The following is a 115343-nucleotide window of genomic DNA, read 5'->3' on the forward strand; positions in this document are numbered from 1 at the left end:
GAACCGCCAGTCCTGCCATGCGGCGGCGTCGGTAAATTTCTTCTGGGAGGCGAGGTTGTCTTGGGGAAGTCACAGTTCCTAATTTATAACGAAACACCGCTGGGCTGGGGCAACTACCGCGCGTGTCCTACGTCATCCGGCGAGTAACTACAGCTGCCGCGACATGCAGCTAGCCAAACGTCGACAAGCGCCTGCTAGTGCACGCCCCCTGTTAGTGCACGCCGTTGAGCACGACCGGCTCCACCCGGCCCTCGCTCAGGTTGTAGCGCAGACCAACGATGCCCATAGACTGGCGAATCAACCCTTGGCCCAGCCCCGGAGCGCGCGCCATCAACTGGTACACGGTTTCGGTGATGTGCTGGCGCTCCACGTCTTCGCGGGTAACCATCCCGCGCTTGTTGGCTTCCGTCACGGACATCAGTACGCGTTCGACGATGGTGCGCTGGAAGCCATTCGGCGCGGAGCCTCCTTCGGCAAATTCCATGGTCGCGCGCACCGCACCGCAGGATTCGTGCCCCATGACTACCAGCAGGTTGACGTCGAATTTCTCGATGGCGTATTCCACCGAAGCAATGATCGAGCTATCAATGATTTGCCCGGCGGTTCGGATCACAAAGGCGTCGCCAAGCCCCAGGTCAAAAACCATTTCGACGGGGACTCGCGAGTCAGAGCACGAGAAGATGACCACGCGCGGCGACTGGCCAACGCTCAACAACGAACGGTATTCCGGGTCCTGATTTGGCCGCTCAGAGCGATTGGCGATAAACCGCTCATTGCCCTCCCGAAGGGCCTCCCACACTGCCTGCGGAGTCTTGGCCACATTCTGCATACTCACAGCTTCTATTTTGTCCTAAACTATGCGCGATGACGAATCATTCGGAACCGATCTTTGCCACACATGCTTGTGCTGCCGCCCCAGACGCAACTGCCTTGTTGCCCAAACTGCGTGGCTGGTTCGCCGAGCACGGCCGTGATTTGCCCTGGCGTGCACCAGAAACCACCGCATGGGGTGTTTTGGTTTCCGAGGTCATGAGCCAACAAACCCCCGTGGCCCGCGTTGCACCGCAGTGGCTGGAGTGGCTAGAGCGGTGGCCCACCCCGCAGGATTTTGCCGCGGCCAGCCAGGCAGATGTGCTGCGCGCGTGGGGCCGGTTGGGGTATCCGCGGCGGGCGTTGCGGCTGTGGGAATGTGCGCAGGCAATTGTCGAGCGACATAACGGTGTGGTTCCGCGCGATGTGGATGAGCTGTTGGCGCTTCCCGGCATTGGCGATTACACCGCGCGGGCGGTGGCGTGTTTTGCTTTTGGTGTGAACGTTCCGGTGGTGGATACGAACGTGCGCCGGGTGTATGCGCGTGCGTGGTCTGGACAGTTCTTGGCACCGCAGCCAGCGAAAAGACAGTTGGCTCAGGTGGGTGAGTTGCTTGCCGACGGCCGCGGCCCACAAACGTCGGTGGCTTTGATGGAGTTGGGCGCTTTGGTGTGCACGGCGCGCTCGCCGCAGTGTTCGGTATGCCCGCTTCGTGCCGGTTGTGCGTGGGTGCGTGCTGGCTCGCCGGCGCCGAGTGAATCAGAGATGGCGGCGCAGAAAAAGCGGGTGCAGAAGTTCGCTGGCACTGACCGGCAGGTGCGCGGTAAGATTATGGCCGTGTTGCGGGAGGCTTCTGCGCCGGTGCCGAAGCCGGAAATTGATCTCGTGTGGCCGAAAGATGATCAGCGCGAGCGAGCCCTGCGTTCTTTGCTTGCCGACGGTTTGGTGCGTGAGGTTGCCCGTGGTGGCGAATTCACGCTGCCGGAATGACCCAGCAAAATAACTTCGTAACAAAATAGCCTCACGGCAAAATAACTTCGCCACTGCCTTAGCCGGCTGGTCAGCCGGCGGGTTGATCGGAGCACCTAAAGTGCCCCAGACCACCTCTTTTTGATTATCAAAACCAGACCCAAACTGATAATCTTCAAATATCTAATTGATTATTTGAATAGAGGTTTATCATGCGCCGTTTCCTTCCATCCGTCCTCATCCTCACCACTGGACTCATCCTGTCCTCCTGCAGCACTGGGGACGCTGAAGACACCGCTGCCAACTCGGAGAATGATAGCTCCGCTATCACCCTCGATAACTGTGGCTTCGAACTAACCGCTCATACTCCGGTACAACGGGCCACGACCCTTGAACAAGGCGCCACTGACACTCTCCTTCTGCTCGGCGCCAAAGACCAAATGGTGGGCTACGGTCACCAAAAAGACGCGCCTCCTGAAGGTTACGATCTCGAGGGCATAAAAGAAATTAGCCCTAGTGCTCCAAACTCTGAGCAACTACGAGATGCGGACACGGACTTCATCTACTCTCCGTTCGCACTCAACTGGACCGCAGACAATGCCGGAACTCGCGAAGAATGGGAAAACCTCGGCGTAGCAACCTTCCAATCAAATGTCCAGTGCCCGGACTATGCTGACAACGCCGAGAAATCAACCTTCGACCTCGTAGCCAAAGACATCACGGAGCTCGGTACCCTCTTCGACCGCGAAGACGAAGCCAAGTCTCTAATTGAAAAACAAAACCAAACCCTCGAAAATGCCGCCCAGGCCCCAGAGGGAACCACTTTCATGCTGCTTTATTCTTCCATCGGCGGCGCCCCCTACGTAGCAGGCGGCCCTTCCATCGTCACCGAAGTAGGAAAAGCAACCGGCATGAAAAATGTCTTCGGTGATCTCGATGAGGAATGGCCACAAATCTCCTGGGAAGCCGTTGCTGAGGCAGACCCAGACGTCATTTTGCTCGCGAATCTTCCCGGACGTGGAAAACCAGGCGATAAGTGGGAAGAAAAGGTCAGCGACCTTGAGTCCACCCCAGGCACCAAAGAGATGAAAGCTGTAAAGAACGGCACCTATGTCGTTGTCCCAGGCGTCGCCACATCCGCATCGGGGCGCTCCTATGAACTCGTCGAAGAAGTTTCCAAAGCTATCAAGGACGACCTATTTGCAAATAAGAGCGAGTAATATTGCGTAAAACCTGGACTATCGCTGGAATTAGTGCTGCGACCCTCCTCGTAGCACTAGTTGGCTCGCTCACCGTGGGCTCAAGCTCCATGTCCTTCAGCGAACTCATTGGGCTGGTTGTTCCTTCGCAACCAAGCCCTTCCGCACTGCGCACATCGATCCTGACGGAGCTTCGTATCCCGCGGATCCTTATGGCAGCCTTCGTCGGAGCAATCTTGGCAGTATGCGGTGTTGCAATGCAGGCTGTTACGCATAATGATCTCGCAGAGCCATACTTACTCGGTGTATCCTCTGGAGCGTCGACAGGCGCCGTCATTGCGATCCTGTTTTCTACTTGGCAATACGGAATCATTTTCGGCGCAACCGTTGGTTCTCTCGCCTCTTTTGCTCTGCTGATGCTCTTACTCCGCAATACCGGAGGGGACGCAACAAAGGTAGTGCTCACCGGCGTCCTCATTGGCTTTCTTTTCCAATCTCTGACTTCTCTAGTCGTGACAGCCTCGGGCGACGCGGAATCTACTCGCAGCATCATGTTCTGGCTACTCGGAGTTCTAGGGGCAGCACGCTGGCCTACGCTATTTGCGGTGATAATTGTTGGCTCCATAGGAATGCTGATGCTTTGGGCGCTTTCCCGCCACCTAGATGCGCTCTCTTTGGGTGGGGATACCGCCTCAACAATGGGCGTTCCTGTAGTCGCACTGCGCTACATTGTTCTGATTTGTGTTTCGCTGATGACCGCCACGACTGTGGCTTCCGTCGGCGCGATAGGTTTCGTGGGGCTAATTATCCCCCACGCCGTAAGAATGCTGAACGTACCGAAACATGCCAGCCTCATACCGCTGTCCGCACTCATTGGCGCTGTCACCCTAGTTATCGCGGATGCCTTTGCGCGATCCATTTTTGCACCCCAAGAACTGCCAGTGGGCGTAATTACTGCCCTCATTGGCGTACCGATGTTTTTCCTAATCTTGCGGAGAAAGCACTAATGCTCAAGGTAGAGAACCTCAAAACAGGCTTTCCGAATAAAACCGTAATCGACGACGTGTCTTTCGAGATCAAAAAACCCGGCCTGGTAGGCCTCATCGGCCCCAATGGGTGTGGCAAGTCGACGCTTCTCAAGTCCATTGCTGGGGTGCAGCCCTTTGACGGAACCATTCACTTCGCAGGAAAACCGTTAAAATCCTATCCGCTGTCCCAACGTGTTCATGCCTTGTCCTATGTGGCCCAGAAATCAGGCCAACGGGTTACACTCACCGTCCGCGAGGTCGTGCAGCTAGGCCGCGATGCAGGCCGTATGCCTTTTTCAGCGCCACAGCCTGACGACGCAGAAATTGTAGACCGCGCGTTATTTCATTGCAGCTTGGAAGACATTTCTGATATGCGGCTGCATGAGCTTTCTGGCGGGCAGATTCAACGCGTCATGGTTGCACGGGCAATGGCACAGCAAGCAAACGTAATGCTTCTCGATGAACCGACCAATCACCTTGACCTGTACCACCAGCACAAATTAATGGATCTTCTATTCCATCTTGCGAAGGAACACGACATTGCCGTTGTTCTAGCAATCCACGATCTAGCGCTAGCAGCACGATATTGCGACCGGCTCCTACTGCTACACAATCAGAAGCTCCGGGCGGATGGTCCCCCCGAAGAAGTGCTGACTACTGAAATGTTAAGCACGGTATTTGAAGTACAAGGGCAGCTGGAATACACCGCTGATGAAATACCCTTCTTGCTGGTCAAGCATCCCATTGATCATAGGAATTTGTAGGCCTTGAACAGTTAATAGACCCAGAAACAAATGTGATACGTGACTCAGTGACGTTCATGCTCTAAGCTGTCTTGCATGTATTTCACGTCACAGTTTTCTAAGCAAAAGAGTAGTATTTCTGACAGCCCCACCACCCCCACTCACACGAGTTTTAGCAGCAGCATCCGCAAAGAGCTGCGCCTGATGGCCGCCAGTTTCCTGACTACTGGTCTTTTAGCCAGCGTGAGCACTTCCACGGCACACGCCAATGAAGCAGGTGCTCCTAGTCCCTCCGCCTACGTTCCCGCACCACCGCCACCTGGCGCAGCAGCCCCGCCACCTGACGCAGCACCCGGTGCGCTGCTAGAAGCAACCGCGGCACCGCACCTGCTGAATCCCGGTGGCGAACATCTTCCCGGTTCCGCGCAGCGTATCCGCTACGCCTCAATCAATTCCAACGGCGAGCCCGTAGAGGTCACCGGCTACGTCATCGACCCCATTACCCCCTGGCAAGGTAACGGCCCCACCCCCACTATCGTCATGGCACCCGGAACCCGTGGAGCGGGTGATCTATGCGCACCATCCGCTGCACCCGACCTGATATCGGCGCTCGAGATCCACACTAATGCCGACGGGCTGCCTTATCTCAGCGTGAATGCAAACTATGAATTGCCCTTGCAGTATCTAGCCAATCTCGCGGGGATTCGCATTATCAGCACCGATTACATGGGCATGGGAACTCCAGACCACCACACTTATGTGAACTCAGTCGAAGAAGCCCACGCCGTCCTGGATGCCGCCCGGGCTGGATTGCAAGCAGCCGGGGCCCCAGCGGATTCTCCGGTTGGCTTCGCCGGTTATTCCCAAGGCGGAGGCGCGGCTGCAGCAGCCGCAGAACACAAAGCCAGCTACGCGCCAGAGCTGAACCTTGTGGGCACTTTCGCAGGCGCCCCGCCCGCGGATCTGCGCCACGTGTTGGAAGCCGTCGACAATTCGTCCATCGTGGCCGCCTTGGGTTACACGCTCAATGGATTTGTAGACCGCCACCCCGCGCTGCAACGGATCATCGACGAAGAATTCAACGAGGAAGGCAAACGCTTTTTACACGATGCAGAAATCAGCTGCATTGGTGATGCCACCATCAACTGGGGTTTTACGGATACCCGCACGCTAACCAAAAACGGCGACTCCTTCTCAGAGGTGATCAACCGACACCCGGAACTCAGCAATTTAGTGGAAGCGCAAAAACTGGGCACCCAGCCGGTATCCGGGCCCATCATGGTTTCTAATTCTGGCGACGATGATCTGATCCCCTTCGTCCAAGCCACCACAATGGCGCGCCAATATTGTGCACAAGGTGGCCAAGTGCAGTTTTTGCATACAGATGTCCCGCCTGTGTTGCCGGAGCTCAAGGCAGGCATTAACCACGCCCTGCCGTTATTCACGGATATGCCCCAAGGTTTGCAGTATTTGATTGATCGTTTTCATGGCATCGCACCGCGCAATGACTGCGGCACGTTCTAGTTACTATGGCGTTATTGCGGGGTTATTACGGCAAGTTCAAGTTTTGCCAAAACAAAAACAGCTGGCCTACCACCTCTTCTCGAGGGGCAGGCCAGCTGTTTCGCCGTTAGGACGTCGTTAGGGAGCTGTTCGGGCTACGGCGGGCCAACGCCGTGCTGCCGTGCTTTTAGTCGCGCTGCGGCTGTGGCTGTGGGCCAGCCGGACCATCCGAATCATCAGAGTCGTCCGAACCACGCTCGTCTTCTGGGCGTTCCAGCAAAGCGCCGGAACCACCGTTGTTTGGCGTATCTGGGCTCAACGTATCTGGCTGACCATTCGGATCACCAACGGTGCCCGGCTGATCATCTAGGTTATCCCCATCGGAACCAGAACCACCCTTGCCGTCGTTACCGTCCTGGTCGTCGGAACCAGCGGCATCGCCTGACTCGGTTGGGTTCTCTACCTCACGAACGTCGTCCTCGTCCAACTCACCGAATTCTTCTTCCGGCAGTGGCTTTGGACGCGGGCTGAAGGTGAACGTGCCCTTCTTCTTGTTGTCTTCGTCGAAGCCTTCCACGTCGACAGAGATGATTTCGCCGGCACCCAACTCGCCGAACAAAATCTTCTCCGACATTGGGTCTTCGATCTCCCGCTGGATGGTACGACGCAGCGGACGAGCACCCAGTACGGGATCGAAGCCACGGCGAGCCAGCAGCTTCTTCGCGTTCTCGGACAGCTCGATGTCCATGTCGCGGTCATGCAACTGCTTGGCGACGCGGCCGATGAGCAGGTCCACCATTTCGACGATCTGCTTTTGGTTCAACTGGTGGAAGACGACGGTCTCGTCAATACGGTTCAAGAACTCTGGGCGGAAGTGCTTCTTCAGCTCTTCGTCGACCTTGTTCTTCATCCGGTCGTACTGAGAATCCGGGTCGAATTCCGACTCCGAAGAAAAGCCGAGGCCAACAGCCTTGGAAATATCGGAGGTACCCAGGTTAGAAGTGAAGATCAGCACGGTGTTCTTGAAGTCCACCTCACGGCCCTGGCCGTCGGTCAAGCGACCTTCTTCCAATACCTGCAGCAAGGTGTTGTAGATCTCCTTGTGTGCCTTTTCAATCTCGTCGAAAAGCACCACGGAGAACGGCTTACGACGAACCTTCTCGGTCAACTGGCCGCCTTCTTCGTGGCCCACGTATCCCGGAGGGGCACCGAACAAACGGGAGGCTGTGAAGCGGTCGTGGAACTCCGACATGTCGATCTGGATCAGATCGTCGTCGTTACCGAACAGGTAGTTCGCCAGCGACTTCGACAACTCTGTTTTACCCACACCGGATGGACCGGCGAAGATGAAGGAACCGGATGGACGGTTTGGATCCTTCAGCCCTGCGCGGGTGCGGCGAATCGCACGGGAAACAGCCTTGACGGCTTCGTCCTGGCCGATGATGCGCTTGTGTAGTTCTTGCTCCATGTTAAGCAAACGGCTGGACTCTGTTTCGGTCATGCGCAGCGCCGGAATGCCGGTCCAGTGCGCAAGCACTTCTGCGATCTGGTCCTCGCCTACCTCGGCGATGTCTTCCAGGTCGTTTTCACGCCATGCCTTTTCCTTCTCCGCGCGCTCTTCGTTCAACTTACGCTCGCTATCGCGCAGGCGCGCCGCCTTTTCAAAGTCTTGGCCGTCGATAGCGGCTTCCTTGTTACGACGAACCTCTGCGATGCGCTCATCAACCTCACGCAGGCTTTCTGGAGCGATCAGCCGCTTGATGCGCATGCGCGCACCGGCCTCATCGAGCAAGTCGACGGCTTTGTCTGGCAAGAAACGGTCATTGATATAACGGTGTGCGAGCTTCGCCGCAGCCTCCAGGGCATCATCGGTATAGGAGACACGGTGGTGTGCCTCGTATTTGTCGCGCAGCCCCTTGAGAATCAGCACGGTGTCTTCCAGTGATGGCTCTTCAACCTTCACCGGCTGGAAGCGACGCTCCAGAGCAGCGTCTTTTTCAATGTGCTTGCGGTATTCCTCCAAGGTGGTGGCACCAATGGTTTGTAGCTCACCGCGCGCCAGTTTCGGCTTCAGCAGCGACGCAGCATCGATGGCGCCTTCGGCAGCACCGGCACCAACCAGGTTGTGGATCTCGTCGATGAACAAGATGATGTCGCCACGCTGGTTGATTTCCTTCAGCACCTTCTTCAGGCGCTCTTCGAAGTCACCACGGTAACGCGAACCAGCAATCAGCGAACCCAGATCCAGCGAGTACAGCTGCTTATCCTTCAGGGTTTCTGGCACCTTGCCGTTAACGATATCCAGGGCCAGGCCTTCTACGACGGCAGTCTTACCAACACCAGGCTCACCAATCAGCACCGGGTTGTTCTTGGTACGGCGCGAAAGCACCTGCATGATGCGCTCGACCTCAGAATCACGGCCCACAACCGGGTCCAGTTTGCCTTCCTTCGCAGCCTGCGTAAGGTTACGGCCGAACTGATCCAGCACCAGCGAATTAGAGCGGTCGCCCTTACCACCGCTACTGGAACCGCCGCCCATGGACGGGCCAGCACCGGCACCTGCCAGGCCACCACCGCCGGGTGCGGAAGAAGAACCGCTACCGGAACCATCCTGGTTACCGCCTTCATAACCGGACAGCAACTGAATAACCTGCTGACGAACGCGCGGCAGATCAGCGCCCAACTTGGTTAATACCTGCGCGGCAACGCCTTCGCCCTCACGGATCAGGCCAAGCAGCAGGAATTCAGTGCCGATATATTTGTGGCCCATTTGCAGGCCTTCACGCAAGGAAAGCTCCAAGACCTTCTTTGCTCGTGGAGTAAATGGGATATGTCCGCTGTGCGGTTGGGATCCCTGTCCGATGATCTCTTCGACCTCATTGCGGACATCGTCTAAGGAGATATCCATCGATTCCAGGGCCTTAGCAGCAACCCCTTCACCTTCGTGGATCAGACCAAGCAGAATGTGCTCGGTACCGATGTAATTGTGGTTAAGCATGCGAGCTTCTTCTTGCGCCAAAACAATGACGCGTCGAGCTCGGTCCGTAAACCGTTCAAACATGTGCTCTGAGTTCTCCCTAACCGATTTGCGATATGTTCCACCCACCATAACGCGCAACTATCACCGACCCTTCCCGTTTTGCGAATCGATTCGCCGAATTTCGGTATATCCGCAGGCTAAGGGCCTGTTCGCCTGTAGCGAACACCCTGTTTACGGAGGTTTTGCACAGCAAAAAGCGACGCCCGGAGTGGAGGTAATCCGGGCGTCGCTCGTGTTCCAGACGGCAAACAGGAACAGGTTTTAGTTCGCCAAAGCAGCGGGCTCTTCGCCCAAACGCGCCTTCTTTACGTACTCGATCTCTTCATCCAGCTCATTAGCCGCACCCCGACGGCGAGAAGCGTAAATTACCAGCGACAATCCCGTCGACAAGAGCGCGAAGACCAGCAGACCACCGAGACCGCCCCAGAAGGTAGCGTCGTACAGGCCATCCGTCACGCGCATAAAGGCATCGCGCGTGTAGCTCATTGGGTGGAAGTTGTGCAGCAACCGCAGCGGAGCCGGCGTGGTATCCAGCGGCCAGATACCACCGAACACGAACAACCCCAGCGCAAAGAGACCCAACGAGAACACCCCGCCGTACATACGGCCGAACAAGATGCGCAGGAACTGGAACACCGCCGAACCAGTAACGGCCGTGAGCGCCAGCACCCCGATAGCGGCTACCCAATTATCCGGCGACCAGCCCAGAGCAATGGAGAAGCCAGCGAAAAAGCCGATCACCGCGAAGTTCACCAGCGAAATCAACCCCAGCGCCCGCAACACAGGCCCCAGCACGGTGTAGCTGTTTGCCCGCTTGCCGACGATGTGTGGCAGCAGCGTCGACAGCAACGCCATCGCTAGGTAGCCAAAGACGACGATGACCAAGATAGCTGCACCAGCAGTGATGTTCTTGACGGTTGGGTCAGACTCATCAGCCACGGTTTGCACTGGGTGCACATTCGACGCGGTGAAGTTGATCGGCACCGCAATATTGGCAGCCGAAGCTTCTGGCTTGCTGATCTTCGGTGCCTTCGCAGCACCTTCCGCCAGCTTGGTGGACAGTTCATTCGTACCGTCTTGCAAACGAGTCATGCCGTCCAGCAACTGGCCGCCACCATCGTTTAGTTTGGTGGTGCCGTCTTTCAGGCGACCGACTCCTTCGGTCAGCGAACCCGTGCCCTCGTTCAGGCGGGTTGCCCCGTTATCCAATTGACTAGCACCGTCGGCCAAACGGCCCACACCCCCGTTGAGCTGCGTGATGCCATCGTCCAAACGGTGCGCACCATCCTGCAGACGCAACACACCAGCCCGGTAGCGCGCATTCGGGTCCGCCAGGTTGTAGTGCAGCTGGCCGGTGCCCTCCCGCAGGCGGTTGAGCTGGTTAACCATGTTCTGTTGATTAGCAGGATCCAAGCGGCTGACAATCCCCGCCAGTTTCTCAGCTTCCGCGTGAGCACCGAAGGTATGCAGCACATCAATAATTGGCTGCATATCCGGCAGTGCACCTTGCACCTGCTCCAGTAGCGGCAACAACATACCGGTCAACTGGTTCACACCGGCATCAATTTGACCGGCGCCGTCGGCAAGCTGATCAGTGCCAGCCAGCAACTGATCCATGCCGTTGGCCAACTGGGAAGAGCCATCCTGCAGGCGGGCAGCACCATTACTCAGTTCGCCCACTCCGGTAGTCAGTCGCGTGGTGCCAGCTTTCAAATCCGTGGTTCCCTGATGCAAACGCCCGGCACCATCCTGCAGGTCAGAAGCTCCTTTGTCCAAACGCGAGATACCGTCAACCGCCCGCGCACCACCGTCTTTCAGCTGGGTAGCACCGGCATCCAAACGCCCGGCGCCGTCGGCAGCCTTGGTTATTCCCTCGCTCATGCGCCCCAGGCCATCAATAACCTGCGTGGCGTATTTTTTGGAGATCGCATCGGCGACCTTGTTTTGCACCTGCGGGATCAAGCTATTGGTAATCACCGCACCGTTGGTGCCATAAAAGTCATTTTCAGCGAAGTGGATATTAGGCTGACGCGGGTTGTCGCCAATGATGGTCACGGCATCATCTGAGAATTCTTTCGGAATCGTGACCACAAAAAGGTAATCACCGCGGGTCAGGCCTTTTTCGCCTTGCTCTCTATCAACTTCCGCAAAATTCAGATAGTCCGTTTCCAGCAGGCCTTCTACGACCTGGTCACCATAGTTGATGTATTTGCCGTCGCGGTCGACACCTGCGTCTTCATTCACAACCGCGAGCGAAACATTCCGCAGGTACTTTGATGGGTCCCACATCGCCCACATGAAAGTCGCTGCACCAACCAGTGGCAGGACGAGCGTGAGCACCACCAGGATGCGCGTGATGGTTGATTTCGGACGCCAGTCGAGCATCCTGTGCCACAGGTTTTTCTCCCCTGCAGCGTGTTCAGCAGTACTCACAAGAAGACACCTCCACTATCTGTCTGTGAGAGTTAATAGGTCCTGCCGGTGCTGTGTCGCCGCCTGTGGCATCCACGTGCTGCGTTATGCACCAGCTTCACACTTGCTTGGAAAACAAAACATAATTGCTTACAAGAGCGAAGTTTTAAAATCCACAATTAGTTTATTTTCCCTAGCAAATGCGTTAGCATCTTATAGCACACCACGGAAATTTTCCTATTCTGTGATGTGCAACACTATAGTATCGGAGATTTTAGGGAGTCGCGATATAACGAGTATCCAAATACTCGTTGATGCCTTCAGCACCGCCCTCGCGACCAAAACCAGACTCCTTGATGCCACCAAACGGCGCGGCAACATCAGAAACACCCCCGCGGTTGATAGCCACCATGCCCGCATTCAACTCATGCGCCAAACGCTCCGCCGTATGCACATTCTCGCTATAGCCGTACGCAGCCAAGCCCACAGAAGTGTCATTAGCAGCAGCGATGGCGTCGTCCAGATCGGAATAAGTAGTAATCGCCACCACCGGGCCAAAGATCTCCTCGCGCAAAATATCCGCATCCGTAGGAATATCTGACAACACGGTTGCCGGGTAGAAGTAGCCCGCACCTTCCGGCACTTCCCCACCAGTGTGCACGGTGGCACCAGCCTTGCGGGCATCGTCGACCAGCTTAGCGATGCCATCGCGCTGCGCCGCAGTAATCATTGGGCCCAGACCGACGCCCTCATCCAAGCCATGGCCGGTGCTCACCTGCGCCAGCTTCTGCGTGATACGACGAGTGAATTCCGCAGCCACATCCTCGTGCACGATAAAACGGTTGGCCGACACGCACGCCTGTCCACCGTTACGCATCTTCGCTGCATACGCGCATTCCAGCACGCTGTCCAAGTCCGCATCCTTGTGGATAACAAACGGCGCGTTACCACCCAGCTCCATCGAGGTGCGCTGCAGGTTCTTCGCCGATTGCTCCACCAAAATCTTGCCGACGCCAGTGGAACCAGTGAAGGTGACCTTGCGCAGACGAGCATCCGCCATCAATTCACGCGACATCGCGGAAGACTTCGTCGTCGGCACAATAGAGACCACACCGCTCGGAACGTTGTGCTTAGCGAAAACCTCGGCGATGACCTCACCGAGCAACAGCATCGTCAACGGGGTTTCCTTGGCCGGTTTCACGATCATGGTGCAGCCCGCCGCCAGTGCCGGAGCAATCTTGCGCGTGGCCATAGCGAATGGGAAATTCCACGGGGTCACCGCCAAGCACGGGCCCACCGGCGTATGGGTAACGCGGATAGTGCCAGCACCAGACGGGGACTTGCCATAGTGGCCGTCGATACGCACGGCTTCTTCCGCAAACCAACGCAAGTACTCCGAACCATAACCGACCTCACCTTTCGCTTCGGCGAAAGTCTTGCCCATTTCCAAGGTCATCACCGTGGCAAAATCCTCGGCACGGTCCTGCACAGCGGCATAAATATCCATCAGCACGTCCGCACGCTGACGAGCAGTGAAATCCTTCGCCCAGGTGTCCTGGACGGCGTCGGCAAGATCTAAAGCCTTCATCCACTGCGTGGAATCAGCATCAGAAACCTGCGCTAACACCTGGCCCGTGGCCGGATCTTCCACCTCAGAATAAGCGCCGCCGACCCCGGCAACTTGCTCGCTGCCCAACCAAATTTTGGTAGGCAAGTTATTGATCAATTCAGTATATGGTGCGTAATCGAAGCTCATACTCACACTCTACGCGGGGTTGTGCAGTTTAGCTCACATTACGCAACCGCTGTGCGTGGGCTGCGGATAAAAAATGTCACCGGAACCATCGCCGTGACCATCACCGCAGCCACCACAAATGCTGCCCGCACACCCTCGGCCGTCGCAGCCGCTTCCGCCAGCCCAGCACCCAAGCCAGACTCGGTACCCCGAGTCAACACCACCATCAACAACGCGGTACCGGCGGCAGCAGCCAATTGCTGCAGTGTCGTCAAGATCGCCGAACCGTGGCTGTAAAGCTCCCCCGTCAATGAACTCAGCGCGGTGGTCATCATCGGCGTCATCAACAGGCCAAAACCAAAAGCGAAAACCACATGGAAAATGACCAACTGCCAGCTCTGAGAATCAGTGCCGATGGTGCTAAACAACCACGTACCGGCAGCCATCAAGAAAGCTCCGGGAATCATGATCGGCTTTGGCCCCACCGAATCATAAATACGCCCAATAATCGGCGACATCACTGCCTGCAACACCCCGCCCGGCAACACGATCAAACCGGCAGTACGCGCGCCATCGCCCAAACCGTTTTGCACGAAAATCGGCAACATGGTGACGGTGCCGATCAGCACCGCAAAAGAAAACAACGCTATAAACACTGACAAAGTGAAATTACGGATCCGAAACGGCCGCAGATCCAACAAAGCCCGGCCCTTCGCGCCCAAACGCACCTGCCGCACGCCGAAAACCAGCAGTGCAATAACCGCGACCACCAACAGCCCGACGAGCAGACCAACGTTTTCGCCGGTATCCAGCGCAGTTTCTAAAGAAGACAGCGAATAGACAATGCCCCCGAACGCCACCACAGATAACGCAACAGAAAGCAGATCAATCGGTTGCCCAGTGTTCTCCCCGACATTCGTCAGCAGCTTCGCCCCCAACAACAGCACGCCTACCAGCAGCGGCAGCATGCACAGAAAAATAGCGTGCCAGGTAAAAGCCTCTAAGATCACGCCGCCGACGGTCGGGCCAGTCGCCGGTGCCACCGCAATCACCACACCAATAAAACCCATAACGGTGCCCCGACGCTCTAGCGGCACCAGCTGCAGCATCACCGTCATCAACAGTGGCACAATCAAAGCGGTACCGGCGGCTTGCACAATGCGGGCCAGCAACAACACCGCAAATACCGGCGCTACCGCGCCCATGATCGTGCCCAGAATAAACAGCCCCACCGAGGCAAAGAAAACTTGCCGGGTGCTAAACCGCTGAATCAAAAAACCAGTGGTCGGAATGACCACGGCCATGGTTAGCATGAACACCGTGATCAACCACTGTGCGCTGGCGGCATTAATAGCAAAATCTTGCATAACCGCAGGCAGTGCAACCGACAACGAGGTCTCATTCAAGATCATGACGGTTGCTGCGGCCACTAGCACCGCCAACACGGCGACGACGTCCGGCGGGATCTTTTCCGGTTGTGCATTAACTCGGTTTTCACTCATATCGTTGCGGACCTCGATCCCTCCGAACCAGTATTATTTTTCGCTTAGCTTTGTTCCGGTTTCACAATCGGGAACAGGACGGTTTCACGAATGCCCAAGCCAGTCAGCGCCATCAACAAACGGTCGATACCCATGCCGGTACCAGCTGTCGGCGGCATACCTTGTTCCATGGCCGCCAGGAATTCCTCATCCAGCACCATGGCTTCCTCATCACCACCGGCAGCCAAACGCGCTTGGTCTTCGAAACGCTCGCGCTGGATCACCGGGTCAATCAACTCAGAATAGCCAGTTGCCAGCTCGAATCCACGCACATACAAGTCCCACTTTTCCGTGACCTTCGGCTTCGAACGGTGATCACGAGTCAACGGCGAGGTTTCTACCGGGAAGTCCTTGACAAAGATCGGCCCATGCAGCTGATCCTCACACAACAACTCCCAGATTTCTTCCACCAGTTTGCCGTGCTGCCAACCGCCATCCTTCGGAACCTTCAAGCCAATGACGTCGGCAATTGCCAGCAGCTCGTCGACGGTGGAATCCACCGTGACCTCTGGCTGGCCCGGGAATTTGCGGGCCAAGGCCTCGTTCAAAGACGGGTACATTTCGATTTCTGGCCACTCGCCGGACAGATCGTACTCGGTGCCGTCGGCAAGCGTAACTACCTGCGAACCGAAAACTTCCTGGGCAATGTGCTGGACAGCCTCGCGAATCATCGTCGCACCAGTGTTGTAGTCGCCCCAAGCTTGGTAGGTCTCCAACATCGCGAATTCCGGTGAGTGCGAGCGGTCAATGCCCTCATTGCGGAAGTTACGGTTGATCTCAAAAACGCGATCGATGCCACCAACGACGGCGCGCTTCAAGAACAACTCCGGCGCGATACGCAGGTACAAGTCCAAATCCAACGCATTAGAGTGCGTCACGAACGGACGCGCAGCAGCACCACCATGGATGGTCTGCAGCATTGGGGTTTCGATCTCAACGAAATCTTCGCCTTCCAAATAATTGCGCAGCGCACGAATCACCTTGATGCGAGTCATCGCATTCTCACGGGCTTCCTTCCGCACAATCAGGTCGTTATAGCGCTGACGCACCCGAGTATCTTCCGCCATCTCTGCAAACGACACCGGCAGCGGACGAATCGACTTCGCGGCCATCTGCCAGGAGTTCACAAACACGGACAGCTCGCCACGCCGGGAAGAAATGACCTTGCCCTGCACCGCGACGAAATCGCCCATGTCGACGTCGGCTTTCCACTGATCCAGCGCTTCCTTGCCAACTTCTGCCAAAGACAACATCGCCTGCACCTGGGTGCCATCACCATCTTGCAGGGTGGCGAAGCACAACTTGCCAGTATCGCGCTTGAACAGCAGGCGACCAGCGATGGCAACTTCATCGCCGGAATCACCACCCGGCTGAATATAGGTCACGCCGTTCTCGCGGGTGACTAGCTGTTCTGGCGCAGCCGGTGCAGCGTCGGTATCGGTGTCCTCCGGTTTCACCACAACATAAGCCCTGCGCAATTCGGCAAGGCTCATAGTGCGCTTAACCGCAACCGGGTAGGCCTGGTCACCACGGTCGAGTAAGCGTTGGCGCTTTTCCCGCCGGATACGCAACTGTTCCGGCAGGCTATCAGGGGCATCGGGGGAATTTTTCTGCTGACTCACCCGGCCCAGGGTAGTCGAAAAACACCACAAACGATAAGCCAGCCAGCCCAATGACAACGTTTCTGTGTTCTCATGCAAAAATTACTGTGATACGCCACACTTTCAGCCAAGCAGGAGACTGCCAAGTAGGAGACTACGGAGACTACAACGATGAACTCACTGTACTTAGTTGTCATCGGCCTCGCGATGATCATCGGTGGATACCTCATCTATGCAAAATTCCTCGGGAAGAAAATCTTCCAACTTTCCGATCGCTATAAAACCCCCGCACATGCCATGAACGACGGCGTGGACTACGTGCCAACGAACAAATTCGTGCTGTGGGGCCACCACTTCACCTCCGTCGCTGGCGCTGCCCCCATTGTCGGCCCGGCCGTGGCGATCATTTGGGGGTGGCTACCAGCATTCTTGTGGGTCACCCTCGGCACGATTTTCATCGCAGGCATGCACGATATGGGCATTTTGTGGGCTTCCCAGCGCCACCGCGGCCAATCCATCGGCACGCTGTCCGGCCGTTATATCGGCAAACGCGGGCGCAACCTGTTCCTCGTCGTCATCTTCCTGCTGTTGCTAATGGTCGTGGCCGCCTTCGCTGTGGTGATCTCCAACCTGCTCATCGCAAACCCCTCTGCAGTGATCCCAACCTGGGGCGCCATCGTCGTCGCCCTGCTCATCGGCCAAGCCGTCTACCGCATGCAATGGAACCTGCCGGTGGTATCCATCCTCGGTGTCATCGCGCTCTACACGCTGGTACTGATCGGCGACCGTTTCCCTATCGCACTCCCAGAAACTGTCTGGGGCATCCCAGCCAACGGCGTGTGGATCATCCTGCTGTTCGTCTACGCCGCCATCGCCTCACTGCTGCCGGTGTGGATCTTGCTACAGCCACGCGACTACATCAACGGCCTGCAACTGTTTATCGCCCTGGGCATTCTCTACGGCTCCATGCTGCTCTCCGCACCGTCCATCGTCGCACCGCAGCTGAACAGCAACGTGCCGGAAGGCACCCCATCGATGTGGCCACTGCTGTTTGTGACCATCGCCTGTGGCGCCATTTCCGGAATCCACGGCATGGTCTCCTCCGGCACCTCGTCCAAGCAGCTGGAAAAAGAAACCGATTCCCGCTTCGTGGGCTACTTCGGAGCCGTCGGCGAAGGCCTGTTGGCGTTGGGCACCATCATCGCAGTTTCTGCTGGTTTCCAGAGCCTGGCTGAATGGGAAAAAATCTACAGCGCGTTCAACGAAGGCGGCATCAACGCTTTCGTCGACGGCGGCACCAACATCGTCAACGCTGGCTTAGGCATCCCGGTAGGCATCTCCACGACGATCTTGGCGACGATGGCCGTGCTGTTTGCCGCAACCACCATGGACACCGGCGTGCGCCTGCAGCGCCTGGTGGTGCAGGAAATCGCTGAGGTTGCGGGCATTCGCCTGAAAGCGTTCTCCGCGACGATCATTGCCGTGGGCATCGCACTAGTCCTGACCTTCTCCGCAGGTGCCGACGGTTCCGGCGGAATGACACTGTGGCCGCTGTTCGGCACCACCAACCAGATCATGGCGGCGTTGTCGCTGTCGATCATCGCCATCATCCTGGCGCACCTTCGCCGCCCGTCCTGGCTGGTGGTTGTGCCGGCTATCTTCGTCATGGTCGCTTCCCTGTGGGCTGCTATCTCGCAACTGGGCACATTCATTTCCGATGGCAACTGGCTGCTCGTGCTGATCGACGTCGTCATCCTGGTATGCGCAATCTGGGTGGTCATCGAAGCCACCGCCGCCTACCGGCGCGCGCAAAACACCCCGAAGGTGGTCTGGACCGACGAAGACACCGATGCTCCACTACCGCAAATGCAAGCCATCAAACGCGGGAAATAACCGGGGCCGGAAGCTACGCGTCATGTCTATCGTCGACAAGCTAAAAGCCTTCGGGCAGGGCTTAAACGAATATTATTCCGCGCCGTACCGGGCCACGTTTGCGCGCGCACAGCAGGAAGAAGATGACCTGTTCCAGCTGCTGGTGATGTCCGAAGCCCTGGGCATTCCCAACCCGGCCAGCTTTTATACGCTGGAATTATTGCCCATCATCTACGAAGATTTCCATGCCTGGCACCGCCGGATGGGGATGCTGCGCTCGCCTTTGGAGGAGATCCAGTGTTGTTAGAGCAAATCAAAGCGCTTGCCGACGACAGCCCGGCGGAGGCTAACTCAGATGCGCCCCACATCGTGTTTTTCGGCGGCAAGGGTGGCGTCGGCAAGTCCACGGTTGCTTCCGCAGTAGCCCTCGGGTTGGCAGAAGATGGCTATTCCGTGCAATTGGTCTCCACCGACCCAGCGCACAACCTGGGGCATATGTGGGAGCAAGCCGTCGGCGCGCGCGGTGTAACTGCACAAGCAAGTGCAAACCTGCACCTGCTGGAACTGGATCCAGCAGCCACCACCAAAGCGCACATCGCGCAGGTGGAAGACACCATGCGACGGATGATGCCAGAGCGCCTACACGGCGAAGTGGCCAAACATTTGGACCTGGCGCGTAATTCGCCGGGCACGCACGAAGCCGCAATGGTGGAGGCGATCGCGCAGGTAGTGGAAGATTCCGACCATGATTTCCTGATTTTCGATACCGCGCCGTCTGGGCACACTTCACGGCTATTAGCGGTGCCGGAATTGATGAACGCCTGGACCCAGGGGCTGATGAACCGGCGGGAGAAATCAGAACGGTTTTCGGAGCTGATCCGTGGGATGGACCCAAAACACACTGCCACCGACGCAGTGGACCGCCGCAACCAGGAGCTGCGCTCCATCTTGCACAAACGCCAGCAAAGGTTTGCCCGTCTGCGGGATGCTCTGCAGCAACAATCAGTGTTTTATTTGGTGCTCACTGCAGAGAAGGTGCCGGTTTTGGAAACCGCGGAACTGTATGCAGAGCTGGCGAAAACTGGGATTCGCGTTGGTGGCGCGGTGGTAAACCGGCGCTCACCGGCGGATCAAGGCGAATTTTTGGCGAACCGACGTCGCCTGGAAGATGCTGCACTAGACGATCTGCACCGCCGGTTGCCGCAGGTGCGCGTGACGGAAGTGCCACTGCTAGATTCGGAGGTCGGTACCCCGGCTGCCTTGGCAGAAATTGCTGCACACCTGGGACGCAGCTAGTTGGCTAGTTATCCCCATCCAAGTTACGGAAGCCAATCCCGACAGGCACGCCGACGTTGTCGATCAGCCGCACCCCACCAAAAGTTGCTGCCACCAGCAAGCGCGCATCGCCTTCCTGAGGCGCCGGGCCGAAATCGCGGGCACGTAGTTCCAGATAATCCGGCTGCACCCCGGCGGCATCCAACACATCCTGCGCGGTTTCGAGCACGACTTGTGCTCCCCGTTCCGCCACATGCGCCCCGGCAGTCAGCGCCGCCGATAGCGCCACAGCTTTTTCTCTGTGCTCCACAGGAATTTCGGTATTACGCAAGCTCATCGCCAAGCCGTCCGGCATGCGCACCGTCGGCACCCCCTGCACTTTTACTGCCAGGTGCAGGTCAGTTATTGCCTGCTGCAGACGCAACAAAAATTCATAATCTTTTTCCCCCGCAATGATGCTGTCTGGGGCTACGGCATGCAGCAAGCTCAAATGCACAGTCAAGGCCTCGGCCAATGCGGCGCTGTCTTCGAGCCCTTCCGGCGGAGTGATCTGTGTGCGCAGCCCCTGCGGCCAAAGACTATTTTTTTCACCAGGCTCACGAGTGTACGGGACGACGGCGTCGACGCCAGCTTCGCGCAAAACATCCATGAGCTCCGGGTTCAGCTGCCGGGATGGCGCTCCTTGGTTTGTTTCGTGCGCCTTCGCGCCAGGGGCAGCGTCAACATGAGGCAGCTCAACTGCCGCCACCACAACGCCGAGTTGCTGCGCGGTACGCAACAACATCCGGTGTCCCGCGTGAATGTCTTGGCCCAACACCACCAGGTGGAGAGATTTCCCAGTTTTCTGCATGACACGCGAAAACCTCGCGATATCCGCGAGGTGAAAGTGCGTAGCTTGCCCGAAAGCAAAACTCATAACTGATCTACCTGTCGTTTGTTCCTTGCCGAGATTAATTTTTTCGCCAAGGCTAGTTCTTACCCGGCCTTTTTCTTGCCCAGGCTATTTCTTATCCGGCCTATTTCGTAGAGCGCTTGAGCAATTCAGCCACAGAAATACCTCCGGTGTTTTCGTCCCGGCGGCGACGGCGTGTACGCGATTCGTCATCGTTGCGCTGCTCATTAGCCGCCACCTGGGGCTGCTGTGGTGCGGCGTGTGAACCGGCGCCCTGTTTGTTGGAATCATCCCGCACAGTGGTAGTTCGCGCGGTGTTAGTCGATGCAGTGGTAGTACGCGCGCTAGTAGCCGCGGACTGCTCCCGCTCGGATTTCGCTGCCGACGTTCTCTGACTGGTGTTCTGACTGGTGTTCTGGCTTGGGCTCTCCTTGCGTTCTTCCCCGACCGAATCCCAGCGCACCGCGTGGAAGCGAGAGGTATCGAAAACCGGATCTGAGGTACGCGCAGCGTCGTGCTGCTTGGCTGCACTGCGCTTCGGCTCCGCCGCTACACTCGCAGCTTTCCCTGCACTTGCTTGCGGCTTCGCAGCTGGCTTGTGTTTTTCTGCCTGCTGATCCGCCGGATTATGTGCCGGTTTAGATGCTTGCTTCGCAGTCTTCTGGCGGGCCTGCTGCTGGCGTTTTTCCTGCTCCCGCTCACTAATCAGAGCAGACAACGGGTTCGGCTGCGGCTGGCTCGGCTGGCTCCCCAATTTTCCGGCAATAGCGTCCTGGCTCGGAACACCAGAACCAGATGCGAAGCCAACCCCACCGTTGTATTGGCCACCAGGCTGCTGGTAGGAAAACGCAGAACTAGCAAACTCAGAACCAGCAAATTCAGAGCCAGCCCGGTCAGTCTGCTGTTCCAACTCCCGGATCCGGCGCGCCTCTGCCTGCAGTGCAGCGGGCTCATAACCGAACTCGCGCTCCTGCAGCTCTTCCAGGTGCGTGCGAATCACCGTCAGCTCGGCGCGGATGGACGCCCACATTTCCTCAAAACGCTCAGCATCAACCCCGGTGCTGCCGTCGGCACGCGTTTGCTGCGCCGGAAGACCAGAAACTGCGCCTTCTGCCGATTCCTGCTGTTGGCGCATAAAGCGCTCATGATCTGCCACGCGCTGCTCAGCAGATTGCGCCTGCCGACGGTAACGCGTAACCAGGAAAAACCCAATGACTGCAGACCACAACGACGCCAACAGCGCCAGACGCAGCGCCACCTCGGAATTCGACAGCAGCATAACGACGGTCGCGATGACCGCCAGCACAATCAGCACGATCACGCCCACTTGGCCACGATCAACCTGACTAGGTCCACTATGAGCGGTGTTCGACGAGTTCTCCTGCTCCATGGGGTTCACTTTAGCTAAAAACTTGCTTTCGGTGGCATCGGGGTTTGGCAGGCACGCTCCAGATAGGCCCCGGCTGCAGCTAACGCCAGACCGCCCAAGGCCGCGGCAACCACCACCGGTAAGTCCTCACGTGCGGCGAGCAATTCTCCAGATTTTGGGATCACATAACTCGCAATTCCGGCATAGCCCCCACCCAGAATCGCGCCGGTCCAGGCCGAAGCCTGCCCGAAAACTAAGTAACGCGCGGCAGTGAGCGGATCAAGTTGGCTGCGGTCCAGGCCAATGCCGTGGTCGTCCCGGGATTTCGACACCCGACGGCCCAGCATCACGCACACCAAAACCATCGCCCACAACGACACCGCAACTAACAGTGGCACCGCGGGCAGGCGACCATACAGTTGCCAGGCGACAATCGCGGTACAGGCAGCCGCGAATCCCCCGCTCGCTACTAACCATGGAATCGAGGTGGTTTTCATAGCCCGATCACCGGAATGCCTCGCCACGGGTAATGCCGGCTTTGTCTTCATCGGCAAGCTGTTCTACCAGTTCCGCTACCCGACGACCTCCCAGCACAGCGTCCGGATCAATCTCCAGCCAGGGTTGCAGCACAAAGGCACGCTGATGAGCGTACGGGTGCGGCAAGCGCAATTCCTCGGTATCACTGGTGATGTGCGTGGTTTCTGTGGCAGCCGACGCAGCACCTTCCCACGCGGCAATAATATCGACGTCCAGGGTGCGCGGCCCCCACTTTTGCACCCGCACTCGACCGCCCGCATTTTCCAATTTCTGGCCGCGGTGCAATAACTCCAGCGGCGTTTGGTCGACCTGGACCAACAAAATGGCATTCAGGAAATCCGGCTGGTCTGTTACTCCCCAAGCCGGGGTACGGTAAATCGACGAGGCCGTGAGTAACTGCTCTTGCTCAGCGAAATCACGGTAAACAGAATCCAACAGCTCGCGAGAATCCGCCATGTTGGAACCGATAGATAATACTGCGGTAATGCTCATCGGCGCTTCCTTGCTACTACGGCAACATCCCGGAACGGCAGCGGGATCGGGGCATCCGGCTTGTGCACGGTGACCTCGATGGCTGCGAGCTGTTCATAGTCAGCTAATGCCTGGTTCGCGATGCGATAAGCAACTGTTTCGATCAAGTCTTCCGGCTCACCGGTAACAATATCGTGTGCCAGCTGCGCCAACTCTGCGTAATTGACGGTATCGTCCAGCTGCGTGGCCTGGGAAAAATCCAGCCAGCACGTCAAATCCACAAAAAAAGTTTGCCCGTGCCGACGCTCTTCTTCCAGCACGCCGTGGTAGCCGTAGCATTCCACGCCTTTCAGTTCGATCCGGTCCATCCCAGTGCTACCTTCCCGTTTTGCTGCTCGCTGCTCGTTTACTTTTTGACGGTGTTACTTTTCGGTGTTTTGCTTTTTGGCGGTTTTATTTTTGGCAGTTCTGCGTATCTAGGTTTTCTGGCCACCAGTCTGCCAGGCGTAGGCCACGTCGACGGAATCCCGCGATACCGCAACCTCGTGCACACGCACAGCCCATGCCCCGGCTTGCGCCGAAAGTGCAGTCACAGCGGCTGTGGCTGGATCCGCCAACTGCAGGCCAGATTCCAGCCCGCGCGCCCCACGAATAGCAGCGAGGAAGCGCTTACGCGAAGCCCCCACCAAAATGGGGAACCGCCCGTCGGTAAAACTGCGCAGCGAGTGCAGCAGCGCCCAGTTGTCTTCGGCAGATTTCGCGAACCCCAACCCTGGGTCCAGCGCAATATTGTGCTCCGCTACCCCGGCTTCCAGGGCATTGTCGACAAGCTGATCCAGGCTCGAGTGCACGTCCGCGACCACGTCACCGTCGTGCTCGCCGCTGGCATCACCAAATTGCAGTGTTTGCCAATGCATCAGGCACACCGGCAACCCAGATTCCGCCATAACGCGGTACATGTGCGGGTCCGCCATGCCACCGGAAACATCGTTGATCATGGATACGCCTGCCTCCACGGCCGCTTCTGCGGTGACTGCGCGCATGGTATCGATCGAGGTCACAATACCCGCGGCAGCCAGTTCCCGAATCACCGGGGTAATGCGTTGTCTTTCTTGCTCCGGATCTACCCGCGTGGCCCCTGGGCGCGTGGATTCTCCCCCCACATCAATGATGTCAGCGCCCTGGTGAATCAGCCGGTGAGCATGTTCGACGGCGCGGTCGACGGTGTTGTACTGCCCGCCATCAGAAAAGGAATCATCAGTGACATTCACAATGCCCATGATTTGGCAACGAGCCCGGCGACTAGCTTTTTGATTATTCGGCAGTACCAACGCCGGCGGACGGATCGGCGAAGGCTGGGCCAGATTTTGCGAGGTCTCCGGGGTATTCATATTCGCCGTTTAACTCCTAATAAGACTCATCACTTCTGCGCGCGACGATGCGTTCACACGGAACCCGCCGCGTACCGCCGAAGTTGTGGTCACTGCACCGGGCTTACGAATCCCGCGCATCGCCATGCAGAGGTGTTCACACTCAATGACGACAATGACAGATTGCGCCTGCAGTTTTTCCATCAACGCATCAGCAATTTGGCTGGTCAAACGTTCTTGTACCTGCGGGCGTTTCGCATATAAATCCGCCAGGCGCGCGAGCTTGGACAAGCCGGTGACATCACCGTTGCGCCCAGGGATATAGCCAATGTGCACGGTGCCGAAAAACGGCACAAGGTGGTGTTCGCAAGTGGAATAGATCGGAATATCGCGCACCAACACTAGTTCTTGGTGATCCTCCGAGAACGTCCGTTCCAACACAGAAGTTGGGTCTTCGTGCAGGCCAGCAAAGGATTCCTTATAAGCGCGGGCAACACGAGCCGGAGTATCGCGCAAGCCTTCGCGGTCGGGATCTTCACCAACTGCAATTAACAACTCGCGTACGGCGGCTTCTGCGCGTTCTTGATCAAAATTGCCGGAGGCGCCGGTGGTTTCAGCGTTAGTCATCGTAGTGTTCCCCGTTGTGTTGATTTTCCTTACGCGTCTCGGTGCCGCGTGCGGTCTCGTTTTGTTCGGCTTTCCGGTGCTTTCCGCTCTGCTCGGAATCCTCTGACTCCGTGTTGGACTCTGCCTTCTGCTCCGGCGTTTCCGTCTGCTTTTCGGTTTGCTTATCCGCTGCAGCTTCTAGCTCCTCGAGCGCCTGGAGTTCTTCCAGCTTCGGCAAGCCGGTTACACCCACGGCGTTGTTTTCGCCAAAGATCAAACCGATCTCGCCTTCTTCAACAGAATGCTCACCAGACCCCGCGCCTGCACCGGTGGCGTTGCCACCTTTTTGCGCTTGTGCTTGTGCTTGCTGTCGACGCTGACGAGCCAGCAGCGAAGCCTCCAACAAAGACAAGCGCTTCGGCGGTTCCTCACCACGCTCTTTTGCTAATTCCGCTGGGGTTTTCACCGGCTCGAAACCAGCCTGCTGCGGGAAGCGCACGTCGGTATCGAAGATGTCGACCCGCTGCGGGTCGATGCCGTCGAAAATGGCTTCCAGGTCCGGCCGACGCAAAGTTTCTTTTTCCAGCAGTTGCAACGCGAGCTTATCCAGGTAGCCGCGATGCTCAGACAAAATCGAATAAGCCTTACGGTGCGCGTTATCCAACAGGAATTGCAGCTCCTGGTCGATGGTCTGCGCGACCTGCTCGGAATAGCCCGAGGTGCCACCGCCGCCACGCCCCGAGAACGGATCGCCTTGTTCTTCGCCATATTTCACTGTGCCCAGCGCCGGCGAGAAACCATATTCGGTGATCATGGCGCGAGCAATCTTGGTTGCTTGTTCAATATCGCTGGATGCGCCCGTCGTCGGGGTGCCGAACACCAGCTCTTCCGCTGCGCGTCCGCCCATGGCGAAAACCAAGCGCGCGAACATTTCTTCGCGGTTGTACATGCCCTTGTCGTCTTCTTGGGCAGTCATGGCATGCCCGCCAGTGCGCCCACGTGCCAAGATGGTCACTTTGTACACGCGCTCAATATCGCGCAACGCCCAAGCAGCCAGCGTATGGCCACCTTCGTGGTAAGCGGTGACCTTCTTTTCATGTTCGGAAATCACCTTGGAGGAACGACGCGGCCCACCCACCACGCGATCGGTGGCTTCTTCCAAAGCATCGGCAGTAATCACGTTGCCGCCGATACGCGCGGTCAGCAGCGCGGCCTCGTTAAGCACGTTCGCCAAATCTGCACCAGACATGCCCGCGGTACGCTTGGCCAACTGCGTCACGTCGACGTGCTTAGCCAACGGTTTGCCTTCAGAGTGCACACGCAGGATCGCCTCGCGTCCCTTCAAATCCGGCGGGGTTACCGGAATCTGCCGGTCGAAACGGCCCGGGCGCAACAAGGCCGGGTCCAGAATATCCGGACGGTTAGTCGCAGCGATCAGAATCACGCCTTCGCGGTCGCCGAAACCATCCATCTCCACCAACATCTGGTTCAACGTTTGCTCACGCTCATCGTGCCCGCCGCCGGTGCCAGAGCCACGCTGGCGTCCCACTGCGTCAATCTCGTCAATAAAGATGATGCACGGCGAATTTTCTTTCGCAGTTTTGAACAAATCGCGCACGCGGGAAGCACCCACGCCGACGAACATTTCCACGAAATCCGAACCCGAAATCGTATAAAACGGCACCCCGGCCTCACCAGCAACAGCCCGTGCCAGCAAGGTTTTACCGGTGCCCGGCGGGCCATACAGCAGCACGCCGCGCGGGATCTTCGCCCCCAGTTCGTGGTAGCGGGTGGGGTCTTCCAAGAAGTCCTTGATCTCGTGCAACTCGTCGACGGCTTCGTCGGCACCCGCCACATCCTGGAAAGTGTTGGTGGGCATATCTTTGGTGAGCTCTTTGGCCTTGTTGCCGCCAATGCCCAACATGCTGCCTTTTTGCATGCGTGTGAGGAAGAAAAACAGCAGACCAAACAGCAGCAGCATCGGCAGCATGAACGAAAGCATGCTCATCAAGAAGCTGTCGCTGGTGACGTTCGTGTCGTATTCGTCGACTTTGCCGTCTTGCACCGCGCCAAAAACCTCAGGGGCCGAACGTGCTGGGTACTGGGCAATGACGGAATCGACGCCTTCTTGCTCGTCCACAGTGATCGGCTCGCGCAGCTCCAGGCGCAGCGTTTGCTCACGGTCGTCGATCTGTGCCTTCTCGACGTTTTCGTCCTGCAGCTGCTCCAGCGCAAGCGAAGTCTCCACATCGAGGAAGTGACGGGTATCGTCGCTCAGCCGAGTAACGGTGAACAACAGCATCAAAAGCACGGCCGCGCCGGCTCCGATTTGAATAATGCGTTTGTTTTTCATGAATCCTATTTACGAGCAGTACACAATGACAATGGTGTGCCAGGTGCGATTACGACGAATAAACGTCCGGGTGCAGCGTGCCAACATAAGGCAAGTCGCGGTAGCTTTCCGCGTAATCCAGTCCGTAACCGATGACAAATTCGTTCGGGATGTCGAAACCCACGTCGTACAGATCCAACTTCGCGGTGACGACCTCCGGCTTGCGCAACAGTGTGATCACGTTCAGCGACTTCGGGTTCCGGTTACGCAGGTTGCGCACCAGCCAGGACAGCGTCAAGCCAGAATCGATGATGTCCTCGACGATCAACACGTCCTTGCCTTCAATGTCGCGATCCAGATCTTTCAAGATCCGCACCACGCCAGACGACGTCGTCGAGTTGCCGTAGGAGGACACCGCCATAAATTCCATCTCACTCGGGATGGAAAGCTCACGGGCGAAATCGGTCAAGAACACCGCTGCGCCCTTCAACACGCACACCAGCAGCAAATCGTTGCCCGCGTAGTCTTTGGACACCTTGTCCGCCAGTGCCTTGATGCGTTGCTTGATTTCTTCTTCGCTGATCAGCACCGATTCAACATCGCGGCCGTAGCGATTTTCCGGGACGTCGTAGAATTTATCGTCGACGGATTTTTCCACCGTGGTGTGAGTGTGATCTGCCATGGTTGGCCTTTCGGTGAGGCTGTGCGGTTGAGCGTGTTAAGCGCCTAGCGCGGGAAGCGCTGTGGCTTTCATGAAGTTGTTGTATCACGTACTGCTTGCCGACGGCTGGCTGTCGTCGCCAAGCGAGCTGTGTAATAGCACCAGTTTGCCAGCTTGGCGTGCCAGTTCCAACCCGTTGCCAACAGAAACAGCACCTTGCCCATGCCAGTCATGGATGAACGCAATACTAGCCTCTAATGTGCTCGCGCTGACTCGCGCCCCATGCTGCTGCAAAAAATTCGCGATAGCCCGGCGCGCCAGTGGTGGAGGGCCTAGCTCGGCGATTTCCAGAGCCGGCGGTTGCTGCGTGGCTGGCTCCGTGGAGGGCTTAGTGGCTGGCTGCGTGGAGGGCTCAGCTGGTTGCGTAGCTGGCTCAGTGCATTGCTCTGTGGCAGCCGTTGAACGTTCGAGCTTCGGCGTAAGTGTGTGCAAGTAGTCGTCGTCCTGCCGCAACAACTCGGCTGCACGCACCAACGGAGCCGTGGCATCGCCGCCGATAATCTGATCCAACAACGGAAGCACTTGCCGACGAATAGCGACGCGACGAAAAGCCTCGTCAGTGTTGTGCGGATCATTCCACGCAGCAACCCCGAGTTCCCGACACGCACCAACCGTGTGGGCACGGCGGATACCCAGCAGCGGGCGCAGCAACGTGTGCCCTTGATAATCAGACACCTCACCCATTGCGCTAGCCTTGCCACGCAGCAAGCCGAGCAGCAATGTTTCTGCTTGGTCATCGCCAGTATGCGCCAGCAAAATCGGGCGGTCGCCTGCGAGATCGCCCAAAGCCTGATAGCGAGCATGACGTGCGGCGGCTTCCAACGGTTCGCCGACCACGCGCACAGAAATCACTTGCCCGCTCAGACCCCACTGACCAACCTGGCCAATGGCACCTTCGCTGACCGCGCGGGAGCCGTCCTGCAAGCCGTGATCAATACTCACGACGTGTGCCGGGAGTTTTTCAGCCGCCGCGGCGGCCGCTAAAGCCAGCGAATCGGGACCGCCGCTGACTGCGATGACAAACTTGGCGCCCCCGTGCTCTTCCGCCCAGCGCTCGTCCGTGCCGTGTTTATCCGCCCAGTGTTTGTTTCCCCCGTGCTCGTCCCTCCAGCGCTGAACAGCACCCCGCAGCGCAGTGCGCACCTGCAGAAAATGCGGAGACCGCCTAGGCCAAAAAGGCGCAACTCTGCCATCCAATCTTGTACCGTCGTCCGAACCTGTGCCGTCGTCCGAACCTGTGGCGTTGTCCAGTCTTGCACGGTCGTCCAGTCCTGTGCCGTCGTCCAGTCCTGTGCCGTCGTCACGCATATTCTCCCCCACCTAATGCTCACGCAAAGCAGAAACGAATTCATCCAATTGCGCCCGAGCAGGCAAAATGGGGGCATCATTCACCAACAAACTGTAGGCATAAGTATGCCCAGACTTTCCTGTGACAATACCCACCAGCGCCGAAGTATCAGTCAAAGTGCCGGTTTTTGCCCGCGCATAACCACGTGCAGAAAGTTCAGCGTAACGATCGTCCAGCGTGCCATCACCACCAGCGACGGGAAGCAAATCCAACAAACTACGTAAATCCCCAACGCTTCCAGAATCCGCAGCTGCAGCGTCGGTAGTTTCGGCCGCATCCGCACCCGAACCACGGGCCGCCACCTGCAAACACTGCAGCAACGTCGCCGGGGTCAAGCGATTATCCGAAGACAAACCAGAATTATCCCGCAGAGCTGCACCTGTGACATCCACGCCAATTTCACTCAAAACCTGCAAAGTAGCAGAGGTAGCATCCGCAAACGTCGCCGGTTGTTTACCACGAGCAATGGCTATTTCGCGGCCGATGGCCTCTGCCATGACGTTATCGGAGTGCTTAATCATCAACTCCAGCCGCTCGCGCAAGATCGGTGATTTCATCACGGCAACCTCCGGCATCGACGGCGCGCCGTCGTGAATGCCCACCTGGGTTGCCCCAACCCGATCCGCCAACGCCTGGGCAACGTCAAACGCCGGGGAGGTTGAACGCGGCACGTCACCGGTAGTCGCCCCAATGCGTGCTCCATGCAACATGGCTGGTTCCATCGGGGCAATATAACCTTCGGCAACATTCGCCGGATCCCAACCCTCCGCCTGCGTGGGCCCATCCCACAAACTGGTGTCGATCTCCACGGAATCGGCCTGGCCAATCACCGCCGCAGCGGCATCCAAATCAGCATCATCCAGCCACACATCACCGGCAGCACGAATCACCACGCGCCCGCCGTCCTGCTCAATCACCGTGTGCAGGCGCTTATCCAGGTCCATAGTGGCCAACGCAGCAGTCGCGGTGAGTACCTTCGTAGACGAAGCAGGCACAAACTGCTGCTGTGCATTGTGCTCATAAACCAAGTGCTGGCTGTTTAAATCAAACACGGACGCGCCCACCGAACCAGCAATCGCCGGTGGTTGAAAACCAGCGGCAGGGCTGGCGTTGCCGTTGGCGTCGGCAAGCGCAGGGTCAACGGGCGTAACCGGCAGCTCCGCAGGGGCGAGCTCATAGGCCGGCGCCGATTCCACCTCGCTATAAGCCTGGTGGTAAGCCACACCGACCGTCGCCGTAGCAGCAACAACAACGACGGCGACTACTACCGATACCCACCAGAAAACTTTCATGGCGTTCGATTCTAGCGCGGATACCGCACGACACCCGCCCGGCTGGCCAAGGCAGGTAAACTGTGCAAACGACTGCAATCACTGACCCCGCCAGCTGGCAAGCACGCCGGCTGCAGAAGTGATTGAAGATGACCGTTGAATTCTCACTAACTCGCACCAGGAAAGGTGGATGCAATGAGCGTTGAAGTAACCATTGAAATCCCACGCGGTTCCCGCAACAAATACGAGATCGACCACGAATCAGGCAAGGTCTACCTGGACCGCTACCTGTTCACCCCAATGGCCTACCCGGCTGACTACGGCTTCATCGACCACACCCTCGGCGAAGACGGCGACCCGTTGGATGCGCTGGTCATCCTGCCAGAGCCAGTGTTCCCGGGCGTGGTTGTGGAATCGCGCATCGTCGGCGTATTCAAGATGACCGACGAAGCCGGTGGCGACGACAAACTGCTGGCCGTGGTCGACGACCCACGTTGGGCGCACATCCAGGACATTGACGACGTCGACCAGCACACCAAGGACGAGATCGAGCACTTCTTCACCCGTTACAAGGACCTGGAGCCAAACAAGGAAGTCACCGGTTCCGGTTGGGGCGACAAGGCTGAGGCAGAAAAGATCCACGCTGAGGCGCTGGAGCGTTACAAGGGCTAGGTTGTAGCTTGTTGTAGCCAGCATGGGGTGGTGCGAGCCGCGCGTGAGCGTGCTTCGGGGGGGGGCGTGTGGGGTGCGGCTCGTGCGTTTCGTGCGGCCTGATTCGTGAGTTTGGTGCATTTTTACAAATAGGCCGCGAAAATCGGAGGTTTCAGGCCCACTATTTGTAAAAATGCACCAAAAACACAAATTCACAAGCTTTCGGGGGAATACGAGTGCACATTTTTCGGGGGAGGAATGCCGGCCAAAAAGCGGCACGGCACGGCGCGATCCGCATCGCCAACGGGCTTTACTTGTCTGGCAAGCCCACGCCGGAACAACTCGCGCGCATCATGAGCGAACAGTGGCCGGACTGCGCACTCGACGGCGCGTCGGCTGCCTGCAAACACCTCGACCAACCGTTGAGTTTCCCGTTGGAGTTCCTGCGTGAATCGTCGCTGCCCGCAAGCAGCTATTTTAGGTCTCGACGCGCCCTCCCGAAAGGTGCGCTCACCTGGGACGGCGTCAATATTTGCAACCCGTTACAAGCCGTGGAAGCAATGCCGCATGACGACGCCGTCGCCTTCCTGGAAGCCTTTTACTCCGGCAAGGACGGGCGCCGGAGATTGCACGCGCACAAACAGGAATTCCGGCGTTTCCCGAACCAGGTAAAACGCGCTCTCGATGACGCTATTATCGGCACCGATAGCGTGCCGGAACGTCAACTCACTCGCGCCTTAGAGCAGTATTTCACAGTCCGAAATAACGTAAAGATCGGCCCTTACCACTGGGATCTGGTACTCGAGGACTACAAAATCGCCATCGAAGTCGACGGCTTTGCCTATCACCATGCGGAAAACCGCCGCCAGTTTGAGTTGGACCGCCACAAACTCAACGATGCCGTCCATCGCGGATGGATGCCGCTGCATTACACTGCGACGACGATTAGCCATTACCCGAAGTTCGTGGCGGAACATGTGCGGGCCATTGCCAAGCGCAAGCGCCCGTTTGCGCGCCCACCATGGTTGTGGCATCGGTTGTGGGACTGAGCCGGCGCGGGCTCGAACACTGCCAGGCCACCCGCAGTGGCAACCGCCCGCACCACCGGACCACCCGCGGTGCCCGCCACGTGCACCGCCATACCACCCGCAGTGGCAACCGTCCGCACCACCAATCCGCGCCCGGTACCTGCACCCGGCGGTAACCGCACGGTTGCACCGCGAAAACAAGTTTTTCACACTAGGCTGGTGTCATGAGCAACGAAGGCAACAAGCAAGAAGTAACTGTCAACGAAGTTTCTGTGCACGAGGTTCCTGCCAACGCGCAATTTATCGATGTGCGTGAACGCGACGAATATGCCGCGGGGCATGCCATCGGCACGGTGAACTTTCCTTTGAGCGAGTTCGCAGAGTTTGCCAGCCAAATCAACACTGACCAGGATGTCTACATCATTTGTAAGTCCGGTGGCCGTTCTGCCAAGGCCTGCGAATACCTAACGCAGGCAACCGGTGCCACTGCCCATAGTGTTGCTGGCGGTACGCTCGCCTGGAAAAAAGCCGAGCTTCCTATGGAACGTTAGATTTTTCCCGCGTCGGCGCCCTGGCGCTTCGCTAATCCCCGATTTGATCGCGGCCGCGTTGAACGATCAGCGGGTCTGGTTCGCCGACCACGTCGTGGTCTTTGTTCGTGTATTCGAATTTGGAGAGCAGATACCGCATGGCGTTGATGCGCCCGCGCTTTTTATCGTTAGATTTTATGGTGATCCAGGGCGATTCTTCGGTGTCTGTGTAACGGAATTGTTCTTCCTTGGCGTTGGTGTAATCATCCCATTTGTCCAGGGAAGCCAAGTCCATCGGCGAGAGTTTCCATTGGCGCACCGGGTCAATTTGCCGGATGGCAAACCGGGTGCGCTGCTCTTTTTTCGTCACCGAGAACCAGAACTTCGTCAGTGAAATTCCGGATCCTAAGATCATGTTTTCCAGCATCGGAACTTCGCGCAGAAATTCGGCATGTTGAGATTCGGTGCAAAAGCCCATGACACGTTCGACGCCGGAGCGGTTGTACCAAGATCGGTCGAAAAATACCATCTCGCCGCCGGCTGGGAAGTGTTGGATATAGCGCTGGAAGTACCAGGAGGTGGATTCGCGTGGCGACGGCTTCTCGAGCGCGACGGTGCGTGCGCCGCGGGGGTTGAGGTGCTCGTTGAAGCGTTTGATCGTTCCGCCTTTACCTGCGGCGTCGCGGCCTTCGAAAAGGATGATGTGGCGCTGGCCGGTTTCTTTGGTCCAATTTTGGAATTTCAGCAGTTCGATCTGCAGTGCGCGTTTCGTGCGTTCGTATTCTTCGCGCGTCATGCGCTCGTCATACGGATAGTTTTCCCGCCACGTGTCGACGGGTTCGCCGCTGGGGGTGATCAGTGAGGGATCGTCTTCGTCGGAGTCATCGACGATGTAGCCGTCGGTTTCTGCGAGGTCGATGGTGGGGAGATCGTCTTCAATGTCGGCTGCCATGGTGCCAGTCTAGCCCGCTGTGTGTTTTCTGTCGCAAGTGTTGGGATAAACACTAAGTCTTTACACATTGTTCACTGCAAATTTCTCTGGCATGCAAAAAGCTCCCCCTCCGGATAGGAGAGAGAGCTTAACCCTGGTGGCTATCTAGCCTGTGGGATTACTTAGCCAGCTTCGCCAGGCCCTCGAAGCCTTCAACGATGTTCTTGAAAGCGCCGAAGATGTCCTTGAAGTTAACGGACATCTCAACGAAGTTGGAGGAAGTCTCTACAAGAGTGTTCATGTTTATCTCCTTGGAAGAAATATGAAGTGAAATGAGTGATGGTTAATCACTCACAAGAATTACCGGCAGCTTGGCCGTGAGATGATTACTTAGCAGCTGGAGCGGTCGAGGAGCTGGAGCTCAGTGGCTCAAAGGCACCCTTGATAGCTCCATAGATACCGGTAGCTTCTTTGCCTTCAGCCCGTGGGGTGTAGAAGAATTCCAAGCCCTTGCTGATGTTCTCGAAAGCCTTGAAGAAGGTAACTGCGTTGTTCAGCTGATCCTGAATCATTTCAACGTTCATGAATTTCTCCTCATGAGAATTTCCCCGGCAATCCCAGGGGTGGATGTTCAATTTCCCGACGCCCCAGAGCGTCATGAGAATCATTGTGTCACAGAATGATAAATTGTCAAGCTTCAGATCAGGTTATACGGCCCCCAAAAAAGGTGTTGTACCCATTAGTTTTTCCTTCTCTGCTTATTTGCACAACAACCAGCGACACCTCCACAACGCTAGGAAACGCTAACCAAAACAAAACCCCAGCCCACAGGCCTATTTTATTCAATTTTCAGAAACTTTCCAGCAAGCAACCGCAAGCACTTTACGTTCCAAATCATAAACCCGAGTGCTTTCCGACCAAACGTTAACTTCTTGTGACTTACCCCATTATGGGTGGGGTGGCAGTGACGCACCCCCTAGGATCCAAAAACCCAACCGATATCCAAAACCCAACCGACACGCAAAAACGCCGCTCCCTGGATTCCCCAGGAAACGGCGCCTACGCGATTTCGACTGCAACAACACCCCAAAAACACAACGTGCCCGGGGTGCGGTAACTCCGTTAGCTCGTTGCCAGCCTAAACAGCGACTGTTTTACATCATGCCGCCCATGCCACCCATTGGGTCAGCGCCAGCAGCAGCGTCAGCACCTGCTGGTTCTGGCTTGTCCGCAACCACAGCCTCGGTGGTCAAGAACAGAGCTGCGATCGACGCAGCGTTCTGCAGAGCCGAGCGAGTGACCTTGACTGGGTCGTTAATACCAGCAGCCATCAGGTCTACATACTCACCGGTAGCGGCGTTCAGGCCCTCGCCTGGGTTCAGGCGGGAAACCTTATCCGCTACCACGCCTGGCTCCAGGCCGGAGTTGTAGGCGATCTGCTTCAGTGGCGCAGACAGTGCTTCGCGGACGATCTTGGCGCCAATTGCTTCGTCGCCAGTCAGGTCCAGCGCATCCAGTGCAGAGGCAGCCTGCAGCAGGGCGACGCCACCACCAGCAACGATACCTTCGTCGACGGCAGCTTTAGCGTTACGCACAGCATCCTCGATACGGTGCTTACGCTCCTTGAGCTCAACCTCGGTAGCAGCACCGACCTTCAGCACGGCAACGCCGCCGGACAGCTTCGCCAGACGCTCTTGCAACTTCTCCCGGTCGTAATCGGAATCGGAGTTCTCGATTTCCGCGCGGATCTGCTTAATGCGGCCGTTGATCTGTGCCTGCTCACCAGCACCCTGCACGATGGTGGTCTCGTCCTTGGTGACGACAACCTTCCGTGCGGTACCCAACTGAGCAATGTCGGCAGTCTCCAGGGACAGTCCGACCTCTTCGGAGATAACCTGGCCGCCGGTCAGGATAGCCATGTCCTGCAGGGTGGCTTTCCGACGGTCGCCGAAGCCTGGTGCCTTCACAGCCACAGACTTGAAGGTGCCGCGGATCTTGTTCACGACCAGCGTGGACAGAGCTTCACCCTCAACGTCCTCGGCGATGATTAGCAGTGGTTTGTTGGACTGCATGACCTTTTCCAGCAGGCCAACCAATTCCTTAATATTAGAGATCTTGCCAGAAACCAGCAGGATGTATGGGTCTTCCAGCACAGCTTCGCCACGCTCTACGTCGGTAGCGAAGTAACCGGAGATATAGCCCTTATCGAAGCGCATACCTTCGGTGACCTCAAGGTCCACGCCAAAGGTGTTGGATTCTTCGACGGTAATAACGGAATCCTTGTTCACCTGGCCGTTGCCCACGGTGTACATGGCTTCGGCGATCTTTTCGCCGATGGCAGGGTCCGCTGCGGAAATCCCCGCGGTGGTCGCGATCTGCTCCTGGGTTTCTACTTCCTTGGCGGATTCCAGCAGACGTTCCACAACCGCCTTGGTAGCGGTTTCGATGCCGCGCTTGATTCCCATTGGGTTGGAACCAGCAGCAACGTTGCGCAGGCCTTCTTTCACCAGCGACTGCGCCAACACTGTAGCGGTGGTCGTGCCGTCACCGGCGACGTCGTCAGTCTTCTTGGCTACTTCCTTGACCAGCTCTGCGCCGATCTTTTCATAAGGTTCATCCAGCTCAATTTCGCGAGCGATCGAGACACCATCGTTGGTGATCGTCGGCGCGCCCCAGGACTTTTCCAAAACGACGTTGCGTCCCTTTGGTCCCAGAGTGACCTTGACGGCGTCGGCCAGGGTGTTCAGGCCGCGTTCTAGGCCACGGCGTGCTTCTTCGTCAAAAGCGATCTGCTTTGCCATGTGTTATGTGCTCCTTGTTATTGGTGAAGGACAACACTCACGGTAACGATCACGCCAGGCGCCCGCGACGGCACGAATGGTGTGAGTGTGCACCATTCTCACCTGCGTGATAGGTCTATTAGTAGTGGTTTAGCACTCCACTACCGGAAGTGCTAGCAACCATTCTGGCACTCGGACCCGGCGAGTGCAAGGTTTGCGCTTACCCATGGCTACCTATGACCACGGCTGCCCATGCCGTTGCCGATGCCATTGCCTACGCGGCTGCCGTTCACAGGTTCCTCTCTCACATTTTCTTTTCCCGCATTCACACAGCAATCCCGGAATTCCTGCCCAGAAATTCCTGCTAGGTTAGCGGGCATGAATACAACTAGCACTGAAACTAAGGCTGCTGCACAGGCAAACGAGACCGAAACCGCCCTCGCAGAACATATCCGGGGCCAACGCGCGGAGATCTTTTCGCAGTTGTCCGAAATCATTGCCTTTAATTCCGTGTACTTGCCAGACAATGCGGAATTGAAACAAGAGCACACCAACGCCGGCAACTGGGTCGATGCCGCGCTTGTCGACGCCGGGCTGGAGGTCAGCGCCATCCAAACTTCCGACGGCTCGACCACCTACTTGGCTTCCACCCCAAAAATCGACGGCGCCCCCACCGTTTTGTTGTATTCACATTACGACGTCGTTCTGGCCGGTGACCCGGCCGAATGGACTGCAGATCCGTTCACCCTCACTGAGCGCGACGGCCGCTGGTATGCCCGTGGCGCCGCCGATTGCAAGGGCTCGTTAGCCATGCATTTGGCCGGACTGCGCGCAGTCGACGACACCGTGGGACTGAAAAACCTGGGCATCAACCTGCGGGTGTTAGTGGAAGGCTCAGAAGAACAAGGCGGCGAAGGCCTAGACAAGCTGATTAAGCAGCGCCCGGAGCTGTTCCAAGCTGATGTCATGCTCATCGCCGATGGTGGCAACGTCGCCGCCGGTACCCCGACCATCACCACTGCACTGCGCGGAGGTGCACAGCTGAAGGTAGCCGTCGACACGCTGCGCGCCCCGGTGCATTCCGGTTTGTTCGGTGGCGTGGCTCCCGACGCCACCTTGGCTCTGATGCGCGCACTGAATTCGCTTTTCGACGACAACGGCCACACCGTCATCCGTGGTTTCGAACCAACCGGGGATGCGAAGTGGCACTGGGAAGGCGCCAGCTACGACGCAGGCACCTTCCGTTCTGATGCGGGCGTGCTCGACGGCGTCGGCCTGCACGGCCAAGGTACGGACGAAGAAATCGCAGCCCAGCTGTGGGCTCGACCAGCCGCGACGGTCACCGCGTTCAGCTCACGCCCCACCAGCGACGTCGTCAATGCTGTCACCCACCACGCCGAAGCCGTGGTGAATCTGCGCGTGCCATTCCACCTGGATACCCAGGACGTCGTCGAGGCTGCCGCCCAGCAGATCCGCGATGCGGTGCCTTTCGACGCCCAGATTGAGGTCACGGCAGAAGACGTCTTCAGCCCGTTTTCCACCAGCACGGAATCCGAGGCCTTCGAGACTTTCCAAGCTGCCATGGCTACCGCTTTTGGTGCAGAGGTGCGGAATACCGGCAACGGTGCATCGATTCCGCTGACCACTGCTTTGGCCGAGGCCAACCCAGATGCCGATATCGCCGTCTACGGCCTGTGCGAGCCGCAAACCACCATCCATTCGCCAGATGAGTCCGTGGACCCGGAAGAAATCATTCGCCTGGCTACCACGGAAGCGCTGTTTATCACCCGCTTCAGCGCACAAGCACAAGCACAAGCACGGGCGCAGTCACAGGCACAAGATCAAGCACAGGAATCAGCGCAAAATTAAACAAAAAGATCACAAGGATTACATCGTGTCCAGTTACCACGACCCTTCGAACCCAAATCACGACCACCTGGAGCACGCTTTGCGCCATCACATTGGTGGCCAACGGCAACGCATCTTCGGTGACCTCGCTCAGCTGTGTGCGATCCCTTCCCTCGCACTCAATGACGACCACGCCAAAGACATGGCTCGCTCGGCCCGGATGATCCGCGATCTCATGGTGGAGCGCGGCCTGGCCACCGAAATCATCACCACCAGCGACGGCTCGCCGGCAGTCGTCGGCAAGCGCGCCGCCAAGAACAATGCCCCGACGGTGCTGTTGTATTGCCACCACGACGTCGTCGATATTTCCACCCCGGAAGAGTGGCAGTCTGATCCGTTCATTCTCACCGAGCGTGACGGGCGCTGGTACGGGCGCGGGTCGGCGGATTGCAAAGGTAACGTGCTGATGCACCTGGCTGCCATCCGCGCGGTTGATGCCACCGGCGGCTGCGATGCCGGCATCATCCTGGTTTGTGAAGGCTCTGAGGAACGCGGCGGGCAGGGGCTGAAAGATCTTGTCGACGACCGCCCGGAGCTTTTCGACGCCGACCTAATCTGCATCGCCGATACTGCCTCTGGCCAAGCTGGCTTGCCGACGCTCACCACCAGCCTGCGTGGCGGTGGGCAGCTGACCGTCACGGTGAACACCCTGGAAGCACCAGTGCATTCCGGGCAATTCGGCGGCGCGGCTCCGGATGCGGTGGCCGCGCTGGTGCGGGTGCTGGCCACGCTGCATGACGACGACGGGCAAGTCGCCGTCAACGGCTTGGGGCAACATCGTCATTGGGAAGGCAGCCCATATCCGGCCGAAGATGACGCAGCGCGCGATGCCGCTGGTCTGCTCGATGGCGTCGACATGCTGGGCGCTGGTGACGACGAGATGGCGGATCTGGTGTGGGCCCGCCCGGCGGTTACCATCACCGGTTTTAGTTCTACCCCGGTAGAAGAAGCCATCAACGCCGTACCTGCCACTGCCTCGGCGCAGCTCAACCTACGGGTACCGCCAGGGGTTGATACGGCAGACGCCGCAGAAAAGGTCGCGGAACACTTACGCGCGCACATCAGCTGGGGCGCGCACATCGATGTTGATATCACCTCGGCGAATCCATCTTTTGCCGCCGATACCTCCGGCCCTCTGTTTGGGTTGCTCAGCGATTGCATCTCGCAGGCCTACGAGCAAGACACCGAAATGATCGGCACGGGTGGCTCAATCCCGTTGACGGTGAAATTGGCAGAAAAATTCCCGAACGCCGAGTTTGGGCTCTATGGGGTAGCGGAATCGGCTTCGGCTATTCACTCAAGCAACGAATCCGTGGATCCGGAAGAGATTGAACGCTTGGCTTTTGCAGAAGCACTGCTGCTGACGCGTCTCCATTTCCGCTAAGCTTGAAAAAGTCTTTAGCCCACGCGCAATAACTGGGAGGCGGAATAATTGTGCTCATCCTGCTTGGCTCCCTAGCCTGCGCCTCAATTCTGGCGCCGCTTCTGATCCGCTGGTTGGGCCGGTCGGCTTTCGCCTTGCTCGCAGCCGTACCCGCAGTGGGTTTTTTCTGGTTACTGCAGCACTTCGTACACGGCACTTTTACCGGCGATGGCACATTGGAGTATTCCCTGGTCTGGGTGCCGGAAATTCAACTGATTCTGGATTTCCGGCTTGATGCTTTATCCGGTTTATTCGGGCTGATCATCACCGGGGTGGGCGCCCTGGTGATGCTGTATTGCTGGGGCTATTTCAACTCCACTCCCCGCCGGCTTGCCCTTTTCGCCGGGCAGATGATGGCTTTTGCCACCGTCATGATCGGCCTGGTCAGCTCGGACAACTTCCTGTTGCTGTATATCTTCTGGGAAGCCACCTCTATTCTGTCCTTCCTGCTGGTTTCTTATTACGGCGAGCGCGCCTCGTCTCGCCGTGCTGCGGGTCAGGCCTTGATGGTCACCGTGCTCGGTGGTTTGATCATGCTGGTTGGCATCGTATTGCTCGGCCAAACCACCGGAACTTGGAGTTTTTCCGAGCTCAGCGCATTTGCTGCCTCCGCAGAACTCACGGATGTACCGCATATCGGCATTTCCATTGTGCTGGTGATCGTTGGTGCGCTGTCTAAATCCGCGATCGCACCATTCCACTTCTGGTTGCCGGGCGCGATGGCCGCGCCAACTCCCGTCTCGGCCTACTTGCACTCGGCAGCGATGGTAAAAGCGGGAATTTATCTGGTAGCCCGGCTCGCCCCAGATTTCGCACAGGTTGCCACCTGGCACGCTCTGATCATTCCGTTGGCCTTATTCACCATGCTGCTCGGTGGCTGGATGGCGTTGAAACAACGCGACCTGAAGCTAATTTTGGCTTACGGAACCGTATCTCAATTGGGCTTTATCACCTCGGTGGTTGCCATTGGCTCCCGTGAGGCCCTGCTGGCAGGTTTAGCGCTCACGGTGGCGCACTCGCTATTTAAGGCCACTCTATTTATGGTCGTCGGTGCGATCGACCATTCCACCGGAACCCGCGATATTTTCGATCTTTCTGGCTTGGGGCGCAAACAACCGCTGCTGGCAATCATCGCAATCCTGGCTGCAGCCTCAATGGCCGGTGTAATCCCGATGCTGGGGTTCGTCGCCAAGGAAGCTGCCCTGGAAGCCGTGCTGCATGAAGAACTACTGGTCGGTACCCCGCGCCAGCTAATCTTGGTGTTCATCGTGGTTGGTTCTGTGCTCACGGTGGCTTATTCGATCCGCGTGATCTACGGCGCCTTCGCGAGCAAAAAACCAACGCACCCGACCGGTGGTGGCATCTGCCACGAAGTCACCACAATGGAACCAATTTCGGTGCTGCTGTGGGGCCCACCGGCGGTACTGGTCGCTTTGACGATCTTTTTCGGTCTACAACCAGGCATTATCTCGAATGCGATTAACCAGCACCTGGATTCAGAATTTGCACACCTGGCTGCCACCGGCCACGGTGACCCCGCTGCCGGGCACGCCACAGATCTAGCTCTTTGGCATGGCTGGACGCTGCCTCTGGCTATTTCTGCCGGTATTTTGGCTGTCGGTGGCATCCTGCACTGGCAGCGCCGTGCCCTGGCCAAAGCTCATTTCGATTACCCGGCACTGGGCAATGCCAACGATGCTTATTACGCCATCCTGAACCAACTGCGCCGGATTTCGCTGCGCTTAACGGCTTCTACCCAGCGCGGTTCTCTGCAGTACAACTTGGGCGTCATCTTTGTCGTCCTCGCCGTATTGCCATTGATAGCGCTCTTGCTGGGTGATCGCACGAATATCCGCCTTAACCTCGGCGAATCCGCTTGGCAGGCAGGAGCCGCAATCGCGATTATCGTCGCCGCAATTGCAGCAACGGTTATGCACAACCGTCTCTCAGCTGTCGTTTTGGTTGGTGTTACTGGGTACTTCCTGGCATTTATCTTTGCCATGTACGGTGCCCCGGACCTGGCTTTGACACAGGTACTGGTGGAAACCGTGCTGATGGTCATTTTCATGCTGGTGCTGCGGAAAATGCCCACCAACGTGGAATGGCGTGGCACTCCACAGTTCAATCGCTTCCGTGCTTGGTTGTCCATCGCCGTCGCATTCTCCGTGGTCACCGTCGCGTTGTTCGCCATGAACGCGCGCACCGCCCCAGCAATTTCCGAGCCAATGCCAAAGCTCGCAGAAGAAATCTCGCACGGTTTAAACACCGTGAACGTGATCCTGGTGGACTTCCGTGCCTGGGACACCATGGGCGAGACCATTGTGCTGATCATTGCCTCGCTAGGTGTGGCATCGCTGATCTACCGCACAAACTCCTTCACCAGGCGTTCACGTCGACCAATCCTCACCGCGGTATCCCGCCGTTGGTTGGCCGCACAGGTGGAAACCGAGCGTGCAGCAAACCGCTCGATCATGGTTGACGTGGCCACACGCGTGCTTTTCCCATCGATGATGGCGCTGTCCGTCTACTTCTTCTTCGCCGGCCATAACGCACCCGGTGGCGGTTTCGCTGGTGGATTGGTCGCGGCTCTTGCGCTGTCCTTGCGTTATGTCGCCGGTGGTCGCGCGGAATTGGAAGAGACCTTGCCTGTCGACCCCGCACGGTTATTCTTCGTCGGCCTGATGCTTTCGACAGGTTCTGCACTGGCACCGATGGCCTTCGGTGATCCCCCGCTGACCTCATACTATGCGTCAGTTGATGTCCCCGTGATCGGTGCAGTGTCACTACCTTCAGCGTTAATTTTCGACGCCGCGGTGTACCTGATCGTGATCGGCATGACCATGTATGTGCTCACGGCTCTGGGTACGCAACTGGATCTGGAAGACGAAGAGCGCAAGCAGCGTGCTCGCGATCGCGCGAAGAACCTGCAGCACAAGAACCTACAGCGCAGGAACGAGCAAAAGGCTGCCAAACGCAAGCAGCAAAAAGCTAGGGCTGAACAGAACCAACAAGCAGGAACCGAAACACCGACTACAGCCCGCACCACAACCGGAGAAAGGAGCCGCAGCTAATGGAAGCAAACCTATTTCTGCTACTCGCCTCCGGGGTGATGGTCGCCGCCGGGGTCTATCTGATGCTTGACCGTGCAGTCACCAAGATTGTGCTCGGCCTGCTGCTTATCGGTAACGCCGCGAACCTGCTGATCCTGCAAGCTGGCGGCCCCGCCGGCTCGCCTCCCATTACAGGTAGTGAGTCCTCGCTGTACGGCGAGCAAGAAGCCGATCCGCTGGCCCAGGCAATGATCCTAACGGCGATCGTGATTGCCATGGCGCTCACAGCCTTCCTGCTTTCCCTGGCTTACCGTCAGTACCGCTACCGTTCTGCCGACGTCGTCGAGGACGACCACGAAGACGCAGCAATTGCCGCCCGGCCGATCAACGCGGCCGCTGGCCCAGACCACGATGCCTCCGACGACCCGAAGACGGGCCGCGCCACCGAAGAAGGCGACCGCTTCGGCCCGGAGTCATTTGAAAAGCCCGTCGAAGACGCCACAGGAACGGAAGGCGCCGATGACTAGACTAGAGCCCTTTACCGAGGCAGTACTGCCGTACATGCCGTATTTAATCCCGCTGCCAGTGATCCTGCCCGCGCTTGCAGCAGCCGGGTGTCTGTTGTTTCCACGCATGCTCAACGTACGGCGTGCCTTCGTGTTCTTCACCCTGTTGGCACTCGCGGTGCTCTCGGCCACCATGCTCATCGTCGTCGACGGCGAAGGCATCCAAACCCTGCAAATCGGCGGTTGGGACGCTCCACTGGGCATCACTCTGGTCGCTGACCGCTTGTCGACGATGATGCTGTTCGTCAGCTCCATCATTTTGTTTGCGGTGATGTGGTTCGCCATCGCGCAGGGCATCCGTGATGATACGAAGGATGAGCCCGTTGCGGTCTTCTTGCCGTCGTACATGCTGCTGACGATGGGCGTGAACTTGTCTTTCCTGGCCGGAGACTTGTTCAACCTGTACGTCGGCTTCGAAATCTTCCTGGTGGCCTCGTATGTCTTGATGACGCTGGGCGCTTCCCCATCGCGCGTGCGTGCCGGTGTGGGTTACGTGATGGTCTCTATGGCCAGCTCCATGGTGTTTTTGTTCGGCATTGCCGTAACCTATGCGGCCGTCGGTACGGTGAGCCTGGCCCAGATTGGCCAGCGCATGGAAGATATTCCGGGTGGCACGCAAGCCGCCATTTTTGGTGTGTTGCTGGTTGCCTTCGGCATTAAAGCCGCGGTCTTCCCGCTAGATTCTTGGCTTCCGGACGCCTACCCTACAGCTCCGTCGTTGGTCACGGCAGTGTTCGCGGGGCTGCTGACCAAGGTCGGTGTGTACGCAATCATCCGCATGCGCACCACTGTGTTTACCGATGGCAGCCTGGACGTTTTGCTGATGGTGGTTGCGTTAGCCACGATGCTGATCGGCATCCTGGGCGCGATGGCGCAGAATGACATTAAACGATTGTTGTCTTTCACGCTGGTCTCGCACATCGGTTATATGATCTTCGGCATTGGTCTGGGCAGCTCGCAAGGGCTATCCGGTGCAATCTTCTACATGGTGCACCACATTCTGGTGCAAACCGCACTGTTCTTAGTCGTCGGCCTGATCGAACGCCACGCCGGCACCTCGTCGCTGCGCCGGTTGGGTTCGCTGATGTATACCGCACCAGTGATTACCGTGCTGTACCTGATCCCGGCGCTGAACTTGGGCGGCATCCCACCGTTTTCCGGTTTCCTTGGCAAAGTCATGCTTTTCCATGCTGGTGCCGAGGCCAATACCTGGATGTCGTGGGTATTAATCGGGGGTGCGGTGATCACATCGCTGTTGACGCTGTACGTAATGATCATGGTCTGGTCCAAAGGCTTTGTACGTGACCGCAAGGACGCCCCGGAAGGCAACATGGCGATGGCCCGGCCTGCCCCACTGGCGGACATCACCCAGGAAGTGGAATTTTCAGAGCGCGAATCGGTGGGCCGCACACCATTTGGCATGCTCGCGGCTACCGCAATGTTGGTCATCGCATCCAGCGCGATCAGCGTCGTTGCTGGCCCCATCGCCAGCATCACGGATCGCGCGGCGAACTCCGCACAAGACGTCAACATCTACCGCACCGCGGTACTGGGCACGGACCCTGGCGAGCCGACACGCAACTTGGAACTGGAGCGGCTGGACGACGGCGAAGACCGCCGCGAAGAAAGCGGCAATGCAGGGGCCGGGCGCACCAGCTCCAGCACCAGTTCACAGACCACCCCAAGCTCCAGCCCGGTTGCCACTGAATCCGTCCAGGGAGGCGATTCCTAATGGGAACCAACACGCGAGAAAAACGAGCAGCCGAAAAAGCCCGGCAAGCCCGGTTAAAAAAGCGCGTCCCGAAAGGTTTACGCAACCGCTTCCGCCCAGCGTTTATCACCTGGCTGATGGTCATGTGGATCATCTTGGTCGGCGAGATTAGTTGGGGAAATATCCTCGCTGGGCTAGTCGTCGGCACGCTCGTGGTCTACTTGCTACCACTGCCGGCCATGCCGGTGGCTGGTTTGCACATCTCTTGGCACAAACTGGCCTGGTTCCTAGTGGAGTTTTTCTTTGAGCTGCTCAGTGCCTCGCTGAATGTAGCCTGGCTGGCATTGCGCCCGCAGCAGCTGCCAAAAACCGCTATTGTGACGGCCCCGATGCGTGTGTCCAACGAATTCATCTTGGTGTTAGCGGTGACGTTATACAACCTGCAGCCGGGCGGTGCGGTGACGGATATTGATATTGCGAACCGTACGTTGACAATTCACTTACTCAACGCGGATAACGACGAGCGCATCGAGCAAGAGCTGGCCCGGGTGAAAGCCCTGGAGGCCCGGATGATCAAGATTTTCGAAAGGACCTAGCCCATGGATCCAGAGTTGTATACCACGCTGCTGATCATCCCTGCGCTATTGATCAGCGCAGCATTGGCGATCACGGTCTGGCGCATCATCGTCGGCCCTAACTCATTGGACCGGCTTCTGGGCCTCGACGGGATGGTCGCGATGATGCAATGCGCGGCCGCCACCTACATCGCATGGACCTCGGATTCCACGGTGGTTTACGCGATGATGGTGATCGCAATGCTCGCGTTTATTTCTACCGTGGCCGTCACCCGCTTCCGGAAGAGGGATGTGAGCTAATTATGAATTGGGCTTTGCTTGCCGACGTCGTCTCCCTGGTGTTGCTCACTACGGGTGGATTTTTCGTCTTTTCTGCTGCGGTGGGTGTCGCTCGTTTCGGCGATACCATGTCCCGGGTGCACGCGGTCACGAAACCGCAGACCGTCGGTTTGATCATGTGCATCGTCGGTGCGGGTATCCACTTGCCGGTGGCTGGCGACGGCTATAACACTGGGTGGCAATCCGATATCGGGGTGCTGTTCTTGTTGGTGATTTTCGCGCTCCTAACCAGCCCGGTTACCGCGCAACGCTTGGGTCGCATTGGGCGCCGTGAAGGCCTTTACGGCGCAGATGCCACGATGTCGCGCAACGACCGCCCAGCCAAGCGCACGCTGCGCAAAAAAGACCCCCGCAAAAGCTAACGAGCAACCTAGTTTTCCAGCGGCCGCCAGGTTGTCATCTCTTCTGCGGTGGCAGCCACTACTTGCTTCCAGTCTCCCCCGGATTGTGCGAAGCGTTGCCGCTGGCGTTGGTAGCCAGCGCCCTTGTCGACGATTTCTGCCACCAGCTGTAACTCCCGGCTGCAGCCGAGTTCTTCTGCGATGGGTGCTAGCTCTTCCACCAGGTCCGCTAGTTCATCTTTCACCCAGCGCTCGTGTGTATCCCGCGACGTGATTACCAGCGCGTCCAGCCCGTAGCGGGCGGCGCGCCATTTGTTTTCTGCGATGTGCCACGGCTGCAGGCTGGGCAATGGGTTGTTAGCTTCAGCAACAGCACTAGCACTAGCTTGAGCACCAGTAGCGGTATCGCCGCCAGCGGTGGAGGCATCGGCGGTGGCAGTATCAACGATGGCGTCGTCAAGCATCCGGTCGTAATAAACCACCAGGCAATGCGTTAAAGCTGCTACTGCAGAAAGCTCGCGCAAATTTGATGAGGCGTCAGAAACCCGCACTTCAATCGTGCCCCATTTGGAGGCCGGGCGAATATCCAGGTGCATCGAACCAGTGTGGCTAATCACTCCGGAGGCTGCCTGGTCGTGCATGTAGCTCTGCCATTCTTCCCAAGTCGTGATCGCCGGTGGTAGGCCCGCGGTAGGCAATTGCTGATACAGCATGGTGCGATTGGAGGCATAACCGGTATCAATGCCATCCCACCCCGGCGAAGACGCCGACAGCGCCAGCAGATGCGGGAACTTCGTCATCAGGGCATTAATAATGGGCCAAACGCGGTCTTCATGCCGGATGCCAACGTGCACGTGCGTGCCCCAAATCAGCATTTGGCTTCCCCAGTACTGGGTGCGTTCGATGATCTCGGCGTAAGTCATCTTCGCGCTCACCGGGTTGGTGCGGAAATCGGAAAACGGGTGGCCCCCCGACGCCCACAGCAATAACCCGTGTTGTTCGGCTGCTTGCCGGATCACTGCAAGATCGCGATCGAGTTCCGCCACGGCCTGCGGAATGGTATCGCAAATTCCGGTGACCAGCTCGATCGTGTTTTGCAGGAATTCTTTTTCCAGATGAATATCCGGCTGAATCTGCTGCGCGGTCTTGATCACCGCTTCAGCTTGGTGCGCAAGATCCCACGTTTCTGGGTTGATAAGTGCGACTTCCCATTCGATGCCGACGGTGGGGCGTTCCGAACGTTTAAACACCTCTTTCGGTGTCTCAGACGAACCTGCCATTACAGAGCAACCTCTCCGATAAGGACCATGGTCAGGCCGTTATTCTCGGTGGCTTCACCAGGCAGATAAGCAGTGTTTTCCCGGGCAACACCGCCGACGCGGTCGGCAAGTTCGCGGGCGCGCTGCTCTGCCGCAGCATTACCAGCTGGGAAGAAGACGGTGTTTTCGCGCAGCACTTTTTCTCCGCCCGGCAGGTTACCGGATTCGCGGGTTTTCTGGCCTTCACGCTCTAGTGATTGGGTCACACGGTGGGCTAGGCCAGGCACCGTCGAGTTGTTCAGCACGGTGACGTCGAAAGTCTGCGGGGCACCAGCGCCTGCGCCAGCGCCAGCTCCACCAGAACGGCCAGCTGGTGCTTCTCGACGCTCTGCTCCCGGCGCGCCCTCTGGGTGGCCTCCTTCATGGGGGTGCTCTTGTGCCCCGGCTGGGTCTTCAACACCGTCGCGGCCAGCATCACCAGGGTGTGCGCCGTCGCGGTGCTCGCCGTCGGCAGGCGCACCGTTGGGCCCATCGCCCTGGCCGCCGTTTGCAGGAGCACCGTTGTTGTCGCCTCCGGCTTGCTCTGCGGCGGAATCTTGCGCGTTGTTCGCAGTATTCGTCGCGGTGGTTTCGTCCGAGCTGGTGAGTGCGAAAATGCCCCACAGGCCCAGCAAAATTGCTACGGAAATCAACACCATCGCTAGGCCACGCAATGGCAGACCAGATCTCGTGCCAGATCCAGCAGCCCCCGATCCACTAGCTCCTGATCCAGCAGCTCCCCCAGCACCTGCCCCGCTAGCATTTTCCGGGCCGCGAGCGTCGGAATAGTTCATGTTCGCCTCATCACCGTGGTATACATTCGTCACACTAGCCACTCTAATATTCCGAAGTATCGGAACTGGTCACGGCGCGCCGATTACGCACGCGCCGCAAACGCTTTATCAACAAGGGATATTCCTGCATCGCGGGAGCATAATCCAACAAAATATTCAGCCGCCGGTAATACCGCACCGGGGTCATTCCCAACTGAGTTCGGATAGCTTCTTCTTTCGCCCCGGCTGCCCGCGGGGCGTGTTCGGTGAAATCCAAAAGCTCCCTGTCACAATCGGAAAGGCCACCGTCTGTGAGCGTTTGGTGATCGGTCATAGTTAAACTGTAAGGCATGACTGTGCGCCCCATTGTTATCCACGGCGACCCCGTGCTGCATAATCCCACGACCATCGTCGATACCCCACTGGATACCCCAGAGATCCAGCAGCTGATCAAAGACATGTATGAGACCATGGACGCTGCCCGCGGCGTCGGCCTGGCTGCCAACCAGATTGGTGTCGGTCTGCGCATCTTCGTCTACGGATGCCCTGATGTTGACGGACCGAACGGCAGCGATAAGCCAGACGGCGGCATGCGCCGTGGTTGTGTTATCAACCCGAAGCTAGAAACCTCCGAGATTCCTAAAACCATGCCCGCCGACGACGGCAGTGACGACGAAGGCTGCTTATCCGTGCCGGGTGAAGGCTTCCCGACGGGCCGCGCAGATTGGGCGCGGGTGACCGGCCTAAATGAAAATGGTGAGGAAATTTCCATCGAAGGCTACGGCTTTTTCGCTCGCTGCCTGCAGCATGAGGTCGGACATCTCGATGGCTTCCTGTATACCGATATGCTTACCGGCCGCTATAAGCGAGCAGCCAAAAAAACCATCAAGGCCAATGGTTGGACCGAACCGGGGTTGACCTGGATGCCTGGTGAAGATCGCGATCCCTTCGGCCATGACGAGCAGTAGCTTCCGCCCATGAACCACCCGAACGCCCCACGCAGCACAAAGTCGCGGATTTTCCGCAGTGACGAGGTGTCTGTCGGTGATCGCGTCATCGTGCGGCGCGCGCTGGGTAACCGCAATGCCCCGGTGTATTCCGATGTCACTGGGCATGTGCTGGAACTAGAACCACTGGTGGTACGCCCCCAAGAGATCGGCGGTTATCCCTCAGAAAAACCCTCGGTGACCATTCCCAGCGAGGAGATCTATGTGGTCAAACGTCTCTCACCACGACGGATCCGAAATTCGGAAATCCGTGCCGTAGAAGAGGCCACCGCCGCCGCCTTCCCAGGAATCCACAACCAGGTTTCTTCCGATGGCCAATGGCTCATGCGTGCTGGTGATGGCATTACCGAACGCTCAAATTCTGCGGTTCCGCTTGGGCGTTCGGCCGGTTTCGTTCCAGTGCCGATCTCCGAAATCTTCGAGTTCTACCGTTCCCATGGCTTGCCGCCGCGCCTACTTATTCCCGAGCGCATCGGTGCTCCCGCCGAGCGTCTGCTGCGCGGCGCACCAGAGGGACAATGGGATCTGGGCCCCGAAATCTTGGTGATGACGCGCTCGCTTGCCGACGCTGAACCTGCATCACCAAGCACTGAGGCCGTCGACAAGCTCCTCTTCCGCGTCGACGACGCCCCCGACCAGGAATGGTTTGATCTATACACCTTCCGCGGCACCGCGCTTCCGCAACACGCACTGCAGCTGCTAGCCGGGCGCATCGCGGGCACCATGGGATTTGCCCGGTTGTTGGAACCAGCTACCGGCAGAACAGTGGCCATCACGCGTGCTACGCTCACCGAATCCGAAAACGGCCAGAAATGGCTGGGCTATTCTGCTGTGCAAGTCGCCGCGGATTGGCGCCGCCGTGGCTTGGCTACCCGGCTCGGGGCGGACATGCTGGCTTGGGGCAAAAGCCACGGCGCGGATTCAGCTTACTTGCAGGTCATCTCCACAAATACCCCCGCGATTGCTCTGTATCACAAGCTGGGGTTCATCGAGCATCACCGACATCGTTGCGCACTGTGGCTGGGCGATAGCCCGCGCTGAGCGTCCGCGCGCGTGCGCGGGTAAAATAAGGCGCCATGCGGATCGCTAACTGGAACGTGAACTCTATTCGCACACGCACCGACCGTGTGTTGGATTTTTTGCAACGCCATAAGATCGACGTGCTGGCGGTGCAAGAAACCAAATGCGCCGATGACAAGTTCCCTTACCAGGCGTTCGAGGAAGCCGGTTACCACGTTGCCCACTGTGGTTTTCATCAGTGGAACGGTGTGGCATTGATTTCCCGTCACGAGCTCCACGACGTCCGCCGGGAATTCCCTGGCCAGCCGGGATTTCACAAGGATCCCGACGAACCGCAAAACATAGAAGCCCGTGCGATCGGTGCCCGCATCGGCGATACCGACACCGAGGTCTGGTCGCTCTATGTGCCCAATGGCCGCGAGATCACCGACCGTCACTACGAATACAAGCTGTTCTGGCTCTACGCCTTACGCGACTACGTTCGCGGCCAGCTTAGCGAAGACGCTGACAAAAAAATCCTACTCACAGGCGATTTCAATATCGCTCCCCGCAACGAGGATGTGTGGGATCTGCGTGTGTTCGACGGCGCCACCCACGTCACCGAACCAGAGCGCGCGGCTTTCCAAATGTTGGAGGAAGCCGGTACCCGGGAAATCACCCGCGAACTAACCGAGGCGCGCTACACCTACTGGGACTACACTTCCATGCGGTTTGCCAAGGGCGAGGGCATGCGCATTGATTTCCAGCTGGCCTCACCGCAGTTAGCGAAACAAGCTCGTTCGGGGTTTGTGGATGTCGATGAGCGCCACGGCAAAGGTGCCTCGGACCACGCACCGGTGGTGGTGGATTTTCAAGCGAGTGACTTCGACGAGGTTCGTTAAACCGTGGAACCGGCGCTGTCGATCGATGTGACGTGGTGGCAGGCCGCGTTTTTTATCCTGGATTACACCATCAAAATCCTGGCTGTTGGCTTTGTGCCAGAGGGCAGACGCCCGTCATCGTCGACGGCCTGGCTGCTAGCAATTCTGTTGATTCCATTTTTGGGTCTACCGCTGTTTTTCCTGATGGGCTCGCCGTTTATTAACCGACGTCGTCACGAGGTATACAAAAACGCGAACGAACAGCTCAACGACGCACAGGGGCAATTACCGGATATGCCGCCACACCTGTGCAACTCCCGCGAAGTTGCGTCCATGATCGCTCTCAATCGTCGACTGACTGGGTTCCCGGCGGTCATTGGCGACCAACGTGGTTTGCTCGCTGACTATGACCAGGCAATCAAGCGCATGGCGGAGGTCATTGACTCCGCCACCGACTATGTGCACGTGCAGGTGTATATCCAGTCCTGGGACGAGACCACCGACGTGTTTTATCAGGCGCTTGCCGACGCCGTCGGCCGCGGGGTGAAGGTGCGCTTGTTGTTTGACCAGATTGGTAGTTTGAAATACCCGGGCTACCGGAAGTTGGGCAAACGCTTGGATGCGATCGGCGTCGACTGGCATTTAATGATGCCGTTGCAGCCGTGGAAATGGCGTTTTCGCCGCCCTGACCTGCGCAATCACCGCAAGATCATCATTGTTGACGGCACGGTCGGTTTTATGGGGTCGCTGAACCTAATTGACCGCAGTTACCGGATTCGCAAGAACGTGCGCGCGGGTCGGCAGTGGATTGATTATATGGTCGAGCTATCCGGGCCAATTGTCACTTCGATGGAATCGGTGTTTGCCATTGACTGGTATCTAGAATCCGATGAGGTGCTGGACCCCGAAACGCGCCACCCCACCGCACACGACGCCACGCAGGGCACGGCGCAGGTCACGACGCAAGCCAGCCCGCAGCCCACCACGCAAACGACAGCGCCGCCTGCAGCACTCACGCAAACCGAATATATTTCGGACGCCAATGTCTTGCAGATGATTCCTTCGGGGCCGGGCTACAGCTCGGAACCGAACCTGCGCATGTTTAACCAGGTGGTACATCACGCAAAAAACCGCCTGGTGCTGTGTTCGCCGTACTTCATTCCGGACGAATCCCTGTTAGAAGCCGTGACCAGCGCTGCCTTCCGTGGCGTGCGCGTGGAATTGTATGTCTCAGAACGCGCCGACCAGTTCACGGTGCACCATGCGCAATCGTCGTATTACCAAGCCTTGTTGGAAGCCGGGGTGCATATTTACCAATTCCCCGCGCCGTATGTGTTGCATTCAAAGTTCGCGTTGGCGGACCCGGAAGACAATCATTGCGATAGCGTCCATGCTGTTGGCATGCTGGGCTCTTCGAATATGGATATGCGTTCGTTTGGCTTGAACTACGAATCCACATTGTTTGTGGTGTCTGGTTCGCTGATTGATGATCTCAACGAGCTAGCCGCGACGTACCGTGCGGTTAGCCGCCCACTGACTTTAGAAAAGTGGGAGCAGCGCGGATTTATCCGTCGTTACGTGGATAATGTCATGCGGCTGACTTCCGCATTGCAGTAGCACCGGCTGGCCAGGGCAGCTCCCCTAACCAACCTCATTAGTCAACCGCGCTAGCCAAGCCCGTTAGCGTAAACGCAGTGGTCAACCGCGTTAGCGCAAACGCATTAACGCAACTCCGCCAATGCCTTGCGCAGCACGGGCAAGGAATCAGCAAACGGCGCGAGCAGATCCAGCTGTTCCAGCTCCGCTACCGGAACCCAACGCAAATCATCGGATTCTGCATTTGGGAAGGTCGGCAACTCGCTGCCATCAGCGGTTTTCGCCAGCACCGTCGTGTAGGTCCATTCCCCAGCTAGTTCCGGGCGTTCCGGATCCCCTGGCAGCGGGCCCGCGGTCACGATCTCTCGCAGCACGGTCACCGCGCTTTCCTCGATACCGCATTCTTCGAAGGTCTCCCGCACCGCAGCCTGGCTGGCAGTCTCGTGTCCGTCGCGGGCTCCCCCAGGAAGGCCCCATGTGCCGCCCTGAGAGGTCCACGGCGCGCGCAGCTGCATCAGCACGGTGGAATCGTCGGAAAGCAAAAACAACCCGGCAGCGCCGAACCGTCCCCACAGCTTGCTGCCGTTCGGCCCGGCCGCCCAGCCGTCGCCACTTCCCCGGTGTGTATCAGACATGCCGCCTATTTTAGTAGCCCAGCACACATCACGTGCGTTAGTCTAGGGTAATGAACGGTCATAGGCCCGCGACAAGCCTCGATCGCCCAGTCGATGCAGAAGATGAGATGTCGGCCAACTTTGCCCGCACCTCCCGTGGCTCGTCGCTGCGCGTCGAATCCGTTCCCGCCCACGCCCAGGACCACTGGCTCGATGAAGCCAAAACCACCGACGCACCTGGCATGTCACTTCTGCGGCGATTTTTCCATTCCTCCTTTTCGGGTTCTACGCAGATCATCTCCCGCATCTTCGGGTTTTTCGGTACTACTCCGGGCAAAATGGCCGTCGGCATGATTGTGCTCACCGCCGCACTGCTCGCTGCCGGGTTGTCAATGGCAAATTCCGTGGCCAACCGACAAACCGAGCTCAACCATCTGCTTACCTCCACTGAGCCGATGAGCAATTCGGCACACAACTTGTATATGTCGCTCTCACTGGCCGACACCATCGCCACCACTGGTTTTGTGCAAGCAGGAGTAGAGCCGGAAGAAACCCGCAAACAATACTTGCAGGCGGTGGATTCCGCCGCCAGCGAAGCTACCGCTGCTGTGTTGGATTCGGACGACGAGGATGTCTACCTCCGGCAATTAGCTGTGCAGATCCAGCGCCAGCTGCCGGTCTACACCGGGTTGGTGGAAGCCGCACGCACTAATAATCGCGCCGGAAATGCCGTCGGTGCGGCATATATGTCGAATGCCTCGGCGATGATGCGTGATGACATCCTCCCCGCTGCGGCCTCACTGTTCCGACTATCGGCCAATAACGTCTCGGAGCAACAGGATCAGCTAACTCGCCCACAGTGGGTTCCGCTGTCCGGTTTAGTCGCGGCCTTGGTGTTTTTGGGGTTGGCCCAGTACTGGTTGTGGCGGATTAGCAGGCGTCGTTTCAACCGCGGTTTCTTGGGGGCAACGTTACTGATGGCCCTGGCTTTGGCTTGGGTTTCTGGCACCAACGTATACACCTGGCATTTAGGCAGCCAGGGTTTCACGGAATCATCCACTCCCTGGGATTCACTCACGCAGGCCCGTATTGATGCCCAGCGCACCCGCACAGAAGAGATTCTGGCCTTGGTGCAGCGTCGGACGAACTACAACCCCTCCTTGGAATTTTCCTCCACGAATGAGCATATTTCGGACGCACTGACTGATTACAGCAATTCCACCGCGCTGCATTCATCCGATGCAGCCACCATCGACGAAGCACGGACGGCTTTGCAGGAATGGGATGAAGCTAAGGCCCACCTGTTGCGCGCATTGGATTCCGGTAATTACGAGCAAGCTTTGGCCTTAGCGACGGATTCGTCGCCGGACGCAGCAAGCACAGGAACGAACCAAACCATGAGCTCGGCGGCTGCCTTCCAGAAACTCGATGCTGCCTTGACTGAGCTGATCGCAACGGCGCGTGATTCTATGCGCTCTTACCTGAGCGAGAGCCTAGCCGCGCTGAACTTGGTAGCAGCTGCGGTAAGCCTGTTTTCGGTGCTCTCGGCAATTGCCATCTGGCTGGGAATTCGTCCACGAATGGTGGAATACCTATGATCACCCGTGTCATTCACCACCGCGCTCCTCACCACCATGCTTCTCGCTGCCATGGGAGTTGTTCCGATACTAACCACTACCGCTTCCGCCCGCTTCGGCTGGTCGCGGCTCTCACCGCGCTCGGGCTGGTATTATCCGCCTGCGCTGTGCCAGACTTCACCCCCAGAAACGACGCCCTAAGCATCCCGCGCGATAGCGCCACCGGCATCCCGCTACCCGCCGGCGCACGTGTAGAAAAAGCCGGTACCCGTCAGGGAACGGAAGTCGAAGAATATGCCCTTCGTGGCTCGCTGAAACCAGACGGTCGCACCGCGGCAGAGCGCATCCCGTCGATTGTGGAGCGTGGCTATTTGATCGTCGGCATCCAGCAATCGCAAAACTTGTTGTCTTTCCGTGATGCCACCACCGGGCAGTTGTCTGGCTTCGAAGTCGACCTCGCGCACGAAATAGCCGAGGATATTTTCGGTGACCGCAACGCCGTCGATTTCCGCTTCGTCGAATCGCAGCACCGCGTGCATACCTTGAGCACCGGAAAAGTAGATTTTTTACTCTCCACGCTCACCATCACCCCCGAGCGGCAACAGGAAGTGGAATTTTCTACGCCATACTTGTCGACGAATACCCGCCTGCTGGTCAACCGGAATTCTGAGGTCAACCGGCTGGAAGATCTCGCCTCGCGCACGGTGTGCGTGACGGATAATTCCACCGGCATCAACCTTGCGCGCTTGCACTCCCCGAAAGCCGATATCTTAAAGGCCGTAACCTGGGCCGATTGCTTGTATGCGATGCAGCATAACCAAGCTGATGCGATTCTGGTGGATGATGTGATCCTTTCCGGCTTGGAAATCCAGGATCCATACACGGAAATCGTGGGCCCTGCGGTGGACTCTGATATTTACGGCGTTGGCATGCCCAAACCAGCGCGCAGCGCACATGCCGGCGAGATTGCTGAGGCAGAAGGGCTAGTGCGCCAGGTCAATTCCACGCTCGAGCGCATCCGCACCGATGGCACCTGGGGGGAATTGTTCCGTCATTGGTTTGCGGGACGCTTGCCGACGGCGGGCCCGCCACCGCTGCACTACCGCCCAGAGGATGGTGAATAAGTGACTGAGAAATCTGCCCCCACCGAGGCCACGGAACATACAGAGGCTGCAGAACATACTGAGGCCACGGAACATACTGAGGCCACGGAACATACAGAGGCTGCAGAACATACTGAGGCGACCGCGCACACGGAAGCCAGCCGTGTGCCCGAGGCCGAGCCGGCGACCTCCGCGGTCCCATTTGATCCTTTCGCTGAGGATGACAACGACGACGGCAGCGAGGACGGCAATGGCAACAGCGACGACGGTTACAGCAGCAACGAAGACAATATCGCCTCGCTGCTACAAGACTTGCAGAAAATCCGCGACGAAAAAGCCCAAAAGCAGCGCGCTGAAAGACAAGAAGACACCTCTACACGGGCTCGTCGGCAAGCACTATCCACCTTCCGCAAACGTCGCCGTGCCCAACGCACCGCACGCGCAGTCGCCGACCGCATGGTGCGCCTGCCCTTCGTGGTGCCAACGGATCCACAAGAAGCCCTGATTGACCCACACGAGGCGATCGAAAAAAAGAAAATCCCGGCACCGCAGCTGAACCCCGGTGATATCGTCGCCCAGCAATACGAAATCTTGGGCGTGATCGCCCACGGTGGCATGGGTTGGATTTACCTGGCAAACGACCATTTTGTTTCCGGGCGCATCGTGGTGCTCAAAGGGATGCAATCGCAAAAATCGGCCGAGGAAACCGCCGCCGCGGAAGCCGAGCGCGAGTTCTTAGCAGATATTACCCACCCCGGCATCGTGAAGATTTTCAATTTCATTGACGACGATCGCGTGCCCGGCGGGTTTATCGTCATGGAATACGTCGGTGGGCCTTCACTGCGCCACCGCCGGAATTCGCAGCCCAATCACGTCGTCGCCATCGATATCGCCATCGCTTATATCCTAGAAATCTTGCCTGCGCTGGAATATCTGCATGCTCGCGGCGTGGTCTACAACGACCTGAAACCGGATAACATCATCATCAGCGAAGACCAGGTAAAAATCATCGACCTGGGTGCGGTCTCGGGAATCGGCGCCTACGGCTATATCTACGGCACCAAGGGCTTCCAGGCCCCCGAGGTGTCTACGCAAGGACCGTCCATCGCCAGTGATATTTACACCATTGGGCGCACCTTGGCGGCACTCACGCTCAACCTACCCTCGGAAGACGGCATCTACCTTCCCGGGCTACCCGGACCGTCGGAAGAACCCACGCTGCGGCGCTATTTGTCGTTTTATCGCCTACTGCAACGGGCAACCGCACACGATCCCAAACACCGGTTTTCTTCCATCGAAGAACTGCGCACCCAGTTGTATGGGGTGTTGCGGGAAGTAATCGCCATTCGCGACGGCATCCAGCACCCAGCGCAGCACTCGTTGTTTTCCCCGCAACGTACCACTTTTGGCACCAAGCACGCCGTATTCCGCACCGATCAACTCATCGATGGCATCGAACGGTCCGTGCACATCACCGCGGCCGAGGTTGTCTCTGCCCTACCAGTCCCGTTGATCGACCGCAGCGACCCAGGCGCGTCTATGCTTTCTGGTTCTTCCTATACTGAGCCGCAGGAAGCATTAGAAACGTTAAGGCAAGCGATGCACACTAATGAATACGTCGGTTCGAAGGAAATCCCGCTGGGCGTGGTGCGAGCGATGCTGGACTTGGGGCTGACTACCCAGGCGCGGGAATGGTTGCGTTCCTTAGAAGAAGATATGGCTAGCGATTGGCGTTTTCGCTGGTATTCCGGGGTTACTGCAACCCTGTTGGACGATTACCGCGATGCGCAAGACCATTTTTCCTCGGTAATGTTTTTGCTTCCCGGCGAGGCAGCCCCGAAGCTCGCGCTGGCCGCAGTCGATGAGTTATTGCTCGAAGAGCAAGGCCGGAACCATTTGAGTTTGCTTCCGCCGGAGCTGTCACGTGCCACAACGGGCACCCCGGATTCGCTATCAAACATCCCCAATGAGTTTTTCTTAGCACGCCCCGAAATTTGGGAGCACCGCACCGATGAGCCGGCCTCGCTGCGCTTTCATGCACTACGTTTATATTCCATAGTCTGGGAAACTAACCCGGCGACGGTGTCTTCGGCATTCGGTTTGGCACGGCAGTTAATGGCCGAAAAACAGGTGGAATTGGCAGTGCAGGTTTTAGATCGGGTTTCCCCTGCTTCCCGTCACCACCGCATGGCGGTCTTGACGACGATCTTGCAGCTGTTGGCCAGCCCGTTGAATGAACCGTATATTCGGCGGGCTGCGCGTCGATTGGAATCCATCCCAACGAATGAGCCGCGCTTTTTACAAATCAAAACCGCGGTATTGGTTTCCGCACTGAACTTCTTGCGGGAAGCAGATTTGGAGCAGTCGGCCTCGCCACACGAGCTTTTCGAGCACACCTTTAGCCAGCACGGTTTACGCTCTGGCTTGTACGACACGTTGCGGGCGCAGGCACGAGTGGCACCGTTTCCGCGGCACCGCTACGCTCTGGTGGATTTAGCGAACATGATCCGCCCGGCGACCTGGTTCTAACGGCTGCTGTCGCTGTTAGGGCTGCTGTCGCTGGCAGTTTCAGTTAGCGCAGCGGTTTCGGGCCCAGTTTTGCTCCCAGATTCAACCGCAGCTGCACCGTCTGCCGCAGCACGTGATTCCGGCGTCGTGGCAGCTGCAGCGCTTGTTTCCTGTGCAGTGCCAGTGCCACCTCCAGCATCAGTATCAGCACCACCGCCAACACCGGAGCCAGCTGCACCAGCGTCTTCTGCACCAGCTTTTCCTGCACTAGAGCCCTCTGTGCCAGCAGTGACAGAATCATCGTCAGCAGCAATGGTGATTTCCATACTGGCTTCCCGCGCCACCAAGTGCGCAGCATCGGTGTTATCGGCAGTCGACAACACCACTCCCATGCGTCGGCCCGGGTAACTACCTGCTTTCCCGAACAACAGCACAGAGGTCTCTGGGTGTGCGAAGGCATCCTGCAACCCGCCATAAGATAACGTGTCCGCATCCACCTCAGAACACAGCATGCGGGCAGCTCCCGGCGAAGTGAGTGTCACATCGATCGGCAGACCCAAAATTGCCCGTGCATGCAAATCAAACTGCGAATAGCGCTGCGTGGCCATGGTAACCATGCCGGTATCCGTCGGCCGTGGAGATACCGAAGAGAAATACACGTCATCACCGGCGACAAACAACTCGACGCCATAAACTCCGCGCCCACCCAATTCATTAGAAATCCGGGCGGCAATAGAGCGCGCGTTTTCCATCGCTACCTGGCTCAACTGCAGCGGTTGCCAGGAATCAATCAGGCCACCGTCGCGGTGATCATGCCCGATAGGCTCGGCAAACCACGTGGCCAATTCGCCCGTTTTCGGGTCGATCGAACGCACCGCTAGCAGGGTGACTTCATAATCAAAGTCGACGAAGCGCTCCACTATCACGCGGCCGTCGAAATGCGCTTCCGCAGAAGCGGTCTGCCAAGCCTCGGTCACTTCATCGCCGTAGCGCACCACCATATGCCCGCGTCCGTTTGAGGTAACCGCGGGTTTCACGATGGACGGGTAGCCCATCTCATCCAAAATGGTTTTTAGTTCTTCCGGGCTGGAGGCGAAATCATAGGCGGTCGTCGGCAAGCCTAATTGTTCTGAGGCGGTACGACGGATAGCTTCGCGTTCCATGGTCAGCTCGCAAGCCCGCGCCCCAGGCACTACCACGGCAGAATTTGCTTCTTCGATCTCTCGCAGCGCTTCTACCGCGACGATCTCCACTTCCGGGATCACATAGTGCGGTTCAATACGCTTTGCCAATTCCAGAACGGCCGCCGCGTCAGTGACATCTGCGACGTAGGAATATTGCGCAACCTGGTGGCCCGGCGCGCCGTTGCGCTTGTCGACGGCGTGGATTTCCAGGCCCAACCGCTGGAAACTGATCGCTAGCTCGCGACCAATCTCGCCCGCGCCCAGCAACAACACCCGGGTGGCATTTGAGCTCAGCGGTGTACCGATGGTGTTGGGCGTGTCCGTGGTTTCGGCAGCTTCCGTTTTCTCACTCATGACAGCCTATTTTCCCGCCAGCACGTCGTGGCGCACAATGGTTTGCTCACGCGACGGGCCGACGCCGATATACGACATGCGCGTTCCGGACAGTTCTTCTAGGCGCAGCACGTAATCCTGTGCGCGCTGTGGCAGCTCTTCAAAGGTGGAACAGCCCGTGATGTCTTCGTCCCAAGCCGGCATATTTTCGTAGATTGGCTTGGCGTGGTGTACCTCGGATTGCGAGACTGGCATTTCGTCATGGCGCACGCCGTCGACGTCGTAGGCTACACAGATCGGAATTTCTCCGATTCCAGTGAGCACGTCAAGCTTGGTCAAGAAGTAATCCGTAAACCCGTTAACGCGGCTGGCGTAGCGTGCAATCACGGAATCGTACCAACCACAGCGGCGGCGTCGGCCAGTGTTCACGCCAACCTCACCACCGGTTTCTTGCAGGTAATTACCCCATTCGTCGAAAAGTTCCGTCGGGAATGGCCCCGCACCCACGCGGGTGGTGTAGGCCTTGATGATGCCCAGTGAGGTATCGATGCGGGTCGGGCCAATGCCGGAGCCGACACACGCGCCGCCTGCGGAAGGGTTCGACGAGGTCACAAACGGGTAGGTGCCGTGGTCGACGTCCAGCATGGTGGCTTGGCCGCCTTCCATCAGGATGTGTTTCCCGGCAGTCAAGGCCTCATTGAGCTCGCGTTCGGCGTCAATCACCATCGGGCGCAGGCGTTCGGCATAGGACAGGAAGTAGCCGACGACGTCCTCGACCTCAATGGCCTTGCGGTTATACATTTTCACCAGCATCTGGTTTTTCACATCCAGCGCCGATTCCACTTTTTGCCGCAAAATGGACTCATCAAAAATGTCCTGCACGCGGATGCCGACGCGGGCGACTTTGTCCTGGTACGTCGGGCCAATGCCGCGGCCGGTGGTGCCGATTGCACGTTTGCCTAAAAAGCGCTCTTGCACCCGGTCGAGTGTTTGGTGGTACGGCGCAACCAGGTGCGCGTTGGCGGAAATCTTTAACCGCGAGGCGTTCGCTCCGCGGGATTCCAGGCCGTCAATCTCTTCAAACAATGCTTCCAGGTTGATGACCACACCGTTACCCAGCACCGGGGTGGCATTTTCCGATAGGATTCCTGCCGGAAGCAGCTTGAGCTCATATTTTTCACCGCCAACAACGACGGTGTGGCCGGCGTTATTGCCGCCATTGGGCTTGACGACGTAATCCACCTGGCCGCCCAAAATGTCTGTGGCTTTTCCTTTGCCTTCGTCGCCCCATTGGGCGCCGACGATGACGATCGCTGCCATACCTGCCTCATCACTTCCCTGCGGTCAGTAGTTTGATCAGCCTCATAGCCTACTAGGAATTGCCCCACCTGCGATAATTTTTTTAATGTCGGTTACGATGCTTGGCATGCGTGTGCTGATTCTGCGTTGCGGGGAAGCTGCAGCCGAACTGGTTTTACCCAAGACTTTATATCGTTCTTCCGGGGTGGAGATTTTTACGCTGCCAGCTGTGCCAGGCCGGGGTGATCTGAAGTTTTTATCCGAGCATGCTACGGAATTATTGCCGGTAGATTCCACTCCCTCGTTGGAGGAGATCCAAGCGCAACCGCGCGTAGAACACATGGCTGCCCCACAACTAGCACCACAACAACCAGTGATGCCGCTGCGGATAATCGTGATTGGTTCAGACGCCGCCTTGTCTGCGGTGCTCACCCGCTTGCTGCGGGCGGATCAATTATGGCCACAGATCGGATTCGTCCCGGTGGCGGAACCGACGAACAGCGCGGTAGACACTACCGGCAGCAAAAACGTTTCTGGCCCGGCCACCGAAAACGCCGCTAGTAGCACCGCCAGCACTGCAGCACAAAACTGGTCCATTCCCGCTGATCCGGCTGCCGCGCTCAAGCTGGCGCTGACTGGCGAGGTCAAACCCGTCCCGCTGATCCGCAATGATGCCGGACAGGCCGTGGCTGGTTCCGCGGCTATCAGCCAATGGGACGCATCCGCCATGACCGGGGAAATTATCGTCGACGATGCCACCTTGCTGCAGCAAGATGCCCAGGGCAGCGCAGATAACGCCAGCCGTTCCCTGGCTTACGGCGCCCGCTTAGTGCCAATGCTCAACGCACCTGGCATTGCTGCGGCAGTGCACACCGCAGCACCACAACCCCGCGGATTGTTTGCACGCTGGCGCAAGAAAAAGAACCCCGGGGCGAGCGTCAGCCAGCTAGATCCGCATTCATTAGTCACTGGGCGTGCGGTACAAGCCGGTGGACCGGAAATGGCGGTACACGTCGACGGAGTGCGCAGCAAACGCCCACAAAAACGAGTGACTTTTTACCGGCATCTGCGGGATTTACAAATCATCCGTCCGTGAGTTCCGGGGCGCCGCGTCCTCTACCCTCTGCTACTCTCTTCTACTCTTTCTGGGAGTTCTCAGAATCGTCGTAACGATTCGCCGCATTGTGCGCGTTATCCTGGATGTCTTCGATCTCCCAGACTTCCGGTGGGTAGGCCGGTGTGGATGAGGTTGGTGCCAGCACTGCTGCCGCCGACTCCTGCGACATTCCGGTGACCATCAAAAGATCCACTGTTAAAAACCGCACCTGCGACAGGATCGCATATTCCGAAAGCACCGGATCATCGCTAATCACGGAAAGGTCCGTGCGCGCGCCGATGATGCGCAGGCGGTTGACAATCCCCGGAATTTCATGGGCTTGGCTAACCCGCGCACTCGTTTCATAAATTCGTGACAGCTCCAACGCGATCTCTGCCAACTCATCAATGATATTGATTAACCGCGGGGTAATCTTGTCGCCATCGACGCTCAAGACCATGCAGCGGCGGGCCAGCACACGCACATTCCGGGTGGCATTGTCGACGGGAGTGAGAATGCGTTCGATGGAACGCAGGTGTTTGCGCGAGCCCCAGCGAAATGGGGAAAGCCCCGCAATTTCCCGGCCGGAAGCCGTGGCTTCCAGCATGTGATCAATATTCGATTGCGTACCGCGCACCTGTTGGAGTGCATCTTCGATACGCTCTGAATCTCCCTTTTCCGCACCTTCTGCAACGTCATGCAGCACCGACGATGCAACGGAGAGAACTTTCGCGATCTCATGCCGGGCATCACGCAACGCAGAATTAGGAATCAACGCGATGGAGATGATTCCAATCACCGAGCCAATGGCGGCGTCAATCATGCGTTCGGTGCCGCCACCTTGCGGCATGATCGTGGCGATCAAGATCGCACCAATAGCGACCTGGTTACTCACCAGCAGTGATTTCGATAAAAATGCCGCGACCACCAGTGAGATCGCTACCCCAGCGGCAATCTGCCAATCGCCGGTGCCCAGGGTGTGCACCAAAAGCTGGCCAACTCCGACACCAACCACACCAGCGACCGACATTTCCAGGGCTTTATTCAGACGGTTGCCACCGGAGATGCCAAGTACCACCACCACAGAGATAGGGGCGAAAAATGGGATCTCGTGGCCGAAAAACGTCTGCGCAACCCAAAACGCCAACCCCGCACCAAACGCGGCCTGCACAATGAAGATCAAGCGTTTGCGCACGCGCAGAATGCGCGAGGTCAGCGAATGGTCTAAATGCCGCAGTCGTTCGCGGGTGGAGACCCTGTTATTTGCCATAGGCGCCGAAAATACCTGCTAAAAAGCTTAGCCGAGAGCAGCTTAGCGGGCGGTGGTCTGGCCTGCGGAGCGCAGCACCTGGCAGGATTCAATGACGCGATCAGCCATGGAGCGCTCTGCCTTCTTCAGGTAAGAGCGTGGGTCGTAGACCTTCTTGTTACCGACTTCTCCATCAATCTTGAACACGCCGTCGTAGTTGCTAAACATGTGGCGCGCAACCGGATTGGTGAACGCATACTGCGTATCAGTGTCGATGTTCATTTTGATCACGCCATAGCGCAAGGATTCTTCGATTTTGGCGGCCTCGGAACCGGAACCGCCGTGGAAGACGTAATCGAAGGGCTGGGAACCGTCGGCAAGCCCCAGCTTCTGGGAAGCGACCTTCTGGCCTTCGGCCAATACCTCTGGGCGCAGCTTGACGTTGCCCGGCTTATAGACGCCATGGACGTTACCGAAAGTGGCGGCCAGCAGGTAGCGACCATTTTCGCCAGTGCCTAGCGCATCGACGGTTTTTTCAAAATCTTCTGGGGTGGTGTACAGGTTGGCACCTGCTTTGGCTTCCACGCCGTCTTCTTCACCGCCGACCACGCCGATTTCCACCTCGAGGATGATATTTGCTGCGCGCGACTGTGCCAGCAGCTCCTGGGCGATTTCCAGGTTCTCGTCGATAGGGATAGCCGATCCGTCCCACATATGGGACTGGAACAGTGGCTGCTCGCCGGCTTCTACGCGATCACGGGAGATCTTTAACAATGGGCGCACGAAGTCATCGAGACGTTCTTTCTGGCAGTGATCCGTGTGCAACGCAATATTCACGCCGTAGTGCGAAGCAGCCTCGTGCGCGAATGCGGCCAAGGCTTTTGCACCGGCAACTTTGTTTTTCACTGCTTGGCCAGAGCCGAATTCCGCACCACCCAGGGAGAACTGGATAATGCCGTCAGACTCGGCTTCTGCAAACCCCTGTAGTGCGGCGTTAATGGTTTCGGAAGAGGTGCAGTTGATCGCAGGAAAAGCGAATTGCTCCTTCTTCGCGCGGTCAAGCATCTCGTTATAAACCTCAGGGGTGGCGATAGGCATAAAACATCCTCCAACGTTGGATCTGCAGTCTCGAAGCCCAATTATGCCTGAGCGAACACTAACCTGCAGCCGGATCCCCTTCGGCCAGCGCAACCCGGGCCATCGCCTCCAGCGCCATCCACCCGGAAAGCTGCACCGACAAATCGCGCTCTGCAATACGCACAGCGCCCACTTTCTCCCGGATCGACATCGGGCCCAGGCCAAAATTATGTGGCAGTAGCGCATCGCTGGTCCAGTCCGTAGCAAACACGGGCAGTCCGTCAACTTCCAAGCGGTGGGTCCACACCGACTCCGCCGACGCCCGCACCAACCGAGTAGCAAGCTTGCGCGTCGCGCGGTTCGCTGGCGAATCATCAGGCAAACGCACCGCGACGTCGGCAAGATAACGCAGCAAAATCCCCTTGAACAAGCCGCCATCGCCGTCGCCGGTATCCCAGTCGATCACTCCCGCTGGGGTGGCCATGTGCTGCGCAATCGCGTGCACCAAGCCACGGATCCGGCTGATATATGGCATGGCTTCGTCGGCACGCTCAGCCTCATGCACCGACTGAATATCTTCCAGGCTGTGGATGCCGTGTTCTTTGCGCAACTGCAACGCAATTTCCAGGCTGGCACCAAGCATCACCCCCTGGCAGTACGGGTGAATATCACGCACGACCTCCGGTCCGTTCATGCGCATACGCATCCCGTCCATGATCAGCCCATCATCATTGTGCAGGTTATCGAAAACCCAGTCGACGATATGAATGGCTTCCTGCCAGTACCCGGTGCGCGCCAACATAATTGCCACCGGACCATTAGTGGGCACGTTATAAAACGTCGATCGGTTATCGCGCCAGGGCGCGACCCCCAGGGACTCATCCAACCCGGCACGCAGATTGGAACGCAATGCGTGCAACTGTGGCGGGGTACCCAGCTTTTCCGCGTTCTCTATGCGCCCGAAAGCTAGTGCCAACCAAGCTTTGTCATCGTAGTATTTGTTGCGTTCCAACCCGCGCAGCTGCCGGAGTTTGATGCCACGCATGGTATTAGCAATGCGGGCGCTGCGGGTTTTCGTGGGTTGCCGCAGCGCAGCATCAACCTGGCAATCCAGGTAGTGCGCCTGCCACCAATAGTGCCAATGAATAAACAGGCGCTCTTTAAAAAGCGCCGGCCAGCTCACCCGGGCGAGATTGGTGCGTGGCAGCGACCATAGTGGGCCAGCATGTCGATCGTTGATGGCGGTCTCTGCGAGATCCGCCCGGTGGGACCATTTTTCTTGCACTATTATTCCATCACTCACAGAGCTATAAACCGGAGAAATCAATCATTTGTAGCATACATCACGGTTCTCTGGTGAGGGATAAGTGACAAATTATTGATGCAGCCAGCACCCCTACCAAGCTTGGTGCAGATCCGCATGCTGCCGCACCCACGCATGCATTGCGATGCCTGCGGCCACCCCTGCGTTAATTGAGCGCGTCGAACCAAACTGCGCAATCGAACACGTCATCACCGACGCCTGGCTCGTCTCCGCGCTCACCCCAGGGCCTTCCTGGCCGAATACCAGCAAGCAACGCCGCGGTAATTCGGCGGTTTCCAATGGCACGCACCCGGGAGTGTTGTCAATAGCCACGACGGTCAGATCGTTCTCCGCCGCCCAGGCCACTAGCCCATCAACATCGCTGTGGTGCTGTAGGTGTTGGTAGCGGTCCGTAACCATGGCGCCACGACGATTCCAACGACGCCTACCGACAATATGTACTGTATCTACAGCAAAAGCATTCGCAGTGCGCACCACCGTGCCGATATTCGCATCGTTTTCAAAGTTCTCGATCGCGATATGCAGCTCATGCCGACGGGTATCAATGTCCTCGATGAGCGCCTCACGCTTCCAATAGCGATAAGCATCGACGACGTTCCGGCGGTCGCCTTCAGCAAGCAACTCCGGATCCAAGCGTGGATCATCCGGCAACGGGCCTTCCCACGGGCCCACACCATGCCGACCTTCAGCCCATTCCGTTGGGCCTTTGTCCTCCGGTGCGGTGGCGCGTTCCGGCTTAGTCACTGGATCATTTTCGGCTGCGCTTTCGCCCATTACAGCCCCAGGTCATCCAAGCCCAACAGGCTGCGATATTCCAGCCCCTCGGCACGGATGGCATCAGCAGCACCGGTAGCGCGGTCCACCACAGTGGCCACACCAACAACTTCCGCTCCGGCCGCACGCAAGGCAGCGACGGCAGTCAGCGGGGAGTTACCAGTAGTGGTGGTATCTTCCACAACTAGCACTTTTTGCCCTTCCACATTCACGCCTTCGATGCGGCGCTGCATGCCGTGCTTTTTAGCTTCTTTGCGCACCACAAAAGAATCGATCGGGCGGCCGTCGGCATGCATGATCGAGGTGGCCACCGGGTCCGCACCCAAAGTCAGACCACCGGCGGCAACGTAGTCCCAGTCCGCGGTTTTTTCCCGCAGCAACGAGCCAATCAGGCGGGAGGCCTCATGGTGCAGCGTCGCGCGACGCAAATCCACGTAGTAATCCGCTTCTTTACCGGACGATAAAGTCACACGACCGTGGACCACGGCAAGTTCGCGGACAAGTTCAGCGAGGCGGGAAAGATCAGTACTGGATGGGGTGCTTTGCTGCTCAGTCATAGCTACCACTGTAGTCCTCACTCGTCGTCAAAAATAGATGGCCCGGCAGACAAGTCGCGTTTAACGTGCGGGCGCTTCCGGTGTCCGCCCTCTTGTGACTTATCGACGCCATCGGCAATCGCATCCACTTCATCTACCCCAAGGGCGTAGGGTTCCAGGTACCCACGGGCCTCGGCTTTGCTGCGGGTCGGTAATTCGACGGGCTCGCTTGGTCGTTGGATTGGCGGATGATCCTGCGGGTCGGGAACGACGTGCAGCAACTGGTTGTTCTCAAAGGCCGGGGGCTGTTTCGGCCCCATCATCCGGGTGGGGTCCGCCCCTTCGAATTTTAAAATTTGGTTCGCCATGGAACGCGGTGGTAGCACGCGGGCGACGTCGGCAAGCAGGCCGAGCGGCGCCAGCATTTCATCCCAATCTGAAGCATGCGAGCCTTTATCGGTTTGCGCCAGCACCCAATCCGATTCCATCCACACCGCGGTGACGATTTCCGGCAGGCTATCACAGGCAGTGACCACGCGCGCATCAATCATGCGGCTAGCAACGGCGGCATCAGTGGCATAGACCGTGAAATCCGCGATGTGTCCGACTTCCAGCAAATCATCGAAAACCGCTTCCCCGGTTGTACGGTCATTGCGCTGATCACGGTCCACACGGCGAAAATCCACCACGATTTCCGTGGCGGCTCCGGTGCGCATAGCCATAACATTGACGCCGCCGAGATCCATCAGCACCATCTCATGCCCATAAGCCGAACCCTGCACGATATCTTTCGGTGCTGCCCCACCAGCTGCAGCGCCGCGGGTCCATTCGTCGACGAGATATTCGTCGTGCTTGCTAAAAGTGAACCCATTCTTTTCCGCCCACTGACGACGCTCCCTGCGCAACGCCCCTGGGATGATGGAATCGCGGCGTGGTCCTGCAGGCTTGGCGACGGGGGCGACAGGGGTCGGCTGCTCAGCTGCATCGTCACGTTCTTCGAAATGATCTGCACCGTTGACACCATCTGCATGAACAGCAGCTGCATCGCTTAGATCGTTGGCATCACTAGCATCACTGGCATCACTGCGGTTTTCTTCAGCAGAAAGCAGCTCATTGGATGCTAAACCTGGCTCCGGTTTCGGTGCTGTTTCGGTTACTTCGGTTGCTTCTAGGGCCTCTGCTGATTCTGGGTTCTCTGAGGCCTCTGTTGGCTCTGGCTGCCGCTCAGATACCAGCGCCGAATCGGTTTCAGCATCATTCTCTAAGTCCGACTCAACATGTGGCTCAGCATCCAGCTCAGAACGTGGCTCAACAAGTGGCTCAGCACCTGCCGCAGCATCCAGCTCAGAACCTTCCTCAGTATCTAGTTCAGCGTTATTTACCCCAGCGTTCGCCTCCGCTATCGGGTCAGCGGCGGATTCTGCAGCGGATTCCTCATCCTGCTGTGGCAAATCCTGCTCTACCAAATCCTGCTGTGGCAATTGTTCCGCGGTGGCCAGTTCTCCATCATCCAGCACCCGACCCCGGCGTAGCGCATCACCATAAGTGGCTTGCGCTGACCATTCAGTATCGGTGGCAACAGATTCTTCGGCGTCTGGGATGTCGACGCTAGGGATGCTGGCGCCCGGGACGTTGGCACTAGCGATGTCGGTACTCGGAGCGTCGGCAAGCTCCGCGCTCGCACCAGTTTGCTCTGGCTGACCAGGCGATTCCACAGCAGCTGGCGGCTGCTCAGTCTGCTGGGCGCGGCGCTGCTTCGAATCCAGGTACCACAAAAATATGGCGGCGGCACCGGCGATGACGGCCAGAGTCAGTAGAACATACGGCATGCAGTCAGTTTAACGCGAAGTCTCCACAGGATTGGCAGCATTCGCCGACCACTGCGACCAACCGCCCACATAATGCGAGGCTCCAGTAATACCGGCATGCTCCGCCAAGGCCAGGGCCAGGCCAGAATGGTTGCCTGAACCGGAATAAAACACCGTGCCTTCTCCCCTAGTCACACCAGCTTGGGCGAAGACTTCGCGGATTTCTTCTTGTGACTTGGCCAAGCGATTCGGAGTCAACAAATCCCGCATAGAAGCGTTCACCGCACCGGGAATATGTCCGGCTTTCAAGTCCAAATTTTCTTGGCGCCCCGAATAACGCCAGAAGGAGCGAGTATCAACCAGTGTGCCGTCAAAATTACGTACCTCGTCGATAGTGGCTGCGGGCATAGAGCCGGGCCGAATAGTCAGCGCGGAACCCATAGCGATATTGCCCGGGCCGCACATCGTATCGAAGCCTGCGCGGTGCCACTGCGCCAAGCCGCCATCCAAGATGGAGACGTTTTTAATTCCTGCCCAGCGCAGCACCCACCAGGCACGACCGGCAAAAAATCCCTGACCATCGTCATAAACTACGACTGGGCGGTCTTCCCGCAAGCCCCAGCGGTTGACGTTGGCTTGCAGCCGCGCCGGATCTGGTAACGGGTTGCGCCCAGCTTTAGACCCAGGAAGCCCAGCCAGCGTAATTGCTGGATTAACGTGCTGGGCTGTGGGGATATGCCCGGCGCGAAACTGGCGGAAGCTATTCCCCTGCCCGGGTACCCAAGTAGTGGCAAGCAGGGTGAGTTTGTCTCCGCGGTGGATTTTTTCGTGTAATTCTTCGGCACTGACCAGGACGCTCATAGTTACCCAGTTTAAGGGTAAAAGCGTCCCGGCGTGTGCTAGCAGACACAATGCCTGCTAACTGGAGATCTCCAGCTCCTCGCCGCCGTCGGCAAGCGAAACCTGCACGGCATCGCCTTCCACAACTTCACCGGCCAGCACCAGCCGCGCCAGCTTGTCTCCGATGGCCTGTTGGATCAACCGGCGCAGCGGACGCGCACCGTAGGCGGGATCGTAACCGCGCTCAGCCAACCAGGCCTTCGCCGCCGTATCCACGCTCAGGCTCAGGCGTTTGCCAGCCAGGCGTTCGCGCAGCGTATCCAGCTGAATATCCACAATGCCTTCCAGCAATTCGCTGGATAGCGGCTCGAAGGTCACCACATCATCCAGGCGGTTAATGAACTCCGGCTTGAAGGCGGCCTTCACCGCATCCATGATCTGCTCGCGGTTGCCACCGGCACCCAAGTTCGAGGTCAGGATGATCACCGTGTTGCGGAAGTCCACGGTCCTACCCTGTCCGTCGGTCAGCCGACCTTCGTCGAGCACCTGCAGCAGCACATCGAAGACATCCGCGTGTGCTTTTTCCACCTCGTCGAAAAGCACCAGCGTGTACGGGCGACGACGCACCGCTTCGGTCAACTGTCCGCCAGCATCGTGGCCGACGTATCCCGGAGGCGCACCGACCAGCCGCGAGACCGAGTGCTTCTCACCGTATTCCGACATATCGATGCGCACCATGGCCGATTCGTCATCGAACATGAACTCCGCCAGCGCTTTCGCTAGCTCGGTCTTGCCGACGCCCGTGGGCCCCAGGAATAGGAAGGAGCCGGTCGGCCGGTTCGGGTCGGCGATGCCCGCGCGGGAACGACGCACCGCATCCGAGACCGCCACCACCGCGTCTTTCTGTCCGACGACGCGGCGAGCCAGGATATTCTCCATATCCAGCAGCTTTTCCGTCTCACCCTGCAGCATCTTGCCAGCCGGGATGCCGGTCCAGGCAGAAACTACCTCGGCGATAGTGTCCGGGGTGACTTCCTCGCTGAGCATGGTGTTGCTGCGCGCCTGCTCCGCGGCTTTCTCCTCGGCCACGGCGATTTCGCGTTCCAGTTCGTTGATGCGGCCGTAGCGCAGCGTGGAGACTTTCTCGTAATCACCTTCACGCTCGGCGATTTCTGCTTGTCGACGCAGGTCGTCGAGTTCTTCCTTCAGTGCCTGGACATCATCGATGGCCTTTTTCTCGTTCGCCCAGCGGGCTTTCAGCTCACCGAGCGATTCGCGCTGATCGGCCAGCTCTTGTTGCAGACGCACCAACCGCTCCTTGGAAGCAGCGTCGGATTCTTTCTTCAGCGCCAGTTCTTCGATCTCCATGCGGCGAACGACGCGCTCGAGTTCATCAATTTCCTGCGGAGAGGAATCGATCTCCATGCGCAACCGGGAGCCGGCTTCGTCGACAAGGTCAATGGCCTTATCCGGCAGGAAGCGGTTGGTGATGTACCGGTTGGACAGCTCGGCGGCCTGCACCAGCGCAGAATCCTGGATGCGCACGCCGTGGTGAACTTCGTAGCGCTCCTTCAGGCCACGCAAGATACCGATGGTGTCTTCCACCGAAGGCTCACCAACGTAGGTCTGCTGGAAGCGGCGCTCGAGCGCGGCATCCTTTTCGATGTACTTGCGGTATTCATCCAGCGTGGTCGCACCAACCAGGCGCAGCTCACCGCGGGCGAGCATCGGTTTGATCATATTTCCGGCATCCATCGAGCCTTCGCCGGTACCGCCAGCACCAACCAGGGTGTGCAGCTCGTCAATGAACGTGATGATCTCGCCATCGGAAGATTTGATTTCTTCCAACACGGCTTTTAGCCGCTCTTCGAATTCACCGCGGTATTTCGCACCCGCAACCATCGAGCCGAGATCCAGCGAGACCAGGCGCTTACCCTTGAGCGATTCTGGCACGTCACCACCGACAATGCGGCGGGCGAGGCCTTCCACGATGGAAGTCTTGCCAACGCCCGGCTCACCGATGAGCACCGGGTTGTTCTTCGTGCGGCGGGATAGCACCTGCACGACGCGGCGGATTTCCGAATCGCGCCCGATGACGGGGTCAATCTTGCCTTCGCGGGCCTGCGCGGTCAGATCCGTGGAGTATTTCTCCAGTGCTTGGAAAGAATCCTCCGGGTTTTCCGTGGTCACTTTCGCGGCTCCGCGCACGACTGGGAATGCGCCTTTAATGGCGTCGTAGGTGGCGCCACGGGAAGTTAGCAGCTGCGCGGCATCAGTTTTCGAGGCCGCGATGGCTGCTAACAGCACTTCGGTGGAGACGTATTCGTCGCCAAGCTCACCGGCCAGCTCTTGGGCTTTGGTAAGAACGTTCAGCCCATCGCGGTTGAAGTTCGGCTTAGCCACGCCGGCGCCTTCGGCCTTGGGGTAGCCCTCTACTAATTCGGTGGCTTCTTTGCGCACCGTATCCGGGTCTACTCCGGTGGCCTTCAATACCGGGGTGGCGATGCCTTCTTCTTGGCTGAGGATCGCCTGCAGCAGGTGTGCTGGGCGAATGTCCGGGTTGCCTGCCGCCGAGGCGGTTTGCAGCGCGGATTGTAGGGCTTCTTGGGTTTTTGTCGTGGGGTTAAAAGAACTCATGGTGTGTCATATCCTCCCTGTTCTTCCCTGTTTTCGTCACCGTTATTGTGACACCGTTTCAGGGGCTTCAATGGATACAACACACCATGAATTGAGTCTATTCCACTCAAGTTAGGATTTTGTGGAATTTTTTGTCAGAAACTTGAGTGATAGACACTCAATCCTAGACCTTGCCCTGCATCGCAGGATCCGGCCCGTTGCCGTTGACATCGACCACGCCCTTGGCCATGATCGCGCCACGCACCGGCATCCAGCCACCAAACTTGGCGGTCAGATACACGGCGATAGCAATCGCCAGCGCCAACCAACCCAGTCCAGCAGTCATTCCGTAAATCACCGCCAGCGGAGCCAGCACCGTCATACCAATCTCAAACGGACCGAAGCCCACATAAGCCACGCCGTATTCGGATAGGGTGCCGGACTTCAGCTTCGGATCGACGATCTTCAGGATCGCGATACCCGTTGCCACCGTCGCGGTTGCCCAGCCCCAACCGAAGATGCCGCGCTCCAGCCATGCAGCACCGAAGAATTCCGACGGGAACCACAGCAAGAAGAAGGTACAGAACACCGTACCCAGAACGAACAGCAGCAGCAGCGCTTGCCAGTAAGAAGCCACGGCAGCAGGAACAATTGCGGCAATACCGAAGGCAATCAGGTAGTCCGTCGATGCACCAGACACCGAAGACACGGTGTCTTTGTCCAAGTATTCTCCAGCACCAATACCGCTCATGATCGCACGGAAAATCAGGCCCACCACCAGGGACATCGCGAACAATGGGATGGAGACGTTCTCCCACAGGCCCTTGATACCGGCGTTGATGCCGTAGGCGGTCAGCACCGTCAACATGATAAAGCCCAGGTGCAGTGCGAGTGGTTCGATCGCCGATGGGTTGGTGGAAGCGCGACCAATCGATGGGCGCTCGCTGAGGTTTTTGATGTAGCCGCGACGCAGTTCTTCAGGTAGCTCACCAGGAAGCTGGGAGACTTTATTCCGACGGATACCCCAGTTACCAGCGATCACACCACCGATAATCGCGGCCAAGGTGCCCACGGTGGCGGAGGTAAAGCCCAGCGACGAAGCCTCGACCGCACCCACACCTTCCAGCGCGCCACCGACGGCCGCTGCGGTACCGAATCCACCGGTGAAACCGACCGGCAGCATCATGCCAAACCAGTCCGGAGTATCAAACACCGGCGCGAACAGGTATACGCCCAGCACAACGAACAGGCCCCATTGTGCGGTGAACATGAAGGTGGAATAGGCCCACATATTGCGCGCACCCTTGCGCACGGAGCCACCTAGTTCCATGGAATAAGCCATGGACGCGAACACCACGGCGATCAAGATTGAGGTATAGCTGCCCAGGTTTTCGGAAAACCCGACGATATTTAAAACGTTGGGCCCCAGCAACAAGCCCAGCAGACCAGCGGTGACTGGTGCGGGCAACAGCAGGTCCTGGAAGAAGAATTTGATGCGGTGGCGCAATACGTTACCGATAATCATCAGCAACGAGATAAAGCCAACGTCGAGCATGAGATCGTAAGCGGAAAAGCCTTCCATGAAACACCTGCCTTTACAGAGTGAGGGTGAACGAGATCCTGCGACACTTGCCTGCCCGGCAAGACAACATGTGATCTATACGAAGCCGAGCCTGATACGGCGATCAAAACACAGCACGAGGACGAGATGATCATAGTACCCATGCCGTAATTGTGCTACCCACCGCTATCCGCTACTCGCTCAGCGCTGACCAACCATCACTGCACAACCACCACAGTCCAGCCGGCCCACCCAGACCAGCACCGCACAGCCTGCCCAGCCTGGTCCGCGCGATATTGTGGAGGACATGACTATCCGGGATCTCGCCAGCCTCGCCACGCACCTGCGCGCCCACCCTGCGACGTTCCGGGATGCGGTGCACCGCCATTTTTTCGCAGCACTTCCCGACGCCCGCCAGTCTTTCCCCATGGATGCTGCCCAGGCACACCGCGGGCTCGCTGAGTCATTCGCTGCGGCCTTCGATGCCCCGGACCTCGATGAATACTTCGCTGACCTGGGGCGCTCGCATCGTCGGCACGGTTTCCCGCCGGATACCTACCCTATTTTCGCCACTGCCACCCGCCAGGCTTTAGCAGAGATTGATCTTGCCGACGACGTGTTACAGCAGGCCGGTGCGCTTGTCGACGACATCGTCGCGTTCATGTCCACTGCCGCGCATGAGGCCGATGTAGCCGGGATCCCACCTGCACACATGGGGCAGGTGGTCGATGTGGAGCGCGTTGATGCCCATACCCGCATCGTGCGTCTGGAATGCGGGCTGCCGGTCGATTATGAGCCCGGCCAGTATTTTTCTGTGGCGACCACATTGATGCCGGGTGTGTGGCGCACTTTGGCCGCTGCCCGCCCCGCTGATGGCTGCGGCACGTTGGAATTTCACGTGCGCGATGTCTCACAGCTTCCTGGCGCGTCGGGATATTCGCGGCGGTTTATGATGACGCGCCCCGGAGATCAGTGGACGCTGGGTAACCCGGCCGGCCAGCTGGAGCTGGATCCGCAGCGCGAAAGCCTCATCATTGCTTTTGGCACCGCGGTGGCTACCCTGCGCTGTTTATTATTCGCTGCTTTTGATGCCCACGGCGAGGAGCATGCCCCTGTGCAGGCGCTGGTGATTAATGATTTCCCCGGCCAGCATTATGAGCTGGCTACGCTTAACAGCCTGGATAACCTCACCCCGTGGTTGGATGTGCACGCGTTTGCCCGCCATGATTCTGACCCGCATTGGTTGAAGCCACAACGGGCCCGGCATCGCGAGCTGCAACGAGCGCTTGCCGACGGCCAGGTGCTTGCCGACGGCAACGACGACAACGGCAAGGACCCTGATTCATCTGCGAGCTTATCGGTGGAAGAAAACCCTGAAGAGACCATCGCTCACTACCGCGATTGGTCCGACCACGACGTGTTTGTCTTGGGCCCAGAAACTGAAGTCAACGGCATGCTGGAAGCATTCGCGGCAGCCGGATTAGACCCGGATACCCTGCAGACCCAGAGCTGGGGTCGCACGGGTGTGGATACCGCACCGACGGCGAAAAGCGAAACCCACCAGAGCTGATCCACCGAATTCAGTGACGCAGAAATACGGCTATAGCTGACTATCGCTTTTTATAGTCGGCTATAGCTCACGCGTGCCGCGCAGCACCGGTAATGCTTTCCGGGCTTTCGCTATTTCGCCAGCAATATCGTCGAGCTCCACATACAGGATCTCGTCGTCGTAACCAGCTTCGGCTAATAACTCGCCAGTAGGACTCAGCACCCGCGAATGCCCTAGCCCGGTCGGGCCGGATTTTTCCCCACCCTTATCTGCACCACCGGGGCGGGCTTGACCAGCCGCCAGGAGATACACCGTGGCATCGAGTGCCCGGGCGCTCGTCAACACCCGCCATTGCTCCAGCTTGCCTGGGCCGTCCGCCCAGCTAGTAGGCAGCACAACAAGCTCGGCGCCATCATCGGCCATCTTTTTAAATTGCTCTGGGAACCGCACATCGTAGCAGGTCGCTACGCCAACTTTGTGTCCCGCAACATCAACCACCACGGTGGTATCCCCCGGGTGCACGGTATCGGATTCGCGGTAGGCGAAAGCATCGAAGGTGTGGATCTTGTCATAAAACTCGCTGCTTCCGCCGCCTGTAACGAGGGCGGAGTTGTATACGCGGTTGATGGTTTTCCCGTCGACCTCCACCGTATCGGCGGGGCGGAACATGCCGACGACGGCTGTCACGCCGAGTTCGTCGGCAAGCGTGGTGATTTCTTCCGTGAAATACTCGGCATATTCCTGGGCGTTGCCGTCCAGGCGCCCGGAGTCGAAGGCTTGAAACGTCGCTTCTGGCAGCACAATCAGCTGCGCATCGTGGTCTGCGGCCTCGGTAATTTTATCTTTGGCCAGTGCCAGGTTCGCTTCCACGTCGGGTCCAGAGGTCAGCTGTACTAGTGCGATCTTCATGATGCCAGTCTAATCGCGCGCCACCGCGCTGTGTTGTGGATAACTCTTTTTATCCACAGGCATTGCTCGCACCGGCTGGCCACTATGCGCTATCCCGCGCAGACTCGCACCCATGAACTTTCTGCGATTCACCGATTCTGCTCTTGACCTACTCGCCACGCACGCCCGGCATCGATTCGCCCCGCGTATCGCAGATGCGACTGGCATCGGTTCCACCAGCGCGGCACACCCCACCAGCACTGCGGCTTCCACCCCAACCCTGGCTGCGCTGCGTCATGCGGAAGGCAGCTGGTATGACACCGCCGTCGACATTGATGACCAGCTCCAGGCCCACCTCACAGAGATGCGCGGAACCTTCTGCGCACTCGCGGAAGACGACGAGGCCATGGCGTATCACCTCAGCCACACGCTTTCGGCATCGAAAGGAAACTGATCATGGCTCTAAACACCGCACAGCCCAGCACCGCACAATCCAGCGCTGCGCAGCCCAGCGGCACCACTACCGCGCAAGAAATGTTCGCTGCCGCCACCAGAATCCGCTCCCGTGCCAGCACCCTCGAGCACGACCAACAGCAACTCTCCGGTGAAATCACCAGTATGTTGGGCTTAGAATTCGACGGCGATGCAGCCAGAGCTGGTATTGATCGTGCCCGTGAGATCATCGACACCATCACCACGGCAACGCGCAATATGCGCACCATCGCCGGGATCGTTGAAACCTTCGCCGGGCACATGGAATGGGCCGAGCGCCTGGAACGCATCGCGACCGCAACCATGAATGCGGTTCCTGCAGGCCCGGCGATATCACAGGTGCTGCGGGCCATCCAGCTCATCGGCAAAAGCATCGACGCCGCATGTGCCTTATCTATTGAGGCCGCTTGTTTCGGCTCGCAGCACCTGCCGCACCGTTTGGGAGATTTTTTGCCCTCCGCACTTGGCGGTTCCCGACCTGACGGTGCCGTCGACCTGGACATTGATGATATTCACACCATCCAAGCCTGCCGTGCGCCCGATCCACTCTTAGCGCAAACCGTAGATCACCCCGATCTGCGCTTGTTGGAAGTATCCGATAAGCACTGGGCAGGCATGGTCGGCCCGCCACCGGAGGAGACCGATAACCTGGTGGTATTCGTTCCCGGCGTGGGCTCGGACGGCAATGAAAGCATCGGCGGCCAAATCGAGCGCGCCCGCACCCAGGCAGCAGCGATGGGCGGCACGGGTATGATCTACGGCTACGATGCCCCAGATCAACTACTCAGCGGTACGTCTACAGGCGCAGCAAAAACCGCGGGGCCGCAGCTGCGGGAGTTTCTTGCCGACGTCGACCAGCGCTACCCCAACCACCACGTCACGGTCGTCGGCTATTCCTATGGATCGGTGGTGGTCGGCAACGCGGCTGGTGGCCCAGCACCGATGCGTGCCGACGACGTGTTATTCGTTGGTTCGCCTGGCACGGGTCTGGCCAGCACAGAAGAAATGAACCTGCGGGGTGATAATCCGCAGGTTCATGCTGCCCGGCGCGCACTAGATCCGGTCAGCGGGATGGCTTATTCCAATGGCGGGTTATTTGGGGTAAACCCAGCCGCACCCACCTTTGGTGCCCAGCCCTGGCCGGGGAACGGGATGCGCGATCACAGCGGGTTTTTCAATGATGAAGCCTACCTCGACGGTTTTGCAGAACTCGCGCGCCGCCGGGGCCTGGCAGGCCCAGAGTGACCAGTTTTAGAACAGACCGACGGGGTTTTCGGCATAAGAGACCAGCACATTCTTGGTTTCTTGGTAGTGTCCGAGCATCATCAGGTGGTTTTCCCGGCCCAAACCAGACTGCTTATAGCCGCCGAATGCCGAGTGCGCTGGGTAGTTGTGATATTGGTTCACCCATACACGACCGGCTTGGATATCACGTCCGGCACGGTAAGCGATATTGCCGTTGCGCGTCCACACACCACTGCCCAGACCGAAGTCAGTGTCGTTGGAGATCCTGATGGCCTCGTCGTAGTCCTTGAATGTGGCCACGGACAGCACCGGCCCGAAGATTTCTTCGCGGAAAATCTTCATATCGTTGGTGCCTTTGAACACGGTTGGTTCGATATAGAAGCCGCCGCCGATGACCTCGTTGACGTTGCCACCGATCAGGGTTTCTGCGCCTTCTTCTGGTCCGGACTTCAGGTAGGAGACAATCTTGTCCATCTGTTCCTGGGATGCCTGGGCGCCCATCATGGTCTCGGTATCCAACGGGTTACCGATCTTGATCTGCTTGACCCGCTCAAGTGCACGTTCCAGGAAAGCATCGGCAATATCTTCGTGGATCAATGCGCGCGATGGGCAGGTACACACCTCGCCCTGGTTCAGCGCGAACATGGTAAACCCTTCGAGGCATTTGTCCAGGAATTCGTCGTCTTTGTCCATGATGTCCGGGAAGAACACCGACGGCGATTTTCCGCCAAGCTCCAGGGTAACTGGGATGATTTTTTCTGCCGAAGCTTTGTTGATCATCTTGCCGACGGGTGTGGATCCCGTAAACGCGATCTTCGCGATGCGGTCCGACGACGTCAACGCCACACCGGCTTCGTCGCCGAGGCCGTTGACGATGTTGAGCACACCAGGTGGCAGCAGATCCGCGATCTTGTCCACCAAGTACAGGATAGAGACCGGGGTTTGTTCTGCTGGCTTCAATACGATGGCGTTACCGCTGGCCAGGGCCGGGGCCAGTTTCCAGGCTGCCATCAGGATCGGGAAGTTCCACGGAATGATCTGGCCGACGACGCCGAGTGGCTCGTGGAAGTGGTAGGCGACGGTGTCGTCGTCGATTTGTGAAAGGCGGCCTTCTTGGGTGCGGATAGCAGAGGCAAAGTAGCGGAAGTGGTCTACGGCCAGCGGGAGATCCGCCGCCAGGGTTTCGCGTACAGCCTTACCGTTTTCCCAGGTTTCTGCTACCGCGAGTTCTTCCAGGTTGTCCTCAATACGCTGGGCAATCTGTAGCAAAATATTGGAGCGCTCTGCCGCTGAGGTTTTCCCCCAAGCTGGCGCTGCCTTGTGCGCGGCATCCAATGCACGTTCGATGTCTGCTTTGGTACCGCGGCCGAATTCACAGAAAACTTTGCCGTTGACCGGTGAGATATTTTCCAGATATTGGCCTTCTGCGGGCGCTACCCATTCGCCACCGATGAAGTGGTCATAGCGTTTTTTGAAGTCGACGATGGAGCCTTCTTCGCCCGGGTTTGCGTACACGGTCATGAGGGTGACACCTTTCTTCCAGATGGTGCAGCCGTTGCAGCTAATGCGCGGTGTATTGCACATTTGCCCCGCACATTATGAATGCGGTCACAACGGCGTGCCGATGTACTACGACATCATAGCGTGATCTGGGGCACAAAGAAAGGTTTTGCAGAATAAAATATCCCCACAGAAACCAGAGGGTGGAAATTCACCAGGTTTCTGCGGGGTTATCAGGGGGCACGTTGGCTGGGCTAATTCCGGCGTCCACGCCCGCGGCGGGACGAGCGCGGTTCCCACATCACCACGGCAGAAGACCGCGGGACGTGCACCAACTCGCCTTTGCTTGCGTTCGCGGGAGCACGGTTTGCTGCGGAGGCAGCGCGCAGCTGTCCGCGCAATTCTTCCACTTCTGCCGCCAACGCGTCACGCTCTTCGGCGAGCGCATCACGTTGTTCGGTCAGTTCAATGATGGCTTTAATTCCGGCCAAGTTAACGCCATCATCTTGGGATAATTGCTGGATCTTGCGCAGCATCGCGATGTCACGCTGCGAATACCGGCGCCCACCACCACGGGTGCGCGCGGGTGAGACCAGCCCCATCCGGTCATACGTGCGCAGAGTTTGCGCGTGCATGCCGGATAATTCAGCAGCCACGGAGATAACGAAGACCTCGCGATATTCTTCACGGAATTCCTCGTGCGAATCGTTCGCCATGGTGTTGTCACCTCCTGTGGTCGCTTGTCGTTATTTATTCGGGTTCCCGGCCCAACCGGCGCGGGCATCGAAACCGGAATCTTTTTCTGCTTGTGCGTAGGTGCGCAAGCTGGATTTTGCAGCATCATCCAAATTCGTCGGCACCGTGACCTGTACTTTCACGTGCAAATCACCGTGTTTTCCCGAAGATTTCGGTATGCCGCGCCCACGAACCCGCAGGGTGCGGCCGTCAGCAGTACCTGCCGGGATTTTCACCCGAACCGGGGCATCCAGGGTCGGCACCGTGATCGTATCGCCGAGTGCTAGCTCCGCAAAGGACACTGGCACCGTGATCAGCAGGTCATCGCCTTCGCGGGAAAAGACCTTGTCTTCCCGCACGCTCACGGACACAAACAGGTCGCCGGATGGTTTGCCTTGCGGCCCAGCTTCGCCCTGGCCCGCCAAACGCACCTTTTGCCCGTCGACGACACCGGCCGGGATCCGCACGGTAATCGAACGGGTCCGGTTCACGGTTCCGCTTCCCGAGCAGGTCTCACAGGGGTCGGGGATCTTGGAACCAGTGCCGTCGCAGTTCGAGCACGGCTGGGAGAAGCCGAATGCTCCCCGGTTTTCACTGGTGTAACCGGTGCCGTTGCACTGTCCGCAGGTGGCTTGCTTACCGGATTTTGATCCGGAGCCGTGGCAGGTAGTGCACGGCGCGTTGCCCCGCAGCTCTAGCGGGATCGTCGTGCCTTTCGCAGCTTCTCGAAAGTCGAGCGTAATGGAGGTTTCGACGTCGGCGCCCCGCGTCGGCCGAGCTTGGTGCCCACCAGCACCGCCGCGGTTAAAGAGGCCGCCGAAGATGTCACCCAGACCGCCGTCTTCAAATGCTCCTCCAAATCCGCCAGCCCCGGGCGCCCCTCCCGAGAAGAAGCCGTCTTGGCTTTGCGACGAGCGGCGAAACCCGCCGGGAAAGCCGGCGCCTCCAAACCTGCCGCCCCCGGCACGCAGCATCGCTTTGAACTCGTCGTATTCCTTGCGCTTCTTCTCGTCGCCAAGCACGTCGTAGGCAGATGCTGCCGCCTTGAACTTAGCGAGTTTCTGCTCGTCGTCCGGGTTGGTATCTGGGTGGTTTTCCCGGGCAATTTTACGGTAGGCGCTACGGATTTCAGCTTTTGAGGCATCGGAGGAAACGCCTAGGTCCCCGTAATAATCCTTATCGGCCCATTCACTCTGGGACATGGTTCGTCCCCTCCTTCCTCATTGTTTACTGATTGTCGTCTGCCTGCGCGGACTCGTCCGCACTAGACTGTGCGCCTTCTGGATCAGCGATGATCACCATGGCGTTGCGCACTAGGCGGTCTCCCACCTTGTAGCCCTTACGCAGAACCGTGCCGACGACTTGTTCGCCACCGCTGGAGAGATCCTGCACAGCCTCGTGGATCTCCGGGTCAAAAGCCTCACCTGGTTCGCCGAAGGTCACCAGGTTCTGGCCCTTCAAGGTTTCGCGGAATTTAGATCCGAATTTCTCCAGTGGGGATCCTTTTTCCAGGTCACCGTGTTGCTTGGCCAGTTCCAGATCATCCAGGATTGGCAGCAGTGCGGACAGTACCGAAGCCTTCGCGGACTCAGAAACGCTCTGGCGCTCCCGGTCGCTGCGGCGGCGGTAGTTGGTATATTCCGCATTCAGCCGCTTGAGGTCATCAGTGCGTTCGTCCAACTCTCGCTGCAGTGCCTGTTCAGGAGTTTCGGCTTCTGCTGCTTCGTCTTCAGCAGTGCTGATTGGCTCTTCGACTTCATCAACCTCTGGTTCCACAGCGACGTCATCGGCCAGACCTTCCGCACCGGCTCCGCCGGATGGCTGCCCAGTTTCTTGCTGGGTTGCCTCGGCGGCATCCGCGGCGGCTTCTGCCTGTGCGGCAGAGGTAGCCTCCGGGTCGGTCGCGTCCGGGGAACCGGGGTTATCCGGCATCTCGTCCCGGTTGCTCATTTACTTGTCACCCTTTGCGTTCTCGTCGGAGTTGTCGGCATCGTCCTCGTCGACAACTTCAGCATCGACGACGTCGTCATTGCCGCCAGCCTGGCCGGCTTCACCATCAGCCTGTGCCTGTGCGGCCTCGGCCTCGTACATAGCCTGGCCCATAGCCTGCGATTCGGTGGACAGCTTCTCGACGGCGGACTTGATGGCCTCGATATCGTCGCCCTTCAGTGCCTCGTCGACGGCATCAGCGGCTTCGGTGACCTTGTTCTTGGTCTCTTCATCGATCTTCTCGCCGTTCTCGTCCAGGAACTTGCGGGTCTGGTAAGCAGTGTTTTCCGCGTTGTTGCGGGTCTCCTGCTCTTCACGACGCTTCTTGTCTTCCTCAGCGTGTGCCTCGGCGTCTTTCACCATCCGATCGATCTCTTCATCGGACAAGCCGGAGCCTTCCTGGATCTTGATGGTGTTTTCCTTGCCGGTGCCCTTGTCCTTCGCGGAAACGGACACGATACCGTTGGCGTCGATGTCGAAGGTGACCTCAACCTGTGGGACACCGCGTGGTGCTGGTGCGATGCCGCCGAGTTCGAAGGATCCCAGCAGCTTGTTGTGCTGCGCCATTTCGCGCTCGCCCTGGAAGACCTGGATCTGTACTGAAGGCTGGTTGTCTTCCGCGGTGGTGAAGGTCTCGGACTTCTTGGTTGGGATGGTGGTGTTGCGCTCGATGAGCTTGGTCATCACACCGCCCTTGGTTTCGATACCCAGCGACAGTGGGGTGACGTCCAGTAGCAGAACGTCCTTGACGTCACCGCGCAGGACACCTGCCTGCAGGGCAGCACCGGAAGCAACGACCTCATCCGGGTTGACGCCCTTGTTTGGCTCCTTACCGGTCATTTCCTTAACCAGTTCAGCGACCGCTGGCATACGGGTGGAGCCACCAACCAAAACGACGTGGTTGATGTCGCCGATACCCAAGTCTGCATCCTTGATGACCTGGTTGAATGGCTTCTTGGTGCGGTCCAGCAGATCCTGGGTGATCTTCTGGAACTCGGTGCGGGTCAGGGTCTCGTCCAAGAACAATGGGTTCTTGTCACCGTCGACGGTGATGTATGGCAGGTTGATCGATGCCTGCTGCGCCGAGGACAACTCGATCTTGGCTTTTTCAGCAGCCTCACGCAGACGCTGCAGGGCCATCTTGTCCTTGGTCAGGTCAATACCGTTGGACTGCTTGAACTTCTCTGCCAACCAGTCGACGATGCGCTGGTCCCAGTCGTCGCCACCCAGGCTGTTGTCACCAGCGGTAGCAACTACCTCAACGACGCCGTCGCCGATTTCCAGCAGGGAGACGTCGAAGGTGCCGCCACCTAGGTCGAATACCAGGATGGTCTGCTCTTCCTTGCCTTTTTCCAGGCCATAAGCCAGTGCAGCGGCAGTAGGCTCGTTGACGATACGCAAGACATTCAGGCCTGCGATCTGGCCGGCTTCTTTGGTGGCCTGACGCTGTGCGTCCTCGAAGTAAGCAGGAACAGTAATAACAGCGTCGGTGACGTCTTCACCCAAGTAGGATTCCGCATCCCGCTTCAGCTTCATCAGGGTGCGAGCCGAGATTTCCTGTGGGGTGTACTTCTTGTCGTCGATTTCGGTAGTCCAGTCAGTACCAATGTGGCGCTTGACCGAACGGATGGTGCGATCAACGTTGGTAACCGCCTGGTTCTTAGCGGACTGACCAACCAGGATCTCGCCGTTCTTTGCGAAAGCGACGATCGATGGGGTAGTGCGAGCACCTTCCGAGTTCGCGATAACCTTCGCTTCTCCGCCTTCCAAGACGGAAACAACGGAGTTCGTGGTTCCGAGGTCAATACCTACTGCGCGTCCCATTACTGAATTCTCCTTAGTGCGAATTGTGCGTTCGAATTACTTGAAATTACTGAACTTGATTGCCAGTGACTCAACTACAAGCGAGACTGTAGCAGACGGTTTTTCGTCATGCCAACTTTCTTGCGTCAACCTCACTCATATTTCATGACTAACCACACTCAAGGTTTATTCCCGTCAGGAGAAAAGTCGCTAAAACCTGCACCACAAGGACGCAAAAACCGCGCCGAAACCCAGGAAAAAGGGTGAAAAATCACACGTTTCTAAAATTCCCATCACAGTCAGAAGTGTGAGTAGAGTAGCCGATAGGTGGCATATCTAAATGCCATATTTTCTGAGCATTAACGCTTCTCAAATACGCACGAGCGCCCGAAGTCAGCCTGATTTCTTGGCGCTTCTGGGGCCGATTGAGACTCAACACCTGAGAAGGATAAATAATGACAGCTAACAAGACTGCTTATACTCCCCCACAAGACAGCCAAGACGTCGAGGCTTGCGTCGACGCTGCAGTAGAGCGCGCGCATGAGTGGCTGAAGGTCACCAAGGGCGAATCCTCGCGTTCCACTGAGCAGCTCGCAGACATGGTGCGTGACCCGGATGGTGTCAGCTTCACCATGGACTTCGTCGACCGCGTCATGCGCCCAGAAGACAATAAGGTAGCCGCAGAAGCACTGGCTGAGCTGGCAGAATCCCCAGAATTCCTGAGCAAGATCGATGCCCTCATGGTCGGCGCCGGCGGCTTTTTCGGCCCAATCCTGCCTAACCTGGTTATGCCGGTCGCTCGTCGCCGCATGCGCCAGATGGTCGGCCACCTGGTGTTGGATGCAGAGTCCGACGCCCTGAACAAGATGCTGGACGACGCAGCTGAGCGCGGCCAGGATCTGAACCTGAACCTGCTGGGCGAAGCCGTACTGGGTGAAGAAGAAGCCAAGTCCCGCTTTGACCGCACCATGGAATTGGTACGCAACCCACGCGTTACCTACGTTTCGGTCAAGGCTTCTTCGCTGTGTGCCCAGCTGAACCACTGGGATCACGATGGTTCCGTGGAGCGATTGAAGGACCGTCTGCGTCCGATGTACCGCGAGGCCATTAGCCGCAAGCCGCAGGTCTTCATCAACCTGGACATGGAGGAATACCACGACCTCCACCTGACCATCCGCTTGTTCAAGGAACTCCTTTCCGAAGACGAGTTCAAAAACCTGGAGGCTGGCATCGTCGTCCAGGCATACTTGCCGGATGCTTTCGAAGCTTTGCAGGAACTTGCAGAATTCGCAGTTGAGCGCGTGAAAAACGGTGGTGCTCCGATCAAGGTGCGCATCGTCAAAGGCGCCAACCTGTCGCTGGAGCGCGTTGAGTCCGAGGTACACGGCTGGCCACTGGCCCCTTACCTGTCCAAGGCAGAAGTCGATGCCAACTACATCCGTCTGCTGGACTACATCCTGCGTGAGGAATATGCCGACGCCATCCGCATTGGTGTCGCTTCCCACAACCTATTCACCATGGGCTTGGCCGTAGAACTAGCCGAGAAGCGTGGCGTATCCCGCCAGATCGATGCCGAGATGCTGGCTGGCATGTCCCCAGCACAGGCCAAGGCTGTCCACGACGTCGTCGGTCGCCAGATCCTGTACACCCCAGTTGTGCACATGAAAGACTTCGACGTTGCCGTGTCTTACCTGGTACGTCGTCTGGAAGAAAACGCCGAATCGCAGAACTTCCTCTATGCTCTGTTCGCGCCGGACGAAGCCAGCGACAAGGGCAAAACCCCAATGCAAGATCAGCAGGAACGCTTCCATGCCTCCGTGCGTGATCGTTGGAAGACCTTCGCCGGCCAGCGTCGTCAGCAGGACCGCAACAATGAAACCGGCCGCCAAACCCCGAACACTGGCCGTTTCATCAACGAGCCAGACACCGACCCATCTCTGCGCGCGAACCGCGAATGGGCTTTGGAAGCTTTGGCGTCCAACCCAGGCGAGCACGGCGTCAAGTCCGTCACCGAAACCTCCGAGGTTGATGAGGCCATCAACACCGCAGTGGGTCTTGCCGACGACTGGGCAGCCCTATCCGGCGCTGAGCGCTGCGAGGTCCTGAACTCCGTCGGCGATGAGCTGGCAAAAGCCCGTGGCAAGCTGATTTCCGTCGCTGCGTGGGAAGCTGGCAAGGCCGTCGATCAGACGGACCCAGAAATCTCTGAGGCCATCGACTTCGCTACGTACTACGGCCAGCAGGCTATCGCGCTGGATCGTACCCAGTCGGTATTCACTCCGAACAAGCTGACCGTCATCGTTCCGCCATGGAACTTCCCAATCGCGATCCCAGTCGGCGGTATTACCGCTGCCCTGGCTGCTGGTTCCGCGGTCATCATCAAGCCTGCTCCGCAGGTAGTGCACTGTGCAAAGGTCGCCGTCGACGCCGTGCGCGCCGGCCTGGAAGCCGCTGGCCAGAACCCTGACCTGGTGCAGCTGGTCAACGCCGACGAGGGCGAAGCTGGTAAGCACCTGATCTCGAACGACAAGACGGATGCTGTCGTTTTGACCGGCGCCTCCGATACCGGTGCGCTGTTCCGTTCCTGGAAGCCGGAGATGAACATCTACGCCGAGACTTCCGGTAAGAACGCCATGATCATCACCCCGGCCTGCGACCCAGACTTGGCTGTACAAGATCTCTACAAGTCCGCCTTCGGTCACTCCGGTCAGAAGTGCTCGGCATCTTCGCTGGCGATCTTGGTTGGTTCGTTGAAGGATTCCGACCGCGTTAAGAACCAGCTGGTCGACGCCGTCAAGACTCTGAAGCCAGGCTTCGGCACTGACATCTCCGTCACCATGAACGGTCTGGTCGAAGAGCCAACCGAGAAGCTCTACCGCGGCCTGACCTACTTGGAGCCTGGTGAGAAGTGGCTGCTGAAACCAGAGAAGCTGAACGAAGAAGGCACCCTGTGGTCGCCTGGTATCCGGGACAACGTGCAGCCAGGTTCCTGGTACCACCAGAACGAGTGCTTCGGTCCAGTCCTGGGCATCATGTACGCCGAGACCCTGGAAGAAGCCATCGAATGGCAGAACTCCACTGGCTATGGCCTGACCGGCGGCATCCACTCGCTGAACGACGACGAAGTCGAGTACTGGATGGAAAACGTCGAGGTTGGTAACGCTTATGTCAACCGCGGCATCACCGGCGCTATCGTGCAGCGTCAGTCCTTCGGTGGTTGGAAGAACTCCGTGCTGGGACCTGGCGCGAAGGCTGGTGGACCAAACTACGTCCGTCAGTTCGGTACCTGGTCCGAGGGCAAGCTGGAACACCACAAGGTGGAAATCTCCCCACGAATCACCCGTCTGCTCAAGGACCTGTCCGAGCGCTTGGACTCCCAGCTGTCTGACGACGACATCAACTGGCTGTGGCGCGCTGCCGAGCTGGATGCCAAGAACTGGCACAACGAGTTCGGCCGCTCCAACGACTACACCGGTCTGGTATCGGAGGCCAATATCTTCCGCTACCGCCCATTCTGGGAGCGCCTGCGCGTGCGCGTCGGCAAGGGTTACAAGCCACGCGAGGTAGCACGCCAGATCCTGGCTTCCGAGATCACCGGCGTGAAGCTGAACATGTCTGCAACCCGCGAGATCGCCGAAGAGCTGCAAGACATGGGCTTCGAATGCCAGGTCGCTAACACCAATGAGTTCGCTGCTGAGCTCGGCGGTGTGCCATCGACCCGCGTGCGTGCTATCGGTGAGGTAGAGCCAGAGGCTTACCGTGCGGCCGTGAAGTCCGAGTCGGTCATCATTGACTGGGAAGTTCTTGCCGACGGCCGTCGCGAGCTGCTTCCTTACCTGCTGGAGCAGGCTGTGTCTGTGACGATGCACCGCTTCGGCATCGTCCGCCCAACCGGCCACATCCAGCGTTAAGTTCACGCGCTAAGTTAGCTGCGTAGACTTCGCAACGCCCCGGTACCCTCCGGGGCGTTTTTGTTTGCCCTAGTAAGTTATAGTCAACGTTGTGACTAACCACGATGACGCTTCTGCCAGTGCCAGCAGCGAAGGCCAACCAGCCGAAATGGCATCACGCCCTGCCAGCCCGGCCAACCAAATCACCGCGAATGATGGCGCGGCACCGGAGCCCGGGCTGAGCAATATTACGCCAGACCGGAAAACCCCTGTGATAGTCGAGGATGTAGACCGCTCTGTCATTTGGGCACGTGATGGGAAAACTATGGCGGCATGGGCATGGCGAATGATTATCTCTATCGCTGCCCTGGCGCTGGCTCTGGTCATCGTGTACTTCGCCTGGCGGGCGATCCTTCCCGCGATTCTGGCAGTTTTGGTGACGTCCTTGTTGGCACCAGTGGCGAAGCTGCTGAAGGCGGCGAAATTTCCGCCTGCAATAGCCGCTTTAACCACGTTGTTGGGTTCTATCGGTGCAGTCGTCGGAATTTTTGCCGCGATGGGCCCGACCATCCGTTCCCAGGGCTCTGCGCTGGTCAATGAGGCGGAAAATGGCGCGCGCGAACTGCTGTCCATGACGGACCGGCTGCCATTTGAGGTAGACGTCAGCAAGGTTTCGGAATTTTCCGATAGCATTGTGAAATTCTTGCGCAATCAGTCTGGCACTATCGCTTCGGGCCTGGTCTCGGGCGTCTCGGTGGCCGGCACGCTGGTAATCACCATCGTGATCATGTTTGTACTGACGTTCTTTTTCCTCAAAGACGGTTCGAAGTTCCTGCCGTGGCTGCGCCAATACACCGGCCACGATATCGGCTGGCATGCCACGGAGTTACTGACCCGCGTCTGGAATACCCTCGCAGGTTTCCTCCGTACCCAGGCGGTGGTTTCGTTCGTCGATGCCATCTTCATCGGTTTGGGCTTGTGGATCCTGAATGTGCCACTGGCATTTGTATTAGCGACAATTACATTCTTCGCTGGCTTCATCCCCATCATCGGCGCTATTACTGCCGGTACCTTAGCCGTCATAATCGCACTGGTGTCCAATGGTTTGACCAATGCTCTGCTGGTTTTGGGCTTGATTATTTTGGTGCAGCAGCTGGAAAGCAATATTTTGCAGCCAGTACTGCAGTCGCGCTCGATGGGGCTGCACGCCGCAATCGTGTTGCTGTCTATCACTTTGGGCTCTGCTCTAGCTGGCATTATTGGTGCGTTCTTGGCAGTGCCAATTGCCGCTACCGTCGCGGTGATTATGCGTTACCACTCGGAGATGGTGGGGCTGCGCGCCGGTGACCTGACCATCGACGACATTGAAATTGCCTCGAGTGAGGACGACGAGGATGCGAAGTCGTCGTTATCTGCTTTCGTCAAGGTAAAACAATCACTCACGGATATGGTTGCTCGTGCGCGCAAGACTCGCCAAGCAACTCAGTAGCCGCTCAGTAGTTAAGGTCGGCACTATGACAACTCATGCATCGACAACTCGTACATCGATAACTCGTGCATCTCGTTCTGGCCTGCCGACGATTCTCCTCGACTGCGATCCTGGTATCGATGATGCCTACGCGCTGTTTTATCTGTCTGCACTGCACCATGCACGCGAAATCAATCTGGTCGGGGTGACCACCACCGCCGGAAACACAACGGTAGAAAACACTGCCCGTAATGCCGCGTGGGTGCTTGGCCACTGCACGCCCACTGCGCCTCGGGGTGCGCCAGCAGGTGCAACGTCAATGCATGCGGCCGCAATCTCCCCAGTCCCTGTTGCTATGGGCCACCCCGCCCCGCTAGAACTCGAGCTGGAGACCACCCCGGAAACCCACGGCCTGACTGGTTTGGGTTATGCCACCAGCACCTGGCCGGGGACCGCGGACAGTGATACTCCTGGCCACGGGGTGCGCTTGGGCTCACAGTGGCAGGAAGTCTGGGAGCATGCGCTACGTACGCATGACGACGTCCACCTGGTCGTTACCGGCCCTGCCACCAATGCCGCAATATTTGCGCAGGAGCACCCAGAGCTGTTCGCGAGGTTTTCTGCCATCACGGTGATGGGTGGTTCTCTCAATTATCCGGGCAATACGACCCCAACTGCCGAGTGGAATTTCTGGGTCGACCCCCACGCGGCACAAAAGTTATTCGAGGTTGCCCCCGTCCCGGTCACCCTGTGTTCCTTGGGCGTTACCGAGCAGATGCTGCTCACCCCGGCACGGCTGCGGGAGCTACAAAATCAGATGCCCGACACCACGTGGTCTGGACTGCTTGAAGAAATCACACGGTTTTATTTTGAATTTCACGATGGCGTCGGCGAAGGCTACCAGGCACAGATTCATGATTTGCTCACGGTCATGATCGCTGTGGGTGCAGTAGATACCATCAGCACGAAAACGCGTGTGGCCGTCGAGGCGGAATCCGAGCTGTTCCGGGGCACCAGCGTCGCAGATTTTAAAAACCATTGGGGCCAGGAGCCCAACGCTCGGGTGATCCGCGCGGCTGATATTTCGGCTGCTTTCGCCGAGCTCAACCGTGCAGCACGATTGACTGCTGGTTACCTGCGCTAGCGGCACGGGGAATTCGCTATAGGGGGGGCGCAACCCCTGACGCCCGGAACCACGCCGGCCGAACCCTGCCGACCAGCATAAATAAGCTCACCAAGTTCACTGCTGCCGCAGTCCACAACGTGCTCTACACTTGGTTGCATGAACTCGCAGGATCACGGCCACAACGAGCACGGATACAACAAATACAGCGCCTACGATAACGACGGGCTGCCGAAGCAGGATTATTCGAAATACTCGAACAATTCCGGTTATTCTTTCGATACTACTAACAATGCTGGGAGCTATGCTGGGGACTATTCCGCGCATGATGCCGGACAGTACAGCCCTGCACAGCACAACAACTATGGCTACCAAGGCCAAGGTATGCAGCAGAATATCCAGTATGGTGATCCGCAGCTGCCGTACCCTGGGTACAAGCAAAAATCTATGTTGTTGTCCGCGCTTTTGGCCTTTTTCTTAGGCACGCTCGGCGTACACAATTTCTACCTGGGTAATAAGCAAAAGGGTATTATCCAGTTGGTGATGCTCGTGATGGGCTATGCAACAGCAATTATTTTGATCGGCATCCCGGTGCTCTTGGCTCTGCATCTCTGGGTGTTCGTGGAGTTTATTCTCATTCTGACCCGCAGCGGTGGCTACGGCACTGATAATAATGGCGTGCCGCTGGACTAGTTCTCGCTAGGAACCGCTACACTGTTGCACGATCAAGTCGTCCTTCGGCACGATTTGTTGTCCGCCCTCCCGAGGTGACATAGGGATACCAGGCGGATTTGCGTGTGTAAAAAGCATCGGCCCACCGCAGCCTGTGCATTGTTGATCCGCTAAAAGTTGATCCGCTAGAAACGAGTATTCATGTCACCTGCGAAATCTTCGTCCTCATCTTCCCCCTCTTCCCGCTCCTCTGCCGGGTCCTCTCCCCAGTCCCCTGTCAGTCCCACTCGTAACGCACTGATCCTGCGCTGGTTGGGTATCTCCGCCATTGCCGCAACCTGGCTGATCCTAGTCTTTGCGCGCCCGACGGAATGGGAATCTGTCGGCTCCACCGCCGCGTTGTTCACCATGGGCGGATACTTGCTCGGCACTGTTTTGCTGCTGATTTCCACCGTGCCGTATATCCCGGCGCGCACACTCGCGATCATTCCGGTGGCGTTGGTGCTTAATATTCTCGTCGGCCAGATCATCGGCGCTTCTGGTATTCCGCTGTACCTCGATGCCGTCGGCACGGTGCTCATCGCGGCTCTCGCCGGGCCATATGCGGGCTTGGCGACGGGCGCTCTCAGCAACCTCATCTGGGCTTTGCTTACCCCTGCTGCCCTGCCATTCGCAGCGGGTTCGGCTGCAGTCGGCTGGATGTCCGGTGTGGCCATCCACAAATTCGGGGCATTCCGCCAGCTATGGCGCCTGATTGTCTCTGGTGCGATCATCGGAATTATCGCTGGTGCGATCGCCGCACCCGTCGCGGCCTTCGTCTACGGCGGTACCGCGGGTGTGGGTACCGGCGCGGTGGTGTCCTTATTCCGCGAGATGGGCCAGTCGCTGTTGGCGTCGGTGACGTTACAGTCGTTCATCTCGGACCCGCTGGATAAGATTTTGGTGCTGCTCATTGTCTGGGCCGCCTGGAAGGCATTGCCGAAGCGCACCCTGCGCCAGCTGCTTCCGCCGCAACACCGCGATGAAGCAGAGCACAGCTAGTACGGCTCAGGTGCCCGTCGGCAAGCCAGTGCATTTTTTGCACCCGCTCACGGTCATCATTATTGGCGTGTCCGCGTGGGTGGCCGCATTGTCTATTTCCTGGCCGCTGCTGCATGCCGCGATCATTGCCTTGGGTTGGCTCGCGGGTATTGCGGGCTCGCGCAGCTTAGCAGTCCCGGCGACGTCCATCGCGTTATCCATTCCCGCGGGGTTGTCGATGCTGCTGGTGCACGCCCCGCACGGCGAACACCAGATCGCACCGTTGCTCACTTCCGACGGGCTGGTTACCGCAGGTGAACTCGCGCTGCGCTTCTGCGCGCTCATGACTGCCCTGCTGGCGGCCATGGCGAATGTACACATCCCGGATCTGCTCAAAGCTCTCCAGCACCTCGGCCTGCACCATTCCGTCGTCTATGTTTTAGGCGCCTCCTTACAGCTGCTCCCGCAAGCCAGCGCTTTAATCAGCGAAGTCGCCACCGCCAACCGCCTGGCTGGGCGCAAAGTCACCCTCACCACCGTGATTCCCCGCATGATCATTCCCGTGATCACCCGTCTTTTAACCCGGGGTGCCGACCGTGGAATCGCTCTTCAGGGCATGGGGTACGACGCACCTGGCCGGCGGACTGTGCTTTACCCGGTCCGCGCACACCGCTGGGAGATCTTATTGCGACTCATCTTCCCCGCCGCAGCCATCGGGTTGGTGGTGCTCGCATGGATATAAACGCGCTACACCGGCAGGTCTGCACCGAAAAATTTAGCCACATCATGCTTGCCGACGACCACAGTGCCGACGACCGCGGCGCCGAAAAGCACGGTACCAAGACCAATGACACCGCAAACAATGATGCCTGGCAGATCGCCCACGCTTATTACGAGTTTCTGCGCGGCGACCCCGCACCGGCTCCCCGTGTTGTGGTGCTGGGTTATGAGATTGGCTCGATGATCTCGCACCAGCGCGACACGGTCATTGAAGAAATCGCGCAGCCCATGGAGCAGCAGGGGATTGCAGCTGCAGACATGGAACCACACTGTCGAGAAATTTTGCACCAGCTCGGGCTCGAAGAGTTCGCGCACACCCACCCTGCGCAGCTCTCGGGTGGGCAGACCCGGCGGATGCTGGTGGCCAGCTTTTTAGCGGCCCGCCCGGATATCATCATCGCCTGCGAACCCACCGCCGGGCTGGATCCGGATTCGGCCCGAGCGGTTATGGTTGCGTTACGCGAGTTCGCAGTAAGCGGCGCTGGGATGGTGTTGTGCTTGGATTATCGGCACGCCGCAGATCGCAGCAGCCTGGGCCTGGCTCGGATTGCACCCGGCGCCATCGTCGCGGAGTGGTCCGGAATCCGCGCCCGTCGTCGCACACCAAAGCGGCACTGGTGGCAGTTTGCGAAAACCACTAATCCCGCACGCGAGTTTTCCAGTGCGCCGGTGGATCTCCAGGCTCGTGCCGGTACGGTGTGCTGGTTACGCGGGGATAATGGCGCCGGAAAAACCACCTTGCTGCGCCAACTTGCTGGCATCAGCACAGATACCAACCCCCACACCAGCCCAGACACCAACCCAGATGCCCACGCCGCGCCCAATATCAAAGCAACGGTCTCGCTGGCTTTGCAGGATCCGGCAGCGCAGGTGCTGGATGCGTCGGCAAGCGCCATGCTGGACGACGACACACTCTGGAAAATCATCAGCCCCCGCCCGGACACCACCACGCACCCTTCCCCAGAGTTCACCGGCGATACCCATCCGTTGGATCTCAGCCCGTCACAACTGCGCTTGCTGCAGGTGGCCGCGGTGATCGCGCAGCGTCGGCAAGTGGTGTTGCTCGATGAACCGGATGTGGGACTCACCCCGGCTGATCGCAGGCGGCTGCATGCGCTGTTGCACGAGTGTTTGTCCGGTGGAGCGGCGGTGATCATGACCTGCCACGATCCCTCGTTGTTGCAGGATGTGGCAACGTACGCTGAAGTTACTGAAGCAAAAATCGGGCGAGCATCCGGCTAGGGCATAGGGTTAGAGTATCCGGCTAAGATGGCGGTATGAGCACCCCGTTCAATCAGAGTGATGCGTCGATGCGCCTGTCCGATGCAGACCGCGACCAGGCGATGAACGCCCTGGGACACGCGCTGGCGGAAGGCCGTTTGCAGATCGACGAATTCGATGACCGGTGCGCGGCCGTCGCCCAGGCGCAGTACCAGCGCGACCTGGATCAGGTATTCGTGGATATCCCGTTTACGCAGCAAGCCACCGGCGGCGCTGTGGAAAAGTACTATTCCGAATCCCAGGTACAGCGCGCGCGGGAGGCAGCGAAGAAGCCGCGGCTAGGCACGTCGATTCTGACATCCCTAGCAGGCATGATCGCGTTTCCGGGTTTCGTCGCGTTGGCCTTCGAGGCGGGAAGCACCGGCACTGCGGTGTTGTTCGGCGGCTTAGCGATGCTGAGCGCTTTCGTGGTTCCGGCAATTTGGATTGCGCTGTATGTCATGCAGATCGGCCCGGATTCCTGGCACCGCCCGTCACCGGCGCAGTTGGAGCGGCAGCGTCGTAAAGAAATCCGCGCTGCGGAGGCTTCGCGTCGCGCAGAGCAAAAGGAGTTGACGCGCCAGCAGTGGGCGGAGCGCCGGCACCAGGCTGCGGAGTTGAGCGGGGATGCGATGAACATGGCTCGCGAACAGTTGAACAAATGGAAAAACCGTTAGCGTTTTTGGCAAGATAGAGGAATGAGTCATCCACGTCACCCTGCGCGCATTTTTGATCAATCCGACAAGATCAAGAATATGGCCTACGCGATCCGCGGCCCGGTCGCGGATTTAGCCGAGCGCATGGAGACGGACGGCCACCGCATCCTGAAGCTAAACACAGGTAACCCAGCAACGTTCGGTTTTGATGCCCCCGATGTGATCATGCGGGATATGATTTCCGCGCTGCCCACCGCGCAGGGTTATTCCACCTCAAAGGGCATTGTTCCGGCGCGCCGGGCGATCGTCACTCGCTACGAGTTGGAGGATTTCCCAACGTTCGATATTGACGATGTCTTTTTGGGCAACGGGGTTTCTGAGCTGATCACCATGACCACCCAGGCGCTGCTGAACGACGGCGACGAGGTACTAATCCCGGCCCCAGATTATCCTTTGTGGTCTGCGGCCACCTCCCTAGCTGGCGGCGTTCCCGTGCACTACCTGGGCAATGAGGACGACGGCTGGAACCCGGATATTGAAGATCTGAAGTCCAAGATCACCCCGAAAACCAAGGCACTGGTGATCATCAACCCGAATAACCCCACCGGTGCGGTCTATTCGCGTGAGGTGTTGCAGCAGTTAGTAGATATTGCCCGCGAGCACCAGCTGTTGTTGCTTTCCGACGAGATCTATGACCGGATTCTTTACGACGACGCCACACACATTTCCACCGCGTCCTTGGCACCGGATCTGGTGTGCATTACTTTCAACGGTTTGTCGAAGGCTTACCGTGTGGCCGGTTACCGTGCCGGCTGGATGGTAATTACTGGCCCGAAGCGGAATGCTGCTGGTTTGATCGAAGGCTTGGAGATGCTGGCTGGTACCCGCTTGTGCCCGAATGTGCCAGCGCAACACGCGATCCAGGTGGCACTCGGTGGGCAGCAATCGATTTACCAGTTGACCGGCGAGGGCGGACGGTTGTTGAAGCAACGGGATATCGCTTACGAAAAGCTCAGTGAAATCCCGGGGGTATCCGTCGTCAAGCCAAAGGGTGCATTGTATTGCTTCCCGAAGTTGGACCCGAATGTGCACGAAATTCATGACGACGCGAAGCTGATGCTGGATATTTTGAAACAAGAAAAGATTCTGATGGTGCAGGGCACAGGTTTTAACTGGCCGCACCCGGACCACTTCCGCGTGGTCACGCTGCCGTGGGCGTCACAGCTCGAGAATGCGATTGAGCGCTTGGGTAATTTCTTGGCTAGTTATCGGCAATAGCGTGGTTCTTTCGCTTGTCCCGCCAGATCGCTACCGGGAAATTGAGGACCAGCAAACCGATAAATGAGCCAACAAAAGCCATCACGGTGCCGATACCTTGTTGGCTTGCCACTCCGAATGATTCCAAATACGCTTCGCCGAAAGCAATTCCCGATGACATCGCAAGCGGTGCGAGGAAACCACCCAATAGGGGGATCGCGCACCACATGTTAATCATGATGGATACTCCCCCTACGCTCAGAATGCACAGCGCAATCTGCCAGTACGGATAGGTTCCCGGAAAAGATCCCGCTCCTTCTAAACCTGGGCTAGCCGACCAGCTTAACCAGGCTGCAGCAAGCACAGGCCCCACAATAAAACCAGCGAACCAACGGCTCAATAAAAATACGGAAAACGGCCATTTCAGTTGGTCTATGATATTTCGGTTTTCTACAGAGAAACGGAAAGCAAGATATAACGCCAACAAAGCAGCTGCAGTAGGCAAAACAACCGCAAATCCTGCGATATTGATAAATCGTTCTACGTGAAAGTCCATTTTGTCCTCAAACTTTGCTAAAGGTTATCACGCTGAGCAAGATTAACCACCGCGAAATATGACTCACGTGCGTAAATTGGCGTTGCCCGCAAGTAGCATAGTAGTTTCACTGGGCGTTACCCTCTATTCTTGGCTTGTTTTTGCGAAACTTCCATATCGAAAGAGGGAGATTGACCACTATTAAAATTAGAGTGCCAACAACAGAAGTGTAAGCCGTTGCTAAACCGCTAATATTGTCGGGCACAGTAGATTCAATAACAACGAACACTGTAGCCATTCCCATCGTAATTCCCAATGGCACAGTTATCCCAGGTACGAGCAAAAGACGGTTCTTAAGATTAAGTATTACCGAGATAATTATTGCAGTCCCAACTAGCCCGAATGCTTGCCAATACGAATATTCACCCGGGGGGCCGATACGGGGCGTATTATTTTCTACATACCCAGACCAACTTAACCAAGCAAAAGGTAAAATAAGTCCCACACAATAACCTGGCACCCCAGATTTTAAGACTTTTGCAAAGCCTTCCCAATATGAATAGTTTTTCAATTCATCTGAAGGCAACTCTTGAAAGAGTGCATATCCTACAGCGACTCCTACGGACATAGGTAGCAAAAGAAATATACCCGACCAAATCAAGAAAAACTGTAAATTAAAGTTCTCAATATGATCTAGTATTAATCGATACCCATCCCAACTTACATGAACATAGGCATTGAGAGTCATTAATTGACATTCCTCTCCCAGTAAATATATCAATTTTTAGTATCTACAGCAATAAAATATACATCTCTAGCGGTCTGACAATCGTATTTCCGAATTGGTGCCCCATCATAATTTGCGTTACAAACTTTATTCATATTCGAAAATAAATCAACGTGACACCCTTTATAAGACGTGCCTTTTAGATCTGCTGTATCCATACAATAATCATGTCGCGCCCAATTGTCCCATTGCATATACTTCCATGGTTTATGGCATCCCCAGTACTCATAATGCCGTGGAATAGACACCCCACCAAAATCCTCACCACTATAACGATCAATCACACAAGCACGCGAGGCACGTGCCCCACAGCAGCGGGAGAAACCACACCACCGAAACACAATACCCAGACAGCCACAGCCGAAACTATTCTGCGTCGAAAAACGTTTAACATGGCTCAAACTACTTTCTTCTATTCTAATGATTAAGATCATAGTAAAGCTTTCTATTCAGATAGCAATACCTTTCAACAAAAACAATCAATAAAACCAAAAACAACACCCCTGACTACCCCCATTATTCACAAGTAGTCTCGCAATTAGGGATGGTTAACAGTGAAAATCCATCTCCCGCGTACCTCTTATACAACCCGTGCGTGTTCACGCGGGTTATCCACCTTATACAGCAGCGCCAGGCCGACGGCCAGGATCGTCGCAATCGCGAAAATAATCGCGATATTACTGTGCAATACCGCCAAAAAGATACTGATCAACACCGGCGCGAGAAACGACACGCTGCGCCCAGCCGTGGCGTACAGGCCGAATAATTCCCCGGCTTTTTCTGGTGGGGCAATTCGCCCAATAAATCCACGCGACGACGCCTGGGCAGGCCCAACGAACAAACAAAGTCCAAGACCAAAAATCCAGAATGCGAGCGTCGGAGTGATCGGTCCACGCTCTTCACTAAAAATGAGCAGCACCACGGCCGTCGCCAAAAGCGCCCAAAGACTCGCACTGATCACGAATTTAGGCCCCAGCCGGTCGTCCAACCAGCCACCCAAAAACGCCCCGAGCGCAGAGATCACGTTTCCCGCGATGCCGAAAATGATGACGTTCGCAGGCGAAATGCCGTACAGCGTGGTGCCCAGGATCGCGCCATAGGCGAAAACTGCAGAAAGGCCATCGCGGTAGATCGCCGAGGACACCAGGAACCAGAAGGTGTTGCGGTCGTCGCGCCACAGTCGAACGATGACGGCGAGCAGGCGTCGGTAAGATTGCGCAATACTGACGTGCTCGATGGTGTTTTTATCTGCGGTTTTTTCTTTGTGAAGGAGCAGCGGCAGCGCGAAAATTAAAAACCAGGCGGCAGAAACCACGGCGACGGCGCGAATATTCAGCGCTTCGTCTTCCCCAATTCCAAAAATGTGCGGCGGCTCGCCCGCGATCAGGCTCAGGTACACCAACATCAACAGCCCAATACCGCCCAGATAACCGAAGCCCCAGCCGATGCCAGAGATCCGCCCCATATTCCCCTCGCGGGCGATGTCGACGATCATGGCGTTGTAGTTCAGGTTGGCGAATTCGTCGAAAAGCGTCAGGGCAGCCAACAAGCTCACCCCGAGCAGCAGAAATCCTGGTTCTGGCTGCACGAAGAAGCACGCCGCCATCAGCCCCACCACCAGCAGGGTATGCACGATGAGCCACAGCTTGCGCCTACCGGTTTTATCCGCGCGCTGCCCAATCACCGGGGCGGTCACCGCAATAATGATACCGGCGATGGCGTTGGCGGTGGTCAGCCACTGGGTGCCACGTTCGTCAGGGCCGAAGACGTCGGAGGCCAGGTAGGTGCCGAAGACGAAGGTGACCATCACCGCCGACACCGAGGCGTTGCCCCAGCTCCAGAGGAACCAGCTGGCAATCATGGATTTGCTGGATGTGTCTGAGCAGCTGGCAGAGTCAGTTTCGGAGTCCGCGGTAGTGGCAGTCATATCTTATGTATACCGAAAGTTTTTCGGTGCCTTTCCACGACACCCCGCCCAATACGTAGGCTGGGGCGCATGAGCCTTGCACGTTTATTGACTTCCATCGATGGCGCTGGTTACGGCGCCTACAAGAAATTGCACGGCAGCTATGAGCTGGGTGAATACCGGCTGCGCGTGGATAAGGTGCAATCCGATCCGTTTGCACCGCCGTCACTGATGCAGGTCGACGTGCCCAACCCGATTCCTGCGGAGTTGGCGGGGGTGGCCGCGCGCGATTTCCTGACGCGCCGCATTGCCCAGGCCTTTTCCGGCGACCGCGACTTGCACATTGACCAGCCGGGCCAGCAGGTGTTGGACCGGGCCAGCGTCGTGCTTGCCGACGACGCCGGGGCGGGCTCCGGCATCCGTTCTAGCACCGCTACCCTGCGCATCGAGGTGCAACTGCCAGCCCGCGGCCGCAAGATCCTGGGGCGCAAGGCACGGGCTTTGCTGTGCGACGTGCTTCCGGCAGCCCTGGACCAGGCGCTCGATTTTCCTGCCGACGAACTGCGCGAAGCGGTGCTGCTAGAGCGCGACCAGAACTACCTGCGCGAACAACTGCCGGGCCGAGGCTTGATCGCGTTTATCGGCGATGGCTCGTGTTTGCCGCGCGCTGCTGGCCACCGCGACACCCCAGCAGAAAAGGCGGTGGTTTCGCTCACCGGATTCTCTGCGCACCACGTTCCAATTACCGTCGGGACGCGAAGTCGCTGGCATGGGGGTTCCTGCTGGTGTCACGGTGATTGTTGGTGGCGGTTATCACGGAAAATCCACGTTGCTGAAAGCGCTGGAACGCGGGGTATACAACCACGCTGCTGGTGATGGCCGCGAGTTTGCGATCACCGTCGATTCCGCTGCTTCCCTGCGCGCCGAGGATGGCCGCGCGATCACGGGAGTGGATATTTCGCAGTTCATTTCTAACTTGCCAGCACAGACGGATACCACGAGCTTTTCGACGGATAACGCCTCCGGTTCTACTTCCCAGGCCGCGGGGCTGATGGAGGCGTTAGAGGCCGGGGCGTCAACGTTGTTGATCGACGAGGACACGTCCGCGACGAATTTCATGATCCATGATGAGCGCATGCGCGAGTTGATTCCGACGGAGAAGGAACCGATCACTCCCCTGGTTGATCGCGTGCGCGGATTGGCTGAAGTTGGCGTATCGACGGTGCTGGTTGCGGGTGGTTCCGCGGCGTTTATTGATGTCGCAGACACCGTAATCCACATGGATTCCTACCATCCGTATGACATCACGGAGCGTGCGGCTGGTTTGGCGCGCGCCGTCGACAAGCAGGAGCCGTTTCCGAAGCCTGCACACCGACCACTACCGGCGAAGCGTTTCCGTGCGAAGAAGCCGCCGCAGGCCAAGGGTGCGGGCATTCGCGTCGGCAAGGGTTTTATTGATTTGTCGGCGGTATCGCAGCTGGTGGACGGTTCGCAGACCCGCGCGATTGCGGCGATTTTGGATAGTTTGAGCACCCAGCACGGTGAGTCTGCTGCGCTTGTCGACGAGGTGTTGGAGCGGGTCAAACGTGGTGGAATCGATGCGGTATCCCGTTTTTCGGGTGGCGGTGCACCTGGCAGCAAGGGCAAGCACCCAGGGCGTTTAGCGCTGCCACGCAAGCTGGAAATCATGGCCGCGATTAATCGCGCGCGGGGCTAATGGATCGTGGTTACTGATGCGGGTGTGCTTTACCGGGCACGCCCGCATCCCGGTTTTATAACTCCTTACTACTGCTTACAACTTTTACGATTCTTACGGTCCTTGCAACTTTTACAATCTTTACAATTCTTATAATTTGGTTGAACATGAGAAACCCCTCACTCACCATCCCGCCGATTGTGCAATACGAAAATTGAATCGATAGACAGCGCTTGCACACTATACTGTGCAATGTTCGATTGCGGCAAAGCCAAAATCATGCTATACAACCCAGTGAACTGGGAAAATAACACTTCTACATCACTTTGTCGAGAGACCTCCAGGTTGCTGCCCCAAATTTTCAGGGCATATTCCCATTCGAACATTGTTGTGTTTTTACGCTCTACACGTTAAACTAGAATCATTCCATTTAGCAAACATGTTCGGGAAGGGAATCCGTGAACGCCGAGGCAACCGCTTAAGGTTCTCTCGCTAGCCCCAAACACTAAAGGCGCAATTCAAATCGATTCCGCTTTCGTAAAATACGAAAACCTCATTGCTTCTCTATACACCTTACTAGGGTTTAGTTAGCTAAGAGTTCTTTGTCAACAAAGAAGAGGTGAAATATACATGGAACCTTATGTAGGGATCGCAGTCTTTGAACTTTCAAAATCCGAGACTGCTACACAAGAAGCGAAGTCTTTTTTCCGCGAGGATTTCTACATCGTCTATGCCCAAAACGATAATGAAGCACAGAGGAAAGTGAAGGCTCTTGCCCATGAACAGGAATCAGAACCAGGAGGTATGAGCCCCTTAGTCACTTTGCGCCATATCCTTGATGTAGCTCCCGCGCTATACGGCTATGTGGATCAAGATTGCGATCTCTATTCGCGCCATTTTAATTCGCTCGAAGACTACAAGAAATTTGAGATTAAACTAGGAGGGACAAATCCATTGCAGACAGATATACCCCAATAGTAAAACTGTCGATTGAGTCCGCCCATCACCGCATTTGACAGCGACGAGACCATACTCAAGGTGTTATCAAGTCGTGGTGCCAGCTACATCATCAAAAGCTCGCGACCCCAAGCGATTATCACTGCGGTCCAGGAAGCTACGACTGGTGGTAGAACAGTTTCTCCACAGGCATTGAGCAGGCTCATTGAGTACATACTGAGAAAAATTCTCACATCAGTACTTCACCGAGCCGGCCTTTCTCCAGTTTACGAAAGGCTTACCAAAGCAGAGGCACGCGTCCTGCAATGTGTATCAAGGACTATCCAATGCTGAGATGGCTGGGGTCTGGACGCTCTATAGTATGGTTCCAGAGCTCAGAGAGATTAAGAGCTACTTCGGTATCAACCCCGAAGAGCACTGGTAACCTGGTGGTCTTATGCCTGATTTTCTTTGGGCAAAATGTATGAACTAGGACCCTATTCCATGTGGTAAACGACCATCAGTATCAATATTTTCCCTACAAGTAGGTCCAACTTTTACGCGGATCTTCTTGCGCTACCCGTCGCACTTGAGAATTTGTCATAGCCCAAGCGGGGTAGCTAGCGTCGATGGCCTTAAGTACTGTCGGAAGGTCGTTGAGACGTCCTCGGATGTTGGTTTCCAAGAGGTTTTCTTGGTGTGATACTCGGTTGCGTAGACGTGTCAGTCTTTCGACTTTCTTCCCAATGTTTTCCCTCGATTGGTCCTCAAGGCCAGCGCGGGGAAAGGCGTGGTGTAAGCACTCTTTCCACAGTATTTTTGCGTTTGGACGATGGTCTGGCAACGCTTCTCCGAGAAGATTCGACCAATTACCTAATGTGAGTTGGGCTATTACATCATCGTGACTGGGCGGAGCGTTCTTGCGTGTGTGTCCATTACCTCGACGCTGAGATTCTTTCCGGGCCCATTTTCTAGCCTGTCCCATTGGCCCTTTGAACATGTCGTACAACAACTGGTTTGATTGGTATTCAAGGGACCAATCTCTGCAGCCCTTTTCCTTATAGTTCCAGTCCTGAAGCGCATTGTTCATCGCGTTGCGTGTTAGAACCTCAAAGTAAGACAACTGAGAGTGTAAAGCGCCGGCTAGCCGAGTATTCCAGCGGTACAGTGCTACCGCCTTTTCTGTATCGTTTCCTGCAGCTGTGTAGTATGTTTTGAAACGAGCCGCGCCAAGCATGGTTTCTAGTTCATTTTTGTCCTTCATACGCTTAATGATATGCTCAAGCATGTGAGCGTCAATGTAGATTGGCGCACCATACCCCACGACCCCAAGCCTTGTGCTTAGGGTCGTTGTTTTACCCCTTGGTAAACTCGGGGCTAAGGGCTAAGTAGCAAAAGGGAGTGGCGAAGAAGTAAAGTGAACCGCGAGTTGGGTATGGGGTCGATGTCACTGTACTTCAAGACTATCTACAGTGGATCGCCACACATGCCACAGTACATGTTTGAGATAATAAGTTGAGTATTATTGGTGCCTACCATCGTATACCGAAAGGTTTAGAGGCGACGTTCCGCCTCCTTAAGTGTTGTCAGCACGCGTATCTGTAGCAGGACAGGATAGAGATGGCCGAATACCCCGACCACTATTAGGATTACAGAAGAAATCCACCCACCGGTCGCGACGGCCCATACCGAAGAAGTGGAATGAAGGACTATTGCCCATCCATGACCAGCCGCGGCAGCTCTCATATGCCTCGGATCCCAACTTTTCGTCGATTCGACTGAACTACCTTCCCGCATGGCAAAAATGAGCTTATTCCAGCCAATCCGCGAAAGAGCTCCGTTGAAGATATGAACGCCCCATTTTCGGCTAGCGTCACGCGAAAGAGACAAATGATTCCACAATACTCTCGGGAGGTGGTGTTCTAGTGAATTACCGACGAACAGGGCGAATCCGAATCCCATAAGAACCGTTGTAATGACAAACGCCACAGAATCAGTGCCGGCTTCATCCGCGACAATAATGAGACCAAAAGAGGCTGCGACTGTTAGAATTAAAGCGAACACTCCGGATCACCGCTTCCTGGGCTTTGTGCCCTCGAGTACCATGCATTCAAAGGAGTTTAGTCTCTCATCTCCTAACAGGCGGCCGTGCTGCTCAAGACCACGAAGCAGCATATGTTCACTCACGAGGGGTTTTGACCACGACATAGACTCGAACCCTGTCTCCTCGATTAGTTAGCGCTCTCTGCGCCGTCGCAAAGCACGGGTGCGGCAAACCAATATACCGGCACTGTGCGGGTGATGACGGGGTATGAAACCATCCAATTGGCAGGCCCTAAGGATTCAAACCCACACGAGCCATCCGACGCCAGTCTCCCACCCAGTACACGCTACTTCGCGAAATGCTTCTCCAGCTCGTCCAGCATCATCATCGCACTGTAGAAGTCTAGGCGGAACAGCTCTGGGCTCAGCAAGTAGATGGCGTCGTTCGCGATGGCCGGGTTGTTGGCCAACAGTGGGTTGTTCTTCAACGCCTCCACTGGGTCGCCACCGGTGGTGCTCATGGTCAGCACGGTTTCACCGGTGATGGCCTTCGGGGCGTTTTCTGGGACCACGGTCTTGACGTCTTTCCGCGCACCACGCGGACCAGCGGTATCAACGATCTCGTCGTCCGGCACCGCGACCTCAAAACCAATATCTTCCAGCAGCTGCCCCTGCGCTGACTCCGCGCTCCAGAAGTTCAAACCGCGATCACCAGGCAGCGGCATGACAAAGTTCGTCGGCTGCTCTGGCAACTCAATGGCCTTAGTGACCTCTTCCAGGCGGTCCTCATACTGTTGAATCGCCTCGGCAGCATCTTTTTCATGCCCAGTGGCCTCTGCAAGCAGGCTCATGATCTCATCCCAGCCCTGGTCAGAATAATCAACCACCACGACTGGCACGCCGATCGCACTAAGCTTGTCATACTCAGCCACCGCCGAATCCTGACCACTGGCACTCACGACAATCATGTCCGGATCCTGCGCCGCGATAGCCTCTACATCGACCTCAAGGTTATACAGGCTTTCGACGCCTTGTTCTGCGGCTTCATCGGCCCATTGCAAGAAAAATCCCTGTTCGTCGGCCAAACCACCGGCTGCCGCACCACCAGTTGCCTTGATCGGTGCATCCATTGCCAGCAAGGAACCAGTCAAAGTCACCGAAGTTGACACAATATTCTTCGGCTGCTCAGTGATTTCAACTTCTTCAGTATCACCAGTGACCTCACCGTTGTTCACAACAAGTGAATCCACAGTCCGCGGCCACGAGGTGGCATCATCTTCACTGCCAGCAGTTTCTCCAGCAGTTTCCGAACTCGTGGCGTGCGCACTCGTGCTTGCGGCATCCGATCCATTGGCGGATTCGTCAGCTTGGCTGCAGCTGACCAACAACAGGCTGAATGCGGTTACGGTAGAAACGGCAAAATACGCATGCCTGTGCACAATTCGGCGTCGGGTTGTCATTTATCTGCCCTTCAAATTAAAATCTTCCTAGGTGTTTAGTTAGCCCATCCTTGAAATTACCTAAATGATTAGGGTTAAAGAATGGATAGCCTTATTTACATTCAACTTTCGTGAATATACACCCGACCCAAAACATGCTTAAGAAGCTGCGCACGCCAGGACACAAAATCATGACCACCCTCGTACACCGTGAGACTATGCGGCCAACTGCAGCTTTCCAGCTTGCGCGCTAACAAGAACGCTTTGGCGACACCGACATCTTCGCGCACACCTACATCAATATGAATTCGTGGCATAACCTGCTGCGATAAAAACTCCTCAGTAATCCAGCTGTAATTCTGCAGATTATTATCCGTCGGGACTGCCTTACGCTCGGGCCGCCACCATAACGACGGCGATTGGACCAATACCGTGTCATAGGCATCGGGATACAGTTGCGCGATACGCAATGCCGCCAAGCCACCCAGCGATTGCCCAGCCAGGATGCGGTGTTCTGGGCTCAATTCCACGCAATGCTCGGCAGCCAGCGTCGCGACGTATGCAGTCAGCTGTGTGCACACGAATCCCAAAAACTCTTCTTCCAGCCCGAGGCGACGCACGCGTTGCGCATTGGAATCATTCACAATCGACAGCACCGCCATCCGGCGTTCCGAGTTTTCATTCACCGCGGCAATATGGGCGGCCAGGTTGGCTTTCTGCCAGTTTTCCCCGTCAAAAAGCGTGAGTAGACCAACTTTTTGGACCAGCTCATCGCCGCCCCCGCCAGTGTCAGCAGAGTCGGCACCGGCAGCAGCGTCGCCAGCATCGGCAACACCGGTAGGGATATTAGTAGCTGGTAAATACAACAGAAACCGCACGTCTCCCAGTTGGCCAGGGATCGCACGCATCTCCTGCTTGCCGACGGGCAGCGGCTGCGAAATCTCCGAAAGCCCAAAGCCATCCTCACACCACAAGGTGCGGATCGCGTGCGGGTCACACATGGTGGGGGTGCGATGGCCCTCGGTGAGTTGAAAACCATAACTGCCCTGGTACTCGGATGATACTGCCACCGAATGAGTCCAGATATCTGTACCTGGGACATGCGTCATAGCCCCCAGGTCGTACTTTAATTTATCTGTAAGCCGATTAATGTGCAGGTGAAGGCCGGTCTTCAGGAGCTGATTCACGGTAGGAAGCCGTCGGCTGGTGGCAGCCTGCAACTCGCTATGGCGCACCGCAAATGCATAAGACGAATCATCGTGACTGCGACGGGGAAAGCCGCCGGCTGCCACATGATTCCAGGCGGCATCGAGTTGTACCGAACCTGCCGCACGTACAGAATCGGTAAAACCAGCAGAATCTGCTGCAACGGCCTGCTCCAGTTGTCGACGCAGTTCTGCTTCCTCGCCCGGCAGCACATTCATGATTGCATAGGCTACCGTAAGTGAAATTTTTTCATTGCGGATCCCCGCCCTTAAATTCCACTACGGGTCCCAAGCAGCAAAAAGACCCCAGGAAAATCCTGAGGTCTTCAAGCAGGGCTCTCAGAGCCATTCTTTACTGGCTCTTGTAAACTTTAGCGTTCTGCCAGCTGAGCGTCGATGCGCAGAATGCCGGATCCGTTGTCGCCTACCAGCTCAAGCTGGTCGACGATCTCGGAAACAGATGCTTCTTCCTCGATCTGCTCATCCAAGAACCAGTTCAGCAGGGTGCGGGAGTCAACGTCGTCGATCTCGTCAGCCAAGCGAACGATGTCGCGAATCTGGCCGGAAACCTTCTTCTCATGCTCCAGGGCAGCCTTGAAAGCATCGATTGGCTTCTCGATCTTCAGATCATCAACGCTGATCTCGCCGATCTGTGGCTTCTCGTCGCGATCCAGCAGGTGATCAGCGAACTTCTGTGCGTGCTCACGCTCCTCATCAGCCTGCTTGAACATCCAATCACGCATACCAGGCAGGGACAGCTCGTCGAGCTCGTATGCCAGCTGGGTGTAAATCAAAGCAGCGCCGTGCTCGTTAGTAACCTGCTTGTTGATCAAGTTGAATAGCTTCTCGTTCATGGAACGATCACACCTTTCTAAGAAAATCAATTCCGAAACCGTCTATCCGGTTCCGTGTGCTTTGTTGTGATTCCCAGACTACCAACAATGCCGCGAAATGCTAACCCTATGAATCTTAGATAAATCAATAGGTTCTACTAATCCACCTTAGGGCACACAACCCTGCTACCTGCAGGAATACCTAACAAAGGAAACCCAAAACCCGCTAGTCAGCCCCTAAATAGGGGGACCTAAATTAGTAACTCTGCATGGTTTGATAGCTCACTCGGCGCCATTTTTAGCCTTTTTCCAACGCCGAGCGCCACCGAAAATCATGTCAGAAACCACCCCATTTCAGGGGTAATTCTTCAAAGGTGCGCGAGTCCCGCCGTTCCTAATTCCTGCAGTGCGGAACTACTTCAGTCGCCACGGCCAAGTGCATGAACCTGCCAACCGGCACCCCGCCAGCGCGCGAGGTCCAACGCATTGCGTGCATCAATCAACACCGGCTCGGCCACCAACTCCGCCGCCCACACCGGGTCCAGTTCCCGGTACTCCCGCCACTCGGTCGCCAGAATCACCAGATCAGCCCCAGCCACACCGTCGGCAAGCGAAGCCGGATATTCTAAGCCCGGATACACCCGACGCGCATTCTCCACTGCCTGCGGGTCACACACCCGCACCCGCGCACCACGCAGCGCCAACTCAGCAGCAACATGCAAGGCCGGGGAATCGCGCACATCATCAGAATTCGGCTTAAACGCCGCCCCCAGCACCGTGATTATCGCGCCCGACAATCCCGGCCGTGCCGACCCCGCAGGCTCTGCCACCTTCGAAGGCTGCGCCACCAGCTCACTGGCCAGCTGCACCACGCGCTGCCGCCGACGGGCATTGATCAACTCCACCTGCCCCAAAAACGCCAGCGCATCACCGGCGCCGCACTCGTCGGCACGCACCCGAAAAGCGCGCAAATCCTTCGGCAAACAGCCACCACCAAAGCCCAGGCCAGCACCCAAATACTGATGCCCTATGCGCTCGTCGTAGCCCAAGGCCTCAGCTACCGCAGCAACATCGCCGCCAACGGCTTCGCAGACCTCTGCGATGGCATTAATAAAACTAATCTTGGTGGCTAAAAAGGCATTCGCTGCAGATTTCACCAGTTCTGCACTCGCCCACGGCATCACCAAAAACGGCGTTCCCCGCTCCAACGGTGCCCGGTACACCTCACGCAGCGTCTCCACGGCGGAGCTGGCAGCTGCCCCCGTTCCCACCACAATCCGGTCCGGGCGCAGCGTATCGGCCACGGCGTGCCCTTCGCGCAAAAACTCAGGATTCCACAAAATATCAACGGTGGCTCGGCTGATATTAGCTGCGCGTTCCTGCAGCCGCGCGGCCGTGCCCACTGGCACCGTAGACTTGCCCACCAGCACGTGTTTACCACGCAACAGCGGCGCCAGCTGGTCGACGACTGTCTCCACCGCACTGGTATCAGCCGCCGGACTATCCGCGCGTTCCGGCGTGCCCACGGCAATAAAATGCAACTGCGCAAACTCCGCAGCCTGCCGGTAATCGCAACTAAACCGCAGTCTCCCCGATTCCACGCCACGGGCAACCAACTCTGCTAACCCCGGTTCATAAAACGGCACACGCTCAGCCTGCAACTGCGCCACGCGCGCGGGCGTAATATCAACGCCGAGCACCTCGTGCCCCGCCTCTGCCATGCACGCAGCATGTGTGAGCCCCAAATAACCCAGGCCAAAAACAGTAAGACGCACGCAACAACCCCAGTTAGAACCGGCCTACAGCGCAGGCCATTTAACGGAAGTTCAAATAGGACTTCGACGGCGTCGGCCCGCGCTGCCCCTGGTACTTTGAGCCCAACGCTCCCGCGCCATACGGTGATTCCGCAGGCGAGGTCATCGCGAACAACGCCAGCTGCCCCACCTTCATGCCTGGCCACAGCGTGATCGGCAAATTCGCCACGTTCGACAGCTCCAGAGTGATGTGCCCGCAAAAACCGGGATCAATAAAACCAGCCGTCGAATGTGTCAGCAAGCCCAGTCGCCCCAGCGAAGATTTACCTTCCAAACGGCCAGCCAGATCTGCGGGCAAGCGGAATTCCTCCAAAGTGGCACCCAACACAAATTCACCGGGGTGCAGCACAAAACCTTCGTCGTCGCCAACTTCGCGCAGCGTAGTCAGGTCTTCCATCTCCAATTTCGGATCAATGTGGGTATAGCGCGAGTTATTAAACACCCGGAAGAACTTGTCCAGCCGCACATCGACGGACGAAGGCTGAATCAGCTCTGGATCGCAGGGGCTAATGCCCAGCCGTTCAGAATCAATGGCGGCACGGATGTCTCGATCAGACAGCAACATAGCAATTATCCTACCTAGCCAGCGCTTGCCGACGCCCGGCAGGTACTGGCTCAAACATTAGCTCTAGCCGCAGGTCACGATTGGCTGCGGATCATAGACGGTGGTCTGAGTATTACGCGATACCTCCGCACCATCCAAGGTACGGATCACCCGGGTATCGGACGTCGTAAAGCCCGGAATGCCGGAGGTCGGTATGCAGTTGGAACCACTGACTTTCTGCTTCGGTGGATTGGTGTGCGCCCAACGACCGCCGCTGATGGATTCCACCTCGTATTCCTTCACGCCCATCAGGCGCACGGTCACGGAACCACCGCCGACGCTCGATTCAATTCGCACCGGGTGGTTGGAATTGTTGCGGAACTTCAGGTCGATCACGCCGTCGTACAGCGTGGCCTCGCGCCCCGCCGGGTAGCGCGAGATGTAGTAGCTGTGCGGAGTGTGTGCGACATCTTCCATGGCCGCAAAATAGGCCGCGTTGTACAAAGTGGTGGCATATTGCGAAATGCCACCACCGACGGCGGTGTCTGCGCGGCCTTCATAAATCACGCCGGATTCCACATAGCCCTGCGCGGCGGTGCGCGAACCGGTGGCCTGGTTGACGGAGAAGGTCTCGCCCGGCGACACGATGGTGCCGTTGAGCGCATTGGAGATCACCGAAATATTCGTACCCGAGGCTGGGGAATAACCGCTGGTGGTGAACTCACCGACCACCTGGTCAAAAGTCGAGGCCTCAGCATCCGCGGTGGTAAACGTCGCTGGCTGGTCTTCATAGGTGGCATCCCACTCGCGGTCATCACCCAACACGCGCTCGGCGAAACCGGCCATGGTCTGTTCCCAGTCAATGACTTCCCCATCCACGTGCGGGGTAACCTGCCGCTGGCCACCAGACATGGACAAGCGAGCATTTTTCATCGGGCGTTCGGATTCCGCCAGGCCTTCGCCCAGGATGTCCCGGGCCTTGGACTCGTCGACACGTGGCTCCAAGTGCCCTTCGTGGGCTTCAAAATGCACGAACTCGCCGATGCGCGCGGGTTCAATCGTGCCCGTAATATTCTCGCGGCCGTGCACCTTCAGCGGGCCGGAGACAGCTTTGGCGGCAAGGCCTTCGGCGATCGCATCCACCTGATCCTGGTTAATCACCGGCTCAATCTCATTCGGCTCTACCGCGATGCCTTCCGGATCCAACCAGGAGCTCGCAACCTCTTCTTGCAGCTGTGCGCGATCAACTTCCTGGCCTGGTACGGCATCACGCGGTTCCACGTTGCCGGCTTCCAGGAATACCGCGCCATCTTCGGGGTCCCGGTGCAGCTCGCCGACCATGCGGTCTAGCTCTGGGTTCAGCGCGGCCGGATCCTCGGCGGTTTGCACGTCCACTTCTTTCGTCGTACGGAAGAAGCTGGCCAGGCGCACAAGTGGGTTCATCGACTCATCGGGAATAGCGGCAATCGTGCCTTCCAAGTCCAGGCGCAGCCCTGCCTGCGCTGGCACGAATTCCGTGGTTTTTTCGCCCGCAGCAACACGCACGGGTTCGTTTTCTGCCTCGCGGAGTTCGTCGTCAAGCTTGGCCAAAGCATCCTCGCGCTCCAGGGAGGAAATATCGACGCCACCCACGGACGTCGCACGCGGGATTTTGCCCTGATTCGTGGAGACATCAATGGCGTAGGCAATGCCAGCAATGACGAAAAGCCCGACGAAGACGCCGAGCACAATCGCCACACCTTTGAAACTTCTCGATTTCGCCGAATTCACGCTTTATAGACTAACCGCTCACACAGCTTGGTACTAGTTACGGGCGGATTCTTCAGATTCTGCTCCATTATGCGCACTGTTACCCCGTTTCTTCTTTTTCTCTCGACGCGGGCCGATAAACCACCACACCGGCACGATAGATACGGCGACGAATACCCAATAGATCAACCAAAACGAGCCCTGTAATCCTGTAACCGCAATGCCTACCCCGAGCAAAACAATACTGATCAGGGAGCCTATACACGCCCGTTTCCAGGTAGTCATGGCTGATTCAGTAGTGCGCATGTCTGCATTGGTAGTGCTGTTCTCGTCGGTACCAAACCGGCGAGCAAAGCGTATATCCATGGCTCGGATGATCGTCGGCCCGAGGGTAATTGAATACCCGATATATAAAGCAGACAGGCCATGCGCGAAATTCGAAGAATGTGTAGAGCTTAAGTCGATATAAGTGAGGGCCAGCAGGACAAGATCGACGATCGGAGTGGCTATGAGCAGTGCTGCACCAACGCGCGGGGCCCGCAACGCATATCGTGTCAGCAGTCCTGCTACAAGCAGAACCCAGAATAAAACCTCGGCTACAACAATTGCGATGAATATCAAGCTACTGGCCTCCAACTTCGTATCCCCTACATGGTCAACTATATGGATGCTCCATGCAGATTTGGGGTCGCCCGCAAAAAGTGGCCAGTTAATTAAACGAATTTGGGGCTAACCTCTCGCCCGCAACGCTATTAGGATAGAAGGCTATGAGTTCCGATTCCCGCGAACAGACCATGCTGATTGCCTACGACGGCTCCGAAAACGCCGACCGTGCGCTCGAATACGCTGCCAAGTTGCTTAAACCCGGCACCGTGCAAATCTTGACTGCGTGGGAGCCGATCGCCCGCCAGCAAGCCCGCGCTGCCTCGCGCACCGGCATGCATCAGGCGACGATGACCTCCGATAATCTGGAAGACGATCCCGCCTACGCCGAAGCCGTGCAAGTGTGCCGCCAGGGCATCGCTGCAGCTGAAAAGCTCGGCATGTACGGCAAGGCGCACCTGGTGGAATCGGCCACGACCATCGCCTCGGCCATCGTGGATGCGGCCCAAGAGCTCGACGTCGACGTGATTATCACCGGCACCCGCGCGCTGACCGGATTCCGCGCGCTGTGGTCGCAGTCGACGGCGGAAACAATCGTGAAAAACGCCGGGGTTCCGGTGCTGGTCGTGCCACCGGAAAACGAGGACGACGATCCGGAATACTTCACCAGAGACGACTAAATTAAGGGATGATTCATCCCCAGGATTAAGGACAATTATTTATGGCCGCTGATTCTTCTCGCTCGCTCAACCGGCAGTCGCCAAACCGGCAGTCGCTGAACCGCCGCAGCCTGGGCCCGGCTCTGGGCAGCGCTGTCGTCGGCGTCGCACTGGGCGTCGTCGCGATTTTGGGCATCGCGCAGTTTTCCGGCCAAGACACCATCTCTGGTACCACCCCGCCGGATGATGCCCTGTTAGGTGGTGCCGAATACGGCTCACGTGAGTAGGCCTGCTGTGCGCGCCCGCCTGCGCATTCGCGCCCACGCCACTCACCCACTTAACACCCACGCCATTGTGTGGCTGGTGCTGGCCACCGCGATGTTTGCCCAGCCTGTCGGGCTTATCGCCGCGGATACTAAACACGATCTCACGGCTGATCCCGCCGGTTTTCTGGCCGCGGCCACCCACGCCTGGACGGATGTCTTCCCGCTGGGGCAGCTGCAAAACCAGGCGTATGGCTACCTGTTCCCGCAGGGCCTGTTTTTCCTGCTTGCCGACGCCATCCCGGACTGGCTGCTTCCCGCCTGGGTGGCGCAACGGCTGTGGTGGACCATCGTCGCAGGGGTTGGTTTTTCCGGTTTTTATCGGCTCTGCCAGTGTGTTGTTCCTGGTTCTGGCCGCTCCACCACGGCGTCGGCAAGCATCCGCGCTTTTCAGATCATCGCTGCGCTGCTGTTTGCGCTGTCGCCGCGCACACTCACCACACTGACCGCAATTTCTTCCGAGGCCTGGCCGGTCATGCTCGCCCCCTGGGTGCTGGTGCCGCTGTTGCGCACAGACAAAATCACGGGCCGGGATATCGCCGCGGCCACCATCCCCATCGCGCTGATGGGGGCCGTCAACGCCACCGCAACGCTAGCCGCCTGCATCCCGGCTGGCCTGGTGATTCTGTGGCGTCGGCAAGGCTGGCTGCTGATCCCGGCCGCGGTCGCTGTGAGCGCCTGGTGGATCGGCCCGCTGCTGGTGTTGGGCAAGTATTCCCCACCGTTTACGGATTTCATCGAATCGTCCTATGTGACCACACGCTGGCTGAACCTACTGGAGATTCTGCGCGGCACCACTCACTGGACGCCGTTTGCCGATACTGAGCGCGAGGCCGGGTATTTGTTGGTCTCGCAGCCGGTGTTTGTGCTGGTTACGGTAGCGATTGCAGCGTGTGGTCTGGCGGGCTTGGCGTTGAGTGCTCAAGGCGCACAGGGCTCCACGCCTGGCACCCGCCTGCGCTACCACGGGCTGTGGTTGGTGATGCTGCTGGTGGGCATCGCGATCCTGGCTGCACCGTACGGGCAGCTGCTGGACGACGTCCTGGCTCCGCTGCGTAACCTGCACAAATTCGACCCGCTGGTGCGCATCCCGCTACTGCTCGGCGTGGCACACCTGGGCACTGTGCTGGAGATGCCGCGCCTTAAGCATCCGTTGACCCGGCGCGCGGCCGCAGGACTGGGCGTGGCGGTGATCGCGCTGCTGTCGGTGGCTCCGGTGTGGTCGGGCCGGTTACTGCCGACGGGTGCGTACCGCGAGGTGCCGGAATATTGGCACCAGGCTGCGGATTTCCTCAATGACAACGTCGACACGCGTACCCTGCTGGTTCCAGAAACCTCGTTTGCCCGGCAGGAATGGGGTTGGACCCGCGATGAGCCCGCCCAGCCGTTGTTGGATGTGCCGTGGGCGGTGCG

Annotated in this window: 99 protein-coding genes and 1 pseudogene (2 of these 100 only partly in view); 45 read left to right on the top strand and 55 right to left on the bottom strand. The window is 57.7% G+C overall.

The annotated features are described in order from the left end of the window. Both HMPREF1292_RS01305 and HMPREF1292_RS01310 read right to left on the bottom strand, forming a co-directional pair. Nucleotides 1-73: the 5' portion of a hypothetical protein gene (locus HMPREF1292_RS01305; protein ID WP_034644959.1), read on the bottom strand. 728 nt of this gene lie to the left of the window's left edge; the window shows 73 of its 801 coding nt (coding positions 1-73); the start codon lies at nucleotides 71-73; the stop codon falls past the left edge of the window. Between the two features lie 138 nt (nucleotides 74-211). Next, complete coding sequence (locus HMPREF1292_RS01310; protein WP_021352446.1) at nucleotides 212-829, bottom strand: carbonic anhydrase; 618 nt, start codon at nucleotides 827-829, stop codon at nucleotides 212-214. 35 nt (nucleotides 830-864) lie between these two features. Between HMPREF1292_RS01310 and HMPREF1292_RS01315 the strand changes: the two genes are divergently transcribed. The 5 genes from HMPREF1292_RS01315 (at nucleotide 865) to HMPREF1292_RS01335 (ending at nucleotide 6273) form a co-directional block, all read left to right on the top strand. Next, a complete protein-coding gene (locus HMPREF1292_RS01315; protein ID WP_023018399.1) occupies nucleotides 865-1800 on the top strand; it encodes an A/G-specific adenine glycosylase in 936 nt (311 codons plus the stop codon). Nucleotides 1801-1991: 191 nt separating this feature from the next. Continuing rightward, nucleotides 1992-2999, top strand: coding sequence for an ABC transporter substrate-binding protein (locus HMPREF1292_RS01320; RefSeq protein WP_023018400.1), 1008 nt, complete (start codon nucleotides 1992-1994; stop codon nucleotides 2997-2999). A gap of 2 nt (nucleotides 3000-3001) precedes the next feature. After that, nucleotides 3002-3985 (top strand): iron ABC transporter permease, encoded by a 984-nt coding sequence (locus HMPREF1292_RS01325; protein ID WP_023018401.1) that lies wholly within the window; start codon nucleotides 3002-3004, stop codon nucleotides 3983-3985. Beyond that, complete coding sequence (locus HMPREF1292_RS01330) at nucleotides 3985-4770, top strand: ABC transporter ATP-binding protein (RefSeq protein WP_023018402.1); 786 nt, start codon at nucleotides 3985-3987, stop codon at nucleotides 4768-4770. Before HMPREF1292_RS01325 ends, HMPREF1292_RS01330 begins: the two co-directional genes overlap by 1 nt. 75 nt (nucleotides 4771-4845) lie before the next feature. Then, entirely contained in the window at nucleotides 4846-6273 is a 1428-nt protein-coding gene (locus HMPREF1292_RS01335) for a lipase family protein (RefSeq protein ID WP_023018403.1), read from the top strand. Between the two features lie 166 nt (nucleotides 6274-6439). On the opposite strand, the gene HMPREF1292_RS01340 is transcribed toward HMPREF1292_RS01335, so the two are convergent. From HMPREF1292_RS01340 to lysS, 5 genes are all read right to left on the bottom strand, one after another. Further along, nucleotides 6440-9313 (bottom strand): ATP-dependent Clp protease ATP-binding subunit, encoded by a 2874-nt coding sequence (locus tag HMPREF1292_RS01340; RefSeq protein WP_023018404.1) that lies wholly within the window; start codon nucleotides 9311-9313, stop codon nucleotides 6440-6442. 240 nt (nucleotides 9314-9553) lie between these two features. Next, on the bottom strand, nucleotides 9554-11725 hold the full coding sequence (locus tag HMPREF1292_RS01345) for a YhgE/Pip domain-containing protein (protein ID WP_023018405.1): 2172 nt from the start codon (nucleotides 11723-11725) through the stop codon (nucleotides 9554-9556). Nucleotides 11726-11978: 253 nt separating this feature from the next. Next, the gene (locus tag HMPREF1292_RS01350) at nucleotides 11979-13460 is read right to left on the bottom strand and encodes an NAD-dependent succinate-semialdehyde dehydrogenase (protein WP_023018406.1); all 1482 of its coding nucleotides are present in this window, start codon (nucleotides 13458-13460) and stop codon (nucleotides 11979-11981) included. Between the two features lie 38 nt (nucleotides 13461-13498). Continuing rightward, nucleotides 13499-14941 carry an MDR family MFS transporter gene (locus HMPREF1292_RS01355; protein WP_023018407.1) on the bottom strand — a complete coding sequence of 481 codons (1443 nt, stop codon included), beginning with the start codon at nucleotides 14939-14941 and terminating at the stop codon, nucleotides 13499-13501. Nucleotides 14942-14985: 44 nt separating this feature from the next. Beyond that, nucleotides 14986-16602, bottom strand: coding sequence for a lysine--tRNA ligase (gene lysS / locus HMPREF1292_RS01360; protein ID WP_034645437.1), 1617 nt, complete (start codon nucleotides 16600-16602; stop codon nucleotides 14986-14988). Nucleotides 16603-16752: 150 nt separating this feature from the next. On the opposite strand from lysS, the gene HMPREF1292_RS01365 reads away from it, so the two are divergent. Genes HMPREF1292_RS01365 through HMPREF1292_RS01375 form a run of 3 tightly spaced genes read left to right on the top strand, consistent with a single transcriptional unit; the run spans nucleotide 16753 to nucleotide 19749 of the window. Next, entirely contained in the window at nucleotides 16753-18474 is a 1722-nt protein-coding gene (locus HMPREF1292_RS01365) for a carbon starvation protein A (RefSeq protein WP_023018409.1), read from the top strand. A 22-nt stretch (nucleotides 18475-18496) separates the two neighbouring features. After that, the gene (locus HMPREF1292_RS01370; protein WP_023018410.1) at nucleotides 18497-18760 is read left to right on the top strand and encodes a cory-CC-star protein; all 264 of its coding nucleotides are present in this window, start codon (nucleotides 18497-18499) and stop codon (nucleotides 18758-18760) included. After that, nucleotides 18751-19749 (top strand): ArsA family ATPase, encoded by a 999-nt coding sequence (locus HMPREF1292_RS01375; protein WP_023018411.1) that lies wholly within the window; start codon nucleotides 18751-18753, stop codon nucleotides 19747-19749. Before HMPREF1292_RS01370 ends, HMPREF1292_RS01375 begins: the two co-directional genes overlap by 10 nt. 4 nt (nucleotides 19750-19753) lie before the next feature. Here HMPREF1292_RS01375 and HMPREF1292_RS01380 read toward each other — a convergent pair whose 3' ends face one another. From HMPREF1292_RS01380 to dacB, 11 genes are all read right to left on the bottom strand, one after another. Continuing rightward, entirely contained in the window at nucleotides 19754-20644 is an 891-nt protein-coding gene (locus tag HMPREF1292_RS01380) for a pantoate--beta-alanine ligase (protein ID WP_023018412.1), read from the bottom strand. Nucleotides 20645-20744: 100 nt separating this feature from the next. Continuing rightward, a complete protein-coding gene (locus tag HMPREF1292_RS10320) occupies nucleotides 20745-22010 on the bottom strand; it encodes a DUF6779 domain-containing protein (RefSeq protein WP_023018413.1) in 1266 nt (421 codons plus the stop codon). 14 nt (nucleotides 22011-22024) lie between these two features. Beyond that, nucleotides 22025-22486: a DUF3180 domain-containing protein gene (locus tag HMPREF1292_RS01390; RefSeq protein ID WP_021352464.1), complete on the bottom strand. Its 462-nt coding sequence runs from the start codon at nucleotides 22484-22486 to the stop codon at nucleotides 22025-22027. A gap of 7 nt (nucleotides 22487-22493) precedes the next feature. Next, a complete protein-coding gene (gene folK, locus HMPREF1292_RS01395; protein ID WP_034645443.1) occupies nucleotides 22494-23012 on the bottom strand; it encodes a 2-amino-4-hydroxy-6-hydroxymethyldihydropteridine diphosphokinase in 519 nt (172 codons plus the stop codon). A 2-nt stretch (nucleotides 23013-23014) separates the two neighbouring features. Beyond that, nucleotides 23015-23365, bottom strand: a complete 351-nt coding sequence (folB, locus tag HMPREF1292_RS01400) for a dihydroneopterin aldolase (RefSeq protein ID WP_021352466.1) — start codon at nucleotides 23363-23365, stop codon at nucleotides 23015-23017. Between the two features lie 108 nt (nucleotides 23366-23473). Further along, nucleotides 23474-24277 carry a dihydropteroate synthase gene (gene folP, locus HMPREF1292_RS01405; protein WP_051137418.1) on the bottom strand — a complete coding sequence of 268 codons (804 nt, stop codon included), beginning with the start codon at nucleotides 24275-24277 and terminating at the stop codon, nucleotides 23474-23476. Nucleotides 24278-24397: 120 nt separating this feature from the next. Further along, a complete protein-coding gene (gene folE, locus HMPREF1292_RS01410; RefSeq protein ID WP_023018416.1) occupies nucleotides 24398-24994 on the bottom strand; it encodes a GTP cyclohydrolase I FolE in 597 nt (198 codons plus the stop codon). Next, nucleotides 24987-27326 (bottom strand): ATP-dependent zinc metalloprotease FtsH, encoded by a 2340-nt coding sequence (gene ftsH, locus HMPREF1292_RS01415; protein WP_023018417.1) that lies wholly within the window; start codon nucleotides 27324-27326, stop codon nucleotides 24987-24989. The genes folE and ftsH overlap by 8 nt, the downstream gene beginning before the upstream one ends. Nucleotides 27327-27375: 49 nt before the next feature. Further along, complete coding sequence (gene hpt / locus HMPREF1292_RS01420) at nucleotides 27376-27987, bottom strand: hypoxanthine phosphoribosyltransferase (RefSeq protein ID WP_021352027.1); 612 nt, start codon at nucleotides 27985-27987, stop codon at nucleotides 27376-27378. 84 nt (nucleotides 27988-28071) lie between these two features. Continuing rightward, complete coding sequence (tilS, locus tag HMPREF1292_RS01425) at nucleotides 28072-29334, bottom strand: tRNA lysidine(34) synthetase TilS (protein WP_023018418.1); 1263 nt, start codon at nucleotides 29332-29334, stop codon at nucleotides 28072-28074. A gap of 12 nt (nucleotides 29335-29346) precedes the next feature. Continuing rightward, a complete protein-coding gene (gene dacB / locus HMPREF1292_RS01430) occupies nucleotides 29347-30666 on the bottom strand; it encodes a D-alanyl-D-alanine carboxypeptidase/D-alanyl-D-alanine-endopeptidase (RefSeq protein WP_023018419.1) in 1320 nt (439 codons plus the stop codon). A 174-nt stretch (nucleotides 30667-30840) separates the two neighbouring features. Between dacB and HMPREF1292_RS01435 the strand changes: the two genes are divergently transcribed. From HMPREF1292_RS01435 to HMPREF1292_RS01445, 3 genes are all read left to right on the top strand, one after another. Further along, nucleotides 30841-31317: an inorganic diphosphatase gene (locus HMPREF1292_RS01435; protein WP_018120783.1), complete on the top strand. Its 477-nt coding sequence runs from the start codon at nucleotides 30841-30843 to the stop codon at nucleotides 31315-31317. Between the two features lie 215 nt (nucleotides 31318-31532). Beyond that, nucleotides 31533-32345 carry a hypothetical protein gene (locus HMPREF1292_RS01440; RefSeq protein WP_023018420.1) on the top strand — a complete coding sequence of 271 codons (813 nt, stop codon included), beginning with the start codon at nucleotides 31533-31535 and terminating at the stop codon, nucleotides 32343-32345. A gap of 203 nt (nucleotides 32346-32548) precedes the next feature. Continuing rightward, complete coding sequence (locus HMPREF1292_RS01445; RefSeq protein WP_023018421.1) at nucleotides 32549-32875, top strand: rhodanese-like domain-containing protein; 327 nt, start codon at nucleotides 32549-32551, stop codon at nucleotides 32873-32875. 31 nt (nucleotides 32876-32906) lie between these two features. Here the strand turns inward: HMPREF1292_RS01445 and ppk2 are convergent, their stop codons facing one another. The 4 genes from ppk2 to groL all read right to left on the bottom strand — a co-directional run bounded on the left by ppk2 (nucleotide 32907) and on the right by groL (nucleotide 36586). Next, on the bottom strand, nucleotides 32907-33806 hold the full coding sequence (gene ppk2 / locus HMPREF1292_RS01450; protein WP_021352022.1) for a polyphosphate kinase 2: 900 nt from the start codon (nucleotides 33804-33806) through the stop codon (nucleotides 32907-32909). 157 nt (nucleotides 33807-33963) lie between these two features. Further along, nucleotides 33964-34086 (bottom strand): hypothetical protein, encoded by a 123-nt coding sequence (locus tag HMPREF1292_RS11465; RefSeq protein ID WP_023018422.1) that lies wholly within the window; start codon nucleotides 34084-34086, stop codon nucleotides 33964-33966. Nucleotides 34087-34171: 85 nt separating this feature from the next. After that, nucleotides 34172-34369: a hypothetical protein gene (locus HMPREF1292_RS01455; protein ID WP_023018423.1), complete on the bottom strand. Its 198-nt coding sequence runs from the start codon at nucleotides 34367-34369 to the stop codon at nucleotides 34172-34174. 570 nt (nucleotides 34370-34939) lie between these two features. Continuing rightward, entirely contained in the window at nucleotides 34940-36586 is a 1647-nt protein-coding gene (gene groL, locus HMPREF1292_RS01460) for a chaperonin GroEL (protein ID WP_023018424.1), read from the bottom strand. A 357-nt stretch (nucleotides 36587-36943) separates the two neighbouring features. Between groL and HMPREF1292_RS01465 the strand changes: the two genes are divergently transcribed. The 8 genes from HMPREF1292_RS01465 to HMPREF1292_RS01500 are packed head-to-tail and all read left to right on the top strand — an operon-like array spanning nucleotide 36944 to nucleotide 46499. After that, on the top strand, nucleotides 36944-38434 hold the full coding sequence (locus tag HMPREF1292_RS01465; protein ID WP_023018425.1) for a M20/M25/M40 family metallo-hydrolase: 1491 nt from the start codon (nucleotides 36944-36946) through the stop codon (nucleotides 38432-38434). 25 nt (nucleotides 38435-38459) lie between these two features. Then, a complete protein-coding gene (locus HMPREF1292_RS01470) occupies nucleotides 38460-39857 on the top strand; it encodes a M20/M25/M40 family metallo-hydrolase (RefSeq protein WP_023018426.1) in 1398 nt (465 codons plus the stop codon). A 50-nt stretch (nucleotides 39858-39907) separates the two neighbouring features. After that, nucleotides 39908-42967: a Na+/H+ antiporter subunit A gene (locus HMPREF1292_RS01475; protein ID WP_023018427.1), complete on the top strand. Its 3060-nt coding sequence runs from the start codon at nucleotides 39908-39910 to the stop codon at nucleotides 42965-42967. Then, nucleotides 42967-43473 carry a Na(+)/H(+) antiporter subunit C gene (locus HMPREF1292_RS01480; RefSeq protein WP_021352015.1) on the top strand — a complete coding sequence of 169 codons (507 nt, stop codon included), beginning with the start codon at nucleotides 42967-42969 and terminating at the stop codon, nucleotides 43471-43473. Before HMPREF1292_RS01475 ends, HMPREF1292_RS01480 begins: the two co-directional genes overlap by 1 nt. Continuing rightward, nucleotides 43466-45244, top strand: coding sequence for a Na+/H+ antiporter subunit D (locus HMPREF1292_RS01485; RefSeq protein WP_023018428.1), 1779 nt, complete (start codon nucleotides 43466-43468; stop codon nucleotides 45242-45244). Before HMPREF1292_RS01480 ends, HMPREF1292_RS01485 begins: the two co-directional genes overlap by 8 nt. Next, nucleotides 45244-45819, top strand: a complete 576-nt coding sequence (locus HMPREF1292_RS01490; RefSeq protein WP_023018429.1) for a Na+/H+ antiporter subunit E — start codon at nucleotides 45244-45246, stop codon at nucleotides 45817-45819. Before HMPREF1292_RS01485 ends, HMPREF1292_RS01490 begins: the two co-directional genes overlap by 1 nt. Before the next feature lie 3 nt (nucleotides 45820-45822). After that, nucleotides 45823-46098 carry a monovalent cation/H+ antiporter complex subunit F gene (locus HMPREF1292_RS01495; protein ID WP_021352012.1) on the top strand — a complete coding sequence of 92 codons (276 nt, stop codon included), beginning with the start codon at nucleotides 45823-45825 and terminating at the stop codon, nucleotides 46096-46098. 2 nt (nucleotides 46099-46100) lie between these two features. Beyond that, nucleotides 46101-46499: a monovalent cation/H(+) antiporter subunit G gene (locus HMPREF1292_RS01500; RefSeq protein ID WP_021352011.1), complete on the top strand. Its 399-nt coding sequence runs from the start codon at nucleotides 46101-46103 to the stop codon at nucleotides 46497-46499. 8 nt (nucleotides 46500-46507) lie between these two features. Here the strand turns inward: HMPREF1292_RS01500 and HMPREF1292_RS01505 are convergent, their stop codons facing one another. The 3 genes from HMPREF1292_RS01505 to HMPREF1292_RS01515 are packed head-to-tail and all read right to left on the bottom strand — an operon-like array spanning nucleotide 46508 to nucleotide 48883. Beyond that, nucleotides 46508-47758, bottom strand: a complete 1251-nt coding sequence (locus HMPREF1292_RS01505) for a glutamate--cysteine ligase (RefSeq protein ID WP_023018430.1) — start codon at nucleotides 47756-47758, stop codon at nucleotides 46508-46510. Beyond that, on the bottom strand, nucleotides 47758-48603 hold the full coding sequence (locus tag HMPREF1292_RS01510; RefSeq protein ID WP_156912275.1) for a LytR C-terminal domain-containing protein: 846 nt from the start codon (nucleotides 48601-48603) through the stop codon (nucleotides 47758-47760). Before HMPREF1292_RS01510 ends, HMPREF1292_RS01505 begins: the two co-directional genes overlap by 1 nt. Before the next feature lie 10 nt (nucleotides 48604-48613). Further along, nucleotides 48614-48883 (bottom strand): DUF3263 domain-containing protein, encoded by a 270-nt coding sequence (locus tag HMPREF1292_RS01515; RefSeq protein ID WP_023018432.1) that lies wholly within the window; start codon nucleotides 48881-48883, stop codon nucleotides 48614-48616. Nucleotides 48884-48899: 16 nt separating this feature from the next. Between HMPREF1292_RS01515 and HMPREF1292_RS01520 the strand changes: the two genes are divergently transcribed. From HMPREF1292_RS01520 to HMPREF1292_RS01535, 4 genes are read left to right on the top strand one after another with little or no spacing between them, the layout of a single operon-like run. After that, a complete protein-coding gene (locus HMPREF1292_RS01520; protein ID WP_021352007.1) occupies nucleotides 48900-49517 on the top strand; it encodes a peptide deformylase in 618 nt (205 codons plus the stop codon). 9 nt (nucleotides 49518-49526) lie between these two features. Then, complete coding sequence (locus HMPREF1292_RS01525) at nucleotides 49527-50597, top strand: GNAT family N-acetyltransferase (protein WP_023018433.1); 1071 nt, start codon at nucleotides 49527-49529, stop codon at nucleotides 50595-50597. Nucleotides 50598-50632: 35 nt separating this feature from the next. Further along, nucleotides 50633-51457, top strand: coding sequence for an exodeoxyribonuclease III (locus HMPREF1292_RS01530; protein ID WP_023018434.1), 825 nt, complete (start codon nucleotides 50633-50635; stop codon nucleotides 51455-51457). Between the two features lie 3 nt (nucleotides 51458-51460). Then, a complete protein-coding gene (locus HMPREF1292_RS01535; protein WP_023018435.1) occupies nucleotides 51461-53053 on the top strand; it encodes a phospholipase D-like domain-containing protein in 1593 nt (530 codons plus the stop codon). Nucleotides 53054-53157: 104 nt separating this feature from the next. Here the strand turns inward: HMPREF1292_RS01535 and HMPREF1292_RS01540 are convergent, their stop codons facing one another. Beyond that, nucleotides 53158-53667, bottom strand: a complete 510-nt coding sequence (locus tag HMPREF1292_RS01540; RefSeq protein WP_021352002.1) for an NUDIX domain-containing protein — start codon at nucleotides 53665-53667, stop codon at nucleotides 53158-53160. 50 nt (nucleotides 53668-53717) lie between these two features. On the opposite strand from HMPREF1292_RS01540, the gene HMPREF1292_RS01545 reads away from it, so the two are divergent. Genes HMPREF1292_RS01545 through HMPREF1292_RS01555 form a run of 3 tightly spaced genes read left to right on the top strand, consistent with a single transcriptional unit; the run spans nucleotide 53718 to nucleotide 58855 of the window. Beyond that, nucleotides 53718-55244, top strand: coding sequence for a hypothetical protein (locus HMPREF1292_RS01545; protein ID WP_023018436.1), 1527 nt, complete (start codon nucleotides 53718-53720; stop codon nucleotides 55242-55244). Beyond that, nucleotides 55241-56347 carry a glutamate ABC transporter substrate-binding protein gene (locus tag HMPREF1292_RS01550; protein WP_023018437.1) on the top strand — a complete coding sequence of 369 codons (1107 nt, stop codon included), beginning with the start codon at nucleotides 55241-55243 and terminating at the stop codon, nucleotides 56345-56347. Before HMPREF1292_RS01545 ends, HMPREF1292_RS01550 begins: the two co-directional genes overlap by 4 nt. Beyond that, nucleotides 56348-58855 (top strand): serine/threonine protein kinase, encoded by a 2508-nt coding sequence (locus HMPREF1292_RS01555; RefSeq protein ID WP_023018438.1) that lies wholly within the window; start codon nucleotides 56348-56350, stop codon nucleotides 58853-58855. On the opposite strand, the gene purT is transcribed toward HMPREF1292_RS01555, so the two are convergent. Together purT and HMPREF1292_RS01565 are read right to left on the bottom strand one after the other, a co-directional pair. Beyond that, on the bottom strand, nucleotides 58852-60372 hold the full coding sequence (gene purT, locus HMPREF1292_RS01560; protein WP_023018439.1) for a formate-dependent phosphoribosylglycinamide formyltransferase: 1521 nt from the start codon (nucleotides 60370-60372) through the stop codon (nucleotides 58852-58854). The two genes, HMPREF1292_RS01555 and purT, sit on opposite strands and share 4 nt — an antisense overlap. A gap of 6 nt (nucleotides 60373-60378) precedes the next feature. Then, a complete protein-coding gene (locus HMPREF1292_RS01565) occupies nucleotides 60379-61671 on the bottom strand; it encodes an adenylosuccinate synthase (protein ID WP_021351996.1) in 1293 nt (430 codons plus the stop codon). A gap of 106 nt (nucleotides 61672-61777) precedes the next feature. Here HMPREF1292_RS01565 and HMPREF1292_RS01570 point away from each other — a divergent pair, with 106 nt between their 5' ends. Further along, nucleotides 61778-62746, top strand: a complete 969-nt coding sequence (locus HMPREF1292_RS01570) for a hypothetical protein (protein ID WP_034645473.1) — start codon at nucleotides 61778-61780, stop codon at nucleotides 62744-62746. Between the two features lie 40 nt (nucleotides 62747-62786). Here HMPREF1292_RS01570 and HMPREF1292_RS01575 read toward each other — a convergent pair whose 3' ends face one another. The 9 genes from HMPREF1292_RS01575 to HMPREF1292_RS01615 all read right to left on the bottom strand — a co-directional run bounded on the left by HMPREF1292_RS01575 (nucleotide 62787) and on the right by HMPREF1292_RS01615 (nucleotide 74552). After that, nucleotides 62787-64016, bottom strand: a complete 1230-nt coding sequence (locus tag HMPREF1292_RS01575; RefSeq protein WP_021351994.1) for an aromatic acid exporter family protein — start codon at nucleotides 64014-64016, stop codon at nucleotides 62787-62789. Between the two features lie 42 nt (nucleotides 64017-64058). Next, nucleotides 64059-65093: a class II fructose-bisphosphate aldolase gene (gene fbaA, locus HMPREF1292_RS01580; RefSeq protein ID WP_023018441.1), complete on the bottom strand. Its 1035-nt coding sequence runs from the start codon at nucleotides 65091-65093 to the stop codon at nucleotides 64059-64061. A 58-nt stretch (nucleotides 65094-65151) separates the two neighbouring features. Next, nucleotides 65152-66357, bottom strand: a complete 1206-nt coding sequence (locus HMPREF1292_RS01585) for a glycoside hydrolase family 76 protein (protein ID WP_023018442.1) — start codon at nucleotides 66355-66357, stop codon at nucleotides 65152-65154. Between the two features lie 111 nt (nucleotides 66358-66468). Then, nucleotides 66469-67170, bottom strand: a complete 702-nt coding sequence (locus HMPREF1292_RS01590) for a TrmH family RNA methyltransferase (protein WP_023018443.1) — start codon at nucleotides 67168-67170, stop codon at nucleotides 66469-66471. After that, nucleotides 67170-67727, bottom strand: coding sequence for an orotate phosphoribosyltransferase (pyrE, locus tag HMPREF1292_RS01595; RefSeq protein WP_021351990.1), 558 nt, complete (start codon nucleotides 67725-67727; stop codon nucleotides 67170-67172). Before pyrE ends, HMPREF1292_RS01590 begins: the two co-directional genes overlap by 1 nt. 17 nt (nucleotides 67728-67744) lie before the next feature. Beyond that, nucleotides 67745-69535: a hypothetical protein gene (locus HMPREF1292_RS11330; RefSeq protein WP_023018444.1), complete on the bottom strand. Its 1791-nt coding sequence runs from the start codon at nucleotides 69533-69535 to the stop codon at nucleotides 67745-67747. Nucleotides 69536-69544: 9 nt separating this feature from the next. Continuing rightward, nucleotides 69545-70375, bottom strand: a complete 831-nt coding sequence (locus HMPREF1292_RS01605) for a sulfurtransferase (RefSeq protein WP_023018445.1) — start codon at nucleotides 70373-70375, stop codon at nucleotides 69545-69547. Between the two features lie 57 nt (nucleotides 70376-70432). Beyond that, nucleotides 70433-72991, bottom strand: a complete 2559-nt coding sequence (clpB, locus tag HMPREF1292_RS01610) for an ATP-dependent chaperone ClpB (protein ID WP_023018446.1) — start codon at nucleotides 72989-72991, stop codon at nucleotides 70433-70435. A 163-nt stretch (nucleotides 72992-73154) separates the two neighbouring features. Next, nucleotides 73155-74552, bottom strand: a complete 1398-nt coding sequence (locus HMPREF1292_RS01615) for a sodium/glutamate symporter (RefSeq protein ID WP_023018447.1) — start codon at nucleotides 74550-74552, stop codon at nucleotides 73155-73157. A gap of 286 nt (nucleotides 74553-74838) precedes the next feature. On the opposite strand from HMPREF1292_RS01615, the gene HMPREF1292_RS10325 reads away from it, so the two are divergent. Continuing rightward, nucleotides 74839-76101 (top strand): hypothetical protein, encoded by a 1263-nt coding sequence (locus HMPREF1292_RS10325; RefSeq protein ID WP_023018448.1) that lies wholly within the window; start codon nucleotides 74839-74841, stop codon nucleotides 76099-76101. A 60-nt stretch (nucleotides 76102-76161) separates the two neighbouring features. On the opposite strand, the gene HMPREF1292_RS01625 is transcribed toward HMPREF1292_RS10325, so the two are convergent. Next, the gene (locus tag HMPREF1292_RS01625; RefSeq protein WP_023018449.1) at nucleotides 76162-76989 is read right to left on the bottom strand and encodes a carbon-nitrogen hydrolase family protein; all 828 of its coding nucleotides are present in this window, start codon (nucleotides 76987-76989) and stop codon (nucleotides 76162-76164) included. Nucleotides 76990-77101: 112 nt separating this feature from the next. Between HMPREF1292_RS01625 and HMPREF1292_RS01630 the strand changes: the two genes are divergently transcribed. Together HMPREF1292_RS01630 and HMPREF1292_RS01635 are read left to right on the top strand one after the other, a co-directional pair. Continuing rightward, nucleotides 77102-77422, top strand: coding sequence for a hypothetical protein (locus HMPREF1292_RS01630; RefSeq protein ID WP_023018450.1), 321 nt, complete (start codon nucleotides 77102-77104; stop codon nucleotides 77420-77422). 2 nt (nucleotides 77423-77424) lie between these two features. After that, nucleotides 77425-78705 (top strand): alpha/beta hydrolase, encoded by a 1281-nt coding sequence (locus HMPREF1292_RS01635; protein WP_023018451.1) that lies wholly within the window; start codon nucleotides 77425-77427, stop codon nucleotides 78703-78705. Between the two features lie 6 nt (nucleotides 78706-78711). Here HMPREF1292_RS01635 and HMPREF1292_RS01640 read toward each other — a convergent pair whose 3' ends face one another. The 5 genes from HMPREF1292_RS01640 to dnaK all read right to left on the bottom strand — a co-directional run bounded on the left by HMPREF1292_RS01640 (nucleotide 78712) and on the right by dnaK (nucleotide 84753). Then, nucleotides 78712-80226 (bottom strand): aldehyde dehydrogenase family protein, encoded by a 1515-nt coding sequence (locus tag HMPREF1292_RS01640; protein ID WP_023018452.1) that lies wholly within the window; start codon nucleotides 80224-80226, stop codon nucleotides 78712-78714. Nucleotides 80227-80459: 233 nt separating this feature from the next. Next, the gene (locus HMPREF1292_RS01645; protein ID WP_021351978.1) at nucleotides 80460-80921 is read right to left on the bottom strand and encodes a heat shock protein transcriptional repressor HspR; all 462 of its coding nucleotides are present in this window, start codon (nucleotides 80919-80921) and stop codon (nucleotides 80460-80462) included. Between the two features lie 30 nt (nucleotides 80922-80951). After that, complete coding sequence (gene dnaJ, locus HMPREF1292_RS01650) at nucleotides 80952-82142, bottom strand: molecular chaperone DnaJ (protein WP_021351977.1); 1191 nt, start codon at nucleotides 82140-82142, stop codon at nucleotides 80952-80954. A gap of 25 nt (nucleotides 82143-82167) precedes the next feature. Further along, nucleotides 82168-82890 (bottom strand): nucleotide exchange factor GrpE, encoded by a 723-nt coding sequence (gene grpE / locus HMPREF1292_RS01655; protein ID WP_023018453.1) that lies wholly within the window; start codon nucleotides 82888-82890, stop codon nucleotides 82168-82170. Further along, on the bottom strand, nucleotides 82891-84753 hold the full coding sequence (dnaK, locus tag HMPREF1292_RS01660) for a molecular chaperone DnaK (protein WP_023018454.1): 1863 nt from the start codon (nucleotides 84751-84753) through the stop codon (nucleotides 82891-82893). A 434-nt stretch (nucleotides 84754-85187) separates the two neighbouring features. Between dnaK and HMPREF1292_RS01665 the strand changes: the two genes are divergently transcribed. From HMPREF1292_RS01665 to HMPREF1292_RS01705, 9 genes are all read left to right on the top strand, one after another. Beyond that, nucleotides 85188-88643, top strand: coding sequence for a bifunctional proline dehydrogenase/L-glutamate gamma-semialdehyde dehydrogenase (locus HMPREF1292_RS01665; protein WP_023018455.1), 3456 nt, complete (start codon nucleotides 85188-85190; stop codon nucleotides 88641-88643). A 91-nt stretch (nucleotides 88644-88734) separates the two neighbouring features. After that, nucleotides 88735-90111 carry an AI-2E family transporter gene (locus HMPREF1292_RS01670; RefSeq protein ID WP_023018456.1) on the top strand — a complete coding sequence of 459 codons (1377 nt, stop codon included), beginning with the start codon at nucleotides 88735-88737 and terminating at the stop codon, nucleotides 90109-90111. A gap of 25 nt (nucleotides 90112-90136) precedes the next feature. Beyond that, complete coding sequence (locus HMPREF1292_RS01675; RefSeq protein WP_023018457.1) at nucleotides 90137-91234, top strand: nucleoside hydrolase; 1098 nt, start codon at nucleotides 90137-90139, stop codon at nucleotides 91232-91234. A gap of 138 nt (nucleotides 91235-91372) precedes the next feature. After that, nucleotides 91373-91906: an NINE protein gene (locus tag HMPREF1292_RS11335; RefSeq protein WP_021353211.1), complete on the top strand. Its 534-nt coding sequence runs from the start codon at nucleotides 91373-91375 to the stop codon at nucleotides 91904-91906. 297 nt (nucleotides 91907-92203) lie between these two features. Further along, the gene (locus tag HMPREF1292_RS01685) at nucleotides 92204-92926 is read left to right on the top strand and encodes a glycosyl transferase family 9 (protein ID WP_084521382.1); all 723 of its coding nucleotides are present in this window, start codon (nucleotides 92204-92206) and stop codon (nucleotides 92924-92926) included. Further along, nucleotides 92907-93647, top strand: coding sequence for an energy-coupling factor transporter transmembrane protein EcfT (locus HMPREF1292_RS01690; RefSeq protein ID WP_023018459.1), 741 nt, complete (start codon nucleotides 92907-92909; stop codon nucleotides 93645-93647). The genes HMPREF1292_RS01685 and HMPREF1292_RS01690 overlap by 20 nt, the downstream gene beginning before the upstream one ends. Continuing rightward, a complete protein-coding gene (locus tag HMPREF1292_RS01695) occupies nucleotides 93638-94927 on the top strand; it encodes an ATP-binding cassette domain-containing protein (RefSeq protein WP_023018460.1) in 1290 nt (429 codons plus the stop codon). The genes HMPREF1292_RS01690 and HMPREF1292_RS01695 overlap by 10 nt, the downstream gene beginning before the upstream one ends. A gap of 35 nt (nucleotides 94928-94962) precedes the next feature. Next, entirely contained in the window at nucleotides 94963-95622 is a 660-nt protein-coding gene (locus HMPREF1292_RS01700) for a DUF1707 domain-containing protein (RefSeq protein ID WP_051137343.1), read from the top strand. A 21-nt stretch (nucleotides 95623-95643) separates the two neighbouring features. After that, nucleotides 95644-96879: a pyridoxal phosphate-dependent aminotransferase gene (locus tag HMPREF1292_RS01705; protein WP_023018462.1), complete on the top strand. Its 1236-nt coding sequence runs from the start codon at nucleotides 95644-95646 to the stop codon at nucleotides 96877-96879. On the opposite strand, the gene HMPREF1292_RS01710 is transcribed toward HMPREF1292_RS01705, so the two are convergent. From HMPREF1292_RS01710 to HMPREF1292_RS01720, 4 genes are all read right to left on the bottom strand, one after another. After that, on the bottom strand, nucleotides 96863-97414 hold the full coding sequence (locus tag HMPREF1292_RS01710) for a hypothetical protein (RefSeq protein ID WP_023018463.1): 552 nt from the start codon (nucleotides 97412-97414) through the stop codon (nucleotides 96863-96865). The two genes, HMPREF1292_RS01705 and HMPREF1292_RS01710, sit on opposite strands and share 17 nt — an antisense overlap. Nucleotides 97415-97520: 106 nt before the next feature. Beyond that, entirely contained in the window at nucleotides 97521-98141 is a 621-nt protein-coding gene (locus HMPREF1292_RS01715) for a hypothetical protein (RefSeq protein WP_023018464.1), read from the bottom strand. Nucleotides 98142-98170: 29 nt separating this feature from the next. Beyond that, a complete protein-coding gene (locus tag HMPREF1292_RS11200; RefSeq protein WP_156912276.1) occupies nucleotides 98171-98614 on the bottom strand; it encodes a hypothetical protein in 444 nt (147 codons plus the stop codon). Between the two features lie 146 nt (nucleotides 98615-98760). Beyond that, nucleotides 98761-100107: an MFS transporter gene (locus HMPREF1292_RS01720; protein ID WP_023018465.1), complete on the bottom strand. Its 1347-nt coding sequence runs from the start codon at nucleotides 100105-100107 to the stop codon at nucleotides 98761-98763. A 69-nt stretch (nucleotides 100108-100176) separates the two neighbouring features. On the opposite strand from HMPREF1292_RS01720, the pseudogene HMPREF1292_RS01725 reads away from it, so the two are divergent. From HMPREF1292_RS01725 to HMPREF1292_RS01735, 3 genes and pseudogenes are all read left to right on the top strand, one after another. Next, nucleotides 100177-101374: pseudogene (locus HMPREF1292_RS01725) on the top strand (P-loop domain-containing protein); the annotation flags it as partial. Next, nucleotides 101366-101803: a hypothetical protein gene (locus HMPREF1292_RS11490; RefSeq protein WP_369707186.1), complete on the top strand. Its 438-nt coding sequence runs from the start codon at nucleotides 101366-101368 to the stop codon at nucleotides 101801-101803. The pseudogene HMPREF1292_RS01725 and the gene HMPREF1292_RS11490, both read left to right, overlap by 9 nt. 609 nt (nucleotides 101804-102412) lie before the next feature. Then, a complete protein-coding gene (locus HMPREF1292_RS01735) occupies nucleotides 102413-102760 on the top strand; it encodes a DUF4288 domain-containing protein (protein ID WP_023018469.1) in 348 nt (115 codons plus the stop codon). 496 nt (nucleotides 102761-103256) lie between these two features. Here the strand turns inward: HMPREF1292_RS01735 and HMPREF1292_RS10605 are convergent, their stop codons facing one another. From HMPREF1292_RS10605 to HMPREF1292_RS01780, 8 genes are all read right to left on the bottom strand, one after another. After that, nucleotides 103257-103982: an Abi family protein gene (locus HMPREF1292_RS10605; RefSeq protein ID WP_084521385.1), complete on the bottom strand. Its 726-nt coding sequence runs from the start codon at nucleotides 103980-103982 to the stop codon at nucleotides 103257-103259. A gap of 1126 nt (nucleotides 103983-105108) precedes the next feature. Continuing rightward, nucleotides 105109-106221, bottom strand: a complete 1113-nt coding sequence (fepB, locus tag HMPREF1292_RS01750; RefSeq protein ID WP_023018472.1) for a Fe2+-enterobactin ABC transporter substrate-binding protein — start codon at nucleotides 106219-106221, stop codon at nucleotides 105109-105111. Nucleotides 106222-106322: 101 nt separating this feature from the next. Further along, nucleotides 106323-107624 carry an alpha/beta hydrolase-fold protein gene (locus tag HMPREF1292_RS01755; protein ID WP_023018473.1) on the bottom strand — a complete coding sequence of 434 codons (1302 nt, stop codon included), beginning with the start codon at nucleotides 107622-107624 and terminating at the stop codon, nucleotides 106323-106325. A gap of 152 nt (nucleotides 107625-107776) precedes the next feature. Then, entirely contained in the window at nucleotides 107777-108259 is a 483-nt protein-coding gene (locus HMPREF1292_RS01760) for a ferritin (protein ID WP_023018474.1), read from the bottom strand. Between the two features lie 398 nt (nucleotides 108260-108657). Continuing rightward, nucleotides 108658-110013 (bottom strand): UDP-glucose/GDP-mannose dehydrogenase family protein, encoded by a 1356-nt coding sequence (locus tag HMPREF1292_RS01765; protein ID WP_023018475.1) that lies wholly within the window; start codon nucleotides 110011-110013, stop codon nucleotides 108658-108660. Between the two features lie 40 nt (nucleotides 110014-110053). Further along, entirely contained in the window at nucleotides 110054-110617 is a 564-nt protein-coding gene (dcd, locus tag HMPREF1292_RS01770) for a dCTP deaminase (protein WP_021352870.1), read from the bottom strand. Between the two features lie 63 nt (nucleotides 110618-110680). Beyond that, the gene (locus tag HMPREF1292_RS01775) at nucleotides 110681-112366 is read right to left on the bottom strand and encodes a VanW family protein (protein WP_034644973.1); all 1686 of its coding nucleotides are present in this window, start codon (nucleotides 112364-112366) and stop codon (nucleotides 110681-110683) included. A 33-nt stretch (nucleotides 112367-112399) separates the two neighbouring features. Then, the gene (locus tag HMPREF1292_RS01780) at nucleotides 112400-112966 is read right to left on the bottom strand and encodes a hypothetical protein (protein WP_023018477.1); all 567 of its coding nucleotides are present in this window, start codon (nucleotides 112964-112966) and stop codon (nucleotides 112400-112402) included. A gap of 146 nt (nucleotides 112967-113112) precedes the next feature. Between HMPREF1292_RS01780 and HMPREF1292_RS01785 the strand changes: the two genes are divergently transcribed. The 3 genes from HMPREF1292_RS01785 to HMPREF1292_RS01795 all read left to right on the top strand — a co-directional run. Then, nucleotides 113113-113628: a universal stress protein gene (locus HMPREF1292_RS01785; protein ID WP_021352868.1), complete on the top strand. Its 516-nt coding sequence runs from the start codon at nucleotides 113113-113115 to the stop codon at nucleotides 113626-113628. Between the two features lie 41 nt (nucleotides 113629-113669). Next, nucleotides 113670-113894 (top strand): DUF2613 domain-containing protein, encoded by a 225-nt coding sequence (locus tag HMPREF1292_RS01790; RefSeq protein ID WP_023018478.1) that lies wholly within the window; start codon nucleotides 113670-113672, stop codon nucleotides 113892-113894. Between the two features lie 91 nt (nucleotides 113895-113985). After that, on the top strand, nucleotides 113986-115343 hold the 5' end (the start) of the coding sequence (locus tag HMPREF1292_RS01795) for an alpha-(1->3)-arabinofuranosyltransferase family protein (RefSeq protein ID WP_084521388.1). 1879 nt of this gene lie beyond the right edge of the window; 1358 of the gene's 3237 nt are visible here — the first part of the coding sequence; its start codon is at nucleotides 113986-113988; its stop codon lies off the right edge, out of view.

Origin of the sequence: Corynebacterium sp. KPL1995 (assembly GCF_000477935.1) — a bacterium.
GTDB lineage: Bacteria > Actinomycetota > Actinomycetes > Mycobacteriales > Mycobacteriaceae > Corynebacterium > Corynebacterium pseudodiphtheriticum.

Bases quoted from the DNA above. Each gene is read 5' to 3' on its own strand.
- HMPREF1292_RS01310 (WP_021352446.1), bottom strand. From the start codon at position 829: ATGCAGAATGTGGCCAAGACTCCGCAGGCAGTGTGGGAGGCCCTTCGG.
- HMPREF1292_RS01315 (WP_023018399.1), top strand. From the start codon at position 865: ATGACGAATCATTCGGAACCGATCTTTGCCACACATGCTTGTGCTGCC.
- HMPREF1292_RS01320 (WP_023018400.1), top strand. From the start codon at position 1,992: ATGCGCCGTTTCCTTCCATCCGTCCTCATCCTCACCACTGGACTCATC.
- HMPREF1292_RS01330 (WP_023018402.1), top strand. From the start codon at position 3,985: ATGCTCAAGGTAGAGAACCTCAAAACAGGCTTTCCGAATAAAACCGTA.
- HMPREF1292_RS01335 (WP_023018403.1), top strand. From the start codon at position 4,846: ATGTATTTCACGTCACAGTTTTCTAAGCAAAAGAGTAGTATTTCTGAC.
- HMPREF1292_RS01340 (WP_023018404.1), bottom strand. From the start codon at position 9,313: ATGTTTGAACGGTTTACGGACCGAGCTCGACGCGTCATTGTTTTGGCG.
- HMPREF1292_RS01350 (WP_023018406.1), bottom strand. From the start codon at position 13,460: ATGAGCTTCGATTACGCACCATATACTGAATTGATCAATAACTTGCCT.
- HMPREF1292_RS01355 (WP_023018407.1), bottom strand. From the start codon at position 14,941: ATGAGTGAAAACCGAGTTAATGCACAACCGGAAAAGATCCCGCCGGAC.
- HMPREF1292_RS01365 (WP_023018409.1), top strand. From the start codon at position 16,753: ATGAACTCACTGTACTTAGTTGTCATCGGCCTCGCGATGATCATCGGT.
- HMPREF1292_RS01370 (WP_023018410.1), top strand. From the start codon at position 18,497: ATGTCTATCGTCGACAAGCTAAAAGCCTTCGGGCAGGGCTTAAACGAA.
- HMPREF1292_RS01380 (WP_023018412.1), bottom strand. From the start codon at position 20,644: ATGAGTTTTGCTTTCGGGCAAGCTACGCACTTTCACCTCGCGGATATC.
- HMPREF1292_RS10320 (WP_023018413.1), bottom strand. From the start codon at position 22,010: ATGGAGCAGGAGAACTCGTCGAACACCGCTCATAGTGGACCTAGTCAG.
- HMPREF1292_RS01390 (WP_021352464.1), bottom strand. From the start codon at position 22,486: ATGAAAACCACCTCGATTCCATGGTTAGTAGCGAGCGGGGGATTCGCG.
- folB (WP_021352466.1), bottom strand. From the start codon at position 23,365: ATGGACCGGATCGAACTGAAAGGCGTGGAATGCTACGGCTACCACGGC.
- folP (WP_051137418.1), bottom strand. From the start codon at position 24,277: ATGGGCATTGTGAATGTCACTGATGATTCCTTTTCTGATGGCGGGCAG.
- folE (WP_023018416.1), bottom strand. From the start codon at position 24,994: ATGACTAACGCTGAAACCACCGGCGCCTCCGGCAATTTTGATCAAGAA.
- ftsH (WP_023018417.1), bottom strand. From the start codon at position 27,326: ATGAAAAACAAACGCATTATTCAAATCGGAGCCGGCGCGGCCGTGCTT.
- hpt (WP_021352027.1), bottom strand. From the start codon at position 27,987: ATGGCAGATCACACTCACACCACGGTGGAAAAATCCGTCGACGATAAA.
- tilS (WP_023018418.1), bottom strand. From the start codon at position 29,334: ATGCGTGACGACGGCACAGGACTGGACGACGGCACAGGACTGGACGAC.
- dacB (WP_023018419.1), bottom strand. From the start codon at position 30,666: ATGAAAGTTTTCTGGTGGGTATCGGTAGTAGTCGCCGTCGTTGTTGTT.
- HMPREF1292_RS01435 (WP_018120783.1), top strand. From the start codon at position 30,841: ATGAGCGTTGAAGTAACCATTGAAATCCCACGCGGTTCCCGCAACAAA.
- HMPREF1292_RS01445 (WP_023018421.1), top strand. From the start codon at position 32,549: ATGAGCAACGAAGGCAACAAGCAAGAAGTAACTGTCAACGAAGTTTCT.
- ppk2 (WP_021352022.1), bottom strand. From the start codon at position 33,806: ATGGCAGCCGACATTGAAGACGATCTCCCCACCATCGACCTCGCAGAA.
- HMPREF1292_RS11465 (WP_023018422.1), bottom strand. From the start codon at position 34,086: ATGAACACTCTTGTAGAGACTTCCTCCAACTTCGTTGAGATGTCCGTT.
- HMPREF1292_RS01455 (WP_023018423.1), bottom strand. From the start codon at position 34,369: ATGAACGTTGAAATGATTCAGGATCAGCTGAACAACGCAGTTACCTTC.
- groL (WP_023018424.1), bottom strand. From the start codon at position 36,586: ATGGCAAAGCAGATCGCTTTTGACGAAGAAGCACGCCGTGGCCTAGAA.
- HMPREF1292_RS01465 (WP_023018425.1), top strand. From the start codon at position 36,944: ATGAATACAACTAGCACTGAAACTAAGGCTGCTGCACAGGCAAACGAG.
- HMPREF1292_RS01480 (WP_021352015.1), top strand. From the start codon at position 42,967: ATGGAAGCAAACCTATTTCTGCTACTCGCCTCCGGGGTGATGGTCGCC.
- HMPREF1292_RS01485 (WP_023018428.1), top strand. From the start codon at position 43,466: ATGACTAGACTAGAGCCCTTTACCGAGGCAGTACTGCCGTACATGCCG.
- HMPREF1292_RS01490 (WP_023018429.1), top strand. From the start codon at position 45,244: ATGGGAACCAACACGCGAGAAAAACGAGCAGCCGAAAAAGCCCGGCAA.
- HMPREF1292_RS01495 (WP_021352012.1), top strand. From the start codon at position 45,823: ATGGATCCAGAGTTGTATACCACGCTGCTGATCATCCCTGCGCTATTG.
- HMPREF1292_RS01500 (WP_021352011.1), top strand. From the start codon at position 46,101: ATGAATTGGGCTTTGCTTGCCGACGTCGTCTCCCTGGTGTTGCTCACT.
- HMPREF1292_RS01505 (WP_023018430.1), bottom strand. From the start codon at position 47,758: ATGGCAGGTTCGTCTGAGACACCGAAAGAGGTGTTTAAACGTTCGGAA.
- HMPREF1292_RS01515 (WP_023018432.1), bottom strand. From the start codon at position 48,883: ATGACCGATCACCAAACGCTCACAGACGGTGGCCTTTCCGATTGTGAC.
- HMPREF1292_RS01520 (WP_021352007.1), top strand. From the start codon at position 48,900: ATGACTGTGCGCCCCATTGTTATCCACGGCGACCCCGTGCTGCATAAT.
- HMPREF1292_RS01525 (WP_023018433.1), top strand. From the start codon at position 49,527: ATGAACCACCCGAACGCCCCACGCAGCACAAAGTCGCGGATTTTCCGC.
- HMPREF1292_RS01530 (WP_023018434.1), top strand. From the start codon at position 50,633: ATGCGGATCGCTAACTGGAACGTGAACTCTATTCGCACACGCACCGAC.
- HMPREF1292_RS01540 (WP_021352002.1), bottom strand. From the start codon at position 53,667: ATGTCTGATACACACCGGGGAAGTGGCGACGGCTGGGCGGCCGGGCCG.
- HMPREF1292_RS01545 (WP_023018436.1), top strand. From the start codon at position 53,718: ATGAACGGTCATAGGCCCGCGACAAGCCTCGATCGCCCAGTCGATGCA.
- HMPREF1292_RS01550 (WP_023018437.1), top strand. From the start codon at position 55,241: ATGATCACCCGTGTCATTCACCACCGCGCTCCTCACCACCATGCTTCT.
- purT (WP_023018439.1), bottom strand. From the start codon at position 60,372: ATGAGTGAGAAAACGGAAGCTGCCGAAACCACGGACACGCCCAACACC.
- HMPREF1292_RS01565 (WP_021351996.1), bottom strand. From the start codon at position 61,671: ATGGCAGCGATCGTCATCGTCGGCGCCCAATGGGGCGACGAAGGCAAA.
- HMPREF1292_RS01570 (WP_034645473.1), top strand. From the start codon at position 61,778: ATGCGTGTGCTGATTCTGCGTTGCGGGGAAGCTGCAGCCGAACTGGTT.
- HMPREF1292_RS01575 (WP_021351994.1), bottom strand. From the start codon at position 64,016: ATGGCAAATAACAGGGTCTCCACCCGCGAACGACTGCGGCATTTAGAC.
- fbaA (WP_023018441.1), bottom strand. From the start codon at position 65,093: ATGCCTATCGCCACCCCTGAGGTTTATAACGAGATGCTTGACCGCGCG.
- HMPREF1292_RS01590 (WP_023018443.1), bottom strand. From the start codon at position 67,170: ATGGGCGAAAGCGCAGCCGAAAATGATCCAGTGACTAAGCCGGAACGC.
- pyrE (WP_021351990.1), bottom strand. From the start codon at position 67,727: ATGACTGAGCAGCAAAGCACCCCATCCAGTACTGATCTTTCCCGCCTC.
- HMPREF1292_RS11330 (WP_023018444.1), bottom strand. From the start codon at position 69,535: ATGCCGTATGTTCTACTGACTCTGGCCGTCATCGCCGGTGCCGCCGCC.
- HMPREF1292_RS01605 (WP_023018445.1), bottom strand. From the start codon at position 70,375: ATGAGCGTCCTGGTCAGTGCCGAAGAATTACACGAAAAAATCCACCGC.
- clpB (WP_023018446.1), bottom strand. From the start codon at position 72,991: ATGAGTTCTTTTAACCCCACGACAAAAACCCAAGAAGCCCTACAATCC.
- HMPREF1292_RS01615 (WP_023018447.1), bottom strand. From the start codon at position 74,552: ATGGAAGGCTTTTCCGCTTACGATCTCATGCTCGACGTTGGCTTTATC.
- HMPREF1292_RS10325 (WP_023018448.1), top strand. From the start codon at position 74,839: ATGACTATCCGGGATCTCGCCAGCCTCGCCACGCACCTGCGCGCCCAC.
- HMPREF1292_RS01625 (WP_023018449.1), bottom strand. From the start codon at position 76,989: ATGAAGATCGCACTAGTACAGCTGACCTCTGGACCCGACGTGGAAGCG.
- HMPREF1292_RS01630 (WP_023018450.1), top strand. From the start codon at position 77,102: ATGAACTTTCTGCGATTCACCGATTCTGCTCTTGACCTACTCGCCACG.
- HMPREF1292_RS01635 (WP_023018451.1), top strand. From the start codon at position 77,425: ATGGCTCTAAACACCGCACAGCCCAGCACCGCACAATCCAGCGCTGCG.
- HMPREF1292_RS01640 (WP_023018452.1), bottom strand. From the start codon at position 80,226: ATGACCGTGTACGCAAACCCGGGCGAAGAAGGCTCCATCGTCGACTTC.
- HMPREF1292_RS01645 (WP_021351978.1), bottom strand. From the start codon at position 80,921: ATGGCGAACGATTCGCACGAGGAATTCCGTGAAGAATATCGCGAGGTC.
- dnaJ (WP_021351977.1), bottom strand. From the start codon at position 82,142: ATGTCCCAGAGTGAATGGGCCGATAAGGATTATTACGGGGACCTAGGC.
- grpE (WP_023018453.1), bottom strand. From the start codon at position 82,890: ATGAGCAACCGGGACGAGATGCCGGATAACCCCGGTTCCCCGGACGCG.
- dnaK (WP_023018454.1), bottom strand. From the start codon at position 84,753: ATGGGACGCGCAGTAGGTATTGACCTCGGAACCACGAACTCCGTTGTT.
- HMPREF1292_RS01665 (WP_023018455.1), top strand. From the start codon at position 85,188: ATGACAGCTAACAAGACTGCTTATACTCCCCCACAAGACAGCCAAGAC.
- HMPREF1292_RS01675 (WP_023018457.1), top strand. From the start codon at position 90,137: ATGACAACTCATGCATCGACAACTCGTACATCGATAACTCGTGCATCT.
- HMPREF1292_RS11335 (WP_021353211.1), top strand. From the start codon at position 91,373: ATGAACTCGCAGGATCACGGCCACAACGAGCACGGATACAACAAATAC.
- HMPREF1292_RS01690 (WP_023018459.1), top strand. From the start codon at position 92,907: ATGAAGCAGAGCACAGCTAGTACGGCTCAGGTGCCCGTCGGCAAGCCA.
- HMPREF1292_RS01695 (WP_023018460.1), top strand. From the start codon at position 93,638: ATGGATATAAACGCGCTACACCGGCAGGTCTGCACCGAAAAATTTAGC.
- HMPREF1292_RS01700 (WP_051137343.1), top strand. From the start codon at position 94,963: ATGAGCACCCCGTTCAATCAGAGTGATGCGTCGATGCGCCTGTCCGAT.
- HMPREF1292_RS01705 (WP_023018462.1), top strand. From the start codon at position 95,644: ATGAGTCATCCACGTCACCCTGCGCGCATTTTTGATCAATCCGACAAG.
- HMPREF1292_RS01710 (WP_023018463.1), bottom strand. From the start codon at position 97,414: ATGGACTTTCACGTAGAACGATTTATCAATATCGCAGGATTTGCGGTT.
- HMPREF1292_RS01715 (WP_023018464.1), bottom strand. From the start codon at position 98,141: ATGACTCTCAATGCCTATGTTCATGTAAGTTGGGATGGGTATCGATTA.
- HMPREF1292_RS11200 (WP_156912276.1), bottom strand. From the start codon at position 98,614: ATGATCTTAATCATTAGAATAGAAGAAAGTAGTTTGAGCCATGTTAAA.
- HMPREF1292_RS01720 (WP_023018465.1), bottom strand. From the start codon at position 100,107: ATGACTGCCACTACCGCGGACTCCGAAACTGACTCTGCCAGCTGCTCA.
- HMPREF1292_RS11490 (WP_369707186.1), top strand. From the start codon at position 101,366: ATGGATTCCTACCATCCGTATGACATCACGGAGCGTGCGGCTGGTTTG.
- HMPREF1292_RS01735 (WP_023018469.1), top strand. From the start codon at position 102,413: ATGGAACCTTATGTAGGGATCGCAGTCTTTGAACTTTCAAAATCCGAG.
- HMPREF1292_RS10605 (WP_084521385.1), bottom strand. From the start codon at position 103,982: ATGAAGGACAAAAATGAACTAGAAACCATGCTTGGCGCGGCTCGTTTC.
- fepB (WP_023018472.1), bottom strand. From the start codon at position 106,221: ATGACAACCCGACGCCGAATTGTGCACAGGCATGCGTATTTTGCCGTT.
- HMPREF1292_RS01755 (WP_023018473.1), bottom strand. From the start codon at position 107,624: ATGAATGTGCTGCCGGGCGAGGAAGCAGAACTGCGTCGACAACTGGAG.
- HMPREF1292_RS01760 (WP_023018474.1), bottom strand. From the start codon at position 108,259: ATGAACGAGAAGCTATTCAACTTGATCAACAAGCAGGTTACTAACGAG.
- dcd (WP_021352870.1), bottom strand. From the start codon at position 110,617: ATGTTGCTGTCTGATCGAGACATCCGTGCCGCCATTGATTCTGAACGG.
- HMPREF1292_RS01785 (WP_021352868.1), top strand. From the start codon at position 113,113: ATGAGTTCCGATTCCCGCGAACAGACCATGCTGATTGCCTACGACGGC.
- HMPREF1292_RS01790 (WP_023018478.1), top strand. From the start codon at position 113,670: ATGGCCGCTGATTCTTCTCGCTCGCTCAACCGGCAGTCGCCAAACCGG.